This window comes from Bombilactobacillus apium (genome assembly GCF_013385145.1).
In the GTDB taxonomy this organism is placed as follows: domain Bacteria; phylum Bacillota; class Bacilli; order Lactobacillales; family Lactobacillaceae; genus Bombilactobacillus; species Bombilactobacillus apium.
On record NZ_JABZEC010000001.1, the window covers coordinates 1 to 115,343 of the forward strand.

The 115,343-nt window shown below is 40.3% G+C and carries 114 protein-coding genes, 2 tRNA genes, 1 other RNA gene and 2 riboswitches (1 of these 119 running past the window's edge); of the genes, 88 read left to right on the top strand and 29 right to left on the bottom strand.

Going from position 1 to position 115,343, the window contains the following annotated elements; genetic code table 11:
- Positions 1-321 precede the first annotated feature (321 nt).
- Positions 322-1,308: a LacI family DNA-binding transcriptional regulator gene (locus HU830_RS00005; protein ID WP_176941768.1), complete on the bottom strand. Its 987-nt coding sequence runs from the start codon at positions 1,306-1,308 to the stop codon at positions 322-324.
- A gap of 12 nt (positions 1,309-1,320) precedes the next feature.
- A complete protein-coding gene (locus HU830_RS00010) occupies positions 1,321-2,751 on the bottom strand; it encodes a sucrose-6-phosphate hydrolase (RefSeq protein ID WP_176941769.1) in 1,431 nt (476 codons plus the stop codon).
- 164 nt (positions 2,752-2,915) lie between these two features.
- Here HU830_RS00010 and HU830_RS00015 point away from each other — a divergent pair, with 164 nt between their 5' ends.
- Both HU830_RS00015 and HU830_RS00020 read left to right on the top strand, forming a co-directional pair.
- Positions 2,916-4,868 (top strand): sucrose-specific PTS transporter subunit IIBC, encoded by a 1,953-nt coding sequence (locus HU830_RS00015; protein ID WP_176941770.1) that lies wholly within the window; start codon positions 2,916-2,918, stop codon positions 4,866-4,868.
- Between the two features lie 25 nt (positions 4,869-4,893).
- Complete coding sequence (locus HU830_RS00020; RefSeq protein WP_176941771.1) at positions 4,894-5,775, top strand: ROK family protein; 882 nt, start codon at positions 4,894-4,896, stop codon at positions 5,773-5,775.
- Between the two features lie 134 nt (positions 5,776-5,909).
- Here the strand turns inward: HU830_RS00020 and HU830_RS00025 are convergent, their stop codons facing one another.
- Positions 5,910-6,962 (bottom strand): M24 family metallopeptidase, encoded by a 1,053-nt coding sequence (locus HU830_RS00025; protein WP_176941772.1) that lies wholly within the window; start codon positions 6,960-6,962, stop codon positions 5,910-5,912.
- 97 nt (positions 6,963-7,059) lie between these two features.
- On the opposite strand from HU830_RS00025, the gene ssrA reads away from it, so the two are divergent.
- The 3 genes from ssrA (at position 7,060) to HU830_RS00040 (ending at position 10,106) form a co-directional block, all read left to right on the top strand.
- Positions 7,060-7,426, top strand: a transfer-messenger RNA (tmRNA) gene (gene ssrA / locus HU830_RS00030).
- A gap of 148 nt (positions 7,427-7,574) precedes the next feature.
- The gene (locus HU830_RS00035; RefSeq protein WP_176941773.1) at positions 7,575-8,870 is read left to right on the top strand and encodes an alkaline phosphatase family protein; all 1,296 of its coding nucleotides are present in this window, start codon (positions 7,575-7,577) and stop codon (positions 8,868-8,870) included.
- Positions 8,871-10,106, top strand: a complete 1,236-nt coding sequence (locus HU830_RS00040; RefSeq protein ID WP_176941774.1) for an MFS transporter — start codon at positions 8,871-8,873, stop codon at positions 10,104-10,106.
- A gap of 88 nt (positions 10,107-10,194) precedes the next feature.
- Here HU830_RS00040 and HU830_RS00045 read toward each other — a convergent pair whose 3' ends face one another.
- Together HU830_RS00045 and HU830_RS00050 are read right to left on the bottom strand one after the other, a co-directional pair.
- Entirely contained in the window at positions 10,195-11,193 is a 999-nt protein-coding gene (locus HU830_RS00045; protein ID WP_176941775.1) for an NAD(P)-dependent oxidoreductase, read from the bottom strand.
- 24 nt (positions 11,194-11,217) lie between these two features.
- The gene (locus HU830_RS00050) at positions 11,218-12,279 is read right to left on the bottom strand and encodes an AEC family transporter (protein ID WP_176941776.1); all 1,062 of its coding nucleotides are present in this window, start codon (positions 12,277-12,279) and stop codon (positions 11,218-11,220) included.
- Positions 12,280-12,473: 194 nt separating this feature from the next.
- Between HU830_RS00050 and HU830_RS00055 the strand changes: the two genes are divergently transcribed.
- Entirely contained in the window at positions 12,474-12,671 is a 198-nt protein-coding gene (locus HU830_RS00055) for a hypothetical protein (protein WP_176941777.1), read from the top strand.
- A gap of 109 nt (positions 12,672-12,780) precedes the next feature.
- Here HU830_RS00055 and HU830_RS00060 read toward each other — a convergent pair whose 3' ends face one another.
- Complete coding sequence (locus HU830_RS00060) at positions 12,781-13,251, bottom strand: nucleoside 2-deoxyribosyltransferase (RefSeq protein WP_176941778.1); 471 nt, start codon at positions 13,249-13,251, stop codon at positions 12,781-12,783.
- A 157-nt stretch (positions 13,252-13,408) separates the two neighbouring features.
- On the opposite strand from HU830_RS00060, the gene HU830_RS00065 reads away from it, so the two are divergent.
- Both HU830_RS00065 and HU830_RS00070 read left to right on the top strand, forming a co-directional pair.
- Positions 13,409-14,140, top strand: a complete 732-nt coding sequence (locus HU830_RS00065; RefSeq protein WP_176941779.1) for a response regulator transcription factor — start codon at positions 13,409-13,411, stop codon at positions 14,138-14,140.
- A complete protein-coding gene (locus HU830_RS00070) occupies positions 14,137-15,624 on the top strand; it encodes a sensor histidine kinase (RefSeq protein ID WP_176941780.1) in 1,488 nt (495 codons plus the stop codon). The genes HU830_RS00065 and HU830_RS00070 overlap by 4 nt, the downstream gene beginning before the upstream one ends.
- A gap of 179 nt (positions 15,625-15,803) precedes the next feature.
- On the opposite strand, the gene HU830_RS00075 is transcribed toward HU830_RS00070, so the two are convergent.
- Complete coding sequence (locus tag HU830_RS00075; RefSeq protein ID WP_176941781.1) at positions 15,804-17,933, bottom strand: LTA synthase family protein; 2,130 nt, start codon at positions 17,931-17,933, stop codon at positions 15,804-15,806.
- Between the two features lie 87 nt (positions 17,934-18,020).
- On the opposite strand from HU830_RS00075, the gene HU830_RS00080 reads away from it, so the two are divergent.
- Both HU830_RS00080 and HU830_RS00085 read left to right on the top strand, forming a co-directional pair.
- Positions 18,021-18,623 (top strand): VanZ family protein, encoded by a 603-nt coding sequence (locus tag HU830_RS00080; protein WP_176941782.1) that lies wholly within the window; start codon positions 18,021-18,023, stop codon positions 18,621-18,623.
- A gap of 71 nt (positions 18,624-18,694) precedes the next feature.
- A complete protein-coding gene (locus tag HU830_RS00085) occupies positions 18,695-20,035 on the top strand; it encodes a glucose-6-phosphate isomerase (protein ID WP_176941783.1) in 1,341 nt (446 codons plus the stop codon).
- A gap of 145 nt (positions 20,036-20,180) precedes the next feature.
- Here the strand turns inward: HU830_RS00085 and HU830_RS00090 are convergent, their stop codons facing one another.
- Positions 20,181-21,113 (bottom strand): glycosyltransferase family 2 protein, encoded by a 933-nt coding sequence (locus HU830_RS00090; protein ID WP_176941784.1) that lies wholly within the window; start codon positions 21,111-21,113, stop codon positions 20,181-20,183.
- Positions 21,114-21,405: 292 nt separating this feature from the next.
- Here HU830_RS00090 and HU830_RS00095 point away from each other — a divergent pair, with 292 nt between their 5' ends.
- Together HU830_RS00095 and HU830_RS00100 are read left to right on the top strand one after the other, a co-directional pair.
- Entirely contained in the window at positions 21,406-22,860 is a 1,455-nt protein-coding gene (locus tag HU830_RS00095) for an APC family permease (RefSeq protein ID WP_176941785.1), read from the top strand.
- A complete protein-coding gene (locus HU830_RS00100) occupies positions 22,850-24,190 on the top strand; it encodes an aspartate aminotransferase family protein (RefSeq protein WP_176941786.1) in 1,341 nt (446 codons plus the stop codon). The genes HU830_RS00095 and HU830_RS00100 overlap by 11 nt, the downstream gene beginning before the upstream one ends.
- Positions 24,191-24,253: 63 nt before the next feature.
- Here HU830_RS00100 and dapF read toward each other — a convergent pair whose 3' ends face one another.
- Positions 24,254-25,234, bottom strand: coding sequence for a diaminopimelate epimerase (dapF, locus tag HU830_RS00105; protein ID WP_176941787.1), 981 nt, complete (start codon positions 25,232-25,234; stop codon positions 24,254-24,256).
- A gap of 29 nt (positions 25,235-25,263) precedes the next feature.
- Positions 25,264-26,616: an aspartate kinase gene (locus HU830_RS00110; protein ID WP_176941788.1), complete on the bottom strand. Its 1,353-nt coding sequence runs from the start codon at positions 26,614-26,616 to the stop codon at positions 25,264-25,266.
- A 197-nt stretch (positions 26,617-26,813) separates the two neighbouring features.
- Positions 26,814-26,995, top strand: a riboswitch (Lysine riboswitch).
- 112 nt (positions 26,996-27,107) lie between these two features.
- Between HU830_RS00110 and lysA the strand changes: the two genes are divergently transcribed.
- From lysA to HU830_RS00145, 7 genes are read left to right on the top strand one after another with little or no spacing between them, the layout of a single operon-like run.
- A complete protein-coding gene (gene lysA / locus HU830_RS00115) occupies positions 27,108-28,421 on the top strand; it encodes a diaminopimelate decarboxylase (protein ID WP_176941789.1) in 1,314 nt (437 codons plus the stop codon).
- Positions 28,422-28,430: 9 nt separating this feature from the next.
- Complete coding sequence (gene dapD / locus HU830_RS00120) at positions 28,431-29,141, top strand: 2,3,4,5-tetrahydropyridine-2,6-dicarboxylate N-acetyltransferase (RefSeq protein ID WP_176941790.1); 711 nt, start codon at positions 28,431-28,433, stop codon at positions 29,139-29,141.
- A gap of 9 nt (positions 29,142-29,150) precedes the next feature.
- A complete protein-coding gene (locus HU830_RS00125; RefSeq protein ID WP_176941791.1) occupies positions 29,151-30,305 on the top strand; it encodes an N-acetyldiaminopimelate deacetylase in 1,155 nt (384 codons plus the stop codon).
- Positions 30,306-31,223: a 4-hydroxy-tetrahydrodipicolinate synthase gene (dapA, locus tag HU830_RS00130; RefSeq protein WP_176941792.1), complete on the top strand. Its 918-nt coding sequence runs from the start codon at positions 30,306-30,308 to the stop codon at positions 31,221-31,223.
- Complete coding sequence (gene dapB / locus HU830_RS00135; protein ID WP_176941793.1) at positions 31,223-32,014, top strand: 4-hydroxy-tetrahydrodipicolinate reductase; 792 nt, start codon at positions 31,223-31,225, stop codon at positions 32,012-32,014. The genes dapA and dapB overlap by 1 nt, the downstream gene beginning before the upstream one ends.
- Before the next feature lie 17 nt (positions 32,015-32,031).
- The gene (locus tag HU830_RS00140) at positions 32,032-33,225 is read left to right on the top strand and encodes an aminotransferase class I/II-fold pyridoxal phosphate-dependent enzyme (protein ID WP_176941794.1); all 1,194 of its coding nucleotides are present in this window, start codon (positions 32,032-32,034) and stop codon (positions 33,223-33,225) included.
- Between the two features lies 1 nt (position 33,226).
- Positions 33,227-34,291: an aspartate-semialdehyde dehydrogenase gene (locus tag HU830_RS00145; protein ID WP_176941795.1), complete on the top strand. Its 1,065-nt coding sequence runs from the start codon at positions 33,227-33,229 to the stop codon at positions 34,289-34,291.
- Between the two features lie 136 nt (positions 34,292-34,427).
- Here HU830_RS00145 and HU830_RS00150 read toward each other — a convergent pair whose 3' ends face one another.
- Complete coding sequence (locus HU830_RS00150) at positions 34,428-36,836, bottom strand: Xaa-Pro dipeptidyl-peptidase (RefSeq protein ID WP_176941796.1); 2,409 nt, start codon at positions 36,834-36,836, stop codon at positions 34,428-34,430.
- 65 nt (positions 36,837-36,901) lie between these two features.
- The gene (locus HU830_RS00155; RefSeq protein ID WP_407647466.1) at positions 36,902-37,945 is read right to left on the bottom strand and encodes a PTS sugar transporter subunit IIC; all 1,044 of its coding nucleotides are present in this window, start codon (positions 37,943-37,945) and stop codon (positions 36,902-36,904) included.
- 343 nt (positions 37,946-38,288) lie between these two features.
- Positions 38,289-38,361, top strand: a riboswitch (Fluoride riboswitch).
- A 63-nt stretch (positions 38,362-38,424) separates the two neighbouring features.
- Here HU830_RS00155 and HU830_RS00160 point away from each other — a divergent pair.
- From HU830_RS00160 to HU830_RS00170, 3 genes are read left to right on the top strand one after another with little or no spacing between them, the layout of a single operon-like run.
- A complete protein-coding gene (locus HU830_RS00160) occupies positions 38,425-38,781 on the top strand; it encodes a fluoride efflux transporter FluC (RefSeq protein WP_176941798.1) in 357 nt (118 codons plus the stop codon).
- 5 nt (positions 38,782-38,786) lie between these two features.
- Complete coding sequence (locus tag HU830_RS00165) at positions 38,787-39,167, top strand: fluoride efflux transporter FluC (RefSeq protein WP_176941799.1); 381 nt, start codon at positions 38,787-38,789, stop codon at positions 39,165-39,167.
- A gap of 52 nt (positions 39,168-39,219) precedes the next feature.
- Positions 39,220-39,420, top strand: a complete 201-nt coding sequence (locus tag HU830_RS00170) for a PspC domain-containing protein (RefSeq protein ID WP_176941800.1) — start codon at positions 39,220-39,222, stop codon at positions 39,418-39,420.
- Between the two features lie 50 nt (positions 39,421-39,470).
- Here HU830_RS00170 and HU830_RS00175 read toward each other — a convergent pair.
- The 4 genes from HU830_RS00175 to HU830_RS00190 form a co-directional block, all read right to left on the bottom strand.
- Positions 39,471-39,543, bottom strand: a tRNA-Gln gene (locus HU830_RS00175).
- Positions 39,544-39,716: 173 nt separating this feature from the next.
- Positions 39,717-40,949: a serine hydroxymethyltransferase gene (gene glyA, locus HU830_RS00180; protein WP_176941801.1), complete on the bottom strand. Its 1,233-nt coding sequence runs from the start codon at positions 40,947-40,949 to the stop codon at positions 39,717-39,719.
- 213 nt (positions 40,950-41,162) lie between these two features.
- Positions 41,163-41,234: transfer RNA gene (locus tag HU830_RS00185), tRNA-Glu, on the bottom strand.
- Between the two features lie 58 nt (positions 41,235-41,292).
- Positions 41,293-41,958: a CPBP family intramembrane glutamic endopeptidase gene (locus HU830_RS00190; protein WP_176941802.1), complete on the bottom strand. Its 666-nt coding sequence runs from the start codon at positions 41,956-41,958 to the stop codon at positions 41,293-41,295.
- A 36-nt stretch (positions 41,959-41,994) separates the two neighbouring features.
- On the opposite strand from HU830_RS00190, the gene HU830_RS00195 reads away from it, so the two are divergent.
- From HU830_RS00195 to HU830_RS00205, 3 genes are read left to right on the top strand one after another with little or no spacing between them, the layout of a single operon-like run.
- Entirely contained in the window at positions 41,995-43,719 is a 1,725-nt protein-coding gene (locus HU830_RS00195) for an ABC transporter ATP-binding protein (RefSeq protein ID WP_176941803.1), read from the top strand.
- A complete protein-coding gene (locus tag HU830_RS00200; RefSeq protein WP_176941804.1) occupies positions 43,719-45,560 on the top strand; it encodes an ABC transporter ATP-binding protein in 1,842 nt (613 codons plus the stop codon). Before HU830_RS00195 ends, HU830_RS00200 begins: the two co-directional genes overlap by 1 nt.
- A 17-nt stretch (positions 45,561-45,577) precedes the next feature.
- Positions 45,578-46,564, top strand: a complete 987-nt coding sequence (locus tag HU830_RS00205) for a serine hydrolase domain-containing protein (RefSeq protein WP_176941805.1) — start codon at positions 45,578-45,580, stop codon at positions 46,562-46,564.
- A gap of 58 nt (positions 46,565-46,622) precedes the next feature.
- On the opposite strand, the gene HU830_RS00210 is transcribed toward HU830_RS00205, so the two are convergent.
- Positions 46,623-48,002: a MurT ligase domain-containing protein gene (locus tag HU830_RS00210; protein ID WP_407647463.1), complete on the bottom strand. Its 1,380-nt coding sequence runs from the start codon at positions 48,000-48,002 to the stop codon at positions 46,623-46,625.
- A gap of 139 nt (positions 48,003-48,141) precedes the next feature.
- Here HU830_RS00210 and HU830_RS00215 point away from each other — a divergent pair, with 139 nt between their 5' ends.
- From HU830_RS00215 to HU830_RS00305, 19 genes are all read left to right on the top strand, one after another.
- A complete protein-coding gene (locus HU830_RS00215) occupies positions 48,142-48,726 on the top strand; it encodes a thymidine kinase (protein ID WP_176941807.1) in 585 nt (194 codons plus the stop codon).
- Between the two features lie 8 nt (positions 48,727-48,734).
- On the top strand, positions 48,735-49,832 hold the full coding sequence (gene prfA / locus HU830_RS00220; protein WP_176941808.1) for a peptide chain release factor 1: 1,098 nt from the start codon (positions 48,735-48,737) through the stop codon (positions 49,830-49,832).
- Positions 49,810-50,658: a peptide chain release factor N(5)-glutamine methyltransferase gene (gene prmC, locus HU830_RS00225; RefSeq protein ID WP_176941809.1), complete on the top strand. Its 849-nt coding sequence runs from the start codon at positions 49,810-49,812 to the stop codon at positions 50,656-50,658. The genes prfA and prmC overlap by 23 nt, the downstream gene beginning before the upstream one ends.
- Position 50,659: 1 nt before the next feature.
- Positions 50,660-51,688, top strand: a complete 1,029-nt coding sequence (locus HU830_RS00230) for an L-threonylcarbamoyladenylate synthase (protein WP_176941810.1) — start codon at positions 50,660-50,662, stop codon at positions 51,686-51,688.
- Between the two features lie 2 nt (positions 51,689-51,690).
- Positions 51,691-52,320: a uracil phosphoribosyltransferase gene (gene upp, locus HU830_RS00235; RefSeq protein ID WP_176941811.1), complete on the top strand. Its 630-nt coding sequence runs from the start codon at positions 51,691-51,693 to the stop codon at positions 52,318-52,320.
- A 143-nt stretch (positions 52,321-52,463) separates the two neighbouring features.
- Positions 52,464-53,159 carry a F0F1 ATP synthase subunit A gene (gene atpB, locus HU830_RS00240; RefSeq protein ID WP_176942101.1) on the top strand — a complete coding sequence of 232 codons (696 nt, stop codon included), beginning with the start codon at positions 52,464-52,466 and terminating at the stop codon, positions 53,157-53,159.
- 16 nt (positions 53,160-53,175) lie between these two features.
- Entirely contained in the window at positions 53,176-53,385 is a 210-nt protein-coding gene (gene atpE, locus HU830_RS00245) for a F0F1 ATP synthase subunit C (protein ID WP_176941812.1), read from the top strand.
- Positions 53,386-53,427: 42 nt separating this feature from the next.
- Positions 53,428-53,949: a F0F1 ATP synthase subunit B gene (gene atpF, locus HU830_RS00250; RefSeq protein ID WP_176941813.1), complete on the top strand. Its 522-nt coding sequence runs from the start codon at positions 53,428-53,430 to the stop codon at positions 53,947-53,949.
- The gene (gene atpH / locus HU830_RS00255) at positions 53,936-54,481 is read left to right on the top strand and encodes an ATP synthase F1 subunit delta (protein WP_176941814.1); all 546 of its coding nucleotides are present in this window, start codon (positions 53,936-53,938) and stop codon (positions 54,479-54,481) included. Before atpF ends, atpH begins: the two co-directional genes overlap by 14 nt.
- Before the next feature lie 21 nt (positions 54,482-54,502).
- Positions 54,503-56,029 (top strand): F0F1 ATP synthase subunit alpha, encoded by a 1,527-nt coding sequence (gene atpA, locus HU830_RS00260; protein ID WP_176941815.1) that lies wholly within the window; start codon positions 54,503-54,505, stop codon positions 56,027-56,029.
- Positions 56,030-56,045: 16 nt separating this feature from the next.
- Positions 56,046-56,969 (top strand): F0F1 ATP synthase subunit gamma, encoded by a 924-nt coding sequence (locus HU830_RS00265; protein WP_176941816.1) that lies wholly within the window; start codon positions 56,046-56,048, stop codon positions 56,967-56,969.
- A 16-nt stretch (positions 56,970-56,985) separates the two neighbouring features.
- Positions 56,986-58,440, top strand: a complete 1,455-nt coding sequence (atpD, locus tag HU830_RS00270; protein WP_194946696.1) for a F0F1 ATP synthase subunit beta — start codon at positions 56,986-56,988, stop codon at positions 58,438-58,440.
- 14 nt (positions 58,441-58,454) lie between these two features.
- Positions 58,455-58,883, top strand: a complete 429-nt coding sequence (locus HU830_RS00275) for a F0F1 ATP synthase subunit epsilon (protein WP_176942103.1) — start codon at positions 58,455-58,457, stop codon at positions 58,881-58,883.
- Positions 58,884-58,936: 53 nt separating this feature from the next.
- Complete coding sequence (locus HU830_RS00280; RefSeq protein WP_176941817.1) at positions 58,937-59,170, top strand: DUF1146 family protein; 234 nt, start codon at positions 58,937-58,939, stop codon at positions 59,168-59,170.
- 148 nt (positions 59,171-59,318) lie between these two features.
- Entirely contained in the window at positions 59,319-60,311 is a 993-nt protein-coding gene (gene mreB, locus HU830_RS00285) for a rod shape-determining protein (RefSeq protein WP_176941818.1), read from the top strand.
- 19 nt (positions 60,312-60,330) lie between these two features.
- On the top strand, positions 60,331-60,501 hold the full coding sequence (locus tag HU830_RS00290) for a DNA-directed RNA polymerase subunit beta (RefSeq protein ID WP_176941819.1): 171 nt from the start codon (positions 60,331-60,333) through the stop codon (positions 60,499-60,501).
- A 10-nt stretch (positions 60,502-60,511) separates the two neighbouring features.
- Positions 60,512-60,802, top strand: a complete 291-nt coding sequence (yidD, locus tag HU830_RS00295; RefSeq protein WP_176941820.1) for a membrane protein insertion efficiency factor YidD — start codon at positions 60,512-60,514, stop codon at positions 60,800-60,802.
- A gap of 10 nt (positions 60,803-60,812) precedes the next feature.
- Positions 60,813-61,049, top strand: a complete 237-nt coding sequence (locus tag HU830_RS00300) for a DUF2969 family protein (protein WP_176941821.1) — start codon at positions 60,813-60,815, stop codon at positions 61,047-61,049.
- Between the two features lie 10 nt (positions 61,050-61,059).
- Complete coding sequence (locus HU830_RS00305; RefSeq protein ID WP_176941822.1) at positions 61,060-62,262, top strand: FtsW/RodA/SpoVE family cell cycle protein; 1,203 nt, start codon at positions 61,060-61,062, stop codon at positions 62,260-62,262.
- 146 nt (positions 62,263-62,408) lie between these two features.
- On the opposite strand, the gene HU830_RS00310 is transcribed toward HU830_RS00305, so the two are convergent.
- From HU830_RS00310 to rpsD, 4 genes are all read right to left on the bottom strand, one after another.
- Positions 62,409-62,897: a universal stress protein gene (locus tag HU830_RS00310; RefSeq protein WP_176941823.1), complete on the bottom strand. Its 489-nt coding sequence runs from the start codon at positions 62,895-62,897 to the stop codon at positions 62,409-62,411.
- 73 nt (positions 62,898-62,970) lie between these two features.
- On the bottom strand, positions 62,971-63,249 hold the full coding sequence (locus HU830_RS00315; protein ID WP_176941824.1) for a hypothetical protein: 279 nt from the start codon (positions 63,247-63,249) through the stop codon (positions 62,971-62,973).
- A 10-nt stretch (positions 63,250-63,259) separates the two neighbouring features.
- Entirely contained in the window at positions 63,260-64,537 is a 1,278-nt protein-coding gene (locus tag HU830_RS00320; RefSeq protein ID WP_176941825.1) for a replication-associated recombination protein A, read from the bottom strand.
- A gap of 75 nt (positions 64,538-64,612) precedes the next feature.
- Positions 64,613-65,224 (bottom strand): 30S ribosomal protein S4, encoded by a 612-nt coding sequence (gene rpsD / locus HU830_RS00325; RefSeq protein WP_176941826.1) that lies wholly within the window; start codon positions 65,222-65,224, stop codon positions 64,613-64,615.
- A 303-nt stretch (positions 65,225-65,527) separates the two neighbouring features.
- Between rpsD and HU830_RS00330 the strand changes: the two genes are divergently transcribed.
- The 14 genes from HU830_RS00330 (at position 65,528) to HU830_RS00395 (ending at position 81,017) form a co-directional block, all read left to right on the top strand.
- On the top strand, positions 65,528-67,228 hold the full coding sequence (locus HU830_RS00330; protein WP_176941827.1) for a septation ring formation regulator EzrA: 1,701 nt from the start codon (positions 65,528-65,530) through the stop codon (positions 67,226-67,228).
- 43 nt (positions 67,229-67,271) lie between these two features.
- Positions 67,272-68,417, top strand: coding sequence for a cysteine desulfurase family protein (locus HU830_RS00335; protein ID WP_176941828.1), 1,146 nt, complete (start codon positions 67,272-67,274; stop codon positions 68,415-68,417).
- 12 nt (positions 68,418-68,429) lie between these two features.
- The gene (gene thiI / locus HU830_RS00340; protein WP_176941829.1) at positions 68,430-69,647 is read left to right on the top strand and encodes a tRNA uracil 4-sulfurtransferase ThiI; all 1,218 of its coding nucleotides are present in this window, start codon (positions 68,430-68,432) and stop codon (positions 69,645-69,647) included.
- A gap of 305 nt (positions 69,648-69,952) precedes the next feature.
- Positions 69,953-72,598, top strand: coding sequence for a valine--tRNA ligase (locus HU830_RS00345; protein WP_176941830.1), 2,646 nt, complete (start codon positions 69,953-69,955; stop codon positions 72,596-72,598).
- Positions 72,599-72,687: 89 nt separating this feature from the next.
- A complete protein-coding gene (locus tag HU830_RS00350) occupies positions 72,688-73,968 on the top strand; it encodes a bifunctional folylpolyglutamate synthase/dihydrofolate synthase (protein ID WP_176941831.1) in 1,281 nt (426 codons plus the stop codon).
- 42 nt (positions 73,969-74,010) lie between these two features.
- Positions 74,011-74,658, top strand: a complete 648-nt coding sequence (locus HU830_RS00355) for a JAB domain-containing protein (protein WP_176941832.1) — start codon at positions 74,011-74,013, stop codon at positions 74,656-74,658.
- Positions 74,659-74,737: 79 nt separating this feature from the next.
- Positions 74,738-75,739 carry a rod shape-determining protein gene (locus HU830_RS00360; RefSeq protein ID WP_176941833.1) on the top strand — a complete coding sequence of 334 codons (1,002 nt, stop codon included), beginning with the start codon at positions 74,738-74,740 and terminating at the stop codon, positions 75,737-75,739.
- A gap of 39 nt (positions 75,740-75,778) precedes the next feature.
- Entirely contained in the window at positions 75,779-76,639 is an 861-nt protein-coding gene (mreC, locus tag HU830_RS00365; RefSeq protein ID WP_176941834.1) for a rod shape-determining protein MreC, read from the top strand.
- A complete protein-coding gene (gene mreD / locus HU830_RS09120; RefSeq protein ID WP_176941835.1) occupies positions 76,632-77,162 on the top strand; it encodes a rod shape-determining protein MreD in 531 nt (176 codons plus the stop codon). Before mreC ends, mreD begins: the two co-directional genes overlap by 8 nt.
- A gap of 15 nt (positions 77,163-77,177) precedes the next feature.
- Positions 77,178-77,846 (top strand): septum site-determining protein MinC, encoded by a 669-nt coding sequence (locus HU830_RS00375; protein WP_176941836.1) that lies wholly within the window; start codon positions 77,178-77,180, stop codon positions 77,844-77,846.
- 12 nt (positions 77,847-77,858) lie between these two features.
- Positions 77,859-78,671 (top strand): septum site-determining protein MinD, encoded by an 813-nt coding sequence (gene minD / locus HU830_RS00380; protein WP_176941837.1) that lies wholly within the window; start codon positions 77,859-77,861, stop codon positions 78,669-78,671.
- Between the two features lie 267 nt (positions 78,672-78,938).
- Complete coding sequence (locus HU830_RS00385; RefSeq protein WP_176941838.1) at positions 78,939-79,580, top strand: amino acid ABC transporter permease; 642 nt, start codon at positions 78,939-78,941, stop codon at positions 79,578-79,580.
- The gene (locus tag HU830_RS00390; protein WP_176941839.1) at positions 79,573-80,223 is read left to right on the top strand and encodes an amino acid ABC transporter ATP-binding protein; all 651 of its coding nucleotides are present in this window, start codon (positions 79,573-79,575) and stop codon (positions 80,221-80,223) included. The genes HU830_RS00385 and HU830_RS00390 overlap by 8 nt, the downstream gene beginning before the upstream one ends.
- Positions 80,223-81,017, top strand: a complete 795-nt coding sequence (locus HU830_RS00395) for an amino acid ABC transporter substrate-binding protein (RefSeq protein WP_176941840.1) — start codon at positions 80,223-80,225, stop codon at positions 81,015-81,017. Before HU830_RS00390 ends, HU830_RS00395 begins: the two co-directional genes overlap by 1 nt.
- A gap of 62 nt (positions 81,018-81,079) precedes the next feature.
- Here HU830_RS00395 and HU830_RS00400 read toward each other — a convergent pair whose 3' ends face one another.
- Positions 81,080-81,190 carry a DUF4044 domain-containing protein gene (locus HU830_RS00400; protein WP_176941841.1) on the bottom strand — a complete coding sequence of 37 codons (111 nt, stop codon included), beginning with the start codon at positions 81,188-81,190 and terminating at the stop codon, positions 81,080-81,082.
- 169 nt (positions 81,191-81,359) lie between these two features.
- Between HU830_RS00400 and mraZ the strand changes: the two genes are divergently transcribed.
- From mraZ to HU830_RS00480, 16 genes are all read left to right on the top strand, one after another.
- Positions 81,360-81,800, top strand: coding sequence for a division/cell wall cluster transcriptional repressor MraZ (gene mraZ, locus HU830_RS00405; protein ID WP_176941842.1), 441 nt, complete (start codon positions 81,360-81,362; stop codon positions 81,798-81,800).
- Between the two features lie 22 nt (positions 81,801-81,822).
- Positions 81,823-82,764: a 16S rRNA (cytosine(1402)-N(4))-methyltransferase RsmH gene (rsmH, locus tag HU830_RS00410; protein ID WP_176941843.1), complete on the top strand. Its 942-nt coding sequence runs from the start codon at positions 81,823-81,825 to the stop codon at positions 82,762-82,764.
- Positions 82,765-82,782: 18 nt separating this feature from the next.
- Positions 82,783-83,154, top strand: coding sequence for a cell division protein FtsL (ftsL, locus tag HU830_RS00415; protein WP_176941844.1), 372 nt, complete (start codon positions 82,783-82,785; stop codon positions 83,152-83,154).
- A complete protein-coding gene (locus HU830_RS00420; protein ID WP_176941845.1) occupies positions 83,151-85,313 on the top strand; it encodes a penicillin-binding protein in 2,163 nt (720 codons plus the stop codon). Before ftsL ends, HU830_RS00420 begins: the two co-directional genes overlap by 4 nt.
- 65 nt (positions 85,314-85,378) lie before the next feature.
- The gene (gene mraY, locus HU830_RS00425; RefSeq protein WP_228765707.1) at positions 85,379-86,293 is read left to right on the top strand and encodes a phospho-N-acetylmuramoyl-pentapeptide-transferase; all 915 of its coding nucleotides are present in this window, start codon (positions 85,379-85,381) and stop codon (positions 86,291-86,293) included.
- Between the two features lie 21 nt (positions 86,294-86,314).
- The gene (murD, locus tag HU830_RS00430; protein WP_176941847.1) at positions 86,315-87,676 is read left to right on the top strand and encodes a UDP-N-acetylmuramoyl-L-alanine--D-glutamate ligase; all 1,362 of its coding nucleotides are present in this window, start codon (positions 86,315-86,317) and stop codon (positions 87,674-87,676) included.
- A gap of 1 nt (position 87,677) precedes the next feature.
- A complete protein-coding gene (gene murG, locus HU830_RS00435; protein WP_176941848.1) occupies positions 87,678-88,781 on the top strand; it encodes an undecaprenyldiphospho-muramoylpentapeptide beta-N-acetylglucosaminyltransferase in 1,104 nt (367 codons plus the stop codon).
- Positions 88,782-88,785: 4 nt separating this feature from the next.
- Positions 88,786-89,577: a cell division protein FtsQ/DivIB gene (locus HU830_RS00440; RefSeq protein ID WP_176941849.1), complete on the top strand. Its 792-nt coding sequence runs from the start codon at positions 88,786-88,788 to the stop codon at positions 89,575-89,577.
- A 101-nt stretch (positions 89,578-89,678) separates the two neighbouring features.
- On the top strand, positions 89,679-90,986 hold the full coding sequence (ftsA, locus tag HU830_RS00445; RefSeq protein WP_176941850.1) for a cell division protein FtsA: 1,308 nt from the start codon (positions 89,679-89,681) through the stop codon (positions 90,984-90,986).
- Positions 90,987-91,025: 39 nt separating this feature from the next.
- Entirely contained in the window at positions 91,026-92,234 is a 1,209-nt protein-coding gene (gene ftsZ, locus HU830_RS00450; RefSeq protein ID WP_176941851.1) for a cell division protein FtsZ, read from the top strand.
- A 12-nt stretch (positions 92,235-92,246) separates the two neighbouring features.
- A complete protein-coding gene (locus HU830_RS00455; protein WP_176941852.1) occupies positions 92,247-92,645 on the top strand; it encodes a cell division protein SepF in 399 nt (132 codons plus the stop codon).
- 17 nt (positions 92,646-92,662) lie between these two features.
- The gene (locus tag HU830_RS00460) at positions 92,663-92,926 is read left to right on the top strand and encodes a YggT family protein (RefSeq protein ID WP_194946697.1); all 264 of its coding nucleotides are present in this window, start codon (positions 92,663-92,665) and stop codon (positions 92,924-92,926) included.
- Positions 92,927-93,682 (top strand): YlmH family RNA-binding protein, encoded by a 756-nt coding sequence (locus HU830_RS00465; protein ID WP_176941853.1) that lies wholly within the window; start codon positions 92,927-92,929, stop codon positions 93,680-93,682.
- A gap of 14 nt (positions 93,683-93,696) precedes the next feature.
- Complete coding sequence (locus HU830_RS00470) at positions 93,697-94,395, top strand: DivIVA domain-containing protein (RefSeq protein WP_176941854.1); 699 nt, start codon at positions 93,697-93,699, stop codon at positions 94,393-94,395.
- Positions 94,396-94,577: 182 nt separating this feature from the next.
- Positions 94,578-97,352 carry an isoleucine--tRNA ligase gene (gene ileS, locus HU830_RS00475; RefSeq protein WP_176941855.1) on the top strand — a complete coding sequence of 925 codons (2,775 nt, stop codon included), beginning with the start codon at positions 94,578-94,580 and terminating at the stop codon, positions 97,350-97,352.
- Positions 97,349-97,558 (top strand): cold-shock protein, encoded by a 210-nt coding sequence (locus HU830_RS00480; protein ID WP_176941856.1) that lies wholly within the window; start codon positions 97,349-97,351, stop codon positions 97,556-97,558. Before ileS ends, HU830_RS00480 begins: the two co-directional genes overlap by 4 nt.
- A 695-nt stretch (positions 97,559-98,253) precedes the next feature.
- Here the strand turns inward: HU830_RS00480 and HU830_RS00485 are convergent.
- The 4 genes from HU830_RS00485 to HU830_RS00500 all read right to left on the bottom strand — a co-directional run bounded on the left by HU830_RS00485 (position 98,254) and on the right by HU830_RS00500 (position 100,481).
- Positions 98,254-98,568 carry an ABC transporter substrate-binding protein gene (locus tag HU830_RS00485; protein ID WP_176941857.1) on the bottom strand — a complete coding sequence of 105 codons (315 nt, stop codon included), beginning with the start codon at positions 98,566-98,568 and terminating at the stop codon, positions 98,254-98,256.
- Positions 98,569-98,915: 347 nt separating this feature from the next.
- On the bottom strand, positions 98,916-99,143 hold the full coding sequence (locus HU830_RS00490) for a hypothetical protein (RefSeq protein ID WP_176941858.1): 228 nt from the start codon (positions 99,141-99,143) through the stop codon (positions 98,916-98,918).
- 242 nt (positions 99,144-99,385) lie between these two features.
- Entirely contained in the window at positions 99,386-100,021 is a 636-nt protein-coding gene (locus tag HU830_RS00495; RefSeq protein ID WP_176941859.1) for a DUF421 domain-containing protein, read from the bottom strand.
- 10 nt (positions 100,022-100,031) lie between these two features.
- Entirely contained in the window at positions 100,032-100,481 is a 450-nt protein-coding gene (locus tag HU830_RS00500; RefSeq protein ID WP_176941860.1) for a DUF3290 domain-containing protein, read from the bottom strand.
- A gap of 101 nt (positions 100,482-100,582) precedes the next feature.
- Here HU830_RS00500 and HU830_RS00505 point away from each other — a divergent pair, with 101 nt between their 5' ends.
- The 10 genes from HU830_RS00505 to recD2 all read left to right on the top strand — a co-directional run bounded on the left by HU830_RS00505 (position 100,583) and on the right by recD2 (position 108,707).
- Positions 100,583-101,131, top strand: coding sequence for an NUDIX hydrolase (locus HU830_RS00505; RefSeq protein WP_176941861.1), 549 nt, complete (start codon positions 100,583-100,585; stop codon positions 101,129-101,131).
- A gap of 3 nt (positions 101,132-101,134) precedes the next feature.
- Positions 101,135-101,317, top strand: coding sequence for a hypothetical protein (locus tag HU830_RS00510; protein ID WP_176941862.1), 183 nt, complete (start codon positions 101,135-101,137; stop codon positions 101,315-101,317).
- Positions 101,318-101,332: 15 nt separating this feature from the next.
- Positions 101,333-102,022: a 5'-methylthioadenosine/adenosylhomocysteine nucleosidase gene (locus tag HU830_RS00515; RefSeq protein WP_176941863.1), complete on the top strand. Its 690-nt coding sequence runs from the start codon at positions 101,333-101,335 to the stop codon at positions 102,020-102,022.
- Between the two features lie 12 nt (positions 102,023-102,034).
- Positions 102,035-103,174 (top strand): cysteine desulfurase family protein, encoded by a 1,140-nt coding sequence (locus HU830_RS00520; RefSeq protein WP_176941864.1) that lies wholly within the window; start codon positions 102,035-102,037, stop codon positions 103,172-103,174.
- An 11-nt stretch (positions 103,175-103,185) separates the two neighbouring features.
- Positions 103,186-103,524: a cysteine desulfurase gene (locus HU830_RS00525; RefSeq protein ID WP_176941865.1), complete on the top strand. Its 339-nt coding sequence runs from the start codon at positions 103,186-103,188 to the stop codon at positions 103,522-103,524.
- Positions 103,525-103,544: 20 nt separating this feature from the next.
- Positions 103,545-104,660, top strand: coding sequence for a tRNA 2-thiouridine(34) synthase MnmA (mnmA, locus tag HU830_RS00530; RefSeq protein WP_176941866.1), 1,116 nt, complete (start codon positions 103,545-103,547; stop codon positions 104,658-104,660).
- Between the two features lie 26 nt (positions 104,661-104,686).
- Entirely contained in the window at positions 104,687-104,896 is a 210-nt protein-coding gene (locus tag HU830_RS00535; RefSeq protein WP_176941867.1) for a hypothetical protein, read from the top strand.
- Positions 104,897-104,997: 101 nt separating this feature from the next.
- The gene (locus HU830_RS00540; RefSeq protein WP_176941868.1) at positions 104,998-105,654 is read left to right on the top strand and encodes a histidine phosphatase family protein; all 657 of its coding nucleotides are present in this window, start codon (positions 104,998-105,000) and stop codon (positions 105,652-105,654) included.
- Positions 105,655-105,667: 13 nt separating this feature from the next.
- Positions 105,668-106,333, top strand: a complete 666-nt coding sequence (locus HU830_RS00545) for a tetratricopeptide repeat protein (RefSeq protein WP_176941869.1) — start codon at positions 105,668-105,670, stop codon at positions 106,331-106,333.
- Position 106,334: 1 nt separating this feature from the next.
- A complete protein-coding gene (gene recD2 / locus HU830_RS00550) occupies positions 106,335-108,707 on the top strand; it encodes an SF1B family DNA helicase RecD2 (protein ID WP_176941870.1) in 2,373 nt (790 codons plus the stop codon).
- A 78-nt stretch (positions 108,708-108,785) separates the two neighbouring features.
- On the opposite strand, the gene rnjA is transcribed toward recD2, so the two are convergent.
- The 3 genes from rnjA to def all read right to left on the bottom strand — a co-directional run bounded on the left by rnjA (position 108,786) and on the right by def (position 111,395).
- On the bottom strand, positions 108,786-110,474 hold the full coding sequence (rnjA, locus tag HU830_RS00555) for a ribonuclease J1 (RefSeq protein ID WP_176941871.1): 1,689 nt from the start codon (positions 110,472-110,474) through the stop codon (positions 108,786-108,788).
- A gap of 3 nt (positions 110,475-110,477) precedes the next feature.
- A complete protein-coding gene (locus HU830_RS00560) occupies positions 110,478-110,699 on the bottom strand; it encodes a DNA-directed RNA polymerase subunit epsilon (RefSeq protein ID WP_176941872.1) in 222 nt (73 codons plus the stop codon).
- A gap of 132 nt (positions 110,700-110,831) precedes the next feature.
- The gene (gene def / locus HU830_RS00565) at positions 110,832-111,395 is read right to left on the bottom strand and encodes a peptide deformylase (RefSeq protein WP_176941873.1); all 564 of its coding nucleotides are present in this window, start codon (positions 111,393-111,395) and stop codon (positions 110,832-110,834) included.
- Between the two features lie 221 nt (positions 111,396-111,616).
- Between def and HU830_RS00570 the strand changes: the two genes are divergently transcribed.
- The 4 genes in view from HU830_RS00570 to lpdA are tightly spaced (at most 29 nt apart) and all read left to right on the top strand, a layout consistent with a single transcriptional unit that may run on beyond the window.
- Positions 111,617-112,726: a thiamine pyrophosphate-dependent dehydrogenase E1 component subunit alpha gene (locus tag HU830_RS00570; RefSeq protein WP_176941874.1), complete on the top strand. Its 1,110-nt coding sequence runs from the start codon at positions 111,617-111,619 to the stop codon at positions 112,724-112,726.
- A gap of 1 nt (position 112,727) precedes the next feature.
- The gene (locus HU830_RS00575) at positions 112,728-113,705 is read left to right on the top strand and encodes an alpha-ketoacid dehydrogenase subunit beta (protein WP_176941875.1); all 978 of its coding nucleotides are present in this window, start codon (positions 112,728-112,730) and stop codon (positions 113,703-113,705) included.
- A 29-nt stretch (positions 113,706-113,734) separates the two neighbouring features.
- Complete coding sequence (locus HU830_RS00580; RefSeq protein ID WP_176941876.1) at positions 113,735-115,009, top strand: 2-oxo acid dehydrogenase subunit E2; 1,275 nt, start codon at positions 113,735-113,737, stop codon at positions 115,007-115,009.
- A gap of 6 nt (positions 115,010-115,015) precedes the next feature.
- On the top strand, positions 115,016-115,343 hold the beginning of the coding sequence (gene lpdA / locus HU830_RS00585) for a dihydrolipoyl dehydrogenase (RefSeq protein ID WP_176941877.1). It continues 1,094 nt past the right edge of the window; the window shows 328 of its 1,422 coding nt (coding positions 1-328); the start codon lies at positions 115,016-115,018; its stop codon lies off the right edge, out of view.

Genomic DNA, 115,343 nt, shown 5'->3' on the forward strand with positions numbered 1-115,343 from the left:
CAAGGTAAAGAGGTTCTCTGGATATTAGGGCCTAGAGACAGAATATGATGCTTAGTTTTACTTCTGCCATCCTTATTCACCGTGGGAACGTGGCAGCAATGAATACTTCAACCGTAAATTACGGAAGTTTTTAGAGCCTGTTCGGATTAAACTTGTAATCTGCCCGAAGGAAAAACTGATAATTAAATTTTTTGAACAAAAATAGCCTCATCTTGCTTGCAGATCGAACTCAAGCTGATAAGGCTTAATTTTTTTAATTAACTAACGGCTATTGGCAACAAGATCTTCTGATTAGAAAGGCCAGTTAGCCTCAGGATGGTACTAGTTGCCCAAAAGTGACTTAGCAGCATAACGCTTAACCGGTAAAACATAACGGTCTTCTAATTGGATCTGTGGATCTTGGATTCTTTTAAGGAGAAGTTCAATTAGGAGTGCACTGATCGCCGTAATTGGTTGGACAATAGTGGCTAGATCGGGATAGTAGTTCCGAATTAAGGCCGTGCCGTCGTAGCCAATAACGCGTAATTGTTCAGGAATTTTGATTCCTAAACTATGAGCAATTTGTATGGTCATAATCGCGGTCATATCATCGGTAGCAAAGATTCCCTCGGGGACATGCTGGCTTAATTTTTGTTGAATCGTCGTCCATTTAACTTCTGCTGCCATGGCAAAGGGTAACTCAACTATTGTGGGTGCCAAATGATTTTCCGCGAGTACAGTTTGATAGCCGCGTAAACGTTCATTGGTGGGATTTCCTGGATCGTTAGCTCCCGTCAAGAGCCAGATATCTTGGGCACCAGTCTCTAACAAAGCTCCGGTTGCTAAACGGGCTCCGGTATAATTATCAGAACTGACAATGGGAATTGTTTCTCCCAAATCGCGATCAAAGGAAATCAAAGGAGCTTTAATTTCTTGATACTCGGGAATAGTTAAATTGTGCGCCCCAGCAATAATCCCATCGACTTGATTAGCTAAGAGCATTCGAACGTAAGAACGTTCTTTTTGGGCATCACCAAGGGAATTGCAGAGCATCACCCGATAACCTTTTTGAAATAACTGACTTTCCAGAGTTTGGACTAGTTCGCCAAAGAAGGGATTACTGACTCCGGGAAAAATAAGACCGATAAGTTGGGTCTTTTTGCCTTGAAGAGAGCGGGCCAAACTATTAGGCTGATAATTTAGTTCTTGCATCGCAGTAAAGACTTTTTGCTTGGTTTTCTCAGATAATGAACCATAATTATTAATCACTCGAGAAACGGTTGTGACCGAAACCCCGGCTAGGGCGGCAACATCGGCTAGTTTGGCCATGAAATGGCCTCCTTAGAAAATTTTTTGAAGTCGTTGACCAGTAATTTTTACGGAAATATTAAGTTGAGTCTGAATGCGCCAATCATTAGTGGTGGGGAAGAAACGTCCTGAAACCACCTTTTGTCCACCATCAAGGAAAAGTTCAAAACTGGAGGCATCTAACCATAATTTGAGTTGATGGGCTCCCGAATCTAAAGCTATGGTTCGAGTATCACCATAATCGGAGATAATTGCTTGACCGGCTTGCTGACGATCAATGGTTAGCGTTTTTTGATCTGCTTGAAATTGGAAGCTTAATTGTTCCGTCGAATTGCCTAGGGTGATTGTTCCTGTAGGTAAGGTTTTTAAATCAAAGGTTAAAACTTCATTGAATCTTAGTTTATCATGTAATGGGTCAAATTTTTCGGAACTTGTCGGAATAGTTACTGGAACTTGGATTAATTTTCCGTTTTGAAGGTGTAATTGCTTGACTAAACTTAAGCAACCCTGCCAATCTTCTTGATCAGTCGGATAAACTATTTCCGGGAGACTTAACCAGCTAATGGCATAGCTTTCTTTATGAGGACCATTGACGACTTGGGTGGCATAACAATCAAAACCTTCGTCGAAATTTTGGAGCGGACAGGGGTTAATTAATTTGGCCTGCTGCCAGTCAATTCCGTCTGCCAGCAGATACATATTGGGATAAATATTAGCATAGGGAACTTGGGTGCGATCTAAACCTTGGGGACAAAAAATCAGCGCTACTTGTCCATCAACGAAAGCTAAATTAGGACATTCAATCATGAAGCCGAGATCTTCACCTAAGTCTAAGGGGCCGATTAAATTCCAAGGACCAGTGGGTTTAGCAGCCTGATATAAGAGAATGGCTCCTTTTTGGGATTGGGTCTGAGCGCCAATTAAAGCATAGTATTGTCCATCAACGAAGAGAATCTGGGGATCTCTAAAATTGGCTGTATATCCAGCAGGCTGTTTAATTAGCGGAATTTCTTGGGTGCCTAAATGCTGATCTTGATCCAACCAATTTCCCACTTGAGTACTTATTCGACCGCCGTCGGGAGTCCGAACATTGCCGGTGTACATCAAAAAAAGTTGATCATCAATTGGTAAAGCTGATCCGGAATAGACACCGTGGGTGCTATAAGGACTTTGCGGTTCTAAAAAGAGATCTTCTTCTCGCCAGTGAACTAAATCTGGTGAGGATAAGTAATGCCAAGATTTTAAACCATGAACCGCACCAAAAGGAAAGTTTTGATAAGCGAGATACCACCGTTGATTAAAATAGGCAAAACCATTGGGATCATTCAGTAAACCCGATTGCGGTTGAATATGGTAATTGAGGTGCCAAATTGATCCGGCCTGTCTTTTTTGCAAACACTCTAGTTCAGCCGGGCTGTAACTGGCATAAGGGGCATAACGTTCTTTGCTAGTCCAAGTTTTCATTATAGGAAGCCTCCATTTGATTAACGATTCTTGTTGATATCTTAGCATAGAATACGCTTTTTTTCTATAATTTGATAAACGTTTGACAATTTATCAGGAAACGATTACAATTATTTTTGTGAGAGCTATCAAAAATAACAATAAAGCATACTGGAGGAATCCTGATGGATCATAAACAGGCAGCTCAAAGCATTTTGAGTCAAGTTGGAAAGGATAATATTATTGCCGCCGCTCACTGTGCGACACGTTTACGCTTAGTAATTAGAGATGAGTCCAAAATTAATCAACAAGCTTTAGATAATAATCCAGCGGTGAAGGGGACTTTTCGGGTTAATGGTCAATACCAAATTATTATTGGTCCTGGAGATGTTGATAAAGTTTATGCTCATCTAATTGCCATGACGGGTTTAAAAGAAGCAACACCAGATGATTTAAAAGAAATTGCGGCTGCCGATCAAAAGCCCAATCCGGTCATGGCCTTGGTCAAAGTCTTATCGGATATCTTTATTCCTCTAATCCCGGCTTTAGTAGCTGGGGGGTTATTAATGGCTTTAAATAACGTTTTAACTTCGAAAGATTTATTTGGACCGCAAGCCTTAGTCACTATGTATCCGGGAATTAAAGGGATTGCGGAGATGGTTAATACTTTTGCTTCTGCACCTTTTACTTTCTTACCTGTTCTTTTAGGATTTTCTGCTACTCGGCGTTTTGGGGGGAACGCTTACTTAGGTGCCACTATGGGAATGATTATGGTGATGCCAGTGCTTGTGAATGGTTATGGGGTCTCCGCGGCTTTAGCCAATGGATCAATGCACTATTGGAATATTTTTGGGTGGCATGTTGCTCAAGCAGGTTATCAAGGGCAGGTTCTCCCAGTTTTAGCAGTGGCCTTCATTTTGGCGAAAGTTGAAAAGTGGTTGCATAAAAGAATGCCCGCCACCTTGGACTTTACTTTTACGCCCATGTTAAGCATTATTTTAGTAGCTTTTTTGACCTTTGCCTTTGTCGGTCCAGTTTTGCGGATTGTGGGAAATGGTCTGACTGATGGCATTGTCTTCCTGTATGATAAATCTGGTTTTATTGGTTCAACAATTTTTGGTTTAGTTTATTCGCCGGTAGTTATTACCGGTTTACATCAAAGCTTTCCCGCAATAGAAACCCAATTGTTAGCAAATGTAGCTAAAACTGGCGGTGATTTTTTCTTCCCAATCGCTTCCATGGCTAACGTTGGTCAAGCAGCCGCTTGTTTAGCAATCTTTTTCTTGAGTCGTGACGCTAAAGAAAAGGGTCTGTCTTCTTCAGCCGGAATTTCAGCTCTTTTAGGAATTACTGAACCAGCTATCTTTGGGGTTAACTTGAAGAAACGCTTTCCTTTCTTTATGGGGATGTTAGGCAGTGCTGTAGGCTGTTTCTTTGTTGGTCTTTTTGGGGTTCGGTCAACAGCTCTTGGTTCTGCCGGAGTTATTGGTTTCATTTCGCTTCCGGTCAAATATTATTTTCCTTTCTTTCTAGCTTTATTGGCAAGTATGGTGGTCGCTTTCTTCGGAACTTTCCTCTACGGTCATCGAGTTTTAGGACAAGAAGTAGATTCTCCAGCTCAACAGCCGACTAGCAACAAAGTAGTTGATGGAACTATTAGTGCACCAGTAACTGGGAAAGTAGAAAGTTTAAAGCAAGTAACTGATCAAGTTTTTGCCAGTGAAATGATGGGTAAGGGAGCAGCCATTATTCCCCAAGAAGAAAAGGTTTATGCACCGGTTACGGGAACAATTACGGTGGCTTATCCAACTAAGCATGCTTACGGCCTTTTAGCTGATGACGGAACAGAAGTTTTAATTCATTTGGGAATTGATACCGTAAAGCTCAATGGAAAATATTTCACAACGCAAGTTCAGCCAGGTCAACATGTTCAAGTAGGCGAACTTTTGGGAACCTTTGATCTTGCGGCAATTAAAAAGGCCGGTTACGATCCAACGGTAATGGTTGTGGTTACAAATACCGATAAGTATGCTAGTGTTGCACGGATTGAAATTCAAAAAATTGAACATGGTCAGAATTTATTAGCTTTAACTCAAGCCGAGAAAGTTAGTGCAGTAGCAACCGCAGAAGATAATTAGCTAGGCAAGAAAGGAATTCTAGGATATGTTAGTAGGAAGTATTGAAGCTGGGGGAACTAAATTTGTCTGTGCAGTGGGAAATGAACATGGCACGGTTCAAGATCAGATTGTAATTCCCACAACGACACCACAAGAAACTTTGGAGCAAACTGTTGCTTATTTTCAACGATTTAAATTACAAGCTTTGGGAATCGCTTCCTTTGGTCCTTTAGAAATTGATCCGCAGCAAAAAAATTATGGATATATTACCAACACTCCGAAATTGGCTTGGCAAAACACCGACTTTGTTGGACCTTTGAAGCAGGCTTTAGCGGTTCCAATTGCATGGACAACTGATGTTAATGGATCAGCTTACGGCGAATATCAACAAGCTTTGGCCACGGGAGAACAGTTATCGTCCCTCGTTTATTACACGATTGGAACTGGGGTTGGCGGTGGAGCCGTTATTAACGGTCAATTATTAGGAAGTGCGGGTCATCCGGAAATGGGGCATGTTTTGGTAAAACGTCACCCTAATGATTTAGATTTTTCGGGAATTTGTCCCTATCACCATGATTGTTTAGAAGGCTTAGCTTCTGGGCCAACTTTTCTGGCTCGGACAGGAAAACCAGGGACTGAAGTAGCTTTAAATGATCCAGTTTGGGAAATTATGTCTTATTATGTAGCCCAAGCTTTACTACAAACAACTTTAATCTTACGTCCTAATCGAATTATCTTAGGTGGTGGAGTAATGGGGCTGGAATTCTTACAAAAGATCCGTCAACAATTTAAAAAATTATTGAATGGCTATTTGACTCTGCCAGCTTTGGATGATTATTTACAATTGCCGCAGGTGGCGGGGAATGGTTCAGCAACCTTGGGTAATTTAATTATGGCAGCACAACAAATTCCTATGACGATTAGTTAAAGTATCTTTAAACTTAGCCGCTAAAAAACAGGCTGTTTATTGAAAGCAAGTCTGATCGATAATTAGGATAGTTAAAAAGCGTGGGAAAAATTTTATTTTCCTACGCTTTTTCAGTAGCTGGCGATTTCGTTAAACTATAAAATTTGAAATTCTTTGGAACTTTGGGTTAACCAATTGACTTGTCCTTGTTCATCAAGATATAAGTCATCTTCGATCCGAACTCCACCAAGATCTGGAAGATAAATTCCCGGTTCTAGGGTGAAGGTAAAGTTTGGTTTTAGTAATTCTGAAGTTTGGGCATTAATAGTAGGATATTCATGACACTCACGGCCAACGCCATGACCAGTACCGTGCATAAATTCAAGACCGTAACCAGCTTGATCAACTAGCTGATGCGCGAGGATATCAATTTCAGCTAGTGATTGACCCAGATGAAGCTGGGCAGCGACTTTCATCTGACAATTGCGCACAATTTGATAAATCTCCGCTAGTTGGGGCGAGACACTGCCTACTGCGACAGTCCGAGTGATGTCTGAATCATAGCCTTCATAAATAAAACCGAAATCAAGGACAACTAATTCATGCGCCGCAATTTTTTTGGAAGTCGCACTACCATGGGGCATAGCTGAACGAGTTCCTGAAGCCACGATAGTGGGAAAAGAAACCCCGCTGGCTCCTAATTTCTTACCCCAAAACTCCATTTCGGCGGCAAGATCTGTTTCCCGGATTCCGGGCTTAATGAAGGGCAGAATATGTTCGAAAACTTGATCAGCGATTTGGGCTGCTTGTTGTACTTTGGCAACTTCAGAAGCCGTTTTTTGCATCCGGATTTTTTCGACTAAATAGTGAGAATCAGTTAATTTTAAATTTTGTTCTTGAAGAGCTTGATAAGTGCGAGCTGTCAAAAAGTCGGGTTCAATCAGAATCTGAGTTAGCTGGTGTTTTTGGAGCCAATTAGGTAAGGCTTGATTTTTGCGGTCAATTAGAGTCCAGGTATCTTCTAATTCTTGTAAAGAAGTAATAAAACGACCGTCGGTATAAATATATTGTTGGTCTAAAGTAATAATGAGAAAACCCTCAAAATCAGAATCATCGAGAAAATAAGTACAATTTGCTTCATGACTGATTAAAATTGCTTGTTGATCGTATTCTTGTAAGTAAGCTTGAATTTTAGCAATTGCCTCCATGCGTTTTCCTCCTTAAACATAAATTTTAAAGCTAGTATAGCATAGTTAGATTAATTTGAAATTAAGATTTAATTATGCTACAATATTCTTGCTTAACGGGGATGTTCTGGATTCGACATTGGTAGTTGAGCACTGGTTGCATCTCGTAGGTTACGTCTACGTTAAAACGTTACAGTTAAATTATAACTGCAAAAAATAATAACAATTCTTACGCTTTAGCTGCTTAATAACAGTCTAAACGTGATCCGTTTAACTAAGCCCAAGGGTTAATGCGGGTCTCAAATAATTGGGCTACGTTCTTAGCTCCCACCTCTAGTTAAGAAAAGAGACACTCAGGTTAGTTGTTAAGATTAGCCTCGTGACACGGCGCACTTGGCAATGAAAATTAAATAGTGTGACTATGGATGTAGATACTGGTGTGGCAGTACTGATGGACAGGAGTTCGATTCTCCTCATCTCCATCAATTAAAAGAGACTTCAACGCAAACCGTTGAGGTCTCTTTTTTGATAGCCAAAAAGATCAAGCCCTTAACTAACTATTGGCTAAAAGAATAGTTATAATTTATGATACAATTCTTATTAGAAATTAAACTTTATAAGGTGATGGTGAAGATGGCGGCAGCGAGACGTTTAGTGATTATTTCCTTGGATGCCCTGGGCTTTCGGGACTTAAATGATCATCAAGCCGAACTTCCAGTCTTGTCGGCTTTAATTTCAGGGGGATCTTGGGTCCAGGCAGTTACGGGGATTTATCCTACTCTGACTTATCCTTCACACACGACAATTATTACGGGACAATATCCGCGGGAACACGGAATCATTAATAATACCAAGCTACAGCCCCAGCGTTTATCACCTGATTGGTATTGGTATCAAAAGGAGATTAAAGTTCCGACCTTGTATGATTTGGCGCATCAGCAGGGGTTAACAACGGCTGCTTTTTTATGGCCGGTGACTGCTGCTAGTAAGATTAACTACAATATTGCGGAGATTTTTCCCAATCGAATTTGGACAAATCAGGTCTTAGTTTCTTTAAAGGCTAGTTCGCCATTCTTTTTATGGGAAATGAATCACAAGTATGGACATTTACGGCAAGGAATCCAACAACCTCAGTTAGATGACTTCATCACTGCTTGTGCAGCAGATACTTTATTACATAAACAGCCTGATTTGGCTTTGATTCATTTAGTAGATTTAGATAGTATGCGTCATCGCTATGGAGTCCGCTCTCCCCAAGCTCTGGCGGCTTTAAAAAGGCTCGATCAGCGCGTAGGACAATTAATTGCGGCAACTAAGCAGGCCGGAACCTTTGCGACAAATAATTTTGTGATTTTAGGGGACCATTATCAAATTGATGTCCAAAAGATGATTCATTTGAATACTCTCTTTGCGCAACAAGGTTGGTTAGCAGCCCGTCCAGATCAAAGTATTGCGCCGGATTGGCGAGTTTTAGCTAAGACTTGTGATGGCGCAAGTTATATTTATACGCGTAACTTTTCAGATCTAGATCGTTTGCGAGATTTAGTTCAGCAAATAGAGGGCGTGGAAAGGGTAATTACGCAAACTGCGGCTTCCCAAAGAGGAGCCGATGATCAATGTAGCCTGATGGTTGAAGCGCAAGCGGGATATTATTTTACTGACCAAAGTCAACGGCCGGAAATTGTTGAAGTGGTTGATCCAGAAAGTTTAGGACAAGCAGATCGTTATCGTGGAGTACATGGTTATGACCCTGATAAACCTGATTATCAGACTACTTTACTTTTTAATGGTCCAGATATTAAGACTCAAACTCGCTTGGCTCAGGCGCGGCTAATTGATGAAGCTCCAACTTTTGCCCGGCTGTTGGAATTGAAATTTCCTAATCCTTTGCCGGGCCGTTGTTTAGATGAAATTTTTAAGGGGAAATAGATGCGGTTTAATAAGCAACAATGGAGTTGGATTTTTAATGATTGGGCTAATTCTGGTTATGGAATTATTGTCACCACCGCTGTTTTACCCCTTTACTTTAAAACAATTGCTCAAGATCAAGGGGTGACTGCGGTAAATGCGACTGCCTATTGGGGGTACGCTAATAGTTTGGGTACTCTTTTAATCGCAATAATAGCTCCTTTTTTAGGAGCGATAGCCGACTATCCGGGAACCAAAAAACATCTTTTGAATTTTTTCTCGCTAATCGGTATTGGAGCAACTTTAGCTTTAAGTTTGGCTCCAGCCCAAGATTGGTGGGAATTATTAGTTGTTTATATTATTTCAATTATTGGATATTCGGGTAGTAATTTGTTTTATGATAGCTTTCTCCCCGATGTTGCAGTTAATCAAGAGATGGATCGTGTTTCTGCTGCTGGTTACGGTTTTGGTTATTTGGGCGGAGTTTTGTCTTTCCTGATTTTCCTTACAGCTTTATTAATTCCTGGAGAGAGCGGATTAAATAACTCCGTGACAGCTCGGGGAAGTTTTATCTTAGCGGCAATTTGGTGGCTGATTTTTTACTTACCGTTTTATAAATGGGGCCAGCAAAAATATGCTTTAACGGCTGTTAAACATCCTTTTCGTTCCAGCTTGCGGCGAGTATGGATGACTGTTAAGCAAGTTGGTAACTATCGAACGATCGTTTGGTTTTTAATTGCCTACTTTTTTTATATCGATGGTGTGGATACTATTTTTACGATGGCGACTTCTATTGGGATGGATTTAGGAATTTCGATGACTACCTTAATGTTGGTCTTGTTGGCCGTCCAGGTTGTGGCCTTCCCTTTCTCCTTAGTCTATGGTTGGTTAGCCCAATATTGGTCGACGCGAAAGGCGATTTTACTGGGAATTGTGATTTATTTGGGAATTTGTTTATATATCTTAAGACTGCGCACGGCAACTGATTTTTGGATTTTGGCTTTGTTGGTCGGGACTAGTCAGGGAGGAATTCAGGCTTTGAGTCGTTCCTACTTTGCGCAAATTATTCCCAAAGATAATGGCAGTGAATTTTTCGGTTTCTATAATATTTTAGGCAAGTTCTCCGCAATTATGGGACCGATCTTAGTAGGAACAATTACCCAAATAACGGGACATTCTACGGTGGGGGCTGCATCTTTAAGTGTCCTATTTCTGATCGGTTTAGTGATCTTTTGCTTCTTGCCATCTTTGAAGTAAGAGTAAAAGATTTTAAAAATCCAAAAGTAAAAAGAGACCCCTGAAAAATTTGGATTTTTCAGGGGTCTCTTTTTTGTCCTTAAATGATTTAGTCAGCTTGAACTAAGTTCGGGCAAGTACCCGTTGTTAAAACTTGGTGGAAGTTATCGTAACTAATTTGAATCATATCAGTTAAAGCTTCTTCGGTGTAAGAACCAATATGTGGCGTGATGAGAACTCGAGGATATAAAGCCAAGAGGCGTTTAAGAGTTGGATCAGGAATTGTAGCTACTTCTTTGCCCAAATATTGTTTTTCGTTGTCTAAAACATCAGTCGCAAAGCCACCTAGATGTCCGTTTTCAAGAGCTGTGGCGACGGCCGAAGTATCAACGATTTCTGCCCGAGCGGTATTGATCAAGATAGCTCCAGGTTTCATTTTCTGGACTAGCTCTTGATTGACGAAGCGGTCATTTTTTCCCGGGAAATAAGGGACGTGCAGCGAAACAATATCCGCTGTCTGGAAAAGTTGATCTTGGTCGACAAATTCAACTATTTTTTGAGCTTGGGGAGATTGAAAAACATCGTAACCTAAAACTCGAGCTCCTAAAGCCCGATAGTTCTGCGCTTCTGTAACTCCAATCCGTCCAGTACCGACAATTCCGACCGTTAAGTCGTGAATCTCACGACTAAATTCTTCAGTCAAAACTTGAAAGTTTTGTTGGTGACTATTAAAGGCGGCCAAACTTAGGTGCCGTTGTAAAGTTAGGCCTAAGCTGAAAGCAAGATCTGCAACAGCATGAGGGGAATAGCTCGGAACTCGGGCCACAATTTGTCCATTAGCTTGGGCGGCTTCTAAGTCAATGTGATTGAAACCCACAGTTCGCGTGAAAATATATTTAATACCCCAATCTTTGAGCTGAGCCAGATTTTTGGCATTCGCGGTACAGTTAGCTCTTAATAAAACCGCATCCATCCCTTGAGCTGTCGCCAGATTTTCTGTAGTTAGCAGCTCAGGGATTAATTTCAATTGATAGTGATATTGGTTTAATTTTTGAAAATATTCAACTTCGTTTTCACGTACGCCATAGGCGGCTATTTTAAAATTCATGATGAGTCCTCTTTTTTTAATTTTTTAAGCAAAGATTCCGGTACCAGCGATTATCGCCAAAATTACAATCCAAATCGGAACCATAATGACCGCGCCAATGGTTGAAATAAAAGAAGCATTGGAAGTTAAAACGGCTTCGCGATCAAAGCCAATCGCATAAGATGCCGCTACAGCGGCTGTTGGGGTAGCCATCATGATAATGATTGTTGCTACAGCGATCTGACTTAAAGGCATAATCTTAGTTACAGTAAGGATGATTAAAAGTAGTAAATTAATGGCCGGAACCACGATGGTCTTCATGGCAGTGTAGTACCATGAGGTCTTGTTCTTAGCAGCAGCTTTGAAGCTCACTTCGCCCAGAGTTGAACCGATGGCTAACCAAGCTAACGGTGAAGAAAGACTGGCTAGGTAAGATAGCGGCTTAAAGATCCATGGTGCAGTGACATCAATCCGGAAGAAAGCCACGTTCACGGCTTGTTTAGTTGTCGGGTCGATACCGCTAATCGTGGGCATCAAGGGTTGAATTAGCCATAAAATTAAGCCCACAAAAGTTGCAATTACCACAGGATTAAGCAACATTTGTTTGATATTTTTCTTGGTCATCTGCAGACCACTCATGGCAATATAGGCATAAGAATAGAGAAAAATTCGATAGCCAATATTAAAAATGGAAGCATACATTGTTCCTTTGGGACCGTACAAAGCAGCGACAATTGGAATTCCAAAGAAAGTAGTGGAACCAAAGGTGGTTAAAATACTTAAAACTGATCGTTTATCGGCATCATAAGATAAGTAAAACAATTTAGTAACAAAAATTAAAATAATGTAAATAATGATTCCGAAGACTAAAATTGCTAGTCCATGGTGCATGGTTTCTTGATTAATCGGAGCCATAAAGGAATTAAAGGCTAAAGCTGGTAAAGAAACGGAAAGCACGATTTTGGTCATCATTTTTCCAAATTTACCATCAAAAATTCCCCGCTTCCGGAGGAAGAAACCTAGTAAAATAATAAAAAGAGTTGAAGAAATGGAGCTAATGATGTTACTGTCAGTGAAGGTTTTCCATAAAATTGAACTGAGCTGCATGATAATCTCTCCTTTGTGATTAATTGAACAACTAATGCCTATTATAGTATAGCCAGTTGAGTTGCACTTGTAAATATTTGTTGAGTTTTTTTATTAAATTGTTAATCTGATTATAAGATTTTGGTTGAAATAAACTAATTATCATTATAAACTACATTGCGGTTGTAAAATCAGAGCAAGAAGGAGAGAAGTTGATGATTCCTCGATTAGTGGCTCTCGCCCTAGTTATAGGTGGAAGTTATCAGATTTATCATAGTCGACGTCAATGGCAAAAACGACAAGGGCAGGCCAAGACCAATTTTTATCGCTGGAATCAAAGCTTGTACTGGAATAATTTGCTGATTGCTAGTAGTTTAATTGTTTTAGCGGTTTTAATTTGGTTTAAGGCCTGAATTACTGCAGCTATTTAAAAAAATAAAGAATTTAATTAATAAAAACAACCGGGTGAAAAATTTTGTTTTTTCATTCGGTTGTTCAGGTTTGATTTTAAGAAATTGTTAGTTAATAAACAGAAACTGCATGTAGCGCAAAATCTAGGTGATTAAAGTCAAAATTGGCTAATTCAGAGATGCGGATGTAGCGGGTAACACTGGGAACCAACATGAGGTTGATCGGCTCGGTACTGGTGTCTGGAATTACGGCGATGATTGGTTTATGACTGGCATAGGCATAGCCAAATTCAAAGGCCATCCCCGAATCTGGCTTTTGGGGAAGAAAAAGTCCACAGACTAGATCGGCGGCATTAATTCCTAAAAGATCATTTTGAAAAGTCCCCATTTGCCAGAGAGGATCGGCGAAAGCTTCAGGATGTTTTTGAACATCTAAATCTTGAAATTGGTGTTCTAGAGGGCGAAAGGAATTATCCCAATCAATACTGGTGTTTTGGCGTAAAGCCTGTTGTCCTTGTTGGAGAAATTCGACTTCTTCTGGAGAAAACCAAGAACAAGCTAGGTAAATGCGACGTTGATTCATAAGCGACTCCTTTAATTAATAAACTTTTAAAAATTATTATAACCTAATTCAAGGCCGAGATGGAGTAGCTTAGTTGGTGTTCTCGTTAGACTTGATTATAATGAATAGTAAGTAACAAGATGATGTTAAATGTTGAAAAATTAGCTGAGGATAAAGCATGAAATTATTAATGATTGAAGATAATAAATCCGTTTCGGAAATGATGGCCATGTTTTTTGAAAAAGAGGATTGGGATGTTAGTTTTGCTTACGATGGAACTCAAGCTTTGGAAATGTTTACCCCCAATCCTCAATCTTGGGATATCGTAACTTTGGATTTAAATTTACCGGGAAAAGATGGTCTGGAGGTAGCCAAAGAGATCCGTAATTTAACCCAATCAGTGCCGATTATTATTTTGACAGCCCGGGATTCAGAAAGTGATCAAGTTTTGGGGCTAGAATATGCCGATGAATATGTGACTAAGCCCTTCAGTCCAATTACTTTGGTTGCCCGGATTAAAGCCCTGTATCGGCGCAGTGAAATTCTGGGAACAGGCAATGAAATTGAAAGTCAGCCGCAAACTACTTCCGAAAAATTTGATGTGCAAACAACGAATTTTAAGCTTAGTAGTTCGACCCGGGCAGCTTATTTATTTGACAAAGAAATTCCCGATTTGACGCCTAAAGAATTCGAATTGTTGAAGACCTTAGCTAAGAAACCCAAGCAAGTTTTTTCTCGGGAACAACTATTGCAACAAGTTTGGGGATATGATTATTTTGGGGATGAACGAACTGTTGATGCCCATATTAAAAAACTACGTCAAAAGGTGGAACAAGTAGGACCTCAGATTATTCAAACCGTTTGGGGAGTGGGCTACAAATTTGACGATTCGGATCTTGATCGTGTATGAAGTTAATTTATCAATATATGCTTTGTTTCCTCTTAGTTGTGACCACTTGTTTGGCAGTTACAGCAGTAGCAATCTATCATTACACGGAAGATCTAGCTTATCGGCACACCTTGACCGAACTAGAAGGCTATTCTGATAACTTACAAAAGCAGGCCTTGAAAATTGATCCGGCAACGGGAAATATCAAAAATATTACAGCTGAAAGCTTGGATCTATTACAGCAGACTTTGGCGAATGATCGCATTGCCATTGATCTTTTTGATCCAGATGGTTATCGCCTCTACCCGCAACCCCGAGGAGACAAGGATCAACGACCGGCTTTTTCACCTAAAATTTTGAAGCGTCTTCAAGACGGAGAAGTTATCTATTCCCGTAATGGTCAAAAAAATCGCCCTCAGGGTTTAAAGACCCAAGATCCGACAACTTATGTTGTGAAGCCGTGGTTCAATCGGGATCAACAACTGAAGGCGATTATTTATCTAGGAATGCCTTGTGTTTCGATCAACACTAGTATGCAAAACGTGCGGCGGAAATTATTGATTACTTTTTTAATTTCGGCGATTATTGCGATTGTGATGAGTTGGTTCTTAGCTAACTTTCAGGTCCGTAAAATTGAGCGCCTGCAAAAGGCTACAAAGCAAATTAAGCATGGCAACTTTAAAGTTGAGGTCCAACAGACTGGGAATGATGAAATCAGTGATTTAGCGGCTGATTTTAATGAAATGGCCCATTCTCTCCAGCTCTCTAATGAAGAAATTCAACGTCAAGAACGACAAAATAAAGAATTTATGATGAATGCTTCCCATGAGATGCGTACCCCCTTAACCACGATTAATGGTTTGTTGGAAGGGTTGGCCTATGATGCAATTCCCAAAAATCTAAGAGCCCATAGTATTGATTTAATGCGCGATGAGACTAAGCGTTTAATTCGCTTGGTTAATGATAACTTGGACTATGAGAAAATTCGAACCAATCAATTGCCCCTGAATCAGACGGAATTTGATGCGGTGCAACCTTTAAGCAATGTTGTTTCTCAACTTCAGGCTAGTGCGAAAGAAGCAAAAAATCAATTGCAATTACAACTTCCTCCTAAATTACCGGTCTATGCTGATTATGATCGGTTTATTCAAATCATCTTTAATATTGTCCAGAATGCAATTCAATTTACTCATCAAGGAAAAATTTTGATTGATGGTCAACGTTTGCCCAAAGAAGCCGCCACGGTGATTACAATTAAAGATAATGGCATTGGGATGACGCCAGCCCAACTGCAAAATATTTGGGTTCGTTATTACAAGGCTGACCCCTCACGGAAAAGCACTAAATATAGTGAGTCAGGTTTAGGCTTAGCGATTGTTCATCAATTGATGGAACAACACCATGATGAAATTGCCGTTACCAGCCATTTTCATCAGGGAACGACTTTTAAATTAACCTTTTATGATGCTGCAGTTATTCAAAAAAGACAAAGTTCTCCTCGATAATTGAGCTTTGTTTAATTCAGTGACTATTAGTGAATGAATTTTGGGAGTTCGAAAAAGTTTAATAATCAACAAAAAAGCCCAGGAAAAATTTTGTGCGGCTTTCTCAAGCTTAGATAAAAAATCTAACTTGTGGAGGTCACTACACAATACAATTTTCTAGGGCTATTTTTATTTAGGTGCTATTTATTATTACTACTTCCGGGAATTTCATAAATCGGATCAGAATTTGTTAATAATTCGGGAGCAGTTGTCTTATATAAATCGGTTGAAGATTTATTATTATTGCGTGAATACAGACTAGTCGAGTTTTTACCCAATTGATCGCGAATTTTGAGAAGCTTTTGAAATTGGTTTTGGTAATTGTAATCAGCAGGGTTAACTGGTCGAAACTCTGGAGGAGTATAGAAGCGGAGCAAATTAGTTTTATTGATTTTATCGGAGAGATCTAGTTGTTGATTTTTTACGCGCGCAATCCGGTTAATTTTTTGTTTTATTTGCGCTGTGGGCTGATCAATGAGAGTTCCGGTACTATTTTGATAAATATTAAAATGACCATTACTATTTAAGACCGTGTACTGTGGGGTGATAAAGGAGCGATTGCGAAAGACGACATTTTGGTCATGGCTAGGAGATAAGAGATCAGTTCCCATGTAAATGTAAGGTTTGGTATCAATTCCTACGAGATGCATTAACGTCGGCAAGACATCAATTTCACCCCCATATTGTTTTTGAATGCCGCCTTTTAACTTCGGCATGTGAATCATGAAGGGGACACGTTGTAAACTTGTATGGTTGAAGGCAGTCCAATTATTAGGATCTTGGCCTAGCAAAGGAGCAAGATCCTTCTCGTCACCTTCGTTAAGTCCAAAGTGATCACCGTATAAAATGACGACTGAATTATCGTAGAGGCCAGAGTCTTTGAGATAATTAAAGAATTCATGGACAGCTTCGTCTAAATAATGAGCTGTAGCAAAGTAGTTATTAACCATGTTGTTGGGAGTGTCCGGCTTTTGAAAATCACCGACATCACTAGCCGATAATTCATAAGGATTGTGGTTGGTGACCGTCAAAAATTTGGTATAGAAAGGTTGTTGTAATTGCTCTAAATACTTAATACTTTCCGCAAATAATAATTTATCTTTACTTCCCCAATAGGTATTACTGTCCGGTGTTTGTTGGTAAGCTTTTTGATCGAAGAAGTAGTTGTAACCCATATTTTTGTAAACCGTATCCCGACTCCAAAAAGAACCAATATTACCGTGAAAAACCGCGCTCGTATAAGCTTGTTTTTGTGCTAAAATAGCTGGTGCTGCTTGAAAAGTATTGTTTGAACCTAAACTCGTGAAAAAAGAGCCTTCTGGTAAGCCAAACAAACTAGTTTCGAGCATCGTTTCGGCATCACTAGTTTTACCTTGGCCGACTTCATGAAAAAAGTTTTCAAAAGCTAAGGTATTATTATCATGATAGAGGCTATTAAGAAAAGGTGTCACCTCTTGATTTTTGATTTTGCTACCGATTAAGAATTGTTGAAAGCTTTCGAGATGAATGATGATAATATTTTTACCTTGAGCTTTGCCAAAGTATTTAGGATTAGGAGCGGCATAGTGTTTTTGAACAAAATTTAAAACAGGATCCATATTTGTTCCTTGTGCACTAGAACGCAAAGTATTACTTTGGGCAGTTTTGAAACTATCGTAGGCTAAAAAGTTATTTAAACCAAGATACTTGACGATATAGGTGCGGTCAAAGGTTCGAACTAATAGTTGAGGTCGGTTAAGTTCGGCTAAGAATAAGTTGGCGGTCATCCCTAAGCAGGCTAAACTAGTGATGATTGCTGCTTGGAGAAGAGAACGGGACCGCGTGTCAGCTTTAATTTGTTTACTGAGTGCTAAAATGATAATGAAAATCAGATCTATTCCATAGAGAAAGTCATGGGGTTGAGCCATGGCAATCGCACTGCTACCCAAGCCCTTGGAAACTTTACTAACATTGATAATTGTATTCATACTAATAAAGTCATTGAACTCGCGATAGTATAAAACATTACTGTAGAGAAGTAAGCTTTCAATAAGGTATAAACCAGCGGCTAGCCAATAGGTTAGACGGGGATTTTTAAAATATAAAGCCAAGCTTAATAAAAATAAAGTTGAAAAAACTGGATTTAAAATTAGTAAAAAATGTTGCATAGGGTCGGCGGCACCCATATTAAAATCACAATAATAAGCGATAACGGTTTTAATCCAAATCAGCAGCACTAAGAAGCTGATCCAGCCTAATCGTTGGGCCAGAAAATTTCTAAACTTACACATATTGTTAATTTCACTCCTGAATCAGAGACTTGAATTTACTTTAATTTTACCATTTTACCACGATAAAATATTGCCTGAGGTGAATTTATGATTTTTTTAAATGAGATATACCGCCAGTTATACTGGAATTGGGCGGGAAAAATCAATCATTTTCCGCTAATTAAATTGACCCTTGAGAGCTTGGATAAAGCAATTTTTTATTTTTTGATTTTTCTAGTCTGTCGCTGCTGTTGGCGACATTATCATCCTCATAAACATTCTTGGCCTTGGGAACTAAGATTATGGTGCTTAGTCATTTACTTATTATTATTATTTTTTTTAACCGTTTTTCGCCAGAGTTATTTTCCTTGGCAGTTACATTTCTACTGGAATCGAGATTGGAGGGCCATTAATTGGCATCCCTTCGTAGAGACTTGGAAATTAACTGCCGGAAGATCACACTTGGATTTTGTCTATAATCTTTTTGGCAATATTTTGTGGTTTATTCCCTGGGGTTATTTGTATCCGCGTTTACGATCCCGTTCACTTCCCGGTTATTGGGTTTTGTTAAGCGGTTGTGGGCTTTCAATTTTGATCGAAAGTTTACAGTTTATCCTATTTACCGGAGTTAGTGATATTGATGATGTGATTTTTAATACTCTAGGAACGATTCTTGGCTACGGCTTATATCACTGGCGCTGGAAGCGGTAATCTAGACTAACATTTTTGCAGGAAGTAGTTTAAAATTAAAGGTATCCGAAGTTAATCTCAAGGAGGAGAAAATGACTCATATTAAATTTGATACTTCTAAGTTGAAGCCTTTTGTTCATGAGAATGAATTGGCAGAAATGCAGGCTCTAGTAACTGCTTGTGATCAAGAATTACGGGCAGGAACTGGTGCTGGCCATGATTTTCGCGGCTTTTTAGATTTACCACAAAATTATGATCAGACTGAATTTGCGCGCATTAAAACTGCGGCGCAAAAGATTCAAAATGATTCCGAAGTTTTTATTGGAATCGGGATTGGTGGCTCTTACTTAGGTGCTCGAGCAGCAATCGACTTTTTGAGTAGTACTTTTTACAATGTAAAAAATGAACGGGATGTTCCCGAAGTTTATTTCTGTGGCAATTCAATCAGCCCTAATTATTTAGCTGATCTATTGGCAGTGATTGGTGATCGAGATTTTAGTATTAACGTAATTTCAAAGTCTGGTACAACCACCGAACCATCGATTGCTTTCCGAATTTTAAAGGCTAAATTAATTGAGAAATACGGGGAAGAAGCTGCTAAAGGGCGAATTTATGCGACAACCGATCGAGCTAAGGGCGCTTTAAAGAGTGAGGCCGATGCTGAAGACTATGCTGAATTCGTTGTTCCTGATGATCTTGGTGGTCGCTTCTCTGTCTTATCCGCTGTTGGGTTGTTGCCGATTGCCGTAGCGGGGATTGACTTAGATCAGTTAATGGCGGGGGCTGCTGCTGCTCGAAGTGACTATCAAGATAGCGATTTAGAGCAAAATGAAGCTTACCAATATGCTGCTTTGCGAAATATTTTATACCGTAAGGGTTATACAACTGAACTGTTAGAAAACTATGAACCTAACTTACAATATTTTGGTGAATGGTGGAAGCAGTTAGCAGGTGAATCTGAAGGTAAGGATCAAAAGGGAATTTTCCCAGCATCAGCTAACTTTTCGACAGATTTGCATTCTTTAGGTCAATATATTCAAGAAGGTCGGCGGAATCTAATGGAAACTGTTTTGATAATCGACCAACCACGTTACGACTTAGAGATTCCGCGAACGGCTGATAATCTTGATGGTTTACAGTATCTCGAAGGCAAGAGTATGGACTATGTAAATAAGAAAGCCTACGAAGGTGTCGTTTTGGCGCATACTGATGGCGGTGTTCCAGTGATGAGTGTCCATTTACCAAAGCAAGATGCTTATACTTTAGGCTATACGATTTACTTCTTTGAAATTGCAATTGCAATTTCCGGTTACTTGAATGGAATTAATCCCTTTAATCAACCAGGAGTAGAAGCTTACAAACAGAATATGTTTGCTTTATTAGGGCGTCCGGGTTATGAAGAATTAGGCCACGAGTTGAATCAACGTTTGTAAATTTGATTCAAAGAACTCCAAGATGGATTTTTCATCTTGGAGTTTTTTTGACTTGTAAATTTGATGAGGTTATTAAAAGGCTACTTAACTATTACCACTAAAAAAGCTTTCCCAAAATTTGGGAAAGCCTAACTATTTAATGAAATTATTTTTTTTCTTTAATAATATAAAGGGGACGATGTTTAACTTCCATGAAGATCTTTCCAATATAGTTTCCGATAACTCCTAGAAAGAAAAGTTGTAAGCCGCCTAAGAAGAGAATTAAAGAGATTGTTGAAGCCCAACCCTTGGTTGGATTGCCTACAAAAATAGTTTGGAAAAAGATGAAGATCAGAGAAACGAAGGCAATGGCCATGACAATTAAGCCTAACCAGCCGGCGATAATCAAGGGAACGGTTGAGAAGTCGGTAATCCCCTCCAGGGAATATTTAAACAAACTCCAGAAGCTCCAACTTGAACTACCCGCAACTCGCTCAACATTTTGGTAGGGAAGGTATTTGGTCTTAAAACCAACCCAAGAAAAAATTCCTTTGGAGAAACGATTATATTCGCTCATTTCTAAAATAGCATCGACCATGCCGCGCCGCATCAAGCGAAAGTCTCGAGCTCCAGGAACAATCTTGGTTTGGGAAATTTGATTAATGATTCGATAAAAAAGATTGGAAAAAAAGGAACGAACGGGCGGCTCACCACTGCGATCAGAGCGCATCGTGCCGATACAATCGTAATCAGTAGTTTCTAAAAGATTAATCATTTCGATGAGCATCGCCGGTGGATCTTGGAGATCAGCATCCATAATCGTTACTAATTCTCCATCGACATTTTTTAGTCCAGCATAGACCCCAGCTTCTTTCCCAAATTGGCGGGAAAATGATAAGTAGTGGCTTTCAATAGTCGGATCCGCTTGTAATTCACGTAGTTTGTTTAAAGTATTGTCTGTTGAGCCGTCGTTAATAAACAAAATATCCGGTTGATAATTAGGTAATTTCTGAAAAGTTTCCGCAATAGCCTGATAAAACAGGGGAGCTGATTCTTCCTCATTGAAACAGGGTACAATAATACTGATTTTTGTTGTCATCTAAGCTTAACCTCGCTAATTATATACTCCTCAATTATAACTTTAATAACCCTAAATTGCTAGTGGGGGGATTATTGCCAGAATTCTCAAGATTGATTGGTTTTTCAATTGCTATTTTTGCTTGCTGAATAGAATTTTTGAAGAGACAAAAAAATGAAATCCAAGTAAAAGTTATATTTATCAACTAATAATGAAACTTGACAAATCAAAGAATTTATAAGAAAATATTAACCAATTTCTAATTTAAGCTGTTTTGGCAGTTTGAATAATTGGTAAAGTTGAGGGAGTAGATATGGCAAGTTTTAAAGAACGTATTTTCCGAAAAGAAGACCCTAGCGTTTATGAGCAAAAGGATGCTCATTTGTCTCGAACCTTGCGGGTGCGGGACTTTTTGGCTTTGGGTTTGGGGACTATTGTGTCTACGGCTATTTTCACTTTGCCCGGAACAGTAGCAGCGCAACATGCAGGCCCAGCGGTGGTAATTTCTTTCTTAGCCGCAGCCTTGGTTGCTGGTTTAGTAGCTTTTGCTTATGCTGAAATGGCTTCTGCAATGCCGTTTGCTGGTTCAGCTTATTCTTGGATTAATGTTATCTTTGGAGAATTTTTTGGTTGGATTGCTGGCTGGGCTTTATTGGCGGAGTATTTCATTGCGGTAGCCTTTGTTGGTTCGGGTTTATCCGCTAATTTTCGCGGCTTAATTGCTCCTCTAGGTTTAGTGTTACCTAAATCATTAGCTAATGCTTACGGAACTGATGGCGGAGTGATTGATTTAGTTTCCGTGGTGGTAATTATCGCTGTAGCTTATCTTTTATCTCGTGGAGCTAGTGAAGCTAGTCGAGTTGAAAATATTTTAGTTATCGCTAAAGTTTTGGTCGTTTTGCTGTTTATTGTCGTTGGTTGTACAGCAATTAAACCACAAAATTATGTACCGTTTATCCCTAAGTATCATTTGAATCCCGATGGAACAGCCTTTGGTGGTTGGCAGGGAATTTATGCCGGTGTTTCGATGATTTTCTTATCTTATATCGGTTTTGATTCAATTGCCGCTAATTCTGCGGAAGCTAAAGATCCTGGGAAGACCATGCCGCGAGGAATTTTAGGTTCCTTAATTATTGCTGTAGTTCTATTTGTTGGCGTAGCCCTAGTTTTAGTCGGAATGTTCCATTACACACTTTATGCTAACAATGCTGAACCAGTAGGTTGGGCTTTACGGAAAAGTGGTCATGGAGTAATCGCTGCTGTTATTCAATCAGTTGCTTGTATCGGGATGTTTACGGCGCTAATTGGAATGATGATGGCTGGTTCTCGTTTAATCTATTCCTTTGGGCGAGACGGTTTACTTCCGCGTTGGTTAGGTAAGATTAATAATAAGCATTTACCAAATAATGCTTTATTGGCTTTAACGATTGTCGCTGTTTTAATTGGTTCGGTCTTCCCGTTTAGTTTCTTAAACCAATTAATTTCTGCCGGAACTTTAATTGCCTTTATGTTCGTTTCCCTAGGAATTTATGCTTTAAGAAAGCGTGAAGGAAAAGATATCATTGATCCAGAATTTAAGATGCCTTTTTATCCAGTAATGCCTTTCTTAGCCTTTGCCGGTGCTTTAATCGTCTTCCTAGGCTTAAGTACTGACGCCAAAATTTATGCGGCTGCTTGGTTTATCTTTGGTTTAATTATTTACTTCTGTTATGGAATGAGAAATTCTGCTTTAGGCCGAGAGAAAGAAGAAGGAAAAGATGTTGGATAATAATCAAAAATTGCTGGCTGAAGAAGGTGAAGTTTTATCACCTGCGGTCCGGATTAAATATTTTGATATTGTTATTCAGAAAGCCCGAGGGGCAGTTCTGACTGATGCTACTGGCCGGGAATATCTTGATTTGTTGGCTAGTGCGTCAGCAACTAATGTTGGTCATTGTCATCCGCACGTTGTGGAAGCAATTCAAAAGCAAGCGGCTAATTTAATTCAATATACACCGGCTTATTTTGCCAGTACACCGGAAATTAAATTGGCACAACGACTAGCTGAACTAGCTCCAATCAGTGGTCCGGTTAAGGTTTCTTGGGGAAATTCGGGTTCTGATGCTAATGATGCAATCATTAAATTTGCTCGGGCTTATACTAAACGGCAATACATTGTTAGTTTTACTGGGGCTTATCACGGCTCCACCTACGGTTCGATGTCCTTGTCAGCAGTTAGTTTAAATATGAGTCGCAAAATGGCACCTTTGCTTCCTGGAGTGGTAAAAGTTCCTTATCCTGATGTACATCAACGCCAGCCCCAAGAAAGTGAAAATGAATTTGTTGAGCGGATGATTGCCGCCTTCAAGTTGCCATTTGAGACTTATTTACCAGCTGAAGAAGTGGCGGCAATTGTTGTTGAGCCAATTCAAGGTGACGGAGGAATTGTGAAAGCGCCGCAGGCTTATTTAGATTTTGTCTGGAAGTTTGCGCACGAACATGGAATTTTGGTTGCAATTGATGAAGTCAACCAAGGAATGGGTCGAACCGGTAAATGGTGGTCAATCGAAAACTTCGGCTTGGAACCTGATTTGATGACCATTGGGAAGTCAATCGCTTCTGGTCTACCTTTGAGCGTAATTTTAGGGCGGGCAGAAGTAATGGATGCTTTGGATTCACCGGGAAATACTTACACGACAGCCGGAAATCCAGTCACAACGGCCGCAGCAAATGCCACTTTGGACGTTATGGAAGCAGAAGACCTTCCCGCTCGTTCGGCGCAGCTAGGATCGAAAGTGCAAGCCTATTTTGAAAAGAAACGTGAACAGTATGATTTTATTGGTGATATTCGTTTTTACGGCTTGAATGGTGGGATTGATATTATCGATCCCCAAACTAAAGAAGGCGATGAAGAAGCGACGACGAAGTTGATTTATCGTTTATTCCAATTAGGAGTAATTATTATCAGTTTGCGCGGCTATATTCTCCGTTTCCAGCCACCACTAGTAATTACAGAAGACCAATTGAAAGAAGCTTTCCAAGCCTTTGATCAGGCTTTGTCCGAATTAGCAGCGGGTAGATTAAGCTTGCCTGAAGATGCAGCGGAAATTGGTTGGTAAACGATTAAAGTCGAAATAAAAAGGGCTAGTTTGAATTTTTTTCAAATTAGCCCTTTTTAGATTTTAGGAAAGTTGCTGGACGAAGTTTTGATAGGCCAGAGCTTCACCAGTCTCGTTATAAGCGTAGTTCTCCGGCTGGAGATTTCCATGCCTTAAATCGGCTTCTGGAAGCTGAATTTCAGCGATTACAGTGGCATTACCGCTCAGTTCAATCCAATACTGCTCAGATGAACCCTGATGAACTCTAGTTTGGACCATTCCACCGGGGTTTTTAATCGTTAACTGTGTACCCATGGCTGGAACTTGGGGCTGGGTGAGGAAGTAGGCTAGACTAGTTGCGGACATCCCCGTGCCACAAGCATTGGTGAAACCAACTCCGCGCTCAAAAGTTCGAACAAAGAGTTCGTCTGCTTTTTTAACTTGAGCAAAGCTAAGATTGACTCCTTCGGGAAAATACGGATTAGTTTGATTTAACTTTTCGCCAAGTTCTTTTAAGAGAGGACCCTCCATGACAGCAGCACTGACAAAACTAATCAGGTGGGGGTTGGGAACAGCGAGAGCGGTGAATTTTAATTGAGGATCAAATTGGGGCACGATTTGGTTGATTAGTTGGTCAGTTCCCAAGTTAGCAAAAGGTAATTTATTAGCTTGAAAACTGACGGGAGAAATTTCTACGCTATAAGCGGGAATTTGTGGCGCCCAAGGAGTCTGTTTTTGGACTTGCAGATTGGCTTGATCAGTTTCAACCAGAAATTGATCTTGCTGATGTTTAGTCGCTAAATAGCGACTTACGGTTCGTAAACCATTGCCGCACATTAAAGCGCGAGAACCATCAGCATTATAAACTCGCATTTTTCCTAAGGCAGCAGGAACGCTACTAGAATCAACGACTAAAAGACCGTCGACTCCACCAAAAAAATCCTTTTTGGTAATTTTTTGGGCCAAATTTTGCAATTCTTGGGAATTCAAAGCTTGGGTCAAAGTGGTTTGATCGAGAAGAAAAAATTGATTATTAGAACCGTGAACTTTTTGTAAGACGACCATAAAATACCTCCTGAAAAGATGAACTTTATTTAATGGAAAAATTTTTGATAAATTTTTTGGACCGCTTGTGGAGCTTGATCTTGTTTCATCCCCAGCATAATTGAAATTCGGGAGGCACCCTGATTAATCATATGAATTTTAATCTGGGCTTTGGCGAGAGGATTAACGATATCTTGAATGACATCCAGTTGGTGGGGCATCCCTTCGCCTACAACCATCAAAATAGCGTAATCATCGATCCACTCTAATTTGTCTGGTTGCAAGACGGCTTGAATTCTAGCTAAGAGTCGCTTTTTCTTCAAATCATCGAATTGACGTTTATTAAAAATAACTGTTAAGTCGTCGATTCCTGAAGGCATGTGTTCATAAGAAATTTGAAAGTCATAGAAAATTTGTAATAATTTAAGGGTAAAACCAACTTCTTTGTTTAAAAGATAGCGGTGTAAGTATAGTGCGGCAAAATGAGTTGAACCAGCGACTCCTGTGACGGGACCTTGCGGTTGGAAGTTGGTTTCTGGAACAATGAGTGTTCCCGGAAGTTGGGGATGGTTAGTATTTTTGACGTTAATCGGAATTTGACCTTCAATTGCCGGCAGGAGCGCTTCGTCGTGAAAAACAGAAAATCCCGCATAGGAAAGTTCTCTTAATTCCCGGTAAGTCATAGTCTTAATGGCCTGCGGTTGGGGAACAATTTGGGGATCAACGGCATAAATAGCATCGACATCGGTGAAATTTTCGTACATTTGGGCTTGTAGTCCGCGGGCTAAAAGGGCACCGGTAATATCTGAACCTCCCCGAGAAAAAGTAGCAATTTGTTGTTGAGGGGTCAGACCATAAAATCCGGGGATGACTAAGACTTGCTCGGGTAATTTTTGTTGATGCAATTTATTGTAAGTTTCCGGAAGAATTGTGGCATCATCGGGTTGGTCACTGACGACAATTCCCGCCTCTTGTGGATCCCAGAAGCTGGCGGCAAGCTGTTTTTTTTGAAGAACCAAGGTAAGTAAACGAGCACTGAGGTATTCACCATGAGCCTTAAAAACGGCCATTAAATAATTAGCGTCAGGATATTCTTGCTGGGGTAAGTCCAAGAGAACTTGGTGTAAGGGAGCAAGTTGGGCAGCCTGCAGGTCAAAATAGTCAGCAATGGTCTGATAACGGTCCCAAATCTGGGCTACAATGTCTTGAATTGGTTGATTTTGCAGAGTCTTTTGCGCATATTGAATTAAAAGATCGGTTACTTTGATATCATGAGAATTTCTTTTTCCGGGTGCAGAAGTAACGATAACTTTACGTTGCGGATCGGCTTGGACAATTTGAACAACTTTTAAGAATTGGGGACCGTCGGCCAAGGAACTTCCCCCGAATTTAACTACTTTCATAATAACCTGACTTTCCAATCAAAGATTAAAATTAAAAAAATTAGTCGTGCAATTAAAAAGAATTTTAAACACTTTAATAACTTTCTGCAACCGTTAAAGTTAGAAAAAATCTCAGAATAATTTTTTATTTCTACTAAGGGGCCCTAATAAAAAATTAAGATAGCTTGACAAGTGCGCTAATTCATTATAAGATTCATAGTAATCGAAGAGGTCGCAACCGCCATGAGTAACTAGTGGAGTTTCTGGATTAACGAAGAAGCTAGTGAAAGGGAAAGTTGCCGAAGCTGACACCAATACCAGGGGTGTTGGGCTGGGACATAATTGAATAAATTATGGACTGTCGTAGACTAAAATAGTTTGCGGAGCGCTATCGACAGATGAAAACCAAATGATTTTTTAATTGATTTTTTGGAGGATTCTTTTGTGAAACGCTCACAGAAGAATCCTTTTTTCGTAAAGTTTTTTAATTAAGTAAGAGGACGGTGAAACAAATGACAACTGAATCAGTTGTAGAATCCGTAAATACTGCTGGTCACTTAATGATTGGTGGATGTGATGCCTTGGATTTAGTTCAAGAATTTCAGACCCCCCTAGTGGTTTACGATATTGAGCAAGTTCGTCAGCAAGTCCGCGCTTTTCGCCAGGCCTTTGAAGAGCAGCAAGTTAATTACGTCGTTAGCTATGCTAGTAAAGCTTTTGCAACTCAAGCTATTTATCAGGTTATGAACCAAGAAAAAGCTCATATTGATGTGGTTTCAGGAGGAGAATTATATACAGCAATCCAAGCCGGTTTTCCCATGGCCCATGTTAGTTTTCACGGAAATAATAAATCTCGTTCGGAATTAGAATTAGCGGTTCAAGAACAAGTTGGCGTAATTATTCTTGATAACTTCGATGAATTGGACTTATTAAGTTCAATTTTGGAGCGGACTGAGCAAAAAATCGCCGTCATGTTACGGATCACGCCGGATATTACCGCTCATACCCATGAATATATTCAAACCGGTCAAGCCGATAGTAAATTTGGCTTTGATCTTCCTAGCGGTCAAGCTGAAGCAGCCTTAAAACAAATTTTAGAAAATCCTCACTTAGACTTCCGCGGAATTCATGCTCATATTGGTTCGCAAATTTTGGCGGTTACGGGTTTTGAATTATTGGCGCATAAGTTGGTTGAGCTAGCTGCTCAATGGCAGCAAAAGTTTCAATGTCCAATTCCGGTATTGAATTTCGGTGGAGGATTCGGCATTCGCTATACGGCAGAGGATCACCCTTTAGCGCCGGCAAAATTCATTAGCGCCTTGGTCCAAACCGTTAAAACGGATTGTCAACAACAACAATTACCACTTCCAGAAATTTGGATTGAACCCGGACGCTCATTAGTTGGTCCGGCAGGGTATAATTTATATACGGTTGGTTCCAGCAAACGAGTTCCGGGATTGAAACCCTACGTTACAGTAGATGGAGGAATGGGAGACAATATTCGACCGGCCCTCTATCAAGCCGAATATACAGCAGTTTTGGCTGCTAATCCCCAAGCACCAGCAGAAGAAACCATTCGTTTAGCGGGGCGCTATTGTGAGTCAGGAGATATTTTAATTTCCGAATTAGAGTTTCCCCGGGTTCACCAAGGTCAGATTGTTGCTCTCTTAGCAACGGGAGCTTACGGGTATGCAATGGCTTCTAATTACAATCGTGTTCCTCGACCAGCGGTGGTTTTTGCGGAACAGGGAAAAGCGCAAGTCGTTGTAGAAAGAGAAAGTTATGCCGATCTGAATCGCTTAGACCGGGCTTATCAAAACAAGTGAGGTTAAGGAATGAAATTTCAAAGTGCACAAGAGATAATTGATTATATTGGCAATGCTCCTAAAAAAACTCCGGTAAAAATTTACCTCCACGGTCAGGTTCAAGTAATTTCTTGGCCAGAAACAGTTCAGACTTTCTTGAATCCTGACTGGGGAATTGTGATGGGGGACTGGGCGGAGATTAAACCTGTCTTAGCTGCTAATGCTGACCAAATTACTGATTACCAAGTTGAAAATGAAGCTCGTAATTCTGCGGTTCCTTTGTTAGATTTGAAAGAAGTTTCAGCGCGAATTGAACCCGGAGCTTTGATTCGTGATCAGGTCAAAATTGGGGCCAATGCGGTGGTCATGATGGGAGCGGTAATTAATATTGGAGCCGAGATTGGCCCTAATTCGATGATAGATATGGGAGCCGTTTTGGGTGGTCGAGCAATTGTTGGTGCCGATAGCCATGTTGGAGCTAATGCAGTTTTAGCTGGGGTAATTGAACCTGCTTCAGCTCAACCAGTTCGGATTGGTGATCATGTTTTAATCGGGGCCAATGCGGTAGTTTTAGAAGGAGTTCAGGTTGGTTCTGGAGCGGTAATCGCTGCGGGCGCGGTTGTGACGGAAGATGTTCCTGAAAAAACAGTTGTTGCCGGAATTCCTGCCCGGGTTATTAAAGCCGTTGATGGTCAGACCACTTCGAAAACCGGCCTAGAAGCTGATTTACGGAAGTTGTAGGTTGAAGATATGCTTACTGAAAAAGAATTAATTCAAATTCGCCGTCAGTTGCATCAAATTCCTGAATTAGCTTTACAGGAAAAACAGACTTGTTCCTATTTAAAGGAAATTATTGCTCGCTTGCCACAATCCTATTTAAGTTTGAAGACTTTACCGCAGTTACCGACGGCACTCTTAGTTCGGGTGCAGGGACGTAAGCCGCACCGAACGATTGGTTATCGAGCGGATATTGATGCTTTACCAGTCAAGGAAGAAACTGACCTAGAGTTTGCTTCTCAACATGAGGGATTAATGCATGCTTGTGGGCATGACTTGCATATGACAGTGGCTTTAGGCATCTTGAGTTATTATAGTGAACACCAGCCCCAGGATAATTTAGTTTTCTTTTTTCAGCCAGCTGAAGAAAGTGAAAGTGGGGGGCAACAAGCCTATGAACAAGGGGCTTTTACGGGAGAATTTCAAGTTGATGAAATTTACGCTTTGCATGATACTCCCCAACTGCCTGCCGGTTTAATTGGCTGTCGCTTGGGAACCCTGTTTGCGGGAACCACAGAAGTAGACGTTGACTTTCTGGGGCAAGGCGGACATGCGGCATATCCTCAGCGGGCTAAGGATATGATTGTTGCCGCGGCTGCTTTTATTGAACAGGTTCAAACAATTATTTCCCGAAATGTAGACCCCATCGAAGGCGGAGTGATCACTTTCGGGAAGTTAAGAGCGGGGACCATTCGTAATGTTATTGCTGGTGAAGCCCACTTAGAAGGAACTATTCGGGGGTTAACCCAGAAGATGATTGAGTTGATTGATACTCGGTTGCAGACCATTGCCGCTGGTATCGGGCAAAGCTTTGAAGCTCAAGTCCAAGTGCATTTGCGTCAGGGGGGTTATTGGCCCGTCGAGAATAATCCCCGATTAACTCAGAAGTTTATTCAGCAGATGCAAGCTGATCCGCAAGTCAAGTATCAAGAAACCCAACCAGCCATGACCGGAGAAGATTTTGGTTACCTAATTGCTCAAATCCCAGGAACCATGTTTTGGTTGGGGGTTGGTGAAACTGGAGCTTTGCATTCCTCGACTTTTAACCCAGATGAACGGGCGATTGAAGCTGGAGTGCATGCTGTAATTTCGTATCTTCAGATACGAATGCAAGAGGAGGAAATTTAAATGAACTTTGAACAAGCTGATTTATTAACCGCAATTGTGACCCCTTTTACTGCTGATAACCAAATTGACTATGCTAGTCTGGAACGTTTAACTAAGCATCTCTTGACAACCGGGAGTCGCGGCTTTGTCATTGGGGGAACTACAGGAGAAACACCAACCTTAAGTCATACAGAAAAAATCGAACTTTATACCCGTTTTGCCCAATTGATTACTGATCGAGTACCGGTTATCGCCGGAACCGGAAGTAATAATACCCAAGCAACGGCAGAATTAACGGCTGAAGTAGGCAAGATTCCGGGAGTTGATGCCTGTTTGGTGGTTGCTCCATACTACAATAAGCCTAATCAACGTGGTTTAAAGGCGCATTTCGAAACCGTTTCCCAACAGGCTCAAGTTCCCATCATTATTTATAATATTCCGGGACGAACGGGGATTACGATTGCTAACGATACTTTAGTTGAATTGGCCCAAGATCCAAATATTATTGGCGTTAAACAATGTACTTCAATTGAAGACTTAGAATATTTAGTAGAACATACCCCAAGTGATTTTCTGGTTTATAGTGGTGAGGATAATCAGGCTCTTGCTGCAAAAATGATTGGCGCTCAGGGAATAATTTCGGTCGCTGCCCATGTTTATGGCCAGCAAATGCGCCATATGTATGACGCTTTAGCCGTTGGGGATGTGGCTACTGCCGGAAAATTACAACGGCAATTGACACCAAAGATGCAAGCTTTGTTCATGTTTCCTTCGCCAGCACCGATTAAGGCAGTTTTGAATGCTCAAGGCTATCAAACTGGTGGTTGTCGTTTACCAATGCAAGCCTTAAATTCTGCAGAGCAAGAAACTTTGGCTCAAAGCTTGGATTTACCTGCTCAGGCTTTGGCCCAAACTAAGTTAGGAGAGTTAGAAATTTAATGAAAACTAAAACTGTTTTAGTTGCTGGTTTCACAGGCTCAATGGGGCAAAAGGCAGTCCAATTAATCAATGAAAGTACCGATTATCAATTAACCGCTGTTTTAGCACCACAAATTCCGGATACTAGTGCTGCGCGGACTGACTATCATCTAGGGGAAGATGTTCAGATTTTTAACAAAATCTCAGAATTAACCGAAATAGCTGATATTTGGGTAGATTTTACGACGCCGCAGTCGGTTTTTGAAAACACTCAAGCAGCTTTAAATCTTGGGATGCATCCCGTTATTGGAACTAGCGGTTTGAAGGATGAACAAATTAGTCAGCTCCAAACTCTAGCTCAAGATAAACATTTAGGCGGAATTATTGCCCCTAACTTTGGTTTATCAGCGGTCTTATTGATGAAATTCGCTCAAGAGGCAGCAAAGTATTTTCCCGATGCTGAAATTATTGAAATGCATCACGAAGATAAACAGGATGCTCCTTCAGGAACCGCTTTAAATACGGCTAAATTAATGACAAAAACCAGAAATCCCCAAGCCGTCAGGCCTTCGGATTCGGAAGAATTATTAGATCATGTTCGAGGAGGAGACTATCAGGGAATTAAGATTCATTCAGTCCGTTTACCAGGATATGTCGCTCACGAACAAGTTCTATTTGGCGGTCCGGGAGAAGCCCTAACCATCCGGCAAGATTCTTTTGATCGAGGATCGTTTATGCAAGGAGTTAAGGTCGCTTTAGATAAAGTTATGACTTTAGATGAGTTAATTGTTGGTTTAGAAAAAATTATTTAAAGGTGGTCAACGAAATTATGCCCCAGTTAGCAGCAGAATTAACAACAGTGGTCAATCAATTGCTTGATCAGGTTCAACCATCCGCAATCCGCGCTTTTGATGATCGGATTTCCAAAATTCCCGGAATTATTAAGTTAACAATTGGTGAGCCAGATTTGGATACACCGGAACATGTCAAACAAGCGGGAATTCAAAGCATTGCCAATAATGAATCGCATTATTCGGCGCAAAAGGGAACACCCGAATTACGGCAAGCAATTAGTAATTACTTAAAAGATACCCAAAACGTCACTTATGATCCAGAAACTGAGGTTATTGTTACCGTGGGAGCCACAGAAGCTTTAACAGCAGCAATGTTTACCCTTTTAAACCCAGGTGATGAAGTTATTATTCCGACACCGGCTTTTGCGCTTTACTTCCCGATCGTAACTTTGACGGGGGCTCATCCAATTATGGTCGATACTTCAGCCAGTGATTTTGTTTTAACTCCCGAATTGTTAACAAAGACTTTAGAGGAACATCCGCACGCTCGAGCAGTTTTATTGAACTATCCCAGCAACCCCACTGGTCGAGAGTATTCAAAAGATGAGCTAAGTAGCTTAGCGACGATTATTGCTGATCAGGGGCTCTACGTTATTGCCGATGAAATTTATAGTGAATTATTATATGAAGGCCAGCATTTTTCAATTGCTTGTCTCTTGCCTGAGCGGACAATTCTGGTGAGTGGTTTATCAAAATCTCACGCGATGACTGGTTATCGGATTGGCTATTTAGCTGCTCCAGCAGCTGTGGTTGCCAATATTGCTAAGATGCATGGATTTCTAGTCACGGCTCCGGTCACACCTTGTCAGGCTGCGGCCGCAGAAGCTTTGAATAATGGACGACAAGATGCAAAAGCGGCGGTTAAAATTTATCAAAAACGGCGGGATAATTTAGTTCAAAGTTTGGAAAAATTAGGTTTTCAAACGGTTGCCCCGCAAGGAGCCTTTTATCTCTTTGCTAAAATTCCGGCGGCCTTTAATCAAGATGATGTCGCTTTTGCTCTCCAATTAGCTGAAGAAGCTAAAGTCGGCTGTACGCCGGGAAGTGGTTTTGGTACTGGTGGAGAAGGCTATTTACGGTTTTCTTATGCGGCCTCTGATGCTGATATTGCGGCAGTAAGTGAACGCTTGACGAACTTCGTAAAACAGCATACGAGAAGGGAATTTTAAGATGGCAAAAGATGCTTATACAGTAGCAATTTTGGGAGTAACCGGAGCGGTAGGAACGCGTTTATTGGAGCAATTAGCCCAGTCTAAAATTCCAGTCGAAAAAGTAATTCCTTTAGCTTCTTCGCGTTCTGCGGGTAAGACTTTACAATTTAAGGGTCAAGCAGTGACAGTTCAAGAGGCCAAGCCTGAATCTTTCACTGGAGTGGACTTAGTTTTAGCTTCTGCGGGTGGTGGGGTTTCGAAACGATTATTGCCTGAAGCCGTAAAAAGAGGGGCGGTTTGTGTCGATAATACCAGTGCCTTTCGAATGGATCCGGAAGTTCCCTTGGTAGTTCCCGAAGTTAATCCAGAACAGTTACAAAAGCATCAAGGGATCATTGCTAATCCTAATTGTTCAACAATCCAAATGATGGTTGCCTTGGAACCTTTACGTCGTCGGTTTGGTTTAGAACAGATTGTGGTTTCAACCTATCAAGCAGTTTCTGGAGCTGGTCAATCAGCTTGGCAGGAATTGTTGGATCAAGCTCAGCAGCATTTAAATCAAGAAACTATGACGGCCAAAATTTTACCCACAAAAGGGGATCCCAAGCACTATCCAATGGCCTTTAACTTATTACCTCAAATTGATGTTTTCGAAGAAGACGGCTATTCCCATGAAGAATGGAAAATGATTCATGAGACTAAAAAGATCATGTGTAATGATATGGATGATCTGAGCCTAAAGGTAACTGCTACTTGTGTCCGAGTTCCCGTAGAATTAGGTCATGGGGAGTCAATTTATATTCAATTGGCTGATCCGACGACTACTGTGGAGCAGATTCGTGATTTATTAGCTCAAGCTCCTGGAGTTGTAGTCCAAGATCAACCAGAGGAACAAATTTATCCGCAGCCATTGACTGCTGCTGGTAAAAGAGAAACTTTTGTCGGTCGCATTCGTGCCGATGCGGAAAATCCCGGTGCCTTTAACCTGTGGGTAGTTTCCGATAATTTACTCAAGGGTGCCGCTTGGAATACAGTCCAGATTGCCGAAGAATTGGCTCGTCAAGACTTGGTCCGGGTTCCTTAAAAAAATCCAAAAAAGTAATAGCCAACCGGAAAAATTTATTTTCCAGCTGGCTATTTTTTGATGAAGAAATTTGGCAGAGAAGATCCATTTGAGAGATCTCAGAAAGGTCTTTCGGAAAATAAATGATTTGATCCCGTTAATAGTAGGGTAAAATTAACTGACTATGGGCCAAATCGATTTGATAGTTGAGATTCTGATTGCCCCGGATCGTCATTGCAAAATCAGTCGCATAAACAATTAAAACTAATTTATGACCGGGGGTAAGGTGATAATGGGTGGGTTGCAAGAGTAAGCTTAAATCATAAAATTTACCAGCTTCGACGGGATCCACGCGCGTAAGTTCTTGGCGATTTTGGAGATTTAAATGACCCAATGTAATTAATTGATACTCGGTTGCCTGAGGATTTAGCTGGTATTCTTTCAAGTCTTCAGTTTGATAGTGGTAGCCTAAATCATAGGCTTGAGTTTTAAGAGTCTGGGGTAAAGAGCCTAGACGTTGATAATGACCATAATCTAACAAACGTACACTAATTAAACCGAGATTCTGATTGCTGGCAACGCGGAGACGCACTTCGGGGCGACCATCTAAAATTAAATCTTGCTTAAGTGGCTGGCTTTGATATAAAAGCCGATTCTTTTCTAAAGGTGAAGCCTTAACTTGGCTGAGATCTTTTTCCCATTGCTTTAAATTATGGGTATAGAACTGAAATTTTGCTGGCGGAAGCTGATCTTGAAATTGTTCAATTTCTGAAATGGAGACCTGACCATCATCTTGGAGACCATGGTGCTGGAAAGTATAGCTTTTAGTCTGCTGGGGATTTTGTGGCCAAGAATCCTGCTGATGCCAAGTCTCTGTTTGCACATTATCTTGAATTAAGACCGTTGGTAAAATCTGAGCCGCTTGGTTGTCGCAATCATATAATTTATAGGTCAACCAGAGATTCATCATTTCGGGGAAATCTAGTGACCGAAAATTATTAATATAGATGTGCGGTCCTTGATGCAAAATCAGCTTAGTGGTAATCGGTAAAGATTGCAGCCGTTGCCAAAGTTTATAGACCTGTTTAGGTTTGACATTCCAATCATTAAGTCCGTGAACCATAATAATATCAGCTTGAACTTGCTCAAGCTGATGGCGATAGTTACGATGTTCCCAAAAATCGGTGTAGTTACCCGTGCTTCTTTCTTGACCATGAGTCAAACTTTGGAGTTGCTGGTGCCAAGTTTTTTTGACTTTTAAATATTGACCATAGTTTTGTTGTTGCGAATAAGTTTCCACAGCTAAGACATCACTATCTTCTCCAGGAAATCCACCGGGAGCAACGACTAGACCGTGTTCGCGATAATAATCATACCAACTAGAAATAGCGGCCTCAGAAATAATTGTCTTTAGACCGGAGACTCCCGTAGTCGCTGCCGCAATCGCCAAAGTCCCCAAGTAGGAACGTCCTGTCATAGCAATGTGTTGATTACACCAAGAAGCAGTAGTCGTATGTTGGACTTGAGGGCTCGTAAAAGCTCGCCGTTTTTGATCAAGCCACTCGATAATAGCCGTTGTTGAGCGAGTTTCTTCAGGATCTCCACAAGTTCTCAACCCTTGAGAATCTTTGGTTCCAATCCCTGCAGCATAGACCACCGCAAAACCCCGAGCCAAAAAATAATCATTCAAGCGATAATTAAAACTAGCTCCAAAACTTTCCTGAGGAGCCTGATTTGATTGGGGATCTGGTCGTGCCGGGGCTTGAGTAAGTTGGACAGGGTTGCCAGCTACAGTTTGTGACTGCGTTTTTTTAACCGTCAAGGGGACATTAACATTATGAGTTAATTGAGATCCTAGCCGATCATTAGTACCTTGATTGTAAGGCGAAGCGGTATAAAGAGCCGGAACCGGAAGGGAGTTCGATTCTGCTGGGCGAATGATCTCGGCCTTGAGGAGGTCTCTTTGACCGTCGTGGTCGCTGTCTTGGTCGGATTCAACGTAAACAACTTCGTGAATTAACTTGCGGGTGTCAAAAACGGCTTGCGCTTTCCCATTAAAAATCAAAGGTCGAGGAGTTTGGGGATCCTCAACCAGAGCTTGGAAATAACCCCTAGCAGTCAGCTCATCGAGGAAAGTTTGACCGTTAGTTGTTCGGGCAATCAAGAGTTGATACCAGCCATGAATCAAGTCAGCGGTCGTTAAAATGGTATGCTCAAATTGCGGATAAGTTAAGCTGGCTTTGATTTTTTGTGGTTCGGCCAAAGAGAAATCTTGTTCCGGCTGGAAACCTAAAAGTTGAAAATATAAATTATAAAAAGCAGTTGCACTAACCGAATCATTTTGACAGTATTGCGCAGCATTTTGCTTAGTAGTTGCGGCTAAATTAGTTAATTTTTCAAAAACACAATCAGCTATCACTTCCGGAAAGCTTTTAATCAAAAGTTTTTCTAAAGCCTGATTAGGTTGCCATTTGGACCAATTTGAAGGGATAAACTTAATAGTTTGCAATTCTTGAATTTCTTGCGCTACGGTTCGTGGTTGCCGCGCAAATTGATTTAATTTCATAGTTGAACTCCATTCTGTTCGAGTTTTATATTTATCATAGCACGAACCCTAAATCTCTGTATTTGCTATTCATAATTGAGGGCAAAGTCACTAGCTTGGAAGTAATGGAGTTTTCGCTGCCAAAGGTAATTGCTGACTAGACTCAGAGTGATCGGCAAAATTAAGAAGTTTAAGACGATGATTCCGATGTTGAGCCAAGTATTATTATGAAAGCCTTCGAGAGCGACTAAAGGACCAATGAGACCAGAAAAACCAAAGCCCGCACTTAAAGGGGTTCCCGTTATTTGGAAGAAGGAGCCAATTCCGCCAGCAATTCCGGCATTTAGCAAGATGGGAAGAAAGAGGCGTGGGCGTTTAATAAGGTTAGCCATTTGAATTTTGGGAGATCCTAGAAAATGGGCCAAGGAAGTGCCCACAGAGTTAGCTTTCCAACCATAAATAGCAAGAGCAAAGCTGGCCGCCACAATTCCCAGATTGGCAGCTCCAGCGGCTAAGCCATTGATTCCAATAGCGGTCGCAATTCCGACCGAAGAAATAGGCGAAACAATTAAGAAGGCAAAGGCAATTGCCATGAGAACGCTCATTAATACTGGTTGTAAGGTATTGAACTGATTGATAATTATTCCGATTCCTTGAGCAATTTGGCTAACCGGTTGTAGGGTTAAACTCCCAGTTCCTCCAGCAACAACTAAAACAATTAGAGGAACTAACAAAATTGTGTAAGCTTGCAGGCGGGAACCAATCAATTCTAAGAGCAGATAGCCAAGGAAGATAGTCAAGGCAAGATTAATGACGTCCCCTGAACCTTGAGCTTGAAAACCCGTCTTAGTAAAGTGGAAATTACCAGCTCCGGCTACAGCAGCCAGGATCAAAGCGGCGGTGTGAATTGGCGAAAGCTTACCGACCATTCCGACACAAGCAGCACTGGTCATCGGTAAAAGGAGAGCTGCCAAGCTGGTTAAAGTGGTAATAAAAGCTAATTGGGGGAAACTAGGTAAAAGGAATTTAATTAGCTGGTTTACCAAGGCTCCAGGAATTAGGGCCACAATAACTCCCATGGAGATTCCGTTTAAAGTATTCATGACAATCGGACCGAGAAAAGATTTGATCTTCATATTCTCACCTCAAAAAATAAAATAAAAAGTCCTCACAGCATGAAGCCTGTGAGGACCAATAAATTTGCTGGAAAAGTCTCACAGGTTAAGTTTTACTTGATCTGTGAGAACTTTGCAGACAACGAAAGCACTTCTGACTCCCAGATCATTCCGGAAACCAAAAGTAATATCGAGAGCTATTTAAATGGCGTTGGGTTAGACGATTCATAAAAAGGCTCCTTGTTAAGATTAAATTGAATTTTACCGAATGAAGATTAATAATTCAAGTGATAATCTGAGAAAATTCCCCAAATTTAACTTTACCTTATTTTGGAGTGGGATTATAATGATTTTGTAATTTAAGAATGGTGATGACGTTCGCCTAAAATATTAGTAGTTACTGACTATTAATTGATGACGTCTACTGACTAGAATTTTAGGAGTCAGTAGGCGTTTTTTAATGGTTAAAATAATAACGAAAGTGAGTGGAGTTAATGGATTTTTGGTTGGTTAGTTTGGGGAGTGGAATAGGCTCTCTGTTACGTTATGGAGTAACTTTTTTAGCTCAAAAATTATGGTCGCAAAATAGTTTTGTGGGAACCTTAATTATTAATTGGAGCGGGAGTTTTCTCCTGGCCTATTTCTGGGCGTGCCGACTCACCGGGATGGAGACTAGTTTTTGGGGAAGTGGGGTGCTTGGTGGCTGGACCACTTTTTCCACATTAAATAAGGACTTGCTTACCCTAGGAGGACAAAAACGCTGGTGGGTGGCTTGCTTGTACGGAGGCTTAAGTTATGTAGGAGGGATTTTAATAGCGATGAGCGGCTATTATTTAGGTCAAAGGAGTTGAGGTAAATGACTGGAATCTTAGTTTTTATCGGGGGAATGCTTGGTGGTGCCTTACGATATAGTCTCCTGCAATTAATTTCGACGCCAGTTACTAATTGGTTAGGGTTATTATTAATAAACTTATTAGGCAGTGGTTTATTAACTTTTTGGAATCGTTATGGGCTTGAACAATTGAAACTACGGCCAGCTCTATTAACAGCTGGTGGGATGGGAGTGTTAGGAGGATTTACCTCGTATTCAGCTTTTAGCTTGGATTTCTTAAAATTGCTTTTGCATCAGCAATGGATACTTGCTGGATTCTATGTTATTTTAACAATAGCTGGCAGTTTATTAGCGGCTTTTCTGGGTAATTTTTTAGCCCAACGTTTAATTGAATTTCATCGTTAAAGCTCGGAAGAAGCCGCTAGAGGTTTAAAATTCAATAAAGGAAGGTTAATTTATGCATATTAGGATTCGACGTTCAGGTTCTAATTGTTATTTGGCAGGAGTTCTGGGCGGTTTAGCAGAACATTTTGACTGGAACGCTGGTGTTTTAAGAGCACTTTTCATCTTTCTCAGTATTCCTTTTTTCTATACCATGCCAATTATTTATTTGTTTCTTTGGTTATTAATGGAAAAACCGGACTATCATGTCCATTAATATTAAAAAAGAGGCGATCTTAAATTTAAGATCGCCTCCTTTTATTCTGATTGGGTATGTAGGGCTCGAACCTACAAATTACGGATTCAGAGTCCGTTGCCTTACCGGTTTGGCGAATACCCAATTAACTAACATAAAGATAATAGCGAAAAAAAAACTAACTGTCAAGGCTTAGCAGAAAATTATTCATCAAAAGCCCGGATTAACTTTCAATTTTATGTAAACTAAAAAACATCCATAGTGGTCAAAATTCATTAAAGCTAGGATTTTGATTTAATTTTATGGATGTTTTTAGATTAACGTTGAATTGGATGATCAGCGGTTAAATTGAGAACTTGTTGGCTCAATTTTGTTAAAGTTTCTGATTGATCGGGAGCTTGAAAGGCAGCTAAAACAATTCGTGCGGTTTCTTGCGCTGCTGGAACTTGGAAACCACGACTAGTAATAGCGGGAGTACCTAAACGCAACCCCGAAGTTTTAGAAGGTGGTAATTGGTCATTAGGAATTGCTTCTTTGTTAGTTGTAATATGAATTGAATCTAGTAGATTCTGAGCTTGAAGGCCATTTAAACCAGTCGCACTCAAATCAAGAGTTAATAGATGATTATCGGTCCCACCAGTTAAAACGTGGACTTGATCAGATTCTTCAAAGACTTGCGCCATCGCTTGCGCATTTTTGACGACTTGTTGCATATATTCCTTAAACTCTGGTTGGAGAGCTTCTTGGAAAGAAACAGCTTTCGCTGCAATAATGTGTTCTAAAGGACCACCTTGAGTACCCGGGAAAACCGCACTGTTAATTCGTCGCGCGTTTTCGGCTTGCGAAAGAATTAAACCGCCTCGAGGTCCCCGAAGAGTTTTATGGGTGGTTGAAGTTACGACGTCGGCAATGCCTACGGGACTAGGATGGAGACCCGTAGCAACTAAGCCAGCGATGTGGGCCATATCGACCATCAATTTAGCTCCGACAGAATCAGCAATCTCACGGAATTTTTGAAAATTGATTACTCGGCTATAGGCAGAGGCCCCAGCCACAATCATTTTCGGCTGGAATTCTTCAGTGATTTGTTGGACAGCATCGTAATCAATCCAGCCTTGGTCATCTACTCCGTAGGAAGCAAAGTGATATAGCTTTCCTGAAAAATTAACTTTGGAGCCGTGGGTTAAATGCCCTCCGGCATCCAAATCCATCCCTAAAACGCGATCTCCGGGCTTTAGAAAGGCGCGATAGGCAGCCTCATTGGCTTGAGAACCAGAGTGGGGTTGAACGTTAGCGTATTCTGCCTGAAATAGTTCTTTGGCTCGATCAATGGCTAGTTGTTCAACTTCATCAATGTATTCTGTTCCTCCGTAGTAGCGGCGACCAGGATATCCTTCAGCATACTTGTTAGTTAAAACGGAACCTTGGGCTGCTTGAACGCCAGTAGAGACGATATTCTCCGAAGCGATTAATTCGATATTCTCATCTTGACGTTGTTTTTCCCGGGCAATTGCTCCCCACAACTGAGGGTCTTGTTCTTGGTAGTCCATTAATAACACCTCACTTAAATTTAAATTAATTATAATATAGTCGGGCTACTAAAAGAATAAGGTATTTTAAAAATTACGTAAAAAAATAAAGCGACCCCTAATTATGGCCACTTTACTCTTAACAGCTGTTGAAAATCCCGCTAAAATACTGCTGTTGACTACACATATACTACTCAAATCAACTTTAAAAGACTGATTCCTTAACTAAAATTATCGCCCGTACGGGAATCGAACCCGTAACTCCACCTTGAGAGGGTGGCGTCTTAACCGTTTGACCAACGGGCAATACAACAACAGATATAATACTGGAAGAATTACTGGCTGTCAAGACTATTCTTGAAAGTCAGTGACCCAAGAATTGAAGTAAAATCGGAAAAAGATTATTAATGAAGTGCAGAGCGATATTAGTTTTAATATTGCGACTTTTGACATAAATTAAGCCCAGAATCAATCCGAGGAGAAATTTAGATAGGAAGTAAAAGGGATCACTGGAAATATGCAGAAGTCCGAATAATAAAGCACTAATTAAAGCTCCCCAGTAAAGATGGTTCTTAAAAAACCAATTGATAAAATAACTTCGAAATAGTAATTCTTCAGTAATTGGGGCGCCAAAAACGGCATAAAGAGCAAAGAAGATTGGGAACGCGGTCATAATTTGATTTAGACCGCTGACATTTTGGTTGGTAGCCTGCATCAGGGGTAAGAGCAAAATTGTTAGGAGACAGTTAGCAGCCACCCCCAAAGCTAATAACCCCCAACTCCGGCTATTAAAGCGGAGCGTGGGAAAAGTTTGGGTACGCTGATGAATCCAAAACATAATGGCAACAATCACAATTGTTAATAAAATAACTCCTGTTTGTAGCCAAGAATGAGCTAAACCAGTGTGGGGAACATGAGAGTTTGCGGCTTTTAGGAGAAAAGAAGCTGGCAATTGTTGAAGAATATATAAAAAAATAAAGGCTAAGATATGACTAATTATGGTAAGATAATTTCTAATTTTTAAATTCATTTATAAACACCTAATTTGAGAAATGGAAGTGAACTTATGTTTCAACTGATGAAAGGTCGGGTTTCCTTTTGGAAGGTAGCAGGAACGGTTATTTTCATGATCCTGCAAGTTTTAACAACCCTTTATTTGCCAAATTTGACCGCAGATATTGTCAACAACGGGATTACCAAAGGCGATACACATTATATCATAATTGCCAGTGGGAAAATGCTGTTGACCTCGATCCTTGTGGTGCTTGCTTCTTTCAGTAATGTTTTTTTAGCGGCCCAAGTTTCCCAAAAATTGGGCCAGAAATTACGGACGGATATTTATCAAAAAGTTCTTTATATGTCTAATGATGAATTCGATCAGGTGGGTACCTCGTCTCTAATCACCCGAACAACTAATGACGTCTTACAAGTGCAAAATGTGGTTATGATGTTGTTGAGAATGATGATTATGGCCCCCATTATGATGATAGGTGCTAGTTTAATGGCCTACCAAAAAAATGCCCAACTGACGCAAGTTTTCCTAATTGTAATTCCTATTTTAGCGATAGTTTTAGGAATTATTATGTATTGGGCGGTACCTTTATTTAAAGCGATGCAACAAAAAACGGATCGTTTAAATTTGATTTTTCGGGAAGGCTTAACTGGGGTGCGGGTAATTCGCGCTTTTCGGCAAGATCAATATGAGCAAAAACGTTTTGGCCAAGCAAATCAAGATTATACCCACAATGCGGAGAAGGTTTATTCGATTGTTGCGGCAATGCCCCCAATAATGACTTTAATTATGGGCGGAACTAATATTGGGATTACTTGGTTAGGAGCTCACTATATCGCGCAACAAAGTTTACAGGTGGGAAACTTAATCGCCTTTATGACCTACGCCATGCAAATTTTGATGAGCTGCACGATGTTAGCCGTAGTTTTTGTAGTTGTTCCACGAGCCCAAGCTTCCGCGGCCCGGATTCGGGGAGTCTTGGATTTACAAAGTCAATTGCAAGAACCGAAAACTAGTTCCCCTAATCCTAGTTCAAGAGCGAGTTTGGAATTTCGAAAAGTTGGCTTCCGCTATCAACAAGCAGAAAAGTCAGTCTTAACCGGAGTCAATTTTCAAGCTCAAGCCGGACAAACCGTGGGAATTATTGGCGGAACTGGCTCAGGCAAGACCACCTTAGTCAGTCTAATTTCGCGAATGTACGATGTTACTACTGGGGCGGTCTTGGTAAATGGTTCAGACGTTCGCCAACAGACCCTAACCGAAATTAACACCCAAGTGGCGGTTGCCTTTCAAAAAGCAATTTTATTTAAAGGTAGCTTACGAGAAAATCTTCAATATGGAAATTCCGAAGCTACAGATGAACAACTTTGGCACGCTTTAGCGATTGCCCAAGCCCAAGATTTTGTCCAAGCGGCTCAAGGGTTAGAGACTTGGGTTGAACAAGACGGAAGTAATTTTTCTGGGGGTCAGCGACAAAGATTGACAATTGCTCGAGCCTTGGTGAAAGAAGCGGCTATTTATGTTTTTGATGATTCCTTCTCGGCCCTGGATTTTCAAACTGATGCCCGTTTGCGGCAGGCTTTACGCCAAGATCCCCGAATGAAAACTAAAATTATAGTCATCGTTGGCCAAAGAATTTCGACGATTGCTGATGCGGATACTATTTTAGTTTTAGATCAAGGACAGATGGTGGGCTGTGGCACCCATGCCGAATTGAAGGCCAAGAATGCTACTTATCAAGAAATTATGCAATCGCAAATTAAAGGGGGCGTCAATTAATGACCCAAAAAAAGAAGACTAAGCAAGCTCAATTTGCTCCCCAGCGAGCCCAAAACTTTTGGGGGACTACTTGGCGGTTATTTCGTTATCTATCGGGATATAATTTGGTTCTCGCTTTAGTATTGATTTTGGCGGTTGCTGCAACAATTTTTCAGATTAAAATTCCCAAGGTTCTCGGCGAAGCCACAACGGAAATTTATCGGGGAGTAATACAAGGTTTAGCCCAGCAAAAAGTGGGGCAGCATTTAAGTCAATTACCAATTAATTTTTCAAAAATTGGCCAGATTCTACTGCTGGTAATTGGGTTGTATCTCTTATCAGCTGGTTTCAATCTGATTCAGCAATTATTGATGACCCGGGCCTCGCAAAGAAGTGTTTTTAAATTGCGGCGCGATTTAAAGGCCAAGCTCCAAAGGCTACCGATTAGCTATTATGATACTCATGATAATGGAGATCTAATGTCGCGAGCGATTAACGATATGGATAATATTGCTAGTACCTTGCAACAAAGTTTGACCCAATTGGTGACCAGTTTAGTTACTTTTGTGGGAACCTTGTGGATGATGTTTACTATTAGTTGGCAGTTAGCTCTAGTTGCTTTAGTAACGGTTCCTTTAAGTATGGTAGTTGTTGGTTTAGTAGCTCCTAAATCACAACGCGCCTTTGCTGCCCAACAAAAGTCTTTGGGAAGTTTAAACAGCCGAGTCGAAGAAAATTATGCGGGCCATTTGGTATTGAAAAGTTTCAACCGTGAACCAGCGGCACTTCAGGAATTTAATGAAGAAAATAATCGTCTCTACCATTCCGCATGGAAGGCGCAATTGTTAGCCGGAATTTTGATGCCGCTAATGACTTTTGTTAATAATTTGGGTTATGTCGCCGTGGCTTTATTTGGCGGTCTGCAAGTGGCTCAAGGAAGCTTGCCAATTGGGGATATTCAGGCCTTTCTCCAGTATGTACAACAATTTTCCCAACCAATTACGCAATTAGCTAACTTGGCAAATACGATTCAGGCCACAGTAGCTTCCGCAGAACGAATTTTCCAAGTCTTGGATGAACCAGAATTAGAGCCTGATTTACCAGCGACCGAAGCAAAGGCAGACGCTAGTTTAGTAGAATTTGATCAAGTAAAGTTTGCTTATACCCCTGACCGCCCTCTGTTAACTAACTACTCGTTAAAAGTAGCTCAGGGGGAAATGGTCGCTATTGTTGGTCCTACCGGAGCTGGAAAAACAACAATTATTAATTTATTGGAACGTTTTTATGAAGTTCAAGCTGGGGCGATTTACCTTCGGGGGCAGGATACGCGTTCCATGAGTCGAGAACAGTTACGGTCTCATTTAGCAATGGTTTTACAGGAGACTTGGTTATTTACAGGAACCATTTATGAAAATCTTCAATACGGTAATGAAGCGGCCACCAAAGCAGAAATTATGCAGGCCGCTAAAGCGGCTCATGTTGATGAATTTGTACGTCAGCTTCCACAAGGTTACGAGACCGTTCTTAATGAAGAAGCCTCGAATATTTCTCAAGGACAACGGCAGTTATTAACCATTGCCCGTGCTTTTGTAGCTGATCCCGAAATTTTGATTTTAGATGAAGCAACCTCGTCGGTTGATACCCGAACGGAACTCCAAATTCAGCACGCTATGCAGCTTTTACTTCGGGGACGAACGAGTTTTGTTGTGGCCCATCGTTTATCGACAATTCAAGATGCTGATCAAATTATTGTCATGAATCATGGTAAGATTATCGAGACTGGTCAACATAAAAGTTTGTTGGCTCGCCAAGGTTTTTATGCCCACTTATATAACTCGCAGTTTAGTGGGCAAATTAATTAATAAAAGAGGCATTGCAAGTGAGGATTGTTAGTCAGCTCCAAGCTTTAGTTAATGATCAAGTTGTGCCCGGTTTGAGCTATGCTTATCTAACGGAAAAAAATTGTTTTCAAGGACAATGGGGAGTAAATACTTGGCAACCGCAAGTGACGACTATCCCGCCGGATGCCTTATATGATTTAGCTTCTTTAACCAAAGTTTTGGGAACAACGACTGCGGTTTTACAGTTAATCGGTCAGGGGATTTGGACTTATGATCTACCAGTCCAGAAATTAATTCCAGAATTTCCTCATTCCCAAGTTACCTTACGCCAGCTAATGACGCACACTTCAGGTTTACGCGGTTATATTCCCCAGCGTGATCAACTGACTAGTTTACAATTATTGCAGGCGATTATTAATTTACCTTTAACTTCTGAGTGGCGCCGAGTAATCAGATATACCGATACGGGACCCATCTTGGCGGGAGTAATGTTGGAACGCTATTATCAGTGGCCAGTGCAAGTAGTTATTGAAAAGCAGGTGTTACGACCCTTAGCTCTAAAAACGGCTACTTTCCAGCCTAATCCCCAACAATGTGTGGTCACTAGCCAGCGCAATAACCATTGGTTACGGGGAGTAGTTCATGATCCTAAAGCTTTTCAGCTAGGGAAACACTGTGCCTCGGCGGGCTTATTTGCGGGAATTGCAGATTTGCTAAAATTTAGCTCTTGGTTCTTAGGACTCTGGCAGCCGGCTACGGCCCCCATTTCTCAAGCACAAATTCAAACCTTATTTCAAAGTTTTACAAGGGTTAGTCCCGGAAGATCATTTGGTTGGGACTTGTTATGGAATGCTCAACAAGAAGCGGTTTTGTATCACACAGGTTATACCGGTAATTTCTGGATTTTAGATCGCGCCCAGAAACGAGCTCTAATTGTGTTGAGTAATCGGGTTCATCCTGAAAATAATAATCAACGTTTTTTACGCCGGCGGAACGCGATTGTGGAAAATTTTTTGAATAACTAAATAAGCCTAAAATTGAGTTATGGTTGACTCAGTTTTAGGCTTATTTCAATAATTAATCTTAATTAGAACTAGTTTGCGAGTCGAGGGCCTTACGATCAAGTAAACCTTGACTATTTAATTTTTTTCGCAGTTGGAGCATGGCGGTGTAAGTAGCTAAAACATAAATCTTCTCACTTGCTTGCTTACTTAAGACCTGAATGAAATCGCCTAAGTCGGGTTGAGAATGAAGTTTTTGGGGATTGACGCCAGCCACTTGGAAACGGAAATTAATGTCTTGATTTCGTTCACCGGCGGTAATCACGGAAGTGATTTGGGAGAACGGTAATTCTTCAAAGTCCCCATCCCAAATCCAACTGGTATCAATTCCGTCAGCATAATTAGCATTGAGAGCAAAACCAAGACAGTAGGGCTTGGAGTCAGACTTTAAAGTGGTGAGCACTTCGTTAAGTCCTACAGGATTTTTAACTAAAATAATCGTGAGTTCTTTGGAACCAAGTTGGATGACTTCTTGCCGGCCAAAAATTTGTTGGTTATTTTGGAAAGCTGCTTGAATTTGTTGCGGTTGAACGCCAAAAGCTCGGCCGGTGGCATAGGCAGCTAGAGCATTATAAATATTGTACATTCCACCGACATTAAGACTAAAGTCTTGGCCATCAATTGCAAATTGCGTTTGATGAGGGGCTAAGGTTTTTACTTGAGTCACTTGATAATTTAAACTGGGACGGTGAAAGTGGCAGTTTGGGCAAAAGTAATCGCCTAAGTTAGCATAGGTAATTAAATGATAGTGCATGATCGATTGACATTGCGGGCAAAGGACACCATCGACGTTAAACTTAGCTCGTAAATCAGTTTGGGAATTAGATTCATTTTGAAAACCATAATAAATTTTAGGATTTGGTAGGCTTTTGGAATTAAAAATCGCCGCATCGGCATTGAGAATCAATTTAGCTTGCGGTGCTAACTTAATTCCGGCTAGAATCTTTTCGTAAGTAGTATAAATTTCACCATAACGATCCATTTGATCGCGAAAAATGTTAGTCAAAACAAAGGCGCTCGGAGTCATGGCTCGACAAATCGCTTCAACATTGGCTTCGTCAACTTCCAAAACAGCTAAAGGTTGATCCTTGCCAAGTGAACTTTTATTTTGGGCTAAGAAAGCCGAGGTAATTCCTTGCACCATATTAGATCCCGTGGGATTAGTTAAGACGTTGAATTGAGCTTCTTGTAAAATCTTGGTAATCAAAGCGGTGGTTAAGGTCTTACCATTGGTTCCAGTGACGATAATGACACGATAATTGTGACTTAATTCTCTAAGAACTTGAGGGTCTAGATGATAAGCCAATTTTCCCGGAAGGGAACTGCCTCGATGAAATCCGTCGTGTAAAACACGATATGTTATTTTACCAACGCTAGCAGCAAACTTAGATTTTAAACTCATAAAATTCATCCTTTTCCATAATAAAAAAATCATACCATAAATTGCCGAGTTTATTGACTAATTACCAGAAGAATTGTGGAAGTTTTCTTTGTTTTCGCTATAATGAAGAACAGTGCAAATGAAAAAAGGAGGTGCAACCGTGGCGCAACTATTTTTCCGCTATGGAGTTATGAATGCCGGTAAGTCAATTGAAGTGCTGAAAGTAGCTCATAATTACGAGGAACAAGGTAAAAAGGTGCTGTTATTGACAAGTAGCCTAGATACCCGTTCGGGACGAGGAAAAGTTTCTAGTCGGATTGGTCTCGAACGTGCGGCAGTGGTGGTAGAAGCCCAAACTAAGGTATTTCAACTAGTTCAAGCAGAGTATGAGCAAGTAGATTGTATCTTAATTGATGAAGCGCAATTTTTGACCGCGGATCAAGTACGACAATTAGCCCAGATTGTTGATGAATTAGGAATTCCGGTTATTGCGTTCGGTTTAAAGAATGATTCTCGTAATCAGCTCTTTCCCGGTTCCCAAGCACTATTAATTTATGCTGACAAAATTGAAGAAATGAAAACTATTTGTTGGTTTTGCAGCAAAAAGGCTACGATGATTTTACGGATTACGGATGGTCAACCTGACTATGGTGGTGAGCAAGTTCATATTGGTGGTAATGATTCCTACTATCCAGTTTGTCGGCGGCACTATTTAAATCCTCCGTTAACAAAAATAAGAAAGTGAGGCTCATTGTGGATAAGATTTTTGAACAACTTGAAGGTCTCGTAGAACACTACGAAGAACTTCAAGAAATGATGAGTGATCCGGATGTAATTAACGATACTCCGCGTTATTTAAAGATTTCCAAAGAGGTTGCAGAAATTCAACCAATTGTAGCGGCTTTTACCGAATATCAGCAATTAAAGTCTGATATTACCGAAAGTAAAGAAGTTCTAGCAGAAAGCAAAGATCCGGAATTAGCTGATTTAGCTAAGGAAGATTTAGCTGAGATGGAACCGCGCTTGGCAACAGTCGAAGAACAAATTAAGATTTTGATGCTTCCCAAAGATCCTAATGATGATAAAAATATTATCATGGAATTACGGGGAGCCGCTGGTGGAGACGAAGCTAGTTTATTTGCCGGTGACTTGTTGGATATGTATGAACGTTATGCGGAACGACAAGGCTGGCAGTTTGAAATCATCGATGCTACCAAGACGGAAGTTGGTGGCTATAAAGAAGTCGCTTTGATGATTAGTGGTAAAAATGTCTATTCCAAGTTGAAATTTGAGAATGGTGCCCATCGAGTACAACGAATTCCGACGACCGAATCGGCGGGACGAGTGCATACATCAACGGCAACGGTAGCGGTGATGCCTGAATATGATGAAGTCGACCTCGAGATTGATCCTAAGGATATTCGGGTTGATGTTTATCGTTCTTCCGGAGCTGGTGGTCAGCATATTAATAAAACTTCTTCAGCTGTTCGGATGACGCATTTGCCGACGGGAATTGTTGTGGCAATGCAAGACCAGCGTTCCCAACAACAAAACCGGGAAAAAGCAATGCAGATTCTTCGAAGTCGGGTTTATGATTACTATGAATCCCAAAATCAGGATGAATATGCGGCAGAAAGAAAGTCAGCCGTGGGAACCGGCGATCGTTCTGAACGAATCCGCACTTATAACTATCCCCAAAACCGGGTGACGGATCACCGGATTGGTTTGTCATTGAATAAATTAGACAAGATTTTAAATGGTCAATTGGATGAAATTATTGATGCCTTGATTTTGTCTGATCAAACTCAAAAGTTGGAGCAGATCCAAAATGGAAAGACAAAGCTATATTAATGCCCTTAAGCGGGCTTTTTTAGTGCTTGAAAAACAGCAGCAAGATCCGCAAGTGGCCCAGTATTTATTACTAGAAATGCTGGGTTGGAATCAGAGTCGCTTTCAATTACATCAAGATGAATTAATGCCTTTAGCGCAGCAAAAAAAATTTGCGCAAGCCATTCAATTAGCGGTTTTAGCCTATCCACCACAGTATATTTTGGAACGAGCCTGGTTTTACGGGCGCCAGTTCTATGTTAATCCGGCAGTTCTGATTCCTCGCCAAGACAGCGAAACAATGATTGCCCAAATTTTGGCAACAAAAACGCAGAATTTGCACTTATTGGAGTTGGGAACAGGTTCTGGAGCCTTGGCTTTGACTTTAGCTTTGGAGGGGAAGTGGCAAACTGTAACTGCCACCGATATTTCACCGGCGGCTTTAAAGGTGGCGCAAATTAATCAAGAATACTATCAAGTTCCACTGAAGTTACTAACTGGAGATTTATTTGCCCCGGTGACACAAGAGCAGTTTGATGTGATTGTCTTTAATCCACCCTACATTGCTAAAGAAGAGACTAAATACATGGACACTTCCGTGCTACAATATGAACCGAAGCAAGCTCTTTTTGCTCCACAAAAAGGCTTAGCTTTTTATCAACGTTTCTTTGCAGAAGTGGCTAACTATTTATCACCCAAGGGGTCAGCTTATTTAGAATTTGGCTTCCAACAACAAGCGGAAATTAGTACAATATTTCAGGAACAATTGCCCGATTGGCAAATTGATTTTTTCCGTGACTTGGCACAACAACCGCGCTTTTTACGACTCAGAAGAAAAGAGGTGAATTAAGATGGAAACAAAAATTTTAAAGCCAAACCAATTGGATCAAGCTGCTCAAGCTTTAGCTCAAGGACAACTAGTGGCCTTTCCGACGGAAACCGTGTATGGCTTAGGAGCTGATGCAACCAATGTTGCTGCTTGTCAAAAGGTTTATGCTGCTAAGGGTCGTCCCAGTGATAATCCTTTGATTGTTCATGTTTCTAGTCCTCAAATGGTGTGGCAATATGCTCAAGGGCCAGTAGCAGCAGCTGAACAATTGATGCAAAAATATTGGCCCGGACCTTTGACAATTATTTTACCGGTCCGGCCGGGATGTTTATCAACAACTGTTACTGGCGGCTTGAAGACTGCTGCTTTTCGGATGCCGGATAATGCTACAACTTTAGCTTTAATTGATTGTTTACAAAAGCCACTTGTGGGGCCATCAGCTAATACTTCCGGAAAGCCTAGTCCAACAATGGCTCTCCATGTTAAACATGATCTTAATGGTCGAATTGCGGCGATTATTGATGATGGACCAACTAAAGTTGGTTTAGAATCGACTGTCTTGGATTTGACGGTAACACCGCCGACAATTTTGCGTCCCGGGGCTTTGACTCTGCAAGAGTTGGAAAAAGTAATTGGAACTGTTCAAAGTGATCACCATCAAGTTCAGGCGGGAGAAATTCCCAAGGCGCCAGGGATGAAGTATAAACATTATGCTCCCCAAGCTCAGGTGATTATTGTCGACCATCCGCAAGATTTTCCAGCTGCTGTAAAGTGGGTCCAGCAACAAGAAATGCCCTTTGCACTTTTAGCAGAAGACGAGGTTTTAAAAGTTTTAGATTTAACTGCAGCCCAAGCAACTTTTTCTCTAGGAGATTCTCTAACTTCAGCAAGCCATTTATTATTTGCGGGCTTACGAAAGTTTGATTTGGATCCGCAAATTAAATATATTTTGGCCCAAGGTGAACCTGATCAAGGTTTAGGTTCAGCTTATATGAACCGTTTGAATAAATCCGCTGGGAACCAACACTTTAATCATTTGGAGGCTAACTAAAGATGTCTAAATTTACAGTTTTAAATCACCCGTTAATCCAACATAAGTTGACTATTATGCGTTCTGCTGCGACGGGAACCCGCAATTTCCGGCAAGCAGCTAACGAAATTGCCAAATTAATGGTTTATGAAATTACCCGTGACTTACCATTGAAGGATGTTCAAATTGAAACTCCCATGGGGAAAACGACGCAGAAAGTTTTATCAGGAAAAAAATTAGCCGTTATTCCGATTTTGCGTGCCGGTTTAGGTATGGTTGACGGCGTTTTGGAATTAATTCCGGCTGCTAAAGTTGGTCATATTGGAATGTACCGAGATGAAAAGACCTTAAAGCCTCACGAATATTTTGTAAAAATGCCTTCGGATATTGACCAACGAGAATTAATCATTGTTGACCCGATGTTAGCAACTGGTGGTTCCGCTAATATGGCAATTGAGGCTTTAAAGAAACGTGGAGCAAAACATATGCGTTTGGTCGTTTTAGTCGCTGCTCCAGAAGGGGTCAAGAAAGTTCAGGCCGAACATCCAGATGTGGATATTTATGCAGCTGCTTTAGATGAATGTTTAACTGATAATGGCTATATTTTCCCTGGTTTAGGCGATGCTGGCGACCGACTTTTCGGAACAAAATAAGTTTTGAAAAATATTAATAATTTATTTTCAGAGGTCTTTGCATTTGGGTTCTTTGGTGGTAATCTATCCATATGCTTAGGATTTGCATAAGTGTTTTCCTAAATTTTATATGAGAGGGGTGATACTGATTGAATAATTATCCCATGGTATCAGTGGGTGGCTTAACCTTTAATATTGCTAACTGTCTGTCAGCTTTGGTCACGGCAATTATCGTTTTCGTTTTCTTTTTTGCTCTATCACGCAAAATTGAACTCCGTCCAGGGAAAGCACAAAACTTTTTGGAATGGATTGTTGACTTTACAAATGGCATTGTTAAATCTTTCATTCCCAATCGGCAGGAAGCAGAACCATTTATGCTCTATGCCTTTGTCTTATTTGCTTTCATTTTTGTGTCTAACCAACTTGGTCTGATTTTTGAAATTGCTGCTGGTGGACAGACTTTTATCAAGTCGCCGACCTCGGATCCAATTGTGACCATGACCTTGGCAACAATTACCTTGGTCTTATCACATTTCTTCAGTGTTCAGAAGTATGGTTTTAAAAAGTATTTGGTTAATTACACGAAACCAGTGGGCTTTTTATTACCTATTAATATCTTGGAAGAGTTTACAAACTTCTTGACGTTAGCGTTACGGTTGTACGGTAACATTTATTCGGGAGAAGTTTTACTAGACTTAATCGTCAAGATGTCTCATTCCTTTGGATGGGTCAGTTTTGTTGGTGTCATGCCAATTAGTATGGTTTGGCAAGGATTTTCAGTCTTCATTGGGGCTATTCAAGCCTACGTTTTTGTAACCTTATCTAGTGTTTATATATCCCATAAAGTGGTAACGGAATAATTTGGAGGTAATTTTAATGAAATTTTTAGGTGCAGGTATTGCAGCAGGATTGGCAGCCCTAGCTGCTTCTTATGGTAACGGTCATGTTATTTCAAAGACAATTGAAAGTATGGCTCGGCAACCAGAAATGTCCGGTCAATTACGATCCATGATGTTCATCGGTGTTGGTTTAATTGAAGCGGTCCCGATTTTAGCCATTGTTATTGCCTTCATCATGATTTTTTAGTTAATTTTCTAGATTCTATTAAGAGAAGGGAATGACGTATCAGTGCAAACGGGATTATTGTTCGCAGCAGAATCTTCATCTTTAGGCGATACGTTGTTTATTTTAATTTCATTTATTATACTCACCGTTTTAGTAAAACATTTTGCTTGGGGTCCAATTTTAAATATGATGGACAAGCGAGTAAAAAAGATTACCGGTGATTTAGATTATGCCGATCAAGAACGCAAGAGTGCAACTGAATTAAAAGAACAACGTCAGGCTGCTTTGAGCAATTCACGGGCCGAAGCGGTCCAAATTGTGGCTAATGCTAAGCAGTCAGGTGAAGACCAAAAACAAGCAATTGTTGAATCTGCCCATGCCCAAGCTCAAGATATTGGGGCTAAGGCCCAAGCTGATGCTCAACAAGTTAAGACAGAAACTCTCAAGTCAGTTCAATCTGATGTGGCGCAACTTTCCGTTGATATTGCGTCAAAGATTATTGGACGTGAGCTATCGGTTGATGATCAAAAGGATCTAATCAACTCGTATATTAAGGAGTTGAGTACTGGTCATGAAGTTAAATAATGTTGAAGTAGGGCGCCGTTATGCTCGGGCTTTGTTTGATTATGCGCAAGAAAATGGTAAAGAACAGGCCGTTTTGGAAGAGTTGCAGATCTTACAACAAGTTTATGAGCAAGTTCCTAGTTTAGGAGCAATTTTGACCGATGCTCGGTTAACTTTAACGGAAAAACAAGCTCTATTAAAAAAGTTACAGCAAAAATTTAGCAAGATTATCCAAGTTTTTCTCCAGCTTTTGTTAGACTATCGGCGTTTAAATGCACTGCCAGAAATTGTTGCAGCCTATCTGAAGCTTTTTGATGAAAAAACAGCGACTTATGCGGTCACGGTTACCAGTGCAGTGACTTTAGACCAAGATCAATTACATGAATTACAAGCAGCTGTTAAACAACGCTTTCATGCTCAAACCGTGGTTGTTCAAACTCAAATCGATCCTGAAATTATAGGTGGTATTATCATTCGAGTCGGAGATCAGGTCATTGATGGAAGTATTCGCACACGGATTAAGCAACTCAATCAGGCTTTGCTTAATAATTAATCAAGTATAGAGGTGAGTTGAATGAGCATTAAAGCTGAAGAAATCAGTTCCTTAATTAAAGAGCAATTGAAGAACTATCACGACGAGCTAACGGTTGATGAAGTTGGAACCGTTACTTACGTTGGTGATGGGATTGCTCGTGCTCATGGATTAGACAATGTCATGTCTAATGAGCTCTTGGAATTTACCAATGGCTCATTTGGAATCGCGCAGAACTTGGAAAGTAATGATGTCGGGATTATCGTTTTAGGTAAATTTGACGATATTCGTGAAGGTGACCAAGTTAAGCGGACACAAAGAATTATGGAAGTTCCTGTGGGAGAAGAGTTAATTGGTCGGGTAGTGAATCCTTTGGGACAAGCTGTTGATGGCCTCGGGGCGATTAAGACAACTAAGACACGTCCGATTGAAACTGAAGCTCCTGGCGTTATGGCTCGACAATCAGTTTCCGAACCTTTACAAACCGGTTTAAAGGCGATCGATTCCTTAGTCCCAATTGGTCGTGGTCAGCGGGAATTAATTATCGGTGACCGGAAAACCGGAAAGACCTCGGTGGCTATTGATACAATCTTGAACCAAAAAGATCAAAATATGATTTGTATCTACGTAGCTATTGGGCAAAAAGAATCCACAATTCGAGCTCAAGTAGAAACTTTGCGCCAAATGGGTGCCTTGGATTATACAATTGTAGTCGAAGCGGGTCCTAGTGAACCAGCCCCTCTTTTGTACATTGCTCCTTATGCCGGTGCAGCAATGGGTGAAGAGTTCATGTACAACGGTAAGCATGTCTTAATCGTTTATGATGATTTAAGTAAACAAGCTGCCGCTTATCGGGAAATATCTTTGCTGTTACGACGTCCGCCAGGGCGGGAAGCTTATCCTGGAGATGTTTTCTACTTGCACTCTCGTTTGTTGGAACGGGCAGCTAAATTGAATGATCAATTGGGCGGTGGTTCAATGACGGCCTTACCAATCATTGAAACGCAAGCCGGAGATATCTCAGCTTATATTCCAACCAACGTAATTTCAATCACCGATGGACAGATCTTCTTACAAAGCGATATGTTCTATGCCGGAAATCGGCCTGCGGTTGATGCCGGAACTTCGGTTTCCCGGGTTGGGGGCGATGCTCAGATTAAAGCGATGAAGAAAGTTGTCGGAACTTTACGTTTGGATATTGCTTCTTACAATGAATTGGAATCTTTTGCTCAATTTGGCTCTGATTTAGATGATGCAACTCAGGCAAAATTAAATCGTGGTCGGGTAACAATCGAAATTTTAAAGCAACCGTTGCATAGCCCATTACCGGTTGAAAAACAAGTTGTGATTTTCTATGCTTTGGTTCATGGATTTGTAGATAAGATTCCGTTGAATCAAGTTCAAGCCTTTGAGCAAGGATTATTTGATTTCTTTGATAGCAATCGTGCTGAATTGTTGAAGGAAATCAAGCAGACGGGTGATTTACCGGCTGAAGATGATATGAATAAAGCGATTGATGATTTTGTAACTGGATTTACAGTTAATAATAAACAGCAAGACGCAGAATAGTAGGGAGGGATGACTGATGGCAGAATCCTTAACGGATATTAAACGCCGTATTGCTTCAACGCAGAAAACCGGTCAGATTACTCATGCTATGCAGATGGTTTCTGGTTCTAAATTAACGCAAATCGAAAAAAAATCTGCGGCTTATCAACTTTATGAACAAAAGCTCAAAGATACAATGTCGTATTTAATTGCCGGCAAATTGCTAAGCCAATATCAAGGGGGAGATCATACTCAAGATGGTTTTTCCCTCGATACACTTTTGAAAATTCGTCCAATTAAAAAGACAGCCTATTTAGTGGTTACTTCAGACCGTGGTTTGGTGGGAAGTTATAATTCAACTATTTTAAAGGCGACGATGGAGTTATTAGAACAGAAGCATCAAGGTGATAAATCTCAATTCACGATTATTGCAATAGGTGGGACCGGCGCTGACTTCTTTAAAAAGCGCGGTTACGATATTGCTTATGAATATCGGGGAATTGCAGATGTTCCAGATTTTGAAACAGTTCGTGCTTTAGTCAAGACTTGCGTTGAATTGTTTGATGCTGAGGCCTTTGATCAGCTGTATATGTGTCATAATCATCATGTTAACTCTTTAACTTCTGAATTTACGGTTGATAAGCTATTGCCATTATCGCAGGATTTAGCTTCCGATGTTGATTTAACTAGTTTTGAGAGTCAACAAAGTTATATTGTCGATCCATCAATCGAAAGTGTTTTAGAAGGTCTAGTACCGCAATATATCGAAAGTATTATCTTCGGTTCGATTATGGATGCGAAGACAGCGGAACATGCTGCTTCCATGGCTGCGATGCGTGCAGCAACAGATAATGCTAATGACCTGATTTCAACTTTGAGTTTGAAATACAATCGTGCTCGACAAGCACAAATTACCACTGAAATCACTGAAATTATTGGTGGAGCAGCGGCACTAGAATAAGGAAGGAGTTATTTACATGAGTCAAGGAAAAGTAGTCCAAGTTATTGGACCCGTGGTTGACGTTGAGTTTCCACTGGATGGCTCCTTGCCAGACATTAATAATGCTTTGACCGTCAAGAACAACCAAGGTAATATTATTACCTTGGAAGTTTCCTTGGAATTGGGCGATGGAGTTATGCGGACCATTGCGATGTCTGGAACTGATGGTTTACAACGGGGAACTGTTGTTGAAGATTCTGGTCATCCAATTCAAGTTCCTGTCGGGGAAGTAACCCTTGGACGGGTATTTAATGTTTTAGGAGAACCAATTGATAATGGAGAAAAGATTGCCACTGACGTTCAGCGTGATAACATCCATAAGGATGCTCCTAAGTATGATGAATTAAGTACAACTACGGAAGTTTTGGAAACTGGGATCAAAGTTATTGATCTTTTGGAACCTTACTTGCGGGGTGGGAAAGTTGGTCTCTTCGGTGGTGCCGGAGTTGGGAAAACGGTTTTAATTCAAGAGTTAATTCATAATATTGCCCAAGAGCATAACGGAATTTCTGTTTTCACGGGGGTCGGCGAACGGACTCGTGAAGGAAATGATTTGTATTATGAAATGAAAGAATCTGGCGTATTGGCGAAGACAGCGATGGTCTTTGGTCAAATGAATGAATCTCCTGGGGTTCGGATGCGGGTAGCTTTAACTGGAGTTACGATGGCGGAATATTTCCGGGATGTTGAAGGACAAGATGTGCTTTTGTTCATCGATAATATCTTCCGGTTTACCCAGGCTGGTTCTGAAGTTTCGGCCTTGTTAGGACGAATGCCATCTGCTGTTGGTTATCAGCCAACTCTAGCTACTGAAATGGGTCAATTGCAGGAACGGATTACTTCAACTAATAAGGGATCTATTACCTCTATTCAAGCTGTTTATGTTCCAGCCGATGACTATACGGACCCAGCACCAGCAACTGAATTTGCGCACTTGGATGCTACCACTAATCTAGAGCGGAGCTTGACCCAGCAAGGAATCTATCCGGCCGTGGATCCTTTAGCATCGACTTCTAGCGCCTTGGATCCGCAAATTGTTGGCGAAGAGCACTACCAAGTAGCCACTGAAGTTCAGCATACCTTGCAACGTTACCATGAATTACAAGATATTATTTCCATTTTGGGGATGGATGAATTATCAGATGAAGAAAAACAAGTCGTGGCTCGCGCTCGACGGATGCAATTCTTCCTATCCCAAAACTTCCATGTAGCGGAGCAATTTACGGGCCAGCCTGGTTCTTATGTTTCAATTGCCGATACGGTGAAGGGTTTCAAAGAAATTTTAGCAGGCAAATATGATGACGTTCCGGAAGATGCTTTCCGGGGGGTTGGAAAAATCGAAGAAGTTTTGGAAAAAGCTAAGAAGATGGGCTATCAAGCTCCAGAAGAAACTTCTAACGATGATCAAGATGCACAAGCTGCCGCTAATTAGTGGGGGTGAGGACAATCGATGACCAACATGAAGTACTCGTTAATATCGTGACTCCCGAAGGACAAGTTTACTCACACCATGCCAAACGCCTAGTAGTACGAGCTACGGATGGAGATCTCGGTATTTTGCCGAATCATTTGCCAATCATTGCAACCTTGAAGATCGCGGAAGTTCGTACTTTGCGAGCTGATAAGGCCGATCACGAAGATGCAATTGCGGTTAATGGTGGATATCTTGAATTTCGCGATAATGTCGCCAATATCATTGCCAATAGTGCAGAACGGGCCCGAGATATTGATTTACGGCGAGCTCGTTATGCCCAAGAGCGTGCTGAACAGCAAATTGCTCATGCTAAAGAGATTCATGATTCTGATGACCGGAGGCGGGCTGAAGTTGCTTTAGCACGGGCTTTGAATCGAATTAACGTTTATAATGATAAGTAACGAAGGAAGTCCTCGAATCTTTGAGGACTTTTTCTATATTATGGGGGAAAAGAATGCAGCAATTGGGAATACAGAATTTATTATCGATTTTCAGCCTGATTTTCTTTATCTGGTTAGCTTTCTTGGCAATTCAAAGTGTTAATTGGGATCAAATCTTACAAGCTCATAGTAATCGCTATGGAAAATTATTGATCGTTTTACTAGCCATTGCCTTAGGATATTTAGTCAATTCCGCATTTATCAACTTACTTCAGTCTTGTCAGGGGATCCGCTTGTTATTTGGCTAACTAGGATTTTAAAGAATTTCAAAATTATTTTGATAATTTTTGCCAGCCTCTTGGGTTAGTTCTTAGCAATATGTTAAACTAAAATCACCAGTGTACGGTGTTTAAATATGCTATAATTAGAACCAGTTAAATTTTTGGAGGCTGACTAATGGCAAAGTCAATCGGAATTGATTTGGGAACCGCAAATATCTTAATTAATGTTAAAGGCGAAGGAATTGTTGTCAACGAGCCGTCAGTAGTTGCCATTAACACGAATAATAATGAAGTGGTTGCTGTGGGTGAAGAAGCCTATAAAATGGTAGGCCGAACTCCCGGAAATATTAAAGCTATTCGACCATTAAAAGATGGCGTAATTGCCGATTTTGATATTACAGAAAAAATGTTGAAGTATTTTATTAATAAAATCAATGTTAAAACAATGTTCTCCCGACCGGTAATTATGATTTGTTGTCCAACTAATATTACTTCAGTTGAGCAGAAATCAATTATTGAAGCAGCTGAACAAACTGGAAGTAAGGATGTCTATCTAGAATTTGAACCTAAAGTTGCCGCTGTCGGGGCAGGGATGGATATTTTTAAGCCCCAAGGAAATATGGTGATTGATATTGGTGGGGGAACAAGTGATATTGCGATCCTGTCAATGGGGGATATTGCTGCTAGCAAGTCTCTTCGTTTAGCCGGTGATAAGATGAACACTGCTATTCAAAATTACGTAAAAACTAATAATAATATTATTATTGGTGAAAGAACGGCTGAGGATGTTAAAATTCAAATTAGTAGTGCTTTTGAGCCCGATCCAGAAAAAAAGATGATGATTCGTGGACGAGATTTACGAACCGGCTTACCAACGAGTGTAACTATTTCCGAGGTTGATACGCAGGCAGCTTTAAATGATATTTTCTACACTATTATTGATGGTATTAAGTCCGTTTTGGAACAGGCTTCTCCAGAGTTATCTGCTGATATTATTGATCAAGGAATTATTTTAACCGGAGGCGGTTCCTTAGTTAAGGGAATCGATAAGTTATTCTCCCGAGAATTACAAGTTCCCGTTACGGTGGCAGAAAGTCCCTTGGATACTGTAGCTTTGGGTACTGGAATCTTGTTGGATCATATTGCTCATAACAAAAAACAACACTAGTTTCTAAGGTAGGCCAAAGATGAATAAATCTTACGGAAATCATTTATTAAAAATTATTGGGATGATTATCATTATTTTTGTCATCCTATTCATTGTTGGAATGATGCTTGGAGCTATTTTGGGGGGTGGAAACTTATTAACCCCGTTATTGCCAAGTACTTGGGCGCACATTGCTGATTTTGCAAGTTAGAGGTTAGAGTTTGCGTACGGTTTTATATTTTTTAATTCGAAGTTATCAAAAGTGGATTTCTCCGGCATTGCCGCCGTCTTGTCGTTACTACCCGACTTGTTCTAGCTATATGTTAACTGCTCTCCAAAAATATGGTTTAATTCGTGGCTTGATTATGGGTTGTGCGCGAATTATTCGCTGTAATCCTTTCGTTCGGGGGGGAGTTGACCCCGTACCACCAGCGTTTACAGTTTTTAGAAATAAACATCCAGAACAGTATGAGGATGAAATCATTGCGCAAAGATTTCATCCTTATGATTAAAGAGGAATTTATGCGAACAAAAGAACGGAAATTTGATGTTGAATTAACCGAACTTTCTCCTAAAAGTTGGAAAGTTAATGTAATTGCCAAAAAGAAAACTCGGACCATTGCTGAGATCACTTTATTGGATGATAAGCACTATGAAGTTGTCGCGGTTGATGATCGAAATGCACCGACATTGACGGTGTCGAGTTTAGGGAAGGCGTTAAATAGTGCAGTTATGCAGTTTAATTTGCACTTACATTAGAAGGTGAAAGATGGAGTTATTTAGTTTACCCAAAAAACCGGAAGATGATGCTCGAATCGATTATGGAGTTATTTTCTCGGTAATGATTTTAGCTTTGATTGGCTTACTGTCGATTTATGTTGCTGCTGCTCACGATTCTAATGCTACTAATCCTTGGAAAATGGTTATCTCACAGTTTGTATGGTATTTTGTGGGGGCCGTGGGTGTTTTTATCATTATGCACTTAGATGCTCAACAGCTCTGGAAGATCGCTCCTTACGCTTATGGAATAGGAATTTTTCTTTTAGTTCTTGTGCTATTCTTTTACAGTCGGGCTTATGCAGAAAAAACGGGAGCTCACAGTTGGTTTGCAATTGGGCCTTTTTCTTTCCAACCTTCGGAGTTTATGAAGCCAGCCTTTATTTTGATGTTGGGTCGGGTCATAACTGAGCATAATCACATCTATCAAAAGCATACTTTACGCAATGATCGAATTTTGATTACTAAGATCATTGGTTGGTCTTTACCCATTGTCGCTTTGATGTTGCTCCAAAAGGACTTTGGAACTATGTTGGTTTTCTTGGCGATTATTGCGGGAATCATGTTAGTTTCAGGGATCGATTGGCGGATTATTACTTTTTTAGTGATTGTCTTAGGGGCAATTTGTTTCGCGGCGGTTTCGTTAGTCGCGACAGATGAAGGTCGAGCGATTTTAAGTAAGATTGGTTTTCACGCCTATCAATTTGAGCGAATTGACTCTTGGCTAGATCCTTCTCGCGATACTTCTAATCATAGTTATCAATTGTGGCAAAATTTAAAAGCCATCGGTTCAGGACAATTGCTGGGAAAGGGATTTAATCATTCCACAGTTTATGTTCCAGTGCGGGAATCCGATATGATTTTTTCGGTTATCGCCGAAAACTTTGGTTTTATTGGGGCTAGTTTTTTAATCCTAATGTATTTCTTGCTCATTTCCCAAATGGTTCGAGTTACCTTTGACACTAAAAATGAATTTTATGCTTATGTTTCAACAGGAATTATTATGATGATTTTATTCCATGTTTTTGAAAATATTGGAATGAGTATTGGTCTTCTGCCAATGACGGGAATTCCTCTGCCTTTTATTTCTCAAGGGGGATCAGCCCTGCTTGCTAATATGATTGGAATTGGAGTCATTATGTCTATGCGCTATCACTATAAGAGTTATATGTTTAGCAGTAATAAGTTTAATTAAAACTGAAAAATGACTACCTTTTAAGTCCTCAGCCAGCTTGGCGGAAGGGCTTTTTTACTGGTTTATGTTAACGCGGTAAGTCTGATTGGAGTAAGAAAAAAGGCGAAGAGAAATTTCTTCACCTTTTTGGAATTATTTTTTTAAAGTTATTTTTTATCTTTAGTTTTCGGTTGTTTTTGAAGAGGATGACCTTCATTATCCGTCCGAACGACTAAAACATCACAAGGAGCGTTTCGCGTAACAAATTCGGTTACTGATCCAATTAATAAGCGTTCAACAGCATTAAGTCCAGTTGCCCCAAGCATAATCAAGTCAATCTTGTTTCTCTTCGGGTAGTCACTGGCAATTGTTAACTTGGGCGCCCCATATTCAATCTTAGTTACAATTTTTGAAACACCCTGGACTTTAATTTGTTCCACATATTCTTCCAAAGCCTTCCGCGAGGTTGAAGTAACTTGTTCCACCATTGAAGAATCAAAACTAGAAACATCTTGAAATGCTCGAGTATCAATAACATGTAAGATGTGTAAAGTTGAATTATTACGCTTAACGATTTCAATTGCTTTTTGTAAGGCCATTTCTGATTCATAAGAACCGTCCATAGCTACCAGAACATTATTATATTGCTGTAACATCAGAACACCTCCACACTTTTACTGACTCTAGTTTAAACCTTTTTAGTTCAAAAGGCATCAATTCTTCTCTAGTTTAACCCCAGCAGGCAATAAAAACTGCAAATAAGCCGACAATTAAGCTTCCAGCTACCAATGTAATTAGATTTAATTCTAAACTTCCGATAAACAGAATAATAATCCCAATTATCCCAACAATAATTAATAGGCAGGCAGTAATTGTCATTAAACGCTGAATAGCTTTGAGATTATGAGGTTGGTAAATAAAGAAGGGTTGCTCACGATTGAAGAGCAGGAAGGTTCCCAGAATAAAAAGAATCAGAATGAATAAAGCAATCAGTAATTTGATCAGCATGCTCTCAACCTCATTTTTTGTTTTGTAAGTTACTTAAATTGTGATATGTCTTTTTTAGGGCAGTCTCGTAATTACCATTGGTTTTTGGTTGGTAATAATGAGTTCCTTGTAAATTAAGGGGTAAATACTGTTGGGCGACCCAATCATTTTGATAATCATGGGGGTATTGGTAACCAACTCCATGTTGAAGTTCTTGGGCACCTTGGTAATGACTATCTTTAAGATAGTCGGGAATGGCGGCGTTAGGATGCTTTTTGAGGTCACTTAAAGCGGCATCAATTGCTTGCAAACCTGAGTTTGATTTGGGACTCAGACAAAGTTCAATAACCGCATCAGCTAAGGGGATCCGCGCTTCTGGAAGGCCTACTTGGGTCGCAACTTGGCAAGCCAAAGTGGTTCTTTGACAAAGACTAGGGTTAGCTAAACCAATATCCTCATACGCACAAACCAATAGACGCCGGATGATACTTTTTAAATCGCCGGCCGCCACTAGGCGAGCCAAATAATGTAAAGCGGCATCGGTATCACTACCGCGAATTGATTTTTGGAAAGCTGAAATGACATCATAGTGGCCATCGCCGTTTTTGTCAGAGGTTAGATATCTCTTCTGGAGCGACTCCTCGATGATCTGTTGGTCAAGGTGAATTTGATCTTGAGCATCTGTTGGAGTTGATTTAACAGCTAATTCAAGGCCGTTGAGGGCACTACGTAAATCGCCTCCGGAAGCATGAGTTAAAAGTTCCCAAGCTTGAGGGGTTAGTTGGACTTGATATTGACCTAAACCACGTTTGGGATCTTTGAGAGCCTTTTCCAAAGCCAATTTAATATCGGTTGCAGTTAGGGGGTGAAGTTCAAAAATCTGAGTTCGACTCCGTACGGCGGGATTAATTGCTAAATAGGGATTTTCGGTGGTTGCTCCAATTAAGATAATTTGACCATTCTCTAGGAGAGGTAATAAAAAATCTTGTTTAGCTTTATCCAGACGATGAATTTCGTCTAATAACAAGATTACTCGACCACTAAGTTTAGCTTCTTCAGCAACGATTTGTAAATCCTTTTTGGAGTCCGTCGCGGCATTCAACTTGCGAAAGGCATATTTAGTACTTCCGGCGATGGCGCTAGCAATACTAGTTTTACCAGTCCCCGGAGGACCGTAAAGGATCATTGAAGAAAGTGATTTTGCTTCGACCATGCGTCGAATAATTTTGTGAGGACCAACGAGTTCTTGCTGGCCAACGACCTCATCCAAATTTTGAGGTTGCATTCGGTAAGCCAAAGGTTGTTGCATAGGAGCCTCCTTTAGAGAAAGCTAATTTGAGGTAAAAGAAAAGCAACCCGAAGGTTGCTCCACGATTGGAAAAAATTACAGAATTTGGTTGTAAAATTCAACAACTAAGGATTCATCAATTTCTGGTTCTAATTCATCCCGTTGTGGTAAACGAATTAATTTTCCAGTTAATTGATCAGCATCAAATTCAACGAAAGCTGGTCGAGCAACATTAGCTTCTAGAGCTTCCTTGACAACTTGTAAATCTTTAGAACGTTCACGTAAAGAAATAACTTGACCAGGTTTTACTTCGTAAGAAGGAATGTCAACCCGTTTGCCATCAACAGTAATATGACCATGATTAACTAATTGACGAGCTTGTGCCCGGGTAACTGCTAAACCTAAACGATAAACAACATTATCCAAACGAGCTTCGAGTAAAGCCATGAAGTTTTCACCATGCTTACCTTCTCTAATTTTGCCGGCCCGCATGAAAGTATTTCTGAATTGACGTTCGTTTAAACCATACATTAAACGCAATTTTTGCTTTTCATGTAATTGGGTACCGTATTCGGATAACTTATTACGGCTGTTCGGTCCGTGTTGACCAGGAGCATAAGGGCGACGAGCCAGTTCTTTACCGGTTCCGGATAAAGAAATTCCTAAGCGACGAGATTTTTTCCATGTTGGTCCAGTATAACGAGACATTTAAAATCCTCCAAGATCTTGTTTTGGAGTAAAATAATTAACTTGTGAGTTCAACATTCGTGCAATCCATATTACAATTTTCGCCATTTGCAGCCGGAGGTTACTAATTGAGCTTTATCTAGCTATGGTTTGTTGACGAGCTTGTCGCTCACTGCTGCAATTATTTTACACAAGTAACACAATACTTGCTTTCTTAAAGAAAGTCAATTTATATTCTCGCTTTCAAGGAACTTTCGTAACGATTGGCCATATTTTTTGTTATACTAAACTTTACTATATATGGAACTTTTTGGGGTGCTGTCAATGATAATAATTATTGTTCTTGTTCTGGTCTTCTTAGTCTTAGGTGGAGGTATTATTTATTTTTACCAAAAAAATAATACCTTAATTGATCAAGTGAGTGAGAATCTAGAACAATTGATCCAATTACAGTTGGGTGAGCAATTAACGCAAATTAAAAAGCAAAAACTTGCAGGTCTGAGCTTGGAAAAATATCAAGCTTATCAGACCCAGTATCAAAATTTAACGGAGAAGCAGCTGCCACAAGAACAGGAGAAGTTGTTAGCTGCTTCGGAACAAAATATCAGTTTTAGAGTTTTGACAGCTTACCGGTCGTTACAAAAATTGGCGCAAGAAGTTCAAAAGCAACTTAAATTGATTGCTAAGATTCAAGCGGGCTTGGATGTTTTATCTCAAAGTCTAATCCAAGTCCAGACTGATTTAACGCAACTCCAAAAACAGGTGAGCTTATTTAAGAAACAATTAGTTGAAAATTCTTTATTTATGGCACCTCTTAAAGTGGCCCTAGAAAGTAAATTACAGCCAATAGTGGTTCAACTCCAAAAAGCTACAGCCTTAGTTGAGCAGGGCAATCCGCTTACAGCCCAAGAGCTCTTAAAAAACCTTCAAAAAGATTTTCATAATTTACAAAAGCTATACGAACGAACACTGCAACGTCAAGAACGACTCCAGGCGGAATTTAATCCTCAGTTAGAAGAACTAGAGCGGGTAGACAAGAAGTTAAAAGGCTTGGGGATGCAATTACCAAATCCGCAAATTCCACTGGAATTACAAACAATTCGTAGCCAGATTAAACAATTAGAATCTTTACTATTGAAGTTACAGTTAGCCCACTTTGATCGTTTAGAAAAGGAGATTTTACAACATTTAGACCAGTTATATGATCGAATTGCCAGCGAGTGGCGTTTAAAGAAAAAAGTTCGAGTCGGACAACCAATTTTAGGTGATTTTCTCCAGCATGCTCAAGCGCAAGGTCGACGTTTGGCCCAGGAAATGGTCCGTCTGCGGCAACAATATGTTTTAAAACTTGCTGATCAAGAACGAGCCCAAACCTGTCAACAACAATTGATTGAGATTCAAGCCGTTTATCAGCAGCAACTTAAGTATTTAAAAGCTCCGCAAGTAATTTATTCTCAAGTTTGGCAACAATTTCAGAAAATGAATCGGAATTTAACGCAAATTGAAACTCAACAGCAACAAATTCAGGAGCATTTAGGGGCTTTGAAGGTCGGCTACCAGGACCTGCAACAGCAAACTCAAGCCTTGATTCAAGAGCTTGATCGTTTACAAAGGAAATTAGTTCTTTTACATCTTCCAGGTCTACCAAGTCAGTATCAAGTTCAGTATCGAGAAGCTGAGCAGAAGGTGCAACGACTCCAAGCCCAATTGGGACAAGATCCTGTGGACGTATTTAAGTTACAAGAGCAATGTACAAAGGCCCAAAAGTTATTAACAGTTTTAACGGCCACTAATCGGCAGCTGATTGAGGATATTCAAACTACCAGTCTTCTGTTACAATATGCTAATAGATATATCAATGATTTACCGGAAGTCAAACAGGCAGCACAAAAAGCTCAGCAAGTTTGCGAACAAGAACATGATTATCACCAAGCACGGCAAATTATTGCGCAAGCTTTGGATCAGGCCGAACCCGGAGCCGTAGAACGGATTCAAAAATTACAACAAAATGAAGTCCAACCTTAGCCGGAAGGCTTTTTTGTTTGGAATTATAGAAGAGGAAAAAATCATGATTTATTTTGACAATAGTGCAACGACTTTAATTTCGCCGACTGTCTTGGAAAGCTACAATCAAGTAAGTGAAAAATTTTTTGGAAATCCCTCCAGTTTGCATCGTTTAGGTGATCAAGCTCAACAAGTTCTAACTTCTGCCCGGCAACAAATTGCAGACCTTTTACACTGTGAACCGGAAGAAATCTTTTTTACCAGTGGTGGAAGTGAAGGCGACAACTGGATTATTAAAGGAACAGCTCTCGAAAAAAGAAAGTTTGGTCGTCATATTATTACGACGGCTATTGAACATCCGGCTGTGGCTAATAGTGTTCGGCAATTAGAAAAATTGGGTTATGAAATTACCGATCTGCCTGTCGACCATCAAGGACATATTGATCCTCATGACCTTGCTCAGGCTTTACGAGCTGAGACAATTTTAGTTTCTATCATGGCGGTTAATAACGAGGTTGGGTCCATTCAGCCTTTGACAGAAGCTGCCCGGATCCTCGATGATTATCCGACTGTTCATTTTCACGTCGATGCAGTCCAAGCTGTGGGGAAGGGACTAGAGCAGGTATTACAAGATCCACGCATTGATTTTTTGACTTTTTCTGGACATAAGTTTCATGCTCCTCGGGGAGTAGGTTTTATTTATGCTAAAAAAGGTCGGAAAATCGCCCCTTTGATTAGTGGCGGCGGACAAGAACATAATTGGCGATCCGGAACGGAAAATGTGGCGGCGATTGCCGCCATGGCCAAGGCTTTCCGTTTAGCTAAAAGTGATCTTCCCGGAAAGATTGAACGGCAAAATCAATTGCGGAAACTTTTGATTGAACATCTGGAGACCTTGCCTAATGTGCGGGTGTTTTCTCAACTAGATGCCACTTTTGCGCCCCATGTGGTTTGTTTCGCGATCCGGGGAGTCCGAGGAGAAACTTTAGTGCATACTTTTGAACAACACGAAATATATTTGTCAACGACTAGTGCTTGTTCTTCGCGAAACGGGACGGAATCAATTACCCTCCAGGCAATGCATGTTCCTGATCAATGGGCAACTAGCGCGATTCGCGTCAGTTTGGATGAGAATAATACCCTTGCAGAAATGGAAGAATTTATTAAAGTTTTGGATCAAATCCATCAACATTTTCAAATTTTAAATTAAAGGGAGCTTGAGATGCAATATACAGAAATTATGGTGCGCTATGGTGAATTATCAACCAAGGGGAAGAATCGACGCAGTTTTATTGACCGTCTCCACGGAAATGTTGAAAAAGTTCTCCATCCTTTTCCGACGGTTCGGATTCATCCCAAAAGAGATCGGATGCACTTGGAATTAAATGGAGCCGATGCTCAGGCCGTGATGGATCGCTTGCAGGTCGTTTTTGGAATTCAAAGTTATTCTCCCAGTATTAAAATCGCCAAAGAGATGCCAGCAATTAAGGAATTAGCTTTAGCTTTAGTCCAAGAGCAATATCAAACTGGGAAAACCTTTAAAATTGCGACTAAAAGAGCGGATCATCAGTTTGCCTATGATACTAACCAGATTAACTTAGCCATTGGGGACTATATTAGTGACCAAATTCCCGAAATTAAAGCTGAAATGCGCCACCCAGACATTAAAATTCAAATTGAGATTCGAATGGATGGTGCTTATCTAACCAGTCACACTTATCGCGGGAGTGCTGGTTTACCGGTTGGAACTGCGGGGAAGGCCATGTTGATGTTGTCGGGAGGAATTGACTCTCCTGTTGCCGGCTATCTGGCTATGAAACGGGGGGTCGAGATTGAAATGGTTCATTTCTATAGTCCGCCCTATACTAGTGAACATGCTCTTCAAAAGGCTCAAGAATTAACGGCTAAATTGGCTTCTTATACCGGTCAGATCAAATTTATTCAAGTACCATTTACTGAAATTCAAGAAACAATTAAACAACAAGTGCCAGAAGGTTACTTGATGACCATTCAACGCCGGTTAATGTTACGCTTGACTGATTTAATTCGCCAAAAGCGCCAGGCTTTAGCAATCTTCAATGGAGAATCAGTGGGTCAAGTGGCTTCCCAAACTTTAGAAAGCATGGCGGCCATCAATGCGGTGACGACTACGCCAATTATTCGTCCAGTGGCCACGATGGATAAAACGGAAATCATTGCTTTGGCTGAAAAAATCGACACTTTTGATTTATCCATTCAGCCGTTTGAAGATTGTTGTACTATTTTTGCGCCTACCCGGCCGCGAACCAAGCCACGCTTAGATAAGGCGGCCCAGTATGAAGCCCAGTTAGATTTAGATACTTTATTAAAAAATGCTCTAGACAAGATTGAAATCACTAATATCAGCCTTGAAAGTCATTTTTTGGAAGCTCCGAACGAAGAAATTCAGGCTTTATTGTAATTATCAATTGACGCTGAGCCGATTTTTAACTATGATGGAAACAATATTAAGTGTTGATCAAGAGGTCTAAGTTTAAATCTTGGAACAGAGACAACTACATTGCTGAAAGTTAGTTGCCAAGATGAATTTAGTTGTAGCTTGGGAGCTGCCATAATTGGCCGGGAATACCGATATCAAGTTGAGATACTCTGCTGTAATATTTTTAAAAGCAGCAAGGTAATTTAGGTGGTACCGCGTATACCCACATTCGTCCTAATAATTATTAGGGCTTTTTTTGTTTAGAAAATTTTAAAGGAGTTGCTGAAATGACTACTAAAACTGAAATGTCAGCAAAATACAATCATCAAGAAGTAGAATCAGGCCGCTATGAACAATGGGTCCAGGCAGGTTTATTTAAACCCAATGGTGATAAAAAAGCCCATCCTTATTCAATCGTTATTCCACCACCGAATGTAACGGGAAAATTACATTTAGGTCATGCTTGGGATACCACGATTCAAGATATTTTGATTCGCCAAAAAAGAATGCAAGGTTTCGATACTTTATACTTGCCGGGAATGGACCATGCGGGAATTGCGACTCAGGCCAAAGTTGAAGCTAAATTGCGGACTGAAGGAAAAACCCGTTATGATTTAGGTCGAAAAGAATTTGTGGCAGAAGTTTGGCGGTGGAAAGAAGAATATGCTCAAATTATTCGCCAACAGTGGGCCAAAATGGGTCTTTCAGTTGACTATTCTCGGGAACGTTTTACCTTAGATGAGGGACTTTCTCGAGCCGTTCGGAAAGTTTTTGTGGAATTATATAACAAAGACTTAATTTATCGGGGCGAGTATATTATTAACTGGGATCCAGAATTAAAGACCGCCTTATCTGATATTGAAGTGGAACATAAGGATGATCAAGGAGCTTTTTATCATGTTAAATATCCTTTAGCTGATGGTTCAGGTTTCGTTGAAATTGCAACGACCCGTCCCGAAACAATGCCCGGGGATGTCGCAATTGCGGTTCATCCGGGAGATTCACGTTATCAAGATTTGATCGGAAAAGAGGCTATTTTGCCTCTCTTTGGTCGGAAGTTGCCAATTATTGAAGATCAGTACGTTGATCCAGAGTTTGGAACTGGCTTAGTTAAAATCACCCCAGCCCATGACCCTAATGACTTCAAAGTGGGTAATCGCCATGATCTTGAACGGATCAATGTCATGAATGATGATGGAACGATGAATGAAAATGCCGGAGCTTACGCTGGTTTAGATCGTTTCGTCGCTCGGAAACAGATGGTACAAGATTTACAAGATCAAGGTTATATGTTAAAGGTAGAGCCGATTGTCCATAGTGTTGGCCATTCAGAACGCTCAGGTGTTCAGGTAGAACCCCGTTTGTCTAAACAATGGTTTGTGAAGATGCAGCCTTTGGCCGAAATGACTTTGAAGAATCAGACTACAGCAGGAAAGGTTAACTTTGTTCCAGAACGTTTTGAAAGTACTTTCCACCAATGGATGTCAGAAGTACATGATTGGGTTATCTCTCGCCAACTTTGGTGGGGACATCGAATTCCTGCTTGGTATAATCGCCAGACAGAGGAAATGTATGTTGGTGAAGAGGCACCGCAAGATTCTGAGAATTGGGAACAAGATCCTGATGTTTTAGATACTTGGTTCTCAAGTGCTCTGTGGCCGTTTTCCACCTTAGGTTGGCCTGATACTGATGCTGCCGACTTTAAACGTTACTATCCAACTAATGCTTTAGTAACTGGCTATGACATTATTTTCTTCTGGGTTGCCCGGATGGTCTTCCAAGGACTAGAATTTACCGATCAACGTCCTTTTAAAGATGTCATTTTGCATGGTTTAATGCGTGATGAGCAAGGACGTAAGATGAGTAAGTCCTTGGGAAATGGGATCGATCCAATGGAAGTTATTGACCGTTATGGAGTTGATGCCTTACGTTGGTTCTTGGTTACCGGTTCGGCTCCAGGGCAAGATACCCGCTTTAGTTATGAAAAAGTGGCTGCGGGCTGGAACTTTATTAACAAGATTTGGAACGCCAGTCGTTTTGTAATTATGAACTTGGCTGAGACACCAGCTCCAACTAAGGTTCCAACAGGTTCGCAATTAGATTTAGCCGATCGTTGGATTTTAAATCGTTTAAATGAGACTGTTGCCCAAGTTATCCATCTTTCTGATAAGTATGAATTTGGTGAAGTTGGTCGAGCTTTGCATAACTTCATTTGGAATGATTTTTGTGATTGGTACATTGAGTTAAGTAAATCGACTCTGAATGCTTCTGATCCTCAAAGTAAAGCAAGTAAGCGGACCGTTTTAGCCTATTGTTTAGATCAGATTTTACGTTTACTGCATCCAATTATGCCCTTTGTGACCGAGAAAATTTGGTTAACAATGCCTCATGAAGGTCAATCATTGGTCGTGGCGCAATATCCAGTGGTTCACTCAGAATTGGAAGCTGCAGCTGCAGCCAAGAAGATGCAATTGTTAATTGCAACAATTAAGGCCATTCGTCAGATTCGTTCGCAAGTTAACGCTCCGCTATCGCGCCCAATTGATATTTTAATTGCGGCCCAAGACCCAGAAGTTCAAGCAGTTTTAATGGCTAATCAAGCTTATATTCAGTCTCTAGCTCATTCGAAGAAGTTAACAATTGAGCCCAAAGTGATGGCTCCGAAATTGGCTTTGACAGCGGTTATTGAAGGAGCTCAGATTTATGTTCCTTTGGCAGAATTGGTTGATTTACAGCAAGAGATTGCCCGGCAAGAAAAAGAATTAACGAGATTAGAAAAAGATGTTATCTTCTTGACGAAGAAGTTAGCTAATCCGGGATTTGTGGAACATGCTCCCGCTGAAGTGGTAGCTAAACAACGGACCAAATTAGCGGATTATCAAGCTCGTCAGGCAAAGATTAAGGCTCGGATTCAAGAACTGCAAAATGCCTAGTGGGAAGCTTATAAAATTTAAGATTGCAGAAGTTGTTACAAAATTTTATTTTGTAGCAGCTTTTTTACTAAAGAAAGGAAGCCTAGTTGATGGTTACTGATTGTCAAAGTGCTTTGGCCTATATTCATAGTTTGCCCCATTTTCATCCAGATAAGAGTTTGAATTATGTTCAACGGGCACTTGATTTTCTGGAAAACCCCCAAAATAGTTACCCGACTGTCCATGTTACCGGGACTAATGGAAAAGGGAGTGTTTGTAATTATTTAACTCATTTATTGACTGAAACAGGTTATAAAGTGGGAACCTTTATGTCTCCCTATATTCAAAACTTCAATGAGCGAATTCAAATTAATGCTCAAGCAATTAGTAACGAACAACTGGTAACTTGGACTCAGCGAATCCAGAGAGTAGTTTCTGATCTCCAAAAGAGTGATCCGGATTATTATTTAGTTGAGTTTGAATTTTTAGTAGTTTTGATGTTTGCTTTCTTTCAAGAGCAAGAAGTTGATTATGGAATTATTGAGGTGGGAATTGGGGGTAAACATGATAAGACCAATGTTATTACGCCGCAACTATCAATCATTACTAATGTTGGTCATGATCATGAAGCCCTTATTGGACCAACTTTGATCGATATTGCCCGGGAAAAATCAGGAATTATTAAAGCTCAACGGCCAGTGGTCGTTGGCGAATTAGATTCTAAAGTTCAAGATGTAATTCAAAAGAAGGCTCAAGAACTCCAAGCACCTTGGCATCAATTGACAGAAGATTTTAAGGTTGATCGAATCCAAACGCTGGATTTAGAAGCCACGCAGTTTTCTTGGCAAAATTCTCTTCGACATTTTCAAGGACAGGTTCCCTCAAGTGCTAAAACTCAAGTTTGGGATGCAGCCTTAGCCCTCGAATCCTATACCATTTTGGTGCCTGACTTTTGGGATCCTAAGCTGATTCATCGAGCTCTTAGTCAAGCAAGTTTACCAGCCCGACAACAAATCTTAGCGCAAGAACCCCTGATTATTGTCGATGGAGCTCATAATTTACCAGCGATTACCACTTTATTAGAAAATATTCGCCAGCTAGAGCCCCAAAAAAGGCTCTTAGTTTTGTATTCCGCGATGGTAGATAAAAATCGGGAAGAAATTTTGCAAGTTTTGGAGAAAATGGCAACCGAAGTTTGGATTACTACTTTTTCGGAGAATCGAGCTGCTAAGATCCAAGACTATCATTTATTAACAAAAATGAAGTATATTGAATCTTGGCCAGTAGCCTTTAAACAAGCTGTTCAAAGTTGTGATTCGGAAAGTATTTTAGTGATTTGTGGTTCACTACATTTTGCGGGTGAAATCTTAAATTTGGTTCAAGCGGACTAATTTGTTGTAATTTAAGTTAAAGCTTGAAAGTAGGGATATAGAGTGCAATTACGTGAGCGCATGCAAAGGTTTGGTGCCCAGAACTTGACGACAACTGAATTATTTGCAGTTTTAATTGGTTCTGGTACTCAGAGAAATTCGGTCTTCCAAATTGTTCAGCAAATGGCAATGATTAGTCATGATTTTACGGAAGTTCAGCAATTAACGGCCTCCAAGTTACTCCAAATTCCCGGAATTGGGCTCGCCAACCAGAGCCGAATTTTGGCATTGCTGGAATTAAATCAACGCTTAAATCGGATTCAACGCCTTCCTCCCGGGCAACCAACGACGATTACGCAAATTGGACAACATTTAGTCACAAAATATTACCAAAAAAATCAAGAGGAGTTAGTAGCCTTCTTTTTGAATCATGATCAAGCCATATTAGCGGAGCAAGTTATTTTTCGGGGAACGCTAACAACCGCGCCAGTTCAGGTTCGATCCGTTGTTGCTCCAGCTCTAAATTTACCTTGTACGACGATTGTTATTGCCCATAATCATCCCAGTGGTAATTTGCAGGCTTCAGCTGCTGATTTGAGCTTTACTCGGCAACTACAAGCGGGTTGTCGGTTGCTAGACCTTGTTTTAGCCGATCATTTAGTCATCGGTCGTGGTCATTTTCGTAGTTTGCGAACCCAGGGTCTCATCTAATTATATTTTGAATTGAATTTTTGTATGCTATAATTTAACAGAAAGTTTGAGAATCGTTACAGTTTAAGGAGATAGTGTCTTGTTTGGAATCAGATCACGTAATGTAGGAATAGATTTAGGAACAGCAAACACCATTGTATATGTTGAAGGTAAGGGGATAGTTTTACGTGAGCCTTCTGTGGTTGCTAAAAAAGTTTCAACCGGTGAAATTGTTGCTGCCGGTTCAGAAGCCCGAGCAATGATTGGGCGGACCCCGGGGGATATTAATGCAATTAGACCGATTCGTGGAGGCGTTATTGCAGACTACGATACAACGGCTTCAATGTTAAAATACTTCTTACAAAAATCAATTGGTAATGCGCATCCGAACGTGATGATTTGTGTTCCAAGTGGCGTCACAGAAGTTGAAAAGCGGGCGGTAATTGAAGCTGCACAACATGCCGGTGCTCGGGATGCTTTTTTAATTGAAGAACCATTCGCAGCCGCTATTGGTGCCGGCTTACCAGTAATGGATCCCACGGGAAGCATGGTCGTTGACATTGGCGGAGGAACAACAGATGTAGCAACTATTTCTTTAGGTGGGATTGTTTCTAGTCGTTCAATTCGGATTGCGGGTGATAAACTAGATGAATCCGTAGTGACTTATGTTCGACAAGCTTTCAATTTATTGATTGGTGAACGAACTGCGGAAGAATTAAAGATTGCCATTGGTTCGGCTTCCGTAGAAGCAGCTGCTGAACTGCCAGATATGAGCATTCGGGGACGTGATTTAATTAGTGGTCTTCCCAAAACAGTGGAGTTATCGGCTGTAGATATTGCCCAAGCAATGCATGAAAATATTGAAGAGATTGTCAGTACCATCAAGGAGACTCTGGAAGAGACTTCTCCCGAAATTGCTGCCGATATCATTGATCACGGGATCATTATGACCGGTGGGGGAGCATTATTGAATAGCTTTGCGAGTGTTATTTCTGACTCTACCAAGGTACCCGTATTTTTAGCCCAAGAAGCATTAGATTGTGTTGCTATTGGAACGGGACAATCTCTACAGAATTTGGATGTAATTCGAGACCACAAGTAAAAGCCGCCGGATGGCTTTTAATCACCAGGGAGGATTTGTATGCGGAACCTATTCTCAAATAAGAAGTTAATCATTATTATGATTGTTGTGATCATTGTTTTTGGAATGATTGCGGCTTCGGTTACCTTTAGTGATAGAAAGTCTCAGCCTAATTTCGTTCATCAAATGGCTAATGATACTTTAAAAATCACTAGTAGTGTGGTTTCGGTACCGGTTAACGGTGTCCGTAATATTGGAGATAATATTCACGATGTTTTTATTACGTATCAAGAAAATAAAAAACTAAAATCGCAATTAAATGATTTAGCGCAAGTTAAAGCCCAAATGGGGGCCTTAAAACGCGAGAATGACTCACTCAAACAGCAGATTAAACTCAATAAAACCCTGACTGATTATCACCAAATTTTAGCGGTCGTAGTTTCCCGGTCTCCCAATAATTGGCAAAACTACCTAGTTATTAATCAGGGATCGCTAGCTGGAGTTAAGAAAAATATGCCGGTCATGTCAGGTTCGGGTTTAGCTGGTCGAGTTACTGAAGTTAATCGGACTAATTCTAAAGTCAGCTTAATTTCGACGGATAAGACTTTAGCCGATAAATTTGCGGTGGAAGTTTTAACGGATGGTGAAAATAATACGACCGGAGTTATTGGCCGCTATGATTCAAAAGATGATTTATTGGTGATGACTAATGTGGCTTCACCTAAAGATATTAAAGTTGGGCAAAAAGTTGTTACTTCCGGTTTAGGTGGATTAACCCCACGGGGGTTGTACGTTGGTAAAGTAATCCGAATTAAAAAAGATGATTACGGTTTGGCTTCTTCAGTCTATGTTAAGCCGGCGACGGATTTAAATAATTTTACAGTTGTTACGGTAATTAGCCGAGATGTTGAAAATGGCTGATTTGCGAAATCGAACTACCCAATATATTGTGCAATTTTTAATTTTATTACTAGCATTTTTTCTTGATGGCTCTTTGAAAAACGTTATAAGCTTTTTTAATTTACCTACGATGCAAGTATCGCTACAATTATTACTGTTAGTATTTATTGTAGGATCACTCCACGATGCCGGTGAAGATAATCATTGGTTTTATTTTGCACTAATTATCGGAATTTTATACGATTCTTACTATTCCCATATTTTTGGATTGTATACGGTCGTTTTTCCATTGACTGTAATTGTGAATAAGCATTTAAAAAAGTATCTTCCCCATTCTTTGATTTTTGAATGGAGTGTTTACTTTATTTTTCTAACAATTTCGATGATTTATTTATATTTGGTGGGATCTTTTCTAAACTTAGTTCTGATAAATGTCAATCAGTTTATTGTTTATTGGCTCGCACCAAGTTTATTATTTAATTCCTTATTTTTTGGGGTTTTATATTTTCCATTGGCAAAGTTGAGTGATAAATTGACACATTGATTTGGGGAGATAAATGTGAAACGGGTAGTCTTAAAGGGTAAGGGGAAACAATATTATTTGGAATTAAATTCCGATAGTGATTTTAAACAAATTTTGCAGGATCTCCAGCAGTTATTAGTTAAGTTAAAATTGACGGCTGGAACGGGGAATCAAGAGCAACCCCAAATTACGGTTGATTCGCAAAGACGTTTGTTAACTTCTAGCCAGCAGGAGCAATTAATAACCCTATTGGCGAAGTTTAATTTGTTTGCTCCACCCAAGATTAAGAGTTCCGTTTTAGATCGTCAACAAGTTGAAACTTATTTAGCTAATCAGAAGTTAAATATTGAAACTAAGGTTATTCGCTCAGGTCAAGTTCGAGATTATCAAGGAGACCTTCTCTTATTAGGAACGGTCCATCAAAGTGCTCAAATTCGGACTACCGGAAATATTTATATTGCAGGTCAAGTTGAAGGAATTTTGCAAGCCGGTTTTCCGGACCACAGTGATGCAGTGATCATTGGCAATATCTGTCAGGCTAGTCAGGTTCGAATTAGTGATGTTATTTCCATTGTGGCGGATTTAGATAGGGAGCATTTGAGTAATAATTCACTTTTCTATATCAATGATTTGCACACCCTAGTGCAAGATACGATGGACCATTTAGCCCTTATTAAATCAGAACCAGGAATTATCTTAGATTGAAAGGAGAAGCTCATGGGGACCTCAATTGTCATTACTTCGGGAAAAGGGGGCGTCGGTAAAACTACAACGACTGCCAATCTAGGCATTGCTCTAGCCCAAAATGATAAACGCGTCTGTGTAGTTGATCTAGATCTGGGATTAAGAAATTTGGATGCCATGTTGGGCTTGAGTAATCGGGTCATTTACGATGTAGTCGATGTTTTAGAAGGACGAGCCGATTTATTCCAGGCGTTAGTTAAATATCCTGAGATGGATGGAAATTTATTTTTTTTAGCGGCAGCTCAAAATGCCACCCAGAGTAAATTGCAGGTGACGGGACTAAAACAAATTATCAATGATCTCAAAGAGAACTTTGATTTGGTCATTGTTGATTGCCCAGCTGGAATTGAGACCGGATTTATGGCGGCGGTAGCCGTGGCTGATAGTGCAATTATTGTAACTACTCCCGAATCCGTTGCAGTGGGTGATGCCGATCGAGTCGTCGGAATTTTAGAAAATTCTAATTTACAGTATGGCTTACATTTAGTTATTAACCGGGTTCGGGTGAGCATGATGCAAAAGGGAACTTCAATTAAAATTAAAGATATCGTAAATCGCTTGTCGGCTCCTTTAATCGGTGTTATAGTAGATGAAGACGAAGTGATTGCCGCTGCTAATCAAGGACAATCAATCGTTACTTTAGACAACAATAGTCCTGCGGCCGTAGGGTATTCTAATCTAGCACGCAGAATTCTGGGAGAAAAGATTCCTTTAAATGAAATTGAATTAGATACTTCTGAGAATTCTGAAAAAAGTGGTTTTTGGCACCGTTTGTTTCATCATTAAGAATATTAAATTAAGCGTTGAACGAGACAGATGTATTTTCGGCAATTCAGAGAGACTGTGGTAGCTGTGAACAGTTATTGCGAAGTACAGAACACACTCGTGAGCTTTATGGTTAAATCCATCGGTATCTACCGTTATCACTGCAGTTTATAACTGCCTGAGATGATAAGCGCGAGCTTATCATAATTTAGGGGTGGGACCACAATTCTAATTTGTCTCCTTGAGTATTTTTACTCAAGGAGTTTTTTTGTATAGTGAGGAAAGTATATGAAGTATGTTAGCGAAATTTTACCATCATTATTGTCAGGAACTAAAATCACTCTGTTACTTTTTGTGATTACCTTGGTGGTTTCGGTGCCTTTAGGAATTCTTTTTGCCAGCGGCTTACGTAGTCGTTTTAAAGTTGTTCGAGCAGTATTATCTTTTTATGTTTGGTTAATGCGCGGGACACCGTTATTATTACAACTAATTTTTGTTTTTTATGGTTTGCCAATTGTCGGTCTTGTTTTTGAACGATTCACGGCAGCAAGTATTGCCTTTATTTTGAACTATGCCGCCTACTTTGCAGAAATTTTCCGGGGAGGCTTGCAGGCTGTCAGTCAAAATCAACGGGAAGCAGCAACCTTACTAGGTTTTAACCGCTGGCAGACCTTCCGTTTCATTGTTTTGCCACAAGTCTTAAAAATTGTTTTACCGTCCATTGGAAATGAAATTATCAATTTAGTTAAAGATTCTTCGTTAGTTTATGTCATTGGGATTGGTGATTTATTACGGGCCGGTAATGTAGCTACAGCTAGAGATGTAACTTTACTACCGTTAGTTTTAGTAGGGGTTATCTATCTGATAATGACCGGAGTTTTAACTTATATTCAAAACAAAATTGAACGGAGGTTCTCCTACTATGAATAAAGCCAGCCAGCAACCAACCTTAGAATTACGCCGAATTAGTAAGTCTTTTGGAAAAAATTTAATTTTTAAAAATGTCAACTTAGCAATTCAACCCCAAGCCATTCTCTCGATCGTTGGTCCCAGTGGAGTTGGAAAAACCACTTTATTACGCACCATTTTAGGTCTGGAAGATGTTGATCAAGGGGAGTTCTTTCTTCGAGGGGCGGCTTTTAATCCTTTGGATCACAGTCAAAACCAAGTGGGAGCAGTTTTTCAAGACTTTCGTCTTTTTCCGCACTTAAATGTTCTCCAAAATATTACTTTAGCTGCAGTACAGGTTCAAAAGAAAAGTACCACAGAAGCTCAAGAAGCAGCTGAAAAGTTATTAACATCATTGCAATTATTGGAACAAAAAGATAAGTATCCGTTTCAGTTATCTGGCGGACAAAAACAGCGAGTCGCCATTGCGCGAGCTTTAATCTTGAAGCCCCAAGTCTTATGTTATGACGAGCCAACTAGTGCTTTGGATGCTGCCAGTAAGTGGCAAGTGGCGGACCTTTTAGAACAATTCCAGGCTTCAGGAATGACGCAACTGGTCGTTACTCACGATGCTGAATTTGCTAAGCGGATCTCCAATCAGATTTTTACTTTGGGAGGTCAATGATGAAGCGTTGGTGGAAAATCATTCTCTTATTAGTTTTAAGCCTGACTTTGGGAGCTTGTCAACATGGTCGAGCCCAAGTAACAACCAAGGAACAACCATTAATCATCGGCGTTGATGATTCTTTTGTACCAATGGGTTTCCAAACTAAGGCCGGTCAACTAACCGGTTTTGATGTTGATGCCGCTAAGGCCGCAGGAAAATTGATGCATCGAAAAATTAAATTTCAAACCATTGATTGGTCCATGAAAGAAACAGAATTGAAGAATGGGACGATTGATCTGATTTGGAATGGTTATACAAAAACTCCAGCTCGAGTTCAACAGGTTAATTTCTCCCGGGCTTATTTAAAAAATGAGCAGGTAATGGTGGTTGCTAAGAGAAACAAGATCACGCAAATTCAACAATTGCGCAATCGCGTGGTTGGAGTTCAATCAGCTTCTACGGGTTACTTTGATGTCACGGAAAAACCCCAGCTTTTAAAAAATTTTATCAAGAATAAAACTCCGGTTCAGTATGATAACATTCAAGATGGCATGATGGATTTGCGGTCAAATCGAATCGAGGGTTTTGTAATTGACCGTGTTTTTGCGGAGTATTATCTAGAAAAAGCTAAATTAACCGATCAGTATCAAGTTTTAGAAACTCCTTTTGCTCGAGAAGATTTTGCGGTGGGAGTCAGCAAAAAAAGACCAGAATTATTAAAGCAAGTAAATCAGGTCTTAAAACAATTGAAAGATACGGGAAAATTAAAACAGATTAGTAAGAAGTGGTTTGGTGAAGATATTACCGAATAATTTGCAGACTCCAAATAAAAAACGATTCAGAAAGATTACTTTCTGGATCGTTTTTAAATATCTTATAAGAAAGCAACAACGGCTTGAAAAATAACTCCCGCAATTGTAACAATAATCATTAACCAAACGAAAGTTTGGGTAATACGAACAAATAAACTTTTTTTCTTTTTCAAATTAACCACCTGAACTTTACTTTTCCGGACTTCTTAACAGTTCGTATCCTATCGAAAAAAAAGCAAAAAAGCAAATAATTTTCTCGGATTATTCTGGTGGGGATTAGGGTAAATAGTGGTGATATGTGGTGGCTTGTGGTAATATTCATAGTGTGTTCGAGGTGATTAGATGTTTATGGGAGAGTTTCATCACACCATTGATTCTAAAGGACGACTAATTATCCCTGCTAAGTTTCGGCAACAATTAGGAGCCGATTTTGTTTTAACTAGGGGGATGGATGGCTGTCTTTTTGGCTATCCCCGAACTCAGTGGCAACTTTTGGAAGATAAATTGCAACAGTTGCCCCTAACTCAACGTTCTGCGCGGCTATTTATTCGTTTTTTTTATGCCGCTGCTGTCGAATGTCAATTTGATAAACAGGGGCGGGTAAATCTAACTGCTGCTTTAGTTGACTATGCACAGTTGACTGATCAGTGCGTGGTCGCCGGAGTAGGAACAAGGATTGAGATTTGGAATACTACAAAATGGTCTCAGATGAATCAAGAAATTGCCGTTAATTTTGAACAAATTTCAGAAGAATTACAAGATTTAGGAGACTTTAACTTATAGAATAGATAGGAAGCTAAAGTTCATGTATCAACATCAAACAGTACTACTGGCACCGACGGTCGATGCTTTACAAGTTCACGATCACGGAGTTTATGTCGATGCCACCTTTGGCCGGGGAGGACATACCCGTTATTTATTAAATCAAGGGCAACAATTAAAGGTTTTCGCGTTTGATCGCGACCAAGAAGCAATCATGGCTGGACAAGAACTCTTGGAAGATGTTCAAAGGCAGGGGCAAAATCAATTAGAACTAATCTCCGCTAATTTTGAAGACTTACAAGAGGAATTAGTTCAACGTCAAATCACCGCGATTGATGGGATTGTTTATGATTTAGGAGTTTCTTCACCACAATTTGATGATCCAGCTCGGGGCTTCAGTTATCGCTATGAAGCACGCCTAGATATGCGAATGGATCAAACTCAAAGCTTGGATGCTTACCAAATTGTTAATACTTGGTCTTATGGGGAACTAGTGCGAATCTTTTTCCGGTATGGGGATGAGAAGTTTTCCAAAGTAATTGCCCGCTTAATCATTAAACAGCGTGGACAAGCTCCGATTGTGACGACTTCCCAATTAGTGGATTTAATTAAAGAGGCCATTCCGGCTCCAGCTCGACGACACGGAGGAAATCCAGCTAAGAAGGTCTTTCAGGCTTTACGAATTGCTGTTAATGATGAATTGGGGGCCTTGGAACAGTCTTTGGAACAAGCAATTAACCTTTTAAAACCCGCGGGAATTATCAGCGTTATTAGTTTCCAATCTTTAGAAGATCGTCTTGTGAAACAAATTTTTCGGCAGCATGCTCAAGTTAATGTACCAAGAGATTTGCCGATTATCCCACCCGATTTACAACCGGAGTTAAAATTAATTACCAAAAAGCCAATTTTGCCAGATGCCACAGAGTTGGCTGAAAATCACCGTGCCCATAGCGCTCATTTGCGGGTGGCTCAAAAATTACATTAGTGTTAGGGGAAGCACATTATGTTAGATAATACAGCTAGAAAACCGCAGGTAGACTCTGAACCAAAGGCCACCAGCCATAATAATATTAAGCAAGTTATTGATGCCAATCAACGAGCCGTTCCGTTTTCTTTTGGAGAAAAAATGGCTGTTTTGGGATTGGGAATTGTAACGCTGGTTTTGATGTTAACTTTAGTCGGAATTCGAACCTTAGGTTCCCAGCAGCAACATCGATTGCAGGATATTACGGCAGCTGTACAAACTAGCAAAAGTAAAAATAGTAATTTGCGGCAAGAAATTGGTGAATTAACAAGTTCCAGTCGTTTGGCAGATATCGCACAGCAGCATCATTTAAAACTAAATGCTGATCGGATAAGGAATATTTCTAAATGAAATCCTCTTTTAAAAATAAAAAACATTATATTATAAAAAGATCAAGGCGTGACCGGAGAATCGTGGGCGGATTCTTCTGGATAATAATCGCCTTATTTTTTATGATTTGTATTGGAAGATTTGTCTATATTGCCGTTGGTGGGCACGTTGGTCAGGTTAATTTAACTCAAAGAACGCAAACCAAATATCGTCATGAAACCATTTTACCGGCCCAACGAGGCGGAATTTATGCCAATGATGGTTCTAAAATTGCCTATAGTGATAAGTCCTATCAAATTTATGCAGTTTTAAATCATGAATATGTTTCGTCGCAAAATAAACCTTTATACGTGACTGATAAGGTGAAAACTGCTCGTATCTTAAGCCGTTACATTTCTTTAAGTCCCGCGCAAATTCTTAAAATACTTAATCCAACGAATAAGAAGGCTTTTCAAGTCGAGTTTGGTAGTGCTGGACGCAATATTACTTTAAAAGTTAAAAAAGAAATTGAGGCCCAACATTTAACGGGAATTTATTTTTATTCAACTCAAGCTCGCTCTTATCCCAATGGGACCTTTGCTTCGAATACGATTGGTCTGGCGCAATTAAGTAGTGATGGTAAGAGGCACACTTTAACTGGAACGATGGGTTTAGAACAATACTTTGACCAACAGTTACAGGGGAAAAGCGGGCTAGAAGTTCGCAGTATTGATCCGCAGGGTTATACTTTGCCTAGTACTCATCCGCAAGTTAAACTTCCTCAACAAGGAAATAATATTTATACAACTTTGGATCCTAATTACCAATATTACTTAGAGCAATTGATGAACCAAGTGAGTTCACGTTACCAACCCCAAGCAATGCAAGCTATCATTACCAATCCTAAAACGGGAAATATTTTAGCCTTAACGCAAAGACCGACTTTTAATCCGAATGATAAAGTGGGATTGGATAAATCTTGGTCAGACTTGAATGTTCAGAATAGTTTTGAACCGGGATCGGTAATGAAAATCATGACTTTGGCCGCAGCAATTGATTCGCATAACTATAATCCACAAAAATATTATCGTTCCGGTTCGGTGACCGTTGATGATCGGCAAGTTCGTGATTGGAATACAAGTGGCTGGGGTTATATTCCTCTGAGTCAAGCCTTTCCTCGTTCTAGTAACGTGGGCATGGTTTACCTAGAACAAACAATGGGGGCTGATACTTGGCTGCGCTACCTTAAAAAATTCCGAATCACGCAACCAACAGGGATTTTATTACCTGGAGAAGTTAGCGGAAATCTTAATTTTCAACATCGGTCAGATCAAGCGATTACTTCTTTTGGACAAAGTATCGCAGTTACCGGAATGCAAATGGTTCAAGCCATCGGAGCTTTTGGAAATCAAGGAATGATGATGCAACCGAGATTGGTTACCAAAATCGTTAATCCTAATACTGGAAAAATTCGTAAATTTCCTGTTCATGAGGTCGATCGACCAGTGAAAAAATCAACCGTTAAAGCCGTTATCCAAGCGATGCGCGATGTTGTGCAAAAGGATTACGGAACTGGTGGAGCTTACAAGATCGAAGGTCAAGATATTGCTGTTAAGACAGGGACAGCGCAAATTGCCAGTAAAGTTGGTGGTTATTTGACAGGAAATAATAATTACACCTACTCTGTTGCTGGTTTAGCTCCAGCCAAGGATCCGCAGTACTTGGTCTATATTACGATGGCACGGCCGCAAAAAATGACCAAGGCTCCAGAAAAAATTTTGGCAGAAGTTTTTAATCCAATGATGCAACGACTCCTAGGAACCGGTACAATAAAAGATGAAACTTCATCGAAGCAAACATTGCAGATGGCCGATGTTACAGGGCAAAGTTATAAGTCAGTCCAAGATCAATTAGCGCATCAAGGTCTTAACGTTGGGGTTATTGGAACCGGACAGACAATTGTTCAGCAATTGCCTACAACAAAATCCAAAGTAATTGCCGGTCAGCGAGTGGTCGTCTTGACGAATGGAGTAATGACTATGCCGGACGTTAAAGGTTGGTCGAGAAATGATCTTTTGAAACTAGCCTATTTGACGGGAAAGAAGGTCGAATTTGTTGGTCATGGTTACGCTGTACGTCAAAGCATCGCTGCAGGTGCAGTCTTGAATTCGGTGAAAAAGATTCAGATTAAATTAGAATAAATTAGTCATAGGGTGGAAAAATGGAAGCGTTGAAGTTATGTTTGTCGGTCCTCATTACTGGAGGAATGGTTTGGGCATTATTGCCAATCTTTATTCAATTCATGCATCAAAGGCAAGAAGGACAACAAATTCTCGAAGAAGGTCCTAAGTGGCAGGAATATAAGTCAGGGACTCCAACCATGGGAGGAATAGTTTTTCTTCCTATTAGTCTGCTGATTAGTAGTATTTTTTTACTGATGGATCCAGAAAACTTTTTACCAGCGGGATTAATTAGTTTGATGATCTTTCTTTTTGGTGGAGTCGGCTTTGCTGATGACTTTTTGAAGTTGAAATATCATCGTAATTTAGGTTTACGGGCTTGGCAAAAAGCGAGCCTCCAATTAATTTTCGCTGCCGTTTTTCTTTGGGCCTATAATTATGAACAATTACCCATTCGTTTAGAAATTGGTGATTGGGTTTTTTCTGCGAGTTGGTTATTTATTCTCTTCGCTATTTTTTGGCTGGTGGGCTTTTCCAATGCGGTTAATCTAACAGATGGTTTAGATGGACTTTGTGGGGGTCTAAGTATTATTGCCTATGGGACTTATGCTTGGATTGCATTAGAACAAGAGCAAGTAGCAATTGCCTTAGTTTGTTTAGCCGTAGTTGGCAGCTTATTAGCTTTCATGATTTTCAATCATAAGCCGGCTAAAGTTTTTATGGGTGATGTGGGATCTCTAGCTTTAGGCGGTGGTTTAGCTGCTGTGGCTTTGATTTTGCAACGTCCTTGGTCTCTGCTCTGGGTTGGAATTATCTTTGTTTTGGAAACTTTGAGCGTCATAATTCAAGTAGCCGTTTTTAAAACGACCGGGCACCGGGTTTTTAAAATGTCACCTATTCATCATCATTTTGAACTTTTGGGCTGGTCTGAATGGAAGATCGTGCTAGTTTTTTGGTTAGTCGGTTTAGTGGCTGCTGGAAGTTATTTGTTAATATTCTAGAGAAAAGGTAGGGACCATTCGATGAAGTTAATTAAAGATTATCAAAATAAAAAAGTTTTGCTTTTAGGTCTTGCTAAGAGTGGATTTAACGCAGCTTTATTATTACATCAACTTGGGGCCCAGATTATAGTTAATGATTTACAGGACTTAAGTAAGAATTCTGATGCTTTACAATTAGAAGATTTGGGTATTCGGGTTATTTCCGGACAGCACCAACCCCAATTACTGAAAGAAGGATTTGATCTGGTTGTTAAAAATCCGGGGATTAATTATGAAAATGTCATGGTGCAAGCAGCTCTAAAGGCTCAAGTCCCAATAATTACAGAGCCTGAACTGGCTTACGAAGTTTCCCAAGCGCCTTTTATCTGCGTTACGGGAAGCAATGGCAAAACAACGACGACGACTTTAGTCCAATTGGTTTTAGATCAAAATCGGCGCCAAGGGCGAGCTTATAAGGCCGGAAATATTGGAATTCCGGTTTCTCAAGTGGTTACCCAGGCTCAAGCTACTGATGATATTGTAGTGGAAATGTCTAGTTTCCAACTTTTAGGAATTACCAAATTGAAGCCTAAGATTGCTGTTCTCACTAATATTTATGAAGCTCACTTGGACTATCACAAAACTCGGGCTAACTATGTTAAAGCTAAGATGAGAATTACGGAAAATCAGACTGCAGATGACTATTTTGTAGTCAATTTTGATCAGGAAGAATGGCGAACTTTAAGTCAACAAAGTGCCGCTCAAGTAGTACCATTTTCCAGGACCGGCGTGACTCATGAAGGTGCTTATCAAGAAGGAGCAGCTTTATATTTTCGGAGAGAAAAAATTATTGACGTTGCCGATTTAGTTTTACCGGGTGACCATAATATTGAAAATTATCTCGCTGCGATTGCGGTGGCTAAACTATCAGGCAAATCCAATCAAGATATACGTCAGGTGTTTACGACTTTTCGGGGAGTAAAACATCGGATTCAATACGTGAAGACCCTTAATCAACGGAAGATTTATAATGACTCTAAGGCAACCAATATTGAAGCTACAACTGTTGCCTTGCAGACTTTTGCTCAGCCAACGGTTCTCATTGCCGGAGGTTTAGATCGGGGCTTCACCTTTGAAAGTTTAGTTCCTCTATTGAAGAACGTTCATGCTCTTGTTCTATATGGTCAAACTAAGCATTTGATGGCAGAAGCTGCCCAGGCTGCTGGAATTGATCAGGTTAAGCTAGTGAAAACCTTAGATGAGGCCGTACCAGTAGCTTGGAAATTAAGCAATCCAGGCGACGTTTTGTTATTTTCACCTGCTGCAGCCAGTTGGGATCAATTTAAGACCTTTGAACAACGGGGTGACTGCTTTATTGAAGCAGTCAACAAGTTAGGAGATTGAGATGAGAATAATTGTATCAGGTGGCGGTACAGGAGGGCATATTTATCCGGCCCTAGCTTTAATTAAGCGTCTCCAAGAGCGGAATTTAGTTGAAGAAGTTTTATATGTCGGAACCGCAGAAGGTCTAGAACAGCGAATTGTAGCCCGAGAAGGAATCAAGTTCCAAGCCATTAAAGTCCAAGGATTTAAACGACGTCTGACTTGGGATAACGTCAAGACAATTCGTCTATTTTTGCAAAGCGTCTATACCGCAAAGAAAATTGTACAGGAATTTAAACCCGACGTAGTTGTGGGAACCGGTGGCTATGTCTGTGGAGCGATGGTTTTTGCAGCCCATCTGAAAAAAGTTCCGACAGTGATTCATGAACAAAATTCAGTCGCGGGAGTCACCAATAAATTTTTGGGTCGTTTTGTGGATAAGATTGCTTATGTATTTCCGGAAGTTAAGGCGCAATTTAAAGAACAAAAAAAATTAGTTTTTACTGGGAATCCTCGAGCTCAAGAAGTTGCTGATCTCCAACCGAATCAACGTCTGCAAGACTTTAATCTGGAGGCTGGAAAGCCAACTGTTTTAATTTTCGGTGGAAGTAGAGGTGCAGCCCCAATTAACCAGACGGTTCAAGCAATTTTACCACGTTTTCAAAAATGTCCTTACCAAGTTTTATTTGTAACTGGACAAGTTCATTATCAAGAAATCGAACAACAACTAGCAGCAATAACGATTCCAGAAAATGTTCAGGTTATTCCTTATTTGGAAGATATGCCGACGATTCTTCCAGATATTACTCTGATTGTGGGACGCAGTGGGGCAACTTCGATTGCAGAGTTAACCGCCTTAGGGATTCCAGCAATTTTTATCCCCAGTCCTTATGTGACTCATAATCATCAAATGAAAAATGCTGAGTCTTTAGTTCAAGAAAAAGCCGCTTTATTAATTACGGAAGCTGAATTAACGCCTACGAAGTTATTCAATTTAATCGACCAGACGGTCCGTGACCAATCCTTGTTGACTCAACTGCAGTCTAACTCCCGGCAAATGGGAGTAGTGGATGCCAGTGACCGGCTCATCAAAGTTTTAACCGAGTTAATTAGTAAAGTGAAGTGATGACATGTTTCACAAAAAATCAGCAGTGATCGTCGATATGGCTGGAAATGAATATAAGAACTCAACGCCACCACGACGACCGGGAAATTCCGGTCGTCCTTTTTTCAAAAAGCTGTCTTCATTTTCATTGAAAGATGGTTTGATTATTCTGTTGACAGTGATTATTTTAGTGGTTAGCTATTTGCTCTCTCCTTGGGGTCATGTTCAGACCATTACTGTGTCAGGCGTGAATTACTTAGGGGCGCAAGAAATTATCGACGCCTCCCAAATTAATCATCATTCTCTAGTCTTGGATACTTTACTGCGAAAGTCACAAATCAGGCGGAAAATTAAGCAGAAAATTCCCCTTGTGAAGACGATTGATTACCATTACCGTAATTTTAATGATCTGCAAATTTCGGTCCAAGAACATCGAACGGTCGGCTTTTTATTAAAAGATAATAACTATTATCGTATTTTAGAAAACAAAAAAATAATTCCGAATAAATTAAAACAACCGATTGATAGTTATCCGGTTTATCAGGATTTGGGTCCCAAAACTTCCATTGCCCATCTTGTGGAACTTTATTTATCACTGCCGAGTAAAATGAGGAATGATATTTCGGAAATTCACGGAGATCCTAATCCAAAATCACATCCATATCGTTTGATTTTATATATGAATGATGGTAATCGAGTAATTGGTGATCGACGAACTTTGAAGGCTAAGTTACGCTATTATCCTCGAATTGCGAGTTTAATGTCGCAAAAAGGGACTATTAACTTAGAATTAGGTGCATATTCGTATTCAAAGTAAATAATTATTCGTTTTTGCTTCAATGTTTTGGCTTGATTATTTATAATGACTATGAAACGATTAAAAGCTCGTTAATGTGAGGTTGTAGGAGGATTCTTTGAATGGATGATACGAAAATCATCGTGAGTTTAGATATTGGAACAACGGCGATGAAAGTGGTTGTCGCTAGTGCGACATCTGATCAAGTTAATGTGATTGGAGTAGGAAGCGCTTATGCTCAAGGGATGAACCGAGGTGTAATCGTTGACCTAGATAAAGCAGCTGGGGCTATTAAGCAAGCGGTCAAGAAAGCTGCTTCTCAATCAAATACTGAAATCCATGATGTAATTGTGGGATTACCCGTCAATGGACTCCAGATTTTTGCCTGTCAAGGGATGATTGCTCTAAGTGATCAGACAAAAGAAATTGATGATACTGATGTTCGAAAAGTTTTAGCAGCCTCTCTGAAACAGACCCTTCCTCCCGAGCAAGAGTATGTAGCTTTGATACCTAATAGTTTCAGCGTCGATGGTTTTAAGAATGTCAAGGATCCTCGGGGAATGATCGGCTCTCGCTTAGAATTTAGTGGTATCTTATATTCTCTCCCTCAATCAATCGTCCACAATTGTTTACGAGCGGTTCGACAAGCCGGTTTGAATAGCGCTTACGAAGTCTTAATGCCCTTAGCGGGAGCTCAATTGGCTTTAGATTCAGGGGAACAGAATTTTGGTTCCGTGCTCATTGATTTCGGTGGGGGACAAACGACAGCGACAGTTATTCATGATCATAAGCTTAAATTTACGACCGTCGATGCTGAAGGAGGAAATTTGGTAACCCATGATATTTCAGTCGTTCTGAACACCAGTTTGCAGAATGCAGATAAACTGCAACGCTATTATGGTAAAGCCGAAGCCCGGTCGGGTTCAGATGCGGAAAAATTTCCAGTGACAACTGTTGGGCAAGATCAACCACAGATGATTTCCAGTAAATATTTAGCGGCAATTATTGAAGCCCGATTACAACAAATCCTGAGTCGTTTGGAAAAACAATTAGTAGCGGTTAAGGCGCTGGATTTGCCGGGAGGGATTGTTCTAACCGGAGGTTTGGCCGAACTAAGCGGAATTGAAACTTTAACCCAAAAAATTATGGGTGTAAAAGTTAAAACCTTTATTCCAAATCAAATGGGACTGCGTCATCCTGCTTTTACTGAAAGCTTAGGTTTGGTATCATATGCTCAGAACTTGACGGACTTAGATTTGTTAGCTCGTGCAGTTATAAAGAAGACGGTATCTCAGCCGGAGCGGTCTTTCCCCCCGAAAGAAGAGCCAGAGGTTGTTGATTCCAGTGCTAGAGCCTCAGTATCAAAGTCTAGATCTACAGATTCCACGGGGGAAAAGTTAAAAAACTTTTGGAAAAAGTTTTTTGATTAATATTAATAATTATGGAAAAGATGCAGGAGGCTTTATTGAATGGATAACTTAGCGGATACGCGCGAAAGTACAGCGGCAAGAATTAAAGTTATCGGAGTTGGTGGCGCGGGTGGTAATGCTGTCAATCGAATGGTTGAGGAAAATATCCGCGGTGTCGAATTTATTGCTGCTAATACAGATATGCAAGCTTTGGATTTGTCCCAAGCTGATAAGACGCTTCAATTAGGCCCCAAGCTGACTCGGGGCTTAGGTGCTGGTTCAAATCCAGAAGTTGGGCAAAAGGCGGCTGAAGAAAGTGAAGATGCCATTACTGACCTACTAAAAGATTCCGATATGATTTTTATTACTGCCGGAATGGGTGGTGGAACCGGAACTGGTGCTGCTCCAATTATTGCGCAAATCGCCAAAGAATCAGGAGCTTTAACCGTGGGAGTGGTTACCCGGCCTTTCATGTTTGAAGGTCCTAAACGGGCTAAATTTGCCGATAAAGGAATTGAAGCTTTAAAGCAGCACGTTGACACCTTGGTGATTATTGCTAATAATCGTTTGTTAGAAATTGTTGATAAGAAAACGCCAATGGGTGAAGCTTTACATGTTGCCGATGATGTTTTGCGACAGGGGGTTCAGGGAATTTCTGATTTAATCACTTCCCCAGGATTCGTGAACTTGGACTTTGCAGATGTAAAAACAGTCATGTCTAATCAAGGTTCAGCTTTGATGGGGATCGGGACTGCTAACGGCGAAAATAGGATTATTGATGCTACTAAAAAGGCGATCTCTTCACCATTATTGGAAGTTTCGATTGATGGGGCTAAACAGGTCTTGTTAAATATTACTGGAGGACCAGATTTATCATTATTTGAAGCTCAAGAAGCCGCTAATATTGTTGCCGAAGCAGCTACCGAAGAAGTAAATATTATTTTTGGGACTTCCATTGATGATAGTTTAAGTGAAGAAGTTAAAGTTACCGTAATTGCGACGGGGATTGATGACGGTCAGCCGACTCCTTCTAGAAGACCGCAAACTCAAGTTCAACCTCAAGCTAAACCAACTCCGACAGCAACGGTAGAACCTGATCCTTGGGGAGTTAGCCAGACCACAAAAAGTACTAAAGATATGCAGGGAGCACAGACAAGTAGCAAGCCCGCTAACAGTTTTGATATTTTTAATCAAGCTGGGGTTTTCAATGATGACAATGACGATGATGATTCTATGCCCCCATTTTTGAAGCATCATCCACGGCGTTAGGAGGTAAATAAAATGGCTTTTGAAAAATTAGCAGATTTTTTTGGGATGACAGAGAATTCAACTGATGATTACGAGGAAGAGACAACTGATGAAGATTCTGTAAAGACTAAAACATCGCAGTCGAAGATTGTCGCTTTAAAGTCAAAATCAGGTCGACGAGGGGTGATTCAAGTTGTCCAGCCTCATAGTTATGCAGATACGAAAGAAGTTGCTCAAAATTTGTTAAACGACCAGGCAGTTTTAGTGAATTTTACCCAAGTTAGTCCGGAACAAATGTGTCGAATTACCGATTTCTTAGCGGGAACAATTTATGCCATTAAAGGTGATATTCGCCGGGTCGATACAAGTGTCATTTTATATACCCCTGCAAGCTTTCAAATTGATAGCGCTGGCAGTAATTTTACGGAATAAGTTGAGGATTATTATTTTTGGCAAATTTAGTAAGTGGTTTACCTGTGGTTTTAATTGATCTATTGGAACTTTATAAGTGGTTAATAATTATTGGTGCACTGTTAAGTTGGTTACCCGGAGTTGCCAATTCTGCTCTTGGTCGAGGGCTTTTACGAGTGACGCAACCAGTTTTTAATTTTTTTGATCGGATTATTCCACCAATTTTTGGAATTAGTTTATCTCCGGTATGGGCTTTTATTGTAATTGATCTTTTAGAATACGGAATTGGTGCTATTTTTTAAATGGGAAGTTTAACAAATGAACAGCAGCAACTACAAACTTTAATTCAAAATGCTGCCCGTTATGATAGTCCCCAATTAAGTGCTTTTCTGGATCCAAAGCAACAACAAAATGCCGCTGAGTTGCTCAATGGATACCCTCAACTAACAAGCTCATTTTTTGGAGGTTATCCCCAAGCTCAGCGACAACGTTTACTGATCCAGCCCGATTATTTTGCAACTCTTGATTTGGACTGGAAGATTCAATTATTTGAAATTAAATTTAATCAAAAATTTATTAAGTTGCATCATAACCAAATTTTGGGGAAATTAATGAATTTAGGATTGGCGCGGGGAGTCTTTGGCGATATTATTACCGATGGCCAGCGCTGGCAATTTTTTGCGATTCAACAATTTCAAACTTTACTAATTCAGGAGGTCCAGCAGATTGGACCTTATCCAGTACATGTGATCACTTTAGACTTACAACAACAGTTGCAGGTTCGAGACAATGCTGAATTATCGACTCTAGTTGTTGCATCATTACGTTTAGATAGTATTGTGGCGACGGGGTTTCACTTAACGCGTCAGCAAGCTAAAAAGCTGATTCGTAGCGGCCAAGTATTACTCAATGGAGAGTATCAACGACAAGTAGATACGACTTTGACAAGGGGCGATATTGTTAGTTGTCATCGGTGTGGTCAATTGATGCTTGTAGAAATTCTTGGTATGACGGCAACGCAAAAATATAAAATTTATACGCGAATTCATCGGCTGTAATGGAGGCAGAGATTATGACCTTGACACCTAAGGATATTCAAGATAAGAATTTTCATTTACAAATGAGAGGCTATGATCGGGACGAAGTAGATCATTTTCTGGATCAAATTATCACTGATTATAGTAAGGAAGTTGAACACAACGCTAAACTACAACAACAGCTAAAAAATAGTCAACAACAATTACAGGAATATGAACAACAAGTTTCTTATTTTAATGAACTTCAGAATACAGTTAATGAGTCTATTATTGTGGCTCAAAATGCTGCTGATCAGGTTAAAGGACAGGCTCATCTTCAGGCGCAAACCTTAATGAAACAGACTCGTCTAAAAGTTCAACAAATGGTGAGCGAAGCAATTACTCACTCCCGGCAACTAATTGAAAAGGCGGAGACAGAAGCCCAAACTTTGGTGCAACAAACCCAATTGATGCATGGACAGGTACAGACGGACTATGCAAATCTAGAAAAGGTAATTCAAGCTCAACAGCAGGTATTAGCAACGACACCTTGGAAAGAACTATTAGCTGAACATGATCAAACGGCAGCAAAAAAAATCACTAAAAAAGCCCAAGACTACTTAGATGACTTAGACCGTCTAGCGACAGAAGTTCAAGGGTCAGTCCATGAAAGCAATACTTTAAAAGGAAATCATCAGAAAGTGATTGACAAAGAGGATCAAAGTAAGGATAATCAAAAACATAGTTCTAATTAAAAGTTCAATATTATTTTTTAATCTTGACAGCGAATTTGGAAATGGTGGAAGCCAAAGCAAGCTCTAAAAAAATAATTATCAGCTTTTAGTGCAGTAAGAAGTAATATTTATACACTTTTGGGTGGTATAGCGATTAATTCGTCCTGATGAGGGCGTTTTTTTATTTTCTGGAGGATTTAACAATGCGCATGAAGCAAACCTTAAATTTAGGGAAAACTGACTTTCCAATGCGGGGTAACCTACCCAATAAAGAAGCCGAATGGCAACAAGAGTGGGAAGAACAACAACTTTATCAACGGCGTCAGGCGCTGAATAAGGATAAACCCACTTTTATCTTGCATGATGGCCCCCCGTACGCAAATGGTAATATCCATATGGGTCACACGATGAATAAGGTAAGTAAGGATATCATTGTTCGGTCACGATCAATGATGGGCTATCGTTCACCTTATGTTCCAGGTTGGGATACTCATGGGTTACCGATTGAACAACAATTGGCGAAAAAGGGTATTAAACGTAAGGAAATGTCTCCCGTGGAATACCGGAAGCTCTGTTATGATTTTGCGATGAACGAAGTTGACAAGCAACGCCAAGATTTTAAGCGACTAGGTGTTTCAGCTGACTGGGATCATCCTTATATTACTCTTCAGCCAGAGTTTGAAGCTAATGAGCTCCGAGTTTTTGCCCGGATGGTGGAAAAGGGGTTGATTTATCGTGGTAAAAAACCAGTTTATTGGTCACCGTCTTCTGAATCCACTTTGGCAGAAGCGGAAGTAGAATATCACGATATTAAATCACCATCCTTATATGTGGCTTTTCCAGTTAAGGATGGCGGAGATCTGATTCCGCAAGATGCTTATTTTGCGATTTGGACAACGACACCTTGGACGTTACCAGCTAACGGAGCTATCTGTGTTAATCCTAAATTTGATTATTCCTTAATTGCCGTAGCTGATAAGAAGTATGTGGTGGCCACAGAGTTACTAGATCATTTGGCAGAAGTTCTTGGCTGGCAAGATGTAACAACTTTAAAAACCTTTAAAGGTCGAGAATTAGAAAATCTAGTCGCTAAGCATCCATTCTACGATCGAGATTCGCCTTTGATTTTAGGAAATCACGTTACTTTGGATGATGGGACTGGTTTAGTCCATACTGCTCCTGGTTTAGGGAATGATGACTTTAATGTGGGGATGAAATATCATATTCCTGTTTTATCACCCGTAGATGATCAGGGATGTTTGACTGCTGAAGCACCTGGCTTTGAAGGTGTTTTCTATGACGATGCCAATAAGATGGTGACTAAGAAGTTAGAAGAAAAGGGATTTTTATTGAAGTTAGATTTCTTCGTCCATAGTTATCCGCATGATTGGCGAACCAAAAAGCCAGTTATTTTCCGTTCAACACCGCAATGGTTTGCCTCAATTGACCCGATTCGTTCGGAGATTTTGACCCAAATCAAAGAAGTTAAATTTAAGCCGGATTGGGGCCAGGTCAGATTATATAATATGATTCGAGATCGTGGCGATTGGGTCATTTCGCGGCAAAGAGCTTGGGGTGTACCGTTACCAATTTTCTATGCTGAAAATGGCGATCCAATTATGTCCAAGGAGATAATCGATCATGTGGCTGATTTAGTCGAAAAAGAAGGCTCCAGTGTCTGGATTGAAAAGTCAGCTGAAGAATTACTTCCGGCTGGTTTCAAATATGAAGGTAGTCCTCACGGTAAATTTACCAAAGAAACAGATATTATGGATGTTTGGTTTGATTCTGGTTCTAGTCATGAAAATCTTAAAACTCGTTCGAGCTTGTCCTTTCCAGCAGATCTTTATCTAGAAGGGTCCGATCAATATCGCGGTTGGTTCAACTCGAGTTTAATTACGTCCGTAGCTGCTAATGGAGTTGCTCCGTACAAGCAAATCTTATCCCAAGGCTTTACTTTAGATGGTCAAGGTCGAAAGATGAGTAAATCATTAGGAAATGTCATTGTTCCTAGTGATGTGGAAAAACAGTTTGGGGCAGAAATTATTCGTCTCTGGGTAGCTTCAGTGGATACCAGTTCGGATGTTCCGGTCTCTATGGATGCCTTCAAGCAAGTCTCTGAAACTTACCGGAAAATTCGGAACACGATGCGTTTTATGTTAGCTAATACCAGTGATTTTGTTCCTAAAGAAAACCAAGTTGCCTATGAAAAACTGGAATCAGTTGATCAATATCTCTTAGTTTGCTTGGATCAAGTGGTCTCTGAAGTTCGTCAGGCTTATCTTGATTTTGACTTTGCTGTGATTGAAAAAACAATTGTTAGCTTTTTGACTAATGAACTGTCAGCCTTCTATCTCGATTTTGCAAAGGATGTTTTGTATATTGAACCCACCGATTCTTTACGGCGGCGGCAAATGCAAACTGTTCTTTATCAAGTTTTAGTGGCGTTAACCAAATTATTGACCCCCATTTTACCGCATACAATGGAACAAATTTGGCAACAATTAAAAGAGCCCGAAGATTATGTTCAATTAGCTGAATTACCTGAAGTACAGGCTTATCCTCAAGCTAACCATATTAAGCAACAATGGCAACAGTTTATGAGTTTTCGGACCAATGTTTTAAAATCTTTAGAAGAAGCACGGGATGGTAAATTGATTGGTAAATCAATGACTGCTGCGGTAACTATTCATCCAAGTGCTAGTTTAGAACAGTTACTTTCTGACTTACAGACCAACATTGGTCAGCTATTAATTGTTTCTGATTTCCAGATTAGTGCTAGTGAATTGACAAACGCTGATCAATATGATCAAGTTCAAGTTTTGGTGAAACCAGCGGCTGGTCAAGTTTGTCAACGTTGTCGAATGACCAAGGAAGATGTTGGCAGCGACAAAGAATTACCGCTTCTTTGTGAACGTTGTAGTGAAATTGTGCGTCAATATTATCCTGAGGCACTCACGGAGGGCTTAGAAAAATGATTACCGGAACTGTAGCCTGGTTTAACGACCAAAAAGGGATCGGAGAACTGACAACTCCTGAGAAGGAAAATATCTTTGTCTATCATACGGCCTTACAGACAACGGATAATTTTCGAACTTTAGTTGCTGGCCAAACAGTAGAATTCCAAATCGCTCCGGGTTACCGGGGACCACAAGCTGTTAATGTTCAAGTTAAAGACGTATAATCTGATTTTTTAATATTTTAGGCAACTTCTAATCCTTATTTCAAAAGAGGAGAATGAAGTTGCTTATTTTTTGTGGTATGCGAATTAAAAACTGGTCAAATTAAAAACTCCAGACTGGACTTGTCTGGAGTTTTTATTAGAAATATTCAATTAATTGTAATTGGGGCGGGTTTATTTCTTTTGGAGTTTGATAGCTGCTATATTATAACTGCCATCGGAATTATAAACTAGATTTTTGATCCGAGAATTAATCAAATAGGCTTTTCCATCTTGATATAGAGGAATAACTCCTTATATAGAGGAATAACTCCTTGCTCCTGATTCAAAATATTTTGGGCCTCCTGTAAATCAGGCCATCTTTATTGGGGGCTGTTGGCGTCAACTCCAAGGCTCTTTTCTAGCAGTTGATCATATTTAGAATTAGACTAGTGACCATCATTGTAGCTATTGTTGCTCGCGAAAAGAGAAAGGAAGTTAACTGGATCTGGGAAATCAGCAATCCAAGAACTGTTGACAATCTGAAAATCCCCTTTCTGAGAGCGGTCTAACCGAGTTTATAGGGAACATTATTAACTGTAATCTTTAAATTAGGTAATTTTTCCAATTCACCTTGAAGAAATTCGTTTTGTTTCTTAGAAACATCGACATCGTCGCCCAATAGAGTGAAGTGCAGCTTCTTTCCTGTTTGTCCAGTTTCAGCAAGACCTTTGCCAGAGAGTTTTAACTTGTTTTAAATCAGGAGATTGATACTTAGCAGCGGCGACTTGGGTTTGACTGGCAAAATCTTCTTGCGGTTTTGCTGGATCAAAGGTCATTCCAGCTGCAGTCACAGGTCCAATAGCGGTTGTTCCGTTACCGATTATTTTTTTGGTTAATTGCTGTCGATTAATGATTAAAGCCATGGTTTGCCGAATTTTTTGATTTTTAAATAAGGGATATTTGGCTTGATTCAACTCTAAGAAATAAACAGAGTTTGTTTTTTGAATCCGATAAGCCGCTGAATTTTTCATTTGCTTAGAAGTATCGTCGTTTAATTCAGCTTATGATCTTGGTAAAGATTTAAAGCTATTGAGGAGTCCCTTAACCACTTGATATTTTAATTTCTTAACTTGGACATTTTTGACATTCCAATAACCTTCATTCTTGACTTCCGTTCAAGAACTATCGTCATTATGCCAATTGTTGAGCTTATAGGGATCATTGAAAACAAGGGTTTTGAACTTGTGCCATATTTTTTACTCCATTTTTCGACCACTTTTTGGTCTTGGGGATAAAAAGTTTGGAAAGGCATTAATTTAGAAAAATAGGAAATCGTCAAGTGTTACTTGGAGCGTATATTTGTTAAGGGCTTTGATGCCTAAGCTGGAAACGGATTTTTACCAGCGGTAATTTCTTTGGCATTCAGAACACCTTCTAGAATGTAAGAGTATTGCGATTTTGTTTTGGGATCCACGGTCCGCCGGCAGCCGTAGACAAAGTCGTGGGCGGTAACGGGATCGCTATTACTCCGCTGAACCTTTTCCGGAAAGGTAGTTATTCCAATGACGGTTACGGTTGCCGTGGTTAAGATTTGTTTCAAATGCATTGGCTAGCCCTTATTTATTAAAATTAGGCTATATTTTACTATGAAAAAGATTAAAAGTAAATATATATAAGAAAATAATTAAAATTAATCAATTTTATATTGAGGATGAAAGCTAATAGACAACTTAATCATAGCTAATTTTAATAAAAAAACGTCCTCTTCCCAAAAAAAGAATGAGGACGGTAAAAAGAGTAATTTTAGAAATGTTTGCAATTTAAAAGACTAATAAAGAAATGGGGACCTTAACGTTTACCATAAGTGCAGACCTTTAAATGATCATCTTCAACGTAAGCAATGTAGATATCAGAGAGATTCAGATTTTGTTTCTCCACCTGATTTAAAATCCAATCTTCAGTTTTTTGGGTGTATTCTAGTGCTAATTGATCAACCTCCCCATCCATAATTACCGGAAATTGTAGTTCAGAGTCAGTTTTTAAGGTGAGTGTCAGTTGGCCATTTTGTTCCCAAATAGCTCGATCAATTTCATTGAGATCGTTAACGCCGGCTTGGCGAAGTTTAAAAGCTAAATCATGAGCTGAAAGGCCGTTACGAACGGCTTGATGTGGGAAAACTTGTCCCTTGGAGATAATCACGGTCGGTTTACCATCGACGAATTGTTTGATAAGGGAATTATGATTAGTTAAAAATTTGGTTGTAAAGACAACTAAAGTCCAAATAATAAGGACAATTAAAAACTGAATGACACTAATTTCTTGATTGTAGAGAACCCCACCAATGATTCCCCCTAAAACGAAATTTTGGATTTGATCAATCACATTACTAGGGGCTAAATTAGACTTGCCTAAAAGATTAATTTGGATAATCATAGTAATAAAGCCCATCAGTAATTTCAGAAAGGTATTTAGGTAGAAAGACATGGCAAAGCTCCTATTTTCGAATAATTTTAATTTCTGGGTTAGTTAACTGGACACGTTCCAGTTTGAAGCTGGAGTTATCTGAATTGAGATCGACTTCGTAAATTTTGTTTTTCAATCTTAGAAGCATTCCATTTTTAAGATCTGTTGAATTGGAATAAATTTGTGAAGGTGAGAGTTGATACTTGGAAGCGACCTGTTTGATAAGATTGGCGACTTGACCATTGTGTGCTAAAATATTACGATTATTGGACCACTGATTATATTGGATGGTTACCGTTAAAAGTAAACCTAAAATCATAATAATTGTCAATTCTCGGTATTTGCCATCATCTCGATGGCGCAAAAACAGACCGAGAAAAACCACGGCACCAATAATTAGAACGAAACTAATTCCCAAAATGATAGTATTAACTTTATTGGGCTGGCGGGTTAAATATTCGTAAGTATAAAAATTTGTCATAAAAATTCCTCCGGTGACTTCTGCGGTTATTCTAGCATAACTGTTAAAAAGAGGGTTAAGATATATAATGTGGACTTTAAACGAAGAGAGGGGCTTAGTCGATGGAACTAAAAGAAAAATTGATTCAAAACCAACGAATTTTTACAGGTCGAATAATTAACTTAGACTTGGAAACTGTTCAATTACCCAATCAACACTCAGCTCAAAGAGAAGTAATCCACCATCATGGAGCCGTGGGGATTTTGGCCATCCGAAAACAAAAGATTCTTTTAGTACAACAGTGGCGGCAGCCCTTACGTCAAGTTACTTGGGAAATTCCTGCCGGGAAGATTGAAATTCAAGAGACCGATCTCTCCCAAGTAGCGGCAAGAGAACTCAACGAAGAAACGGGTTACCAAGCGGCCCAATTGATTAAAATCGGCGGCTTTTATTCCAGTCCTGGTTTTGCAGATGAATATTTAACTCTCTTTTGGGCTAAAGGATTAGCCCCGGTCATCCAGAAACGTCCCTTAGATGCAGATGAGTTTGTCAATGTGCGCTGGCTTTCTTTATCTGATGTAGAGGAACAAATTCAACAGGGGACCATCTGTGATGCCAAAACATTACTGGCAGTTGCTCACTGGCGCCAGCAGTTAGCAGGAGGAAACTAATTTATGACGACCAAACCTAGTCCAGAGGGCGAGTTATATCGGCGCTCCAACGCTTCAGAAAGTTCCGATCAAGATGACCGAGCGCGGCGAATTCAATCGCGAAAATGGCGTTGGCGGTTAGATGAAGCGCTTATTATTGTTGGAGTTTTAATTATTGCCACTTATTTAATTTTATTTTTTGTGTAGGAGTCGAGATAGATAATGAAAATTGGCGTTATTGTTGCGATGGCTGAAGAAATGGGTCTCTTGGAAGAGTCTTTACTGGAAACCCAAACTACCGAAATTGCTGGAATTAAGTTTATTTCCGGTCACTATCACAATCATGAGTTGGTGATGGCACAAAGTGGAATTGGGAAGGTTCAAGCAGCCTTAGTAACCACTTTACTATGTGATCAATTTACTCCTGATTTGATTATCAATACTGGTTCGGCTGGGGGAATTGGCAGCGGTTTGCGAATTGGTGATCTTGTCGTTGCTCGCAAGGTTGCTTATCATGATGTTGATGTAACGGCTTCGGGTTATAAGCCCGGACAACTTCCCCAGCAGCCCCGCTATTTTGACAGTGACTTACAGGTTGTGAAGCAGATTATGCATGCTAGTCAAGCAATAAAGCAGCCTGCACATACCGGATTAATTGTTTCCGGAGATCAATTTATTGCTGATCGTCAAGAAATTGCGGCTATTTTAGTTAATTTTCCGGAAGCTTTAGCTGCGGAAATGGAAGGAGCTGCGGTTGGTCAAGTCGCTAGTCAATTCCAAATACCTTTTGTTGTGATTCGAGCAATGAGTGATGTCGGTGATGAAAATGCAGCCGTTTCCTTTGACCAATTTGTAGTTGAAGCAGGTCGGCGTTCGGTACAAATGTTATTAAACTTTATGGATCAAAATTAGGAAGTGACTAAAGTGGAAGCTGTTTATTTGGATAATGCGGCGACAACACCGATGGATCCTCAAGTGATCTCCGTAATGCAAAAGCAAATGACGCAAACTTTTGGGAATGCTTCAACTCCCAATTATTATGGGCATGCTGCTCGAGCCGTATTGGACCAAGCTCGTCAAACAATTGCCCAGAGCATTCATGCTCAAACAGGAGAGATTGTTTTTACCAGTGGTGGCAGTGAAGGCGATAATACCGCGATTATTTCGACGGCACTTTATTACCAAAAAAACGGTCGACATATTATTACAAGTCAAATTGAACATGAGGCCGTTTTGAAATCTTTACATTATCTAGAAGGTTTGGGTTTTGAGGTTACTTATCTGCCGGTTGATGATCAAGGGCGAATTACTGTGAGCCAAGTCCAGCGGGCCTTGCGACCGGATACAATTTTAGTAACAATTATGTTCGTTAATAATGAAGTCGGAGTAATTAATCCGATTGCCGGAATTGGCAATTTGTTGCAGGATCATCAGGCTATTTTTCATACAGACGCAGTTCAAGCCTATGGAACCCAAATAATTGATGTTCAAGCTTTAAAGGTTGATCTACTAACCACGTCGGCCCACAAACTTTATGGACCAAAAATGTTAGGTTTTATCTATGAACGCCAAGAAATTCAAGTTCCGCCTTTAATTCATGGGGGGGATCAAGAAAATAAGCGGCGAGCAGGCACCGAAAATGTTCCAGCAATTGCCGGTTTTGCCCAAGCAGTAAAAATAAATCAGGCCCTTTTAGACCAGCAAGGAGCTGCTCAGTTAACCGCTAAAAAAGAACTCTTGCTCCAAGAATTAAGACAAAATCAAGTTGAATTCCAGGTTAATGGGCCACAGCCGCAGTTGGCGAGTCCTAATATTATTAATTTGTGGTTTCCCCATCAAGCTACAGATATTTTACAAATTAAATTAGATTTAGCCGGTTTTGTCGTTTCTGGCGGGTCTGCTTGTACAGCGGGGAGTCTAGAACCCTCGCATGTCTTAATTGCGATGTATGGTGCAGATTCTCCCCGAGTTCGAGAATCGATTCGGGTTAGTTTTAATAAATTTAATACTGCGGCGCAAATTAAGGCTTTTGCTCAATCGATTGCCCAAATTACTTTGGCTTAGGAGGAACAATTATGGCTCAAACAGCACAAATTTTAGGAGATTCAACTAAATATCAAGTACATCCCCAAGTGAAACTGTATACTTTAACGGATTTAAATTTTCAGGAATCGCGACAACATAATTATACTTTGTTGCGTCCCTTAAGTGGTAATTCTCCCTACGCCACTAGTTATCAATTGAAATTAAAAATAATGCAAGATTTAAAAAATTTACGATTGGATGTTGTTGATGCCAGTGGCTTACACACTTTAAATATCTTTAAACTGCCTCAGGCAGAAGCAATTATTGAACAGTATCACTACGTAATGCAGGAATTAGTTACAAGAGAAGTTTTACAAGTTCTAGAGTAATTTATGAAAAGGTGAAGTAGATGACGAAGAAGAGAGTCGTCGTAGGAATGAGCGGCGGAGTGGACTCCTCGGTTTCAGCCTTGTTATTGAAGCAGCAGGGTTATGACGTCGTAGGTGTCTTTATGAAGAATTGGGACGATAGTGACGATGCGGGAGTTTGTACCGCTACGGAAGATTATGAAGATGTAGCCAAAGTGGCTAATCAAATTGGCATACCGTATTATTCGGTTAATTTTGAAAAAGAATATTGGGATCGGGTCTTTGCTTATTTTTTGGAAGAATATCAAAAGGGGCGGACGCCTAATCCTGATGTCATGTGCAATAAAGAAATTAAATTTAAAGCCTTTTTGGACTACGCTTTACAATTGGATGCCGATTATATCGCAATGGGACATTACGCACAATTGAAGAAAGATGATTCAGGAAGAGTGCATCTTTTACGAGGAGCTGATCCAAATAAAGATCAGACTTATTTCTTGAGTACTGTCAATCAAGATCAGCTCCAGCGGGCTCTCTTTCCAATTGGTAACTTGCAGAAATCGCAAGTCCGCCAAATTGCAGCTGAGGCGGGCTTAGCAACTGCCAAGAAAAAAGATTCAACGGGAGTTTGTTTCATTGGCGAGCGAAACTTTCGGAATTTTTTACAGGAATTTTTGCCAGCACAACCGGGAAAGATGATGACGCCAGCGGGTGAAGTTCTCGGAGAGCATGTCGGGTTGATGTATTATACGATTGGTCAGCGTTCAGGTCTTGGTCTGGGCGGAAATTCCCAATCCAATGAGCCTTGGTTCGTAGTCGGCAAAGACATGGAACAAAATATTTTATATGTTGATCAAGGTTTTGAAAATCCTTTATTATATGCCACTAGCTTGACTGCAAATAATGTTTCTTGGGTGGAATCTGATTTCACTCCTACAGTAGATTTTAAATGCACGGCAAAATTCCGTTATCGTCAGCCTGATGTGGGCGTTCAAGTTCAAGTCCGAGCTGACGGAACTTTGGATGTCATTTTTGATGAACCTGTGCGGGCGATTACGCCAGGACAAGAAGTGGTCTTTTATCAAGGACAAGAGTGTTTAGGGGGCGCAACCATTCAAGCTGCCTATCAAAATCAAGCTCAATTACAGTATGTTTAGAAATAAAATACGATGTGAAGCAAGAGATGATGAAGAGCGGCGATCAAGGTCTCTATGAAAAGTTAATTTTAATTTTCATAGAGGCTTTTTTGGATAAAGTAAAGTTATCTGCCTTCTGGGGTCCAGCTAGAGAAAACTCATCAAGTAGTGAGCTATTTGAGCTTTATTTTCTTTTTATTACAGAAAAATATGTAAAACGCCTATCAGAACTATCTTTTAACAGACTTTTACTCTAAAATAAAACTATTACAATAAAGTTAGATAAATGGATCGTTTAACTGTTGGACTTAGTGATCTTAGTCAAGATAGGGTTAATCTTAAAGGGGCAACATAAAGAATGAAATTTTATTTTGTACGTCATGGTAAAACGGAATGGAATTTGGAGGGGCGTTATCAAGGAGCTCAAGGAGATTCGGCGTTACTACCGGAAAGCTATACGGATATTCATCTCTTAGCGAATTTCTTAAGCAAAGTCAAGATTGACCATATTTATTCTAGTCCCATTCGGCGAGCGTATTTAACGGCGCGGACCTTAGCTGATGATTTGGGCGGACAGATCCCGGTAACGACCAATCCCGCTCTCAAGGAATTTGATTTAGGCCTTTTGGAAGGGCAAAAATTTGTTGATGTGGAGGCTCAATATCCAGAATTGATTTGGGCCTTTCGTCATGACCCTAGTCAGTATAATGCACAAGTGATCCAAGGAGAAAGTTTTCTGGAAGTTATTGCTCGTACTAATCATTTTATTCAGCAGTTAGCGCAAAAAGCGACTCCCACGGCTAACTACGTGATTGTTAGTCACGGTGCTGCGCTCACGGCAATGATTAAGTCACTGTTGTCAGTTTCTTTGCAGGATTTACGCAAGGATGGGGGACTTTCTAATACGAGTTTGACCACCGTGGAAACAAACGATCACGGACAAACTTTTCAGTTGTTAGATTGGAATAATACTAGTTATTTAAAACGTGATTTAGATCAAAATGATACTATCTAATTAGAGGTAAATCATGGAAAAAGAAGCGGAGAAGTTGTATCAGGAGGGGCACAAGCAGGCCTCTGTCAAGTTATTAGCCCAAAAATTACAAAAAGATATGCAACATTTAGACTGGTTTTTACAATTATCGGGTTATTTAAGTGCCGGTGGTGATTTGCCACAGGCGGAGGCTTTGCTCTTGCAGGCTCGAGAATTATTTCCCCAATCAGAAGAGATTTCCTACAATTTAGCGGTAATTTATTTTCAGGCGGGCAAGTTTTCCCAGGCACACCAGTTTTTACAGCAAGTTAAACAACCTCAATTGCAGTCAGATGCTTATTATTTACTGGCCCAAGAAAAGCGGCAAGAAGATAAACTTCCACAAGCTCTAGTTTATGCATTAACGGCAATTGATTATAATCCGCAATTAGCTGATAATTACTTACTAGCAGGTGACTTATTATTACGGCAGCATGACTTGAAGACTGCTCAAAATTATTATCAAAAAGCCGTAGATTTGCAGGGAAAAGCAGCTAATTATTTTAAATTAGCTCTCGTAGAATTGGCCTTGGATCAACCTCAATATCGAGCTCATTTTGAAAAAGCCCGGCAATTAGATCAAGTTTATTTTGAAAAACATCAAACTCAAGTGGCAGAAATTGAACGTTATTTAAAATCACAATCAAGGGATGCAAAATAAGGTGGCAGAAGATTACGTCATAGGTCAATTAGCAGCAATTTTTTTTGAAAAACCGGAAGATTATTTCAAGATCATGTTAATCAAGGTTCGTCAAACTTCTTTTAAGTGGGCGGATGCTGAAATTGTGGTGACTGGTGATTTTGATGACTTAGATGAAAATCAAATTTATAAATTTACGGGACAAGTAGTCAACCATCCTAAATATGGCCAGCAGTTTAAAGCTAGTCACTATCAAAAAGATAGTCCCACAGACCGGAAGAGTCTGGTGGCTTATTTGTCGAGTAGTGATTTTCCGGGAATTGGCGTTAAAATGGCGACTAAGATTATTGATCGTTTGGGAGATTCAGCCATTCAAAAGATCTTGACTGATCCAGAAGCGGTTCATCAAATCGGCTTGCGACCACAGTTGGAAAAAACTTTGATTAATCAGATTAAGGCCACCTATCAAAGCCAAACAGTAGTTTTACAGCTCAATACTTGGGGCTTTGGTAATAAAATGGCTCTCAAAATTTATCATCACTATGGTGAAGAAACTTTGGAACTGCTAGCCAATAATCCTTATCGCTTAATTAAAGATATTCCGGGAATTGGTTTTAGGCGAGCAGATCATTTAGCGCAAGAGCTGGCTTTATCCACCGACTATCCGCAGCGTATTGCGGCTGGACTTTGGACAGCTTTGACAGCAGTTATCCATGCTCAAGGAGATACTTATGTTCCGCAAGAAGTAGTTATTACTACGGCCTTAAAGCTATTAAATACTGGAAAAAAACCAGCACTGAATCGAGAACAATTGGCTTCTGGCTGGCAGTACTTGGAAGATGCGGATGCGATTGTCTTACAAGAGAAGAATTGCTTTCCCAAATACTTATATGATTCAGAATGGATGATTGCGCGACAATTAAAACTCCTACAGCAACATTTTCAAAAGCCAAAATTGACAAAACAAAAATTTCAACAGATTGTTACTCAACTAGAAATTAAACTGGACATTCATTACGATCACAATCAGTCTGCCGCCATCAAGGCCGGATTAGAGAATTCTCTGCTCTTATTGACTGGTGGTCCAGGAACTGGGAAAACGACGATTGTTAATGGTCTTGTCCAAGCTTTTGCCCAATTGCACGAATATTCATTAGATCCAGCCGATTATCAAGATAAACCATTTCCGATCCTTCTGGCTGCTCCAACAGGCAGAGCTGCCAAGCATTTATTCGAAAGTACGGGTTTAATGGCTTGCACAATTCACCGGCTGTTGGGATTGACGGGGCAAGAGGATGTCTTGCCGACGGAAGTGGGAGAACTAGCGGGATCCTTACTGGTAATTGATGAAACTTCAATGGTTGATACTAATTTATTTCAGTTATTGCTGATGGCAATTCCTTTAGGAATGCAAATTGTCTTGGTGGGCGACCAAGACCAATTACCGTCTGTTGGTCCGGGACAAGTGTTTTCAGACCTGATCGCGAGTCAAGCTTTTACGACGGTAAAATTGGAGAAGATTTATCGACAGGATGCGGAATCGACGATTATTGATTTGGCGCATCAAATTAATCAAAATCAAGTGACTCCAGAAATGTTTAAAAATTATCCCGATCGAAGCTTTATTGAGTGTAATGCTCAACAAGTAGGACCAGTCCTAAAACAAATCATGGTTAAGAGTCAGGCTAAGGGTTTCACGCTCGATCAAGTGCAAGTTTTAGCGCCGATGTATCATGGTCCTGCTGGAATTGATCATTTGAATCTGGAATTACAGCAGGCGTTAAATCCAGTCACGGATCAAGCTAAAGAATTAAGATTTGGGGATGTAGTTTATCATATTGGCGATAAAGTCATTCATCTGGTTAATAATGCGGAAGCTAACGTTTTTAATGGAGAGATTGGAACAGTTGTCGGGATTACTTTAGCCACTGGTAAAAACCAAGGAGATCAGATTCATTTGGATTTTGAAGGTCATCAACTGGACTATTCACGGGCTGATTTAAAGAATATTGCTTTGGCTTATTGTGCTTCAATTCATAAAGCTCAGGGAAGCGAGTTTGACTTAGTGATTTTAGTTTTAGTTCGCCAACAGAGTCGGATGTTGCGGCGAAATTTACTCTATACGGCAGTGACTCGGGCACGGTCTAAGTTAATTATGCTAGGGAACCAGAGTGCTTACCAGCAGGCAATTCATGACCAGTTAGATACTCGCAAGACTTATCTTCAACAGCGTCTACAAGATGTCTTTGAGCTGCCGACTTCTCCCATGGCCCCAAGTCAAGAGCAGGTTGCGACAGAAGATTATCAATTAACGCTGGTCAAGATTAATCAGAATCAAATTGATCCGCTAATCGGAATGGAAGATGTGTGTCCACAAGATTTTTTAGAAAGTTAGCTTGAGTTAAAAATGAGAAAAGGACCGGCAAAGTTAGATAATTGACTAACTTTGCCGGTCCTTTAAACTTCTTCAATATTAAACTTGTGTGGAAATGATAATTGGTAAAATAATTGGATGACGCTCTGTTCGCCGGTATAAAAAGGCTTGCAGACTATCGGTGATTTCTCGTTTTAAGATCGCCTCACCATTTTTTTCAGAATCATCTAAATAACTTTTGATGATATGGAAAACCCGCTTTTGGGCCTGGTTAATCAGATCTCCTGATTCACGCATATAGACAAAACCACGTGAAAGAATGTCTGGTCCAGATAAGACCAGACGCTTTTGATAATCGATTGTCGCAACAACAACGACGAGACCTTCTTCTGAAAGAGTCTGGCGATCATGAATTACAATGTTTCCAATATCACCGATCCCGTTGCCATCAACGTAAACATCGTCAGCTTCCACGTGACCAGCCGGTCGGGCAGAATCTTTTGTCAAAGCTAAGACATCACCATTATCAAAGATAAACGTATTTTCCACTGGAACACCGCATAATTGGGCCAGTTCAGTATGAATTTTTAGCATTCGGTATTCACCGTGAATAGGCATAAAGAATTTTGGCTGAATCAAACGGAGCATCAATTTTTGTTCTTCTTGCCCCCCGTGTCCAGAAGCATGAATATTGTTGACTTTACCGTGGATTACGTTGGCTCCGGCTTCTTCTAGGCCATTAATCAAGTGGTTAACACTGGTAGTGTTTCCCGGAATTGGATTAGAGGAGAAGATAACAGTATCACCCGGTTGAATCGTAATTTGACGATGAGTCCCGTTGGCAATTCGACTAAGAGCCGCCATCGGTTCGCCTTGAGAACCTGTACAAAGCAATAAGACTTTATCAGCTGGTAATTTATTAATATCACTAGCATCCAAAATTTCACTATCAGGGATATCCAAATAGCCTAGTTCGCGCCCATTAACGATTGCTTGTTCCATACTCCGACCGAAAACAGCGACTTTACGACCGTTACGCATTGCTGCATCTACTGCTTGAGAAACCCGATAAAGGTTGGAAGCAAAAGTTGCAAAAATAATCCGACCTTCAATCCGTTCCACGATTTGATGAATAGTATTTCCTACAAAACGTTCCGACTTAGAAAAAGTAGGAATTTCGGCGTTGGTACTGTCAGATAAAAGCAATAAGACGCCTTCTGAACCTAGACGCGCCATCTTTTGCAAATTAGGTGCTGGTTGATTGCCAACGGGGGTTAAATCAAATTTGTAATCACCAGTTTGGATAATTACTCCTTGAGGAGTATGCACGGCGATTCCTAAAGTATCAGGAATCGAGTGGGTAGTTCGGAAAAATTCAACACTCAAATGATTAAATTTAACGACGTCTGATTCTTGTAAAACGTTCAGGATTGTACTTTCCAGTAAACCATGTTCCTCTAGTTTACCTTTAATTAAAGCCGTTGCTAAAGGACCAGCATAGACTGGAATATTAGGGATTTGTTGCAGAAGAAATGGAATCCCACCAATGTGATCTTCATGACCGTGAGTAATAAAAAGTCCCTTGATTAGATCTTGATGATCAATTAAATACTGGTAATCGGAAATCACGTAATCAATGCCTAAGAGTTCATCTTCAGGAAACTTAATTCCAGCATCTACAACGACTAATTCATCTTGGTATTGAATGACGTACATATTTTTGCCGATTTCGCCGAGACCGCCAATAGCAAAAACTGCAACTTCATCGGGCTTTATTTTGAGGTCCATTAACTAAAACTCCGCCAGATTGGTAATTTGAAAGTCAGGACTTTTTTGTTCGTATTCAAGATAATTACCAGTTAATTCTTCGACTGATTCAATATTAAATTCTGTTTTAGCAGCTAAAGTGGCCCGTACTTCAATGGCTGACTCAGCTTCAGTGTAGAGTGTCTCGGTAGTTTCTCTACGAGGATTTTGAATCATCGTTTTTTGGTATAAAACTTTGTAAATCAAAAGTATCTACTCCTTAAAGATTATTATTGTTTTTTCAACGAGAGGGGTTGCTAAAATGCAACAATTAAAAGAATTTTAGCACATTTACTAAGTAAAGTATATAAATAAAGACAAGCATCACTGCTTGTCGGATTAGGAAATAAAAATCGTATCTTGTTGGAAGGCAAAGGGTTCTTTTTTATTAATATGGTCATAGAAGAGATGTCCATGGAGATGATCAATTTCATGTTGACAAACAATTGCCGGATAATTCTTGACACGCATTTTATGAATTTGACCATCGAAGTCTTGGTAGCGGATAGTAATGCGAGCACTGCGAGGAACGTAGCCGGGAATATCTTTATCGACGGATAGGCAACCTTCGCCTTCACCTAGTTGGGCTTGTTGGACCGAGTTGGAAATAATTACTGGATTAATAAGGGTCATTTTTAAAGCGTAATTTTCTCGATCATCATTTTCTCCGGGGACTAAGACGGAAGCCATTTGCTCACTAACTCCAACTTGGGGAGCGGCTAGGCCGACGCCAGCGCGAAGATGGTGTTTGGCGGCAAATTCTGGGTCTTGGCTGTTAATCAGATATTCCATCATATCGTGGGCAAGTTGACGGTCAGCGTCGCTTAAAGGAAATTTAACTACTTTGGCAGTTTGGCGTAAAACGGGATTTCCATCCCGGGTAATATCTTTCATCAAATACATGATTATAAAGAGTCCTTTTTAAAAATTTATTTAATTCACAATTGCATAATTATCCTAATAACAACTGAGCGCACTGTCAATCACCTTCTGTTAATCTTGAACGGGATTGGTTTCATTATGGTTCACAAACATTTATAATTTTTCGCTTGTGTAAAATTAAAAAGATGATAAACTAAGCAGTGGGAGCCCTTGCAGATTTGATAAGGACACTTGTGAAAGGAATGATAAACGTGGCAAAGAAGTCAATTGTTGATTTTTCAAAGATTAAGAAGAATCTTTCAGATTTACCAGATCCAATTCAAGTTGTTGATCAAAACGCTAAGGTTATTGATCAGGAGACCTTTAAGAGTTTCAGTGATGAACAATTGGTTGAGTTCATGAAGAAAATGGTTTGGGAACGTGCCTTGCACGAACAGACCATGAACTTCTCGCGTCAAGGACGAATGGGATTCTATGCTCCGACTGCTGGTGAAGAAGCTACGGAGATGGGAACCGTGATGGCAATGAAGGCTCAAGATTATTTATTGCCAGCATATCGGGATGTTCCTCAATTGATTCAACATGGAGCTACCGTGGCTGAGGCTTATCTCTGGTCTAGGGGTCATGTTCGTGGTAACGAATTTTCTGCCCGGGCTTTAATGCCGCAGATTATTATCGGTGCTGCTTACTTAGAAACAGCTGGTGTTGCGATGGGTCTGAAGCGGAATGGCGAAGATGCAATTGCCTTTACCTATACAGGTGATGGGGGAACTTCTCAAGGTGATTCCTACGAAGGAATGAACTTTGCAGGAGCTTATCAAGTACCAGCTTTATTCATTGTTCAAAACAATGGTTACGCAATTTCAACGCCACGGGTTAAGCAGACGGCTGCGCCAACATTGGCTCAAAAGGCAGTTGCTTGTGGAATCCCAAGCGTACAAGTCGATGGAATGGATATCTTAGCTTGCTACACGGTTGCTAAAGCAGCACGGGAGTACATTTTAGCAGGCAATGGTCCAGTGATGATTGAAACATTAACTGACCGTTATGGTGCTCACTCTTCTGCTGGTGATGATCCTTCCCGTTATCGGACTAAGGAAGAACAACAACCTTGGTTTGACCGCGATCCACTCATTAGAATGCGGAAGATCTTAACGGATAAGAAGCTTTGGTCAGAAGAAGAAGAAGAAAAATTAGTGGCTGAATACAAGAGTTCCTTTAAGGATGCCATTAAAGAGGCTGATGCAGTTGAACCTGAAAAGGTATCAGATATGTTGAAGCGGACCTTCGAAGTTCCGACTCCAGCGCTGAAAGCCCAAATTGCTGAATTTGAAGAAAAGGAGTCGAAATAACATGACCAAAAAGACTTATATTCAAGCTATTACGGATGCTTTAGACATCATGTTAAAAGAAGATCCTAAGACTTTAATCTTTGGTGAAGATGTTGGTAAAAACGGTGGGGTTTTCCGGACCACTCAAGGTTTGCAAGAAAAGTATGGCGAAGACCGAGTTTTCGATACTCCTTTAGCTGAATCAGGAATCATGGGTTTGGCAATTGGTTTAGGCTTAACCGGCTGGCGTCCACTACCAGAAATTCAATTTAGTGGTTTTACCTTTGAAGGTGTGGACTCTATTGCTGGTCAAATGGCGCGGATGCGTTTCCGTTTTAACGGTAAACAAACCAGCCCGGTAACAATTCGGAGCCCATATGGTGGGGGAACTCATACCGCTGAAATGCACTCCGATAACTTAGAAAACTTCTTTACCGGCGTTCCAGGATTGCGGGTTGTAATGCCAAGTAATCCTTACGATGCCAAAGGTTTGTTAATTTCTTCAATTGAAAATAATGACCCTGTATTATTCTTAGAAAACTTAAAGCTATATCGGTCTATGAAGGCTGATATTCCAGATGAAAAGTATAATGTTCCTTTGGATAAAGCTAATGTGGTTCAAGAAGGAAATGATGTAACAATCGTTGCCTACGGAGCTCAAGTTCAGGAAGCTCAAAAGGCTGCTGAAGAATTAGCTAAAGATAACATCTCGTGTGAAGTAATTGATTTACGAACCGTATCTCCAATTGATACTGAGACTATTTTTAACTCAATCAAGAAGACTCACCGGGTTGTCGTTGTTCAAGAAGCCCAAAAGATGGCTGGTGTTGGTGCAAATGTAGTTTCCGAAATTTCGGAACACGTCATTTTGTCATTAGATGCCCCAATTGCTCGGGTAGCTGCACCAGATAGTGTTTATCCTTTTGCCTTGGCTGAAGAAGTTTGGATTCCAAGAAAAGACGAAATCGTCGCAAAAGTTCGCGAAACTGTTAATTATTAGACTAAACACACGAAGGGAAGAATTGGATAATGGCATTTAAATTCAAATTGCCAGAATTAGGCGAAGGAATGGTCGAGGGTGAAGTTGCTACTTGGTTAGTCAAGGAAGGCGACGAAGTTAAGGAAGACGACTCTTTAGTTGAAATCCAAAACGATAAGTCCGTTTCTGAATTACCTTCACCAGTTTCTGGAACAATTAAAAAAATTGTAGCTCAGGAAGGTGACACCGTAGAAATTGGTGATCCGTTAGTCGTAATCGATGACGGCTCTGCTGACACTGGTGATGACGATGAAGCCGCACCAGCCGAAGAGGTAGCTCCTGCTACTGAAGAAAAAGCTCCAGCAGCTTCTGCTGCACCGGCAACTGAAGCTACAGGCAGTTCTAATAAAGATTACTTAGCAATGCCATCAGTTCGGCAATATGCTCGGGATAAGGGTGTTGACTTGAGCCAAGTAACCCCAACTGGAAAGCATGGTCAAATCACTAAGGCTGATGTTGATGGTGCTACTAATGGCCAAACCGCAGCACCTGCTGCACCAGCACCTGCTTCCAGTGAACCAGCGGCTGCTAGTGTTAAACCTTACAAGTCCGATGAACCGGAATTAGAAACTCGTGAAAAGATGAGTATGACGCGGAAGGCTATTGCTAAAGCAATGTCCAATAGTAAGCATACAACACCACATGTTACGAGTTTTGATGAAGTTGAAGTTTCAGCTTTGATGGCTAACCGGAAGAAATACAAACAAAATGCTGCTGATAAGGGAATTAAGTTGACCTTCTTACCTTACCTTGTTAAAGCTTTAGTAGCAGTTTTGAAGGCTTATCCAGAATTCAATGCTTCCATTGATGGTAGTAGCGATGAAATTGTCTATAAACACTACTATAATATTGGAATTGCTACGAACACTGATCATGGTCTATATGTACCAAATATTAAGAATGCTGACTCCAAGGGTATGTTCGCCATTGCGCAAGAAATTACGGAAAATACCCAGGCAGCCTATGACAATAAGCTAAGCGCTAAGTCAATGCAAGGTGGATCCATTACCATTAGTAATGTTGGTTCCATTGGTGGTGGCTGGTTTACACCAGTTATTAATCAACCTGAAGTTGCTATCTTAGGAATGGGTAAGATTGCTAAGGAACCTTATGTTGCTGAAGATGGCACAATTAAGATTGGAAACATGCTGAAGCTCTCCTTGAGTTACGACCATCGTTTAATTGATGGTGCGTTGGCACAACAGGCTTTGAATATGTTAAAAGAATTATTGCATGATCCAGAAATGCTGTTAATGGAGGGCTAATTTAAGATGGCAGATGTAACAGAAAAAGAAACAGTTGTTGTTGGTGCCGGCCCTGGTGGGTATGTAGCTGCCATTCGTGCTGCTGAATTGGGCCAAAAAGTTACGATTATTGAAAAAGAATATATGGGTGGTGTTTGCTTAAACGTCGGTTGTGTCCCTTCTAAAGCTTTAATTCAAGCTGGTCATCGGATGCATGACGCCCAAGATGCAACTACCTATGGAATCACCACCAGTGATGTCAAATTAGACTTCTCTAAAACTCAGGCTTGGAAAAATGAAAAAGTTGTCCAACGAATGACCAGTGGGGTCAAGATGTTGCTCAAGAAGCATAAGA

Bases quoted from the DNA above. Each gene is read 5' to 3' on its own strand.
- HU830_RS00080 (WP_176941782.1), top strand. From the start codon at position 18,021: ATGATTTTTTTAAATGAGATATACCGCCAGTTATACTGGAATTGGGCG.
- HU830_RS00230 (WP_176941810.1), top strand. From the start codon at position 50,660: ATGGAAACAAAAATTTTAAAGCCAAACCAATTGGATCAAGCTGCTCAA.
- HU830_RS00075 (WP_176941781.1), bottom strand. From the start codon at position 17,933: ATGTGTAAGTTTAGAAATTTTCTGGCCCAACGATTAGGCTGGATCAGC.
- dapA (WP_176941792.1), top strand. From the start codon at position 30,306: ATGAACTTTGAACAAGCTGATTTATTAACCGCAATTGTGACCCCTTTT.
- HU830_RS00305 (WP_176941822.1), top strand. From the start codon at position 61,060: ATGGAGTTATTTAGTTTACCCAAAAAACCGGAAGATGATGCTCGAATC.
- atpE (WP_176941812.1), top strand. From the start codon at position 53,176: ATGAAATTTTTAGGTGCAGGTATTGCAGCAGGATTGGCAGCCCTAGCT.
- HU830_RS00095 (WP_176941785.1), top strand. From the start codon at position 21,406: ATGGCAAGTTTTAAAGAACGTATTTTCCGAAAAGAAGACCCTAGCGTT.
- HU830_RS00035 (WP_176941773.1), top strand. From the start codon at position 7,575: ATGGCGGCAGCGAGACGTTTAGTGATTATTTCCTTGGATGCCCTGGGC.
- HU830_RS00465 (WP_176941853.1), top strand. From the start codon at position 92,927: ATGGGAAGTTTAACAAATGAACAGCAGCAACTACAAACTTTAATTCAA.
- HU830_RS00300 (WP_176941821.1), top strand. From the start codon at position 60,813: ATGCGAACAAAAGAACGGAAATTTGATGTTGAATTAACCGAACTTTCT.
- HU830_RS00470 (WP_176941854.1), top strand. From the start codon at position 93,697: ATGACCTTGACACCTAAGGATATTCAAGATAAGAATTTTCATTTACAA.
- dapF (WP_176941787.1), bottom strand. From the start codon at position 25,234: ATGGTCGTCTTACAAAAAGTTCACGGTTCTAATAATCAATTTTTTCTT.
- HU830_RS00055 (WP_176941777.1), top strand. From the start codon at position 12,474: ATGATTCCTCGATTAGTGGCTCTCGCCCTAGTTATAGGTGGAAGTTAT.
- HU830_RS00515 (WP_176941863.1), top strand. From the start codon at position 101,333: ATGAAAATTGGCGTTATTGTTGCGATGGCTGAAGAAATGGGTCTCTTG.
- atpD (WP_194946696.1), top strand. From the start codon at position 56,986: ATGAGTCAAGGAAAAGTAGTCCAAGTTATTGGACCCGTGGTTGACGTT.
- HU830_RS00345 (WP_176941830.1), top strand. From the start codon at position 69,953: ATGACTACTAAAACTGAAATGTCAGCAAAATACAATCATCAAGAAGTA.
- HU830_RS00265 (WP_176941816.1), top strand. From the start codon at position 56,046: ATGGCAGAATCCTTAACGGATATTAAACGCCGTATTGCTTCAACGCAG.
- HU830_RS00490 (WP_176941858.1), bottom strand. From the start codon at position 99,143: ATGCATTTGAAACAAATCTTAACCACGGCAACCGTAACCGTCATTGGA.
- HU830_RS00575 (WP_176941875.1), top strand. From the start codon at position 112,728: ATGACCAAAAAGACTTATATTCAAGCTATTACGGATGCTTTAGACATC.
- glyA (WP_176941801.1), bottom strand. From the start codon at position 40,949: ATGGACTACCAAGAACAAGACCCTCAGTTGTGGGGAGCAATTGCCCGG.
- HU830_RS00545 (WP_176941869.1), top strand. From the start codon at position 105,668: ATGGAAAAAGAAGCGGAGAAGTTGTATCAGGAGGGGCACAAGCAGGCC.
- minD (WP_176941837.1), top strand. From the start codon at position 77,859: ATGGGGACCTCAATTGTCATTACTTCGGGAAAAGGGGGCGTCGGTAAA.
- atpH (WP_176941814.1), top strand. From the start codon at position 53,936: ATGAAGTTAAATAATGTTGAAGTAGGGCGCCGTTATGCTCGGGCTTTG.
- HU830_RS00025 (WP_176941772.1), bottom strand. From the start codon at position 6,962: ATGGAGGCAATTGCTAAAATTCAAGCTTACTTACAAGAATACGATCAA.
- HU830_RS00045 (WP_176941775.1), bottom strand. From the start codon at position 11,193: ATGAATTTTAAAATAGCCGCCTATGGCGTACGTGAAAACGAAGTTGAA.
- prmC (WP_176941809.1), top strand. From the start codon at position 49,810: ATGGAAAGACAAAGCTATATTAATGCCCTTAAGCGGGCTTTTTTAGTG.
- def (WP_176941873.1), bottom strand. From the start codon at position 111,395: ATGTATTTGATGAAAGATATTACCCGGGATGGAAATCCCGTTTTACGC.
- HU830_RS00505 (WP_176941861.1), top strand. From the start codon at position 100,583: ATGGAACTAAAAGAAAAATTGATTCAAAACCAACGAATTTTTACAGGT.
- dapB (WP_176941793.1), top strand. From the start codon at position 31,223: ATGAAAACTAAAACTGTTTTAGTTGCTGGTTTCACAGGCTCAATGGGG.
- HU830_RS00395 (WP_176941840.1), top strand. From the start codon at position 80,223: ATGAAGCGTTGGTGGAAAATCATTCTCTTATTAGTTTTAAGCCTGACT.
- HU830_RS00315 (WP_176941824.1), bottom strand. From the start codon at position 63,249: ATGCTGATCAAATTACTGATTGCTTTATTCATTCTGATTCTTTTTATT.
- atpB (WP_176942101.1), top strand. From the start codon at position 52,464: ATGGTATCAGTGGGTGGCTTAACCTTTAATATTGCTAACTGTCTGTCA.
- HU830_RS00165 (WP_176941799.1), top strand. From the start codon at position 38,787: ATGACTGGAATCTTAGTTTTTATCGGGGGAATGCTTGGTGGTGCCTTA.
- upp (WP_176941811.1), top strand. From the start codon at position 51,691: ATGTCTAAATTTACAGTTTTAAATCACCCGTTAATCCAACATAAGTTG.
- ileS (WP_176941855.1), top strand. From the start codon at position 94,578: ATGCGCATGAAGCAAACCTTAAATTTAGGGAAAACTGACTTTCCAATG.
- rsmH (WP_176941843.1), top strand. From the start codon at position 81,823: ATGTATCAACATCAAACAGTACTACTGGCACCGACGGTCGATGCTTTA.
- HU830_RS00145 (WP_176941795.1), top strand. From the start codon at position 33,227: ATGGCAAAAGATGCTTATACAGTAGCAATTTTGGGAGTAACCGGAGCG.
- HU830_RS00420 (WP_176941845.1), top strand. From the start codon at position 83,151: ATGAAATCCTCTTTTAAAAATAAAAAACATTATATTATAAAAAGATCA.
- HU830_RS00335 (WP_176941828.1), top strand. From the start codon at position 67,272: ATGATTTATTTTGACAATAGTGCAACGACTTTAATTTCGCCGACTGTC.
- ftsL (WP_176941844.1), top strand. From the start codon at position 82,783: ATGTTAGATAATACAGCTAGAAAACCGCAGGTAGACTCTGAACCAAAG.
- HU830_RS00005 (WP_176941768.1), bottom strand. From the start codon at position 1,308: ATGGCCAAACTAGCCGATGTTGCCGCCCTAGCCGGGGTTTCGGTCACA.
- HU830_RS00195 (WP_176941803.1), top strand. From the start codon at position 41,995: ATGTTTCAACTGATGAAAGGTCGGGTTTCCTTTTGGAAGGTAGCAGGA.
- HU830_RS00390 (WP_176941839.1), top strand. From the start codon at position 79,573: ATGAATAAAGCCAGCCAGCAACCAACCTTAGAATTACGCCGAATTAGT.
- HU830_RS00310 (WP_176941823.1), bottom strand. From the start codon at position 62,897: ATGTTACAGCAATATAATAATGTTCTGGTAGCTATGGACGGTTCTTAT.
- HU830_RS00350 (WP_176941831.1), top strand. From the start codon at position 72,688: ATGGTTACTGATTGTCAAAGTGCTTTGGCCTATATTCATAGTTTGCCC.
- lysA (WP_176941789.1), top strand. From the start codon at position 27,108: ATGACAACTGAATCAGTTGTAGAATCCGTAAATACTGCTGGTCACTTA.
- HU830_RS00150 (WP_176941796.1), bottom strand. From the start codon at position 36,836: ATGAAATTAAATCAATTTGCGCGGCAACCACGAACCGTAGCGCAAGAA.
- HU830_RS00040 (WP_176941774.1), top strand. From the start codon at position 8,871: ATGCGGTTTAATAAGCAACAATGGAGTTGGATTTTTAATGATTGGGCT.
- HU830_RS00485 (WP_176941857.1), bottom strand. From the start codon at position 98,568: ATGAAAAATTCAGCGGCTTATCGGATTCAAAAAACAAACTCTGTTTAT.
- HU830_RS00495 (WP_176941859.1), bottom strand. From the start codon at position 100,021: ATGTCTTTCTACCTAAATACCTTTCTGAAATTACTGATGGGCTTTATT.
- mraZ (WP_176941842.1), top strand. From the start codon at position 81,360: ATGTTTATGGGAGAGTTTCATCACACCATTGATTCTAAAGGACGACTA.
- HU830_RS00580 (WP_176941876.1), top strand. From the start codon at position 113,735: ATGGCATTTAAATTCAAATTGCCAGAATTAGGCGAAGGAATGGTCGAG.
- HU830_RS00015 (WP_176941770.1), top strand. From the start codon at position 2,916: ATGGATCATAAACAGGCAGCTCAAAGCATTTTGAGTCAAGTTGGAAAG.
- HU830_RS00020 (WP_176941771.1), top strand. From the start codon at position 4,894: ATGTTAGTAGGAAGTATTGAAGCTGGGGGAACTAAATTTGTCTGTGCA.
- HU830_RS00060 (WP_176941778.1), bottom strand. From the start codon at position 13,251: ATGAATCAACGTCGCATTTACCTAGCTTGTTCTTGGTTTTCTCCAGAA.
- HU830_RS00010 (WP_176941769.1), bottom strand. From the start codon at position 2,751: ATGAAAACTTGGACTAGCAAAGAACGTTATGCCCCTTATGCCAGTTAC.
- HU830_RS00065 (WP_176941779.1), top strand. From the start codon at position 13,409: ATGAAATTATTAATGATTGAAGATAATAAATCCGTTTCGGAAATGATG.
- thiI (WP_176941829.1), top strand. From the start codon at position 68,430: ATGCAATATACAGAAATTATGGTGCGCTATGGTGAATTATCAACCAAG.
- HU830_RS00110 (WP_176941788.1), bottom strand. From the start codon at position 26,616: ATGAAAGTAGTTAAATTCGGGGGAAGTTCCTTGGCCGACGGTCCCCAA.
- HU830_RS00330 (WP_176941827.1), top strand. From the start codon at position 65,528: ATGATAATAATTATTGTTCTTGTTCTGGTCTTCTTAGTCTTAGGTGGA.
- ftsZ (WP_176941851.1), top strand. From the start codon at position 91,026: ATGGATAACTTAGCGGATACGCGCGAAAGTACAGCGGCAAGAATTAAA.
- rpsD (WP_176941826.1), bottom strand. From the start codon at position 65,224: ATGTCTCGTTATACTGGACCAACATGGAAAAAATCTCGTCGCTTAGGA.
- HU830_RS00170 (WP_176941800.1), top strand. From the start codon at position 39,220: ATGCATATTAGGATTCGACGTTCAGGTTCTAATTGTTATTTGGCAGGA.
- HU830_RS00510 (WP_176941862.1), top strand. From the start codon at position 101,135: ATGACGACCAAACCTAGTCCAGAGGGCGAGTTATATCGGCGCTCCAAC.
- HU830_RS00210 (WP_407647463.1), bottom strand. From the start codon at position 48,002: ATGAGTTTAAAATCTAAGTTTGCTGCTAGCGTTGGTAAAATAACATAT.
- ftsA (WP_176941850.1), top strand. From the start codon at position 89,679: ATGGATGATACGAAAATCATCGTGAGTTTAGATATTGGAACAACGGCG.
- rnjA (WP_176941871.1), bottom strand. From the start codon at position 110,474: ATGGACCTCAAAATAAAGCCCGATGAAGTTGCAGTTTTTGCTATTGGC.
- mreB (WP_176941818.1), top strand. From the start codon at position 59,319: ATGGCAAAGTCAATCGGAATTGATTTGGGAACCGCAAATATCTTAATT.
- mreD (WP_176941835.1), top strand. From the start codon at position 76,632: ATGGCTGATTTGCGAAATCGAACTACCCAATATATTGTGCAATTTTTA.
- HU830_RS00500 (WP_176941860.1), bottom strand. From the start codon at position 100,481: ATGACAAATTTTTATACTTACGAATATTTAACCCGCCAGCCCAATAAA.
- HU830_RS00140 (WP_176941794.1), top strand. From the start codon at position 32,032: ATGCCCCAGTTAGCAGCAGAATTAACAACAGTGGTCAATCAATTGCTT.
- HU830_RS00570 (WP_176941874.1), top strand. From the start codon at position 111,617: ATGATAAACGTGGCAAAGAAGTCAATTGTTGATTTTTCAAAGATTAAG.
- HU830_RS00385 (WP_176941838.1), top strand. From the start codon at position 78,939: ATGAAGTATGTTAGCGAAATTTTACCATCATTATTGTCAGGAACTAAA.
- HU830_RS00050 (WP_176941776.1), bottom strand. From the start codon at position 12,279: ATGCAGCTCAGTTCAATTTTATGGAAAACCTTCACTGACAGTAACATC.
- HU830_RS00280 (WP_176941817.1), top strand. From the start codon at position 58,937: ATGCAGCAATTGGGAATACAGAATTTATTATCGATTTTCAGCCTGATT.
- HU830_RS00090 (WP_176941784.1), bottom strand. From the start codon at position 21,113: ATGACAACAAAAATCAGTATTATTGTACCCTGTTTCAATGAGGAAGAA.
- HU830_RS00440 (WP_176941849.1), top strand. From the start codon at position 88,786: ATGTTTCACAAAAAATCAGCAGTGATCGTCGATATGGCTGGAAATGAA.
- HU830_RS00535 (WP_176941867.1), top strand. From the start codon at position 104,687: ATGATGAAGAGCGGCGATCAAGGTCTCTATGAAAAGTTAATTTTAATT.
- mnmA (WP_176941866.1), top strand. From the start codon at position 103,545: ATGACGAAGAAGAGAGTCGTCGTAGGAATGAGCGGCGGAGTGGACTCC.
- HU830_RS00290 (WP_176941819.1), top strand. From the start codon at position 60,331: ATGAATAAATCTTACGGAAATCATTTATTAAAAATTATTGGGATGATT.
- mreC (WP_176941834.1), top strand. From the start codon at position 75,779: ATGCGGAACCTATTCTCAAATAAGAAGTTAATCATTATTATGATTGTT.
- HU830_RS00200 (WP_176941804.1), top strand. From the start codon at position 43,719: ATGACCCAAAAAAAGAAGACTAAGCAAGCTCAATTTGCTCCCCAGCGA.
- HU830_RS00160 (WP_176941798.1), top strand. From the start codon at position 38,425: ATGGATTTTTGGTTGGTTAGTTTGGGGAGTGGAATAGGCTCTCTGTTA.
- atpA (WP_176941815.1), top strand. From the start codon at position 54,503: ATGAGCATTAAAGCTGAAGAAATCAGTTCCTTAATTAAAGAGCAATTG.
- dapD (WP_176941790.1), top strand. From the start codon at position 28,431: ATGAAATTTCAAAGTGCACAAGAGATAATTGATTATATTGGCAATGCT.
- murG (WP_176941848.1), top strand. From the start codon at position 87,678: ATGAGAATAATTGTATCAGGTGGCGGTACAGGAGGGCATATTTATCCG.
- HU830_RS00070 (WP_176941780.1), top strand. From the start codon at position 14,137: ATGAAGTTAATTTATCAATATATGCTTTGTTTCCTCTTAGTTGTGACC.
- HU830_RS00480 (WP_176941856.1), top strand. From the start codon at position 97,349: ATGATTACCGGAACTGTAGCCTGGTTTAACGACCAAAAAGGGATCGGA.
- HU830_RS00125 (WP_176941791.1), top strand. From the start codon at position 29,151: ATGCTTACTGAAAAAGAATTAATTCAAATTCGCCGTCAGTTGCATCAA.
- HU830_RS00085 (WP_176941783.1), top strand. From the start codon at position 18,695: ATGACTCATATTAAATTTGATACTTCTAAGTTGAAGCCTTTTGTTCAT.
- HU830_RS00190 (WP_176941802.1), bottom strand. From the start codon at position 41,958: ATGAATTTAAAAATTAGAAATTATCTTACCATAATTAGTCATATCTTA.
- HU830_RS00540 (WP_176941868.1), top strand. From the start codon at position 104,998: ATGAAATTTTATTTTGTACGTCATGGTAAAACGGAATGGAATTTGGAG.
- mraY (WP_228765707.1), top strand. From the start codon at position 85,379: ATGGTTTGGGCATTATTGCCAATCTTTATTCAATTCATGCATCAAAGG.
- murD (WP_176941847.1), top strand. From the start codon at position 86,315: ATGAAGTTAATTAAAGATTATCAAAATAAAAAAGTTTTGCTTTTAGGT.
- HU830_RS00320 (WP_176941825.1), bottom strand. From the start codon at position 64,537: ATGCAACAACCTTTGGCTTACCGAATGCAACCTCAAAATTTGGATGAG.
- HU830_RS00455 (WP_176941852.1), top strand. From the start codon at position 92,247: ATGGCTTTTGAAAAATTAGCAGATTTTTTTGGGATGACAGAGAATTCA.
- HU830_RS00100 (WP_176941786.1), top strand. From the start codon at position 22,850: ATGTTGGATAATAATCAAAAATTGCTGGCTGAAGAAGGTGAAGTTTTA.
- HU830_RS00525 (WP_176941865.1), top strand. From the start codon at position 103,186: ATGGCTCAAACAGCACAAATTTTAGGAGATTCAACTAAATATCAAGTA.